86 protein-coding genes, 1 tRNA gene and 2 pseudogenes (1 of these 89 running past the window's edge) are annotated in these 103,941 nt (G+C 66.6%); 37 read left to right on the top strand and 52 right to left on the bottom strand.

Features of this window, described 5'->3' with window-relative positions; all coding sequences use genetic code 11:
• Positions 1 to 890: 890 nt before the first annotated feature.
• Positions 891 to 2,471, top strand: a complete 1,581-nt coding sequence (locus AC1DT7_RS09645) for an ABC-F family ATP-binding cassette domain-containing protein (RefSeq protein WP_478035720.1) — start codon at positions 891 to 893, stop codon at positions 2,469 to 2,471.
• 75 nt (positions 2,472 to 2,546) lie between these two features.
• Here AC1DT7_RS09645 and AC1DT7_RS09640 read toward each other — a convergent pair whose 3' ends face one another.
• Both AC1DT7_RS09640 and AC1DT7_RS09635 read right to left on the bottom strand, forming a co-directional pair.
• Entirely contained in the window at positions 2,547 to 2,795 is a 249-nt protein-coding gene (locus tag AC1DT7_RS09640; protein WP_478035719.1) for a hypothetical protein, read from the bottom strand.
• 11 nt (positions 2,796 to 2,806) lie between these two features.
• Entirely contained in the window at positions 2,807 to 3,841 is a 1,035-nt protein-coding gene (locus AC1DT7_RS09635) for a glycerophosphodiester phosphodiesterase (protein WP_478035726.1), read from the bottom strand.
• Positions 3,842 to 3,967: 126 nt separating this feature from the next.
• Between AC1DT7_RS09635 and AC1DT7_RS09630 the strand changes: the two genes are divergently transcribed.
• The 6 genes from AC1DT7_RS09630 (at position 3,968) to AC1DT7_RS09605 (ending at position 11,609) form a co-directional block, all read left to right on the top strand.
• Entirely contained in the window at positions 3,968 to 4,489 is a 522-nt protein-coding gene (locus tag AC1DT7_RS09630; protein ID WP_478035718.1) for a 2Fe-2S iron-sulfur cluster-binding protein, read from the top strand.
• Positions 4,486 to 5,454 carry an FAD binding domain-containing protein gene (locus AC1DT7_RS09625; RefSeq protein ID WP_478035717.1) on the top strand — a complete coding sequence of 323 codons (969 nt, stop codon included), beginning with the start codon at positions 4,486 to 4,488 and terminating at the stop codon, positions 5,452 to 5,454. The genes AC1DT7_RS09630 and AC1DT7_RS09625 overlap by 4 nt, the downstream gene beginning before the upstream one ends.
• Positions 5,451 to 7,676, top strand: coding sequence for a xanthine dehydrogenase family protein molybdopterin-binding subunit (locus AC1DT7_RS09620; protein WP_478035716.1), 2,226 nt, complete (start codon positions 5,451 to 5,453; stop codon positions 7,674 to 7,676). The genes AC1DT7_RS09625 and AC1DT7_RS09620 overlap by 4 nt, the downstream gene beginning before the upstream one ends.
• A 115-nt stretch (positions 7,677 to 7,791) precedes the next feature.
• Complete coding sequence (locus AC1DT7_RS09615) at positions 7,792 to 9,996, top strand: molybdopterin cofactor-binding domain-containing protein (protein ID WP_478035715.1); 2,205 nt, start codon at positions 7,792 to 7,794, stop codon at positions 9,994 to 9,996.
• A gap of 102 nt (positions 9,997 to 10,098) precedes the next feature.
• Positions 10,099 to 11,034 carry an XdhC family protein gene (locus tag AC1DT7_RS09610; RefSeq protein ID WP_478035714.1) on the top strand — a complete coding sequence of 312 codons (936 nt, stop codon included), beginning with the start codon at positions 10,099 to 10,101 and terminating at the stop codon, positions 11,032 to 11,034.
• The gene (locus AC1DT7_RS09605) at positions 11,031 to 11,609 is read left to right on the top strand and encodes a nucleotidyltransferase family protein (RefSeq protein WP_478035713.1); all 579 of its coding nucleotides are present in this window, start codon (positions 11,031 to 11,033) and stop codon (positions 11,607 to 11,609) included. The genes AC1DT7_RS09610 and AC1DT7_RS09605 overlap by 4 nt, the downstream gene beginning before the upstream one ends.
• Positions 11,610 to 11,641: 32 nt before the next feature.
• On the opposite strand, the gene AC1DT7_RS09600 is transcribed toward AC1DT7_RS09605, so the two are convergent.
• The 13 genes and pseudogenes from AC1DT7_RS09600 to AC1DT7_RS09540 all read right to left on the bottom strand — a co-directional run bounded on the left by AC1DT7_RS09600 (position 11,642) and on the right by AC1DT7_RS09540 (position 26,676).
• A complete protein-coding gene (locus AC1DT7_RS09600) occupies positions 11,642 to 12,850 on the bottom strand; it encodes an ABC transporter permease (RefSeq protein ID WP_478035712.1) in 1,209 nt (402 codons plus the stop codon).
• A gap of 136 nt (positions 12,851 to 12,986) precedes the next feature.
• Entirely contained in the window at positions 12,987 to 13,742 is a 756-nt protein-coding gene (locus AC1DT7_RS09595) for an ABC transporter ATP-binding protein (protein ID WP_478035711.1), read from the bottom strand.
• Positions 13,717 to 15,123 (bottom strand): efflux RND transporter periplasmic adaptor subunit, encoded by a 1,407-nt coding sequence (locus AC1DT7_RS09590; protein ID WP_478035710.1) that lies wholly within the window; start codon positions 15,121 to 15,123, stop codon positions 13,717 to 13,719. Before AC1DT7_RS09590 ends, AC1DT7_RS09595 begins: the two co-directional genes overlap by 26 nt.
• Before the next feature lie 2 nt (positions 15,124 to 15,125).
• The gene (locus AC1DT7_RS09585; RefSeq protein WP_478035709.1) at positions 15,126 to 16,544 is read right to left on the bottom strand and encodes an efflux transporter outer membrane subunit; all 1,419 of its coding nucleotides are present in this window, start codon (positions 16,542 to 16,544) and stop codon (positions 15,126 to 15,128) included.
• Between the two features lie 182 nt (positions 16,545 to 16,726).
• On the bottom strand, positions 16,727 to 18,838 hold the full coding sequence (locus AC1DT7_RS09580; protein WP_478035725.1) for an ATP-binding protein: 2,112 nt from the start codon (positions 18,836 to 18,838) through the stop codon (positions 16,727 to 16,729).
• A complete protein-coding gene (locus tag AC1DT7_RS09575) occupies positions 18,835 to 19,191 on the bottom strand; it encodes a lysozyme inhibitor LprI family protein (RefSeq protein ID WP_478035708.1) in 357 nt (118 codons plus the stop codon). Before AC1DT7_RS09575 ends, AC1DT7_RS09580 begins: the two co-directional genes overlap by 4 nt.
• Positions 19,182 to 20,288 carry a biotin synthase BioB gene (bioB, locus tag AC1DT7_RS09570; RefSeq protein ID WP_478035707.1) on the bottom strand — a complete coding sequence of 369 codons (1,107 nt, stop codon included), beginning with the start codon at positions 20,286 to 20,288 and terminating at the stop codon, positions 19,182 to 19,184. The genes AC1DT7_RS09575 and bioB overlap by 10 nt, the downstream gene beginning before the upstream one ends.
• Positions 20,285 to 22,426 (bottom strand): methylmalonyl-CoA mutase, encoded by a 2,142-nt coding sequence (scpA, locus tag AC1DT7_RS09565; protein ID WP_478035706.1) that lies wholly within the window; start codon positions 22,424 to 22,426, stop codon positions 20,285 to 20,287. Before scpA ends, bioB begins: the two co-directional genes overlap by 4 nt.
• A 90-nt stretch (positions 22,427 to 22,516) precedes the next feature.
• Positions 22,517 to 23,299: an enoyl-CoA hydratase-related protein gene (locus tag AC1DT7_RS09560; RefSeq protein ID WP_478035705.1), complete on the bottom strand. Its 783-nt coding sequence runs from the start codon at positions 23,297 to 23,299 to the stop codon at positions 22,517 to 22,519.
• Entirely contained in the window at positions 23,299 to 23,718 is a 420-nt protein-coding gene (mce, locus tag AC1DT7_RS09555) for a methylmalonyl-CoA epimerase (RefSeq protein WP_478035704.1), read from the bottom strand. Before mce ends, AC1DT7_RS09560 begins: the two co-directional genes overlap by 1 nt.
• Complete coding sequence (locus tag AC1DT7_RS09550; RefSeq protein ID WP_478035703.1) at positions 23,712 to 24,536, bottom strand: hypothetical protein; 825 nt, start codon at positions 24,534 to 24,536, stop codon at positions 23,712 to 23,714. The genes mce and AC1DT7_RS09550 overlap by 7 nt, the downstream gene beginning before the upstream one ends.
• Positions 24,533 to 25,069, bottom strand: coding sequence for a hypothetical protein (locus AC1DT7_RS09545; RefSeq protein ID WP_478035702.1), 537 nt, complete (start codon positions 25,067 to 25,069; stop codon positions 24,533 to 24,535). Before AC1DT7_RS09545 ends, AC1DT7_RS09550 begins: the two co-directional genes overlap by 4 nt.
• 79 nt (positions 25,070 to 25,148) lie before the next feature.
• A pseudogene (locus AC1DT7_RS09540) lies at positions 25,149 to 26,676 on the bottom strand (acyl-CoA carboxylase subunit beta).
• Between the two features lie 110 nt (positions 26,677 to 26,786).
• Here AC1DT7_RS09540 and AC1DT7_RS09535 point away from each other — a divergent pair.
• On the top strand, positions 26,787 to 28,175 hold the full coding sequence (locus AC1DT7_RS09535) for a helix-turn-helix domain-containing protein (protein WP_478035701.1): 1,389 nt from the start codon (positions 26,787 to 26,789) through the stop codon (positions 28,173 to 28,175).
• Between the two features lie 138 nt (positions 28,176 to 28,313).
• Positions 28,314 to 29,240 (top strand): DMT family transporter, encoded by a 927-nt coding sequence (locus tag AC1DT7_RS09530; protein ID WP_478035700.1) that lies wholly within the window; start codon positions 28,314 to 28,316, stop codon positions 29,238 to 29,240.
• Between the two features lie 38 nt (positions 29,241 to 29,278).
• On the opposite strand, the gene AC1DT7_RS09525 is transcribed toward AC1DT7_RS09530, so the two are convergent.
• The gene (locus tag AC1DT7_RS09525; RefSeq protein WP_478035699.1) at positions 29,279 to 30,292 is read right to left on the bottom strand and encodes an NAD-dependent epimerase/dehydratase family protein; all 1,014 of its coding nucleotides are present in this window, start codon (positions 30,290 to 30,292) and stop codon (positions 29,279 to 29,281) included.
• 111 nt (positions 30,293 to 30,403) lie between these two features.
• Between AC1DT7_RS09525 and acs the strand changes: the two genes are divergently transcribed.
• From acs to AC1DT7_RS09505, 4 genes and pseudogenes are all read left to right on the top strand, one after another.
• Positions 30,404 to 32,344: an acetate--CoA ligase gene (acs, locus tag AC1DT7_RS09520; protein ID WP_478035698.1), complete on the top strand. Its 1,941-nt coding sequence runs from the start codon at positions 30,404 to 30,406 to the stop codon at positions 32,342 to 32,344.
• Positions 32,345 to 32,498: 154 nt separating this feature from the next.
• Entirely contained in the window at positions 32,499 to 33,383 is an 885-nt protein-coding gene (locus AC1DT7_RS09515) for an AraC family transcriptional regulator (protein WP_478035697.1), read from the top strand.
• A gap of 266 nt (positions 33,384 to 33,649) precedes the next feature.
• A pseudogene (locus tag AC1DT7_RS09510) lies at positions 33,650 to 33,787 on the top strand (prolyl aminopeptidase); the annotation flags it as partial.
• Between the two features lie 142 nt (positions 33,788 to 33,929).
• Positions 33,930 to 34,997: an AbrB family transcriptional regulator gene (locus AC1DT7_RS09505; protein ID WP_478035696.1), complete on the top strand. Its 1,068-nt coding sequence runs from the start codon at positions 33,930 to 33,932 to the stop codon at positions 34,995 to 34,997.
• Here the strand turns inward: AC1DT7_RS09505 and gor are convergent.
• The 6 genes from gor to AC1DT7_RS09475 form a co-directional block, all read right to left on the bottom strand.
• Positions 34,994 to 36,343, bottom strand: a complete 1,350-nt coding sequence (gene gor / locus AC1DT7_RS09500) for a glutathione-disulfide reductase (protein ID WP_478035695.1) — start codon at positions 36,341 to 36,343, stop codon at positions 34,994 to 34,996. The two genes, AC1DT7_RS09505 and gor, sit on opposite strands and share 4 nt — an antisense overlap.
• A 118-nt stretch (positions 36,344 to 36,461) precedes the next feature.
• Positions 36,462 to 37,961, bottom strand: coding sequence for a glucose-6-phosphate isomerase (gene pgi, locus AC1DT7_RS09495; RefSeq protein ID WP_478035694.1), 1,500 nt, complete (start codon positions 37,959 to 37,961; stop codon positions 36,462 to 36,464).
• Between the two features lie 168 nt (positions 37,962 to 38,129).
• On the bottom strand, positions 38,130 to 39,323 hold the full coding sequence (locus AC1DT7_RS09490; protein WP_478035693.1) for a tetratricopeptide repeat protein: 1,194 nt from the start codon (positions 39,321 to 39,323) through the stop codon (positions 38,130 to 38,132).
• A gap of 157 nt (positions 39,324 to 39,480) precedes the next feature.
• The gene (locus AC1DT7_RS09485) at positions 39,481 to 41,304 is read right to left on the bottom strand and encodes a vWA domain-containing protein (protein ID WP_478035692.1); all 1,824 of its coding nucleotides are present in this window, start codon (positions 41,302 to 41,304) and stop codon (positions 39,481 to 39,483) included.
• A 276-nt stretch (positions 41,305 to 41,580) separates the two neighbouring features.
• Complete coding sequence (locus tag AC1DT7_RS09480) at positions 41,581 to 42,138, bottom strand: RNA polymerase sigma factor (protein WP_478035691.1); 558 nt, start codon at positions 42,136 to 42,138, stop codon at positions 41,581 to 41,583.
• Positions 42,139 to 42,346: 208 nt separating this feature from the next.
• Entirely contained in the window at positions 42,347 to 42,607 is a 261-nt protein-coding gene (locus AC1DT7_RS09475) for a GCG_CRPN prefix-to-repeats domain-containing protein (protein ID WP_478035690.1), read from the bottom strand.
• 242 nt (positions 42,608 to 42,849) lie between these two features.
• On the opposite strand from AC1DT7_RS09475, the gene AC1DT7_RS09470 reads away from it, so the two are divergent.
• Together AC1DT7_RS09470 and AC1DT7_RS09465 are read left to right on the top strand one after the other, a co-directional pair.
• The gene (locus AC1DT7_RS09470) at positions 42,850 to 43,116 is read left to right on the top strand and encodes a hypothetical protein (RefSeq protein WP_478035689.1); all 267 of its coding nucleotides are present in this window, start codon (positions 42,850 to 42,852) and stop codon (positions 43,114 to 43,116) included.
• Positions 43,117 to 43,295: 179 nt separating this feature from the next.
• Positions 43,296 to 43,967 carry a hypothetical protein gene (locus tag AC1DT7_RS09465; RefSeq protein WP_478035688.1) on the top strand — a complete coding sequence of 224 codons (672 nt, stop codon included), beginning with the start codon at positions 43,296 to 43,298 and terminating at the stop codon, positions 43,965 to 43,967.
• 100 nt (positions 43,968 to 44,067) lie between these two features.
• Here the strand turns inward: AC1DT7_RS09465 and AC1DT7_RS09460 are convergent, their stop codons facing one another.
• On the bottom strand, positions 44,068 to 44,454 hold the full coding sequence (locus AC1DT7_RS09460; RefSeq protein ID WP_478035687.1) for a hypothetical protein: 387 nt from the start codon (positions 44,452 to 44,454) through the stop codon (positions 44,068 to 44,070).
• 209 nt (positions 44,455 to 44,663) lie between these two features.
• Between AC1DT7_RS09460 and AC1DT7_RS09455 the strand changes: the two genes are divergently transcribed.
• From AC1DT7_RS09455 to AC1DT7_RS09440, 4 genes are all read left to right on the top strand, one after another.
• Complete coding sequence (locus tag AC1DT7_RS09455; protein WP_478035686.1) at positions 44,664 to 44,918, top strand: hypothetical protein; 255 nt, start codon at positions 44,664 to 44,666, stop codon at positions 44,916 to 44,918.
• Between the two features lie 153 nt (positions 44,919 to 45,071).
• Entirely contained in the window at positions 45,072 to 45,356 is a 285-nt protein-coding gene (locus AC1DT7_RS09450; RefSeq protein ID WP_478035685.1) for a hypothetical protein, read from the top strand.
• A 320-nt stretch (positions 45,357 to 45,676) separates the two neighbouring features.
• Positions 45,677 to 46,087, top strand: a complete 411-nt coding sequence (locus AC1DT7_RS09445; protein WP_478035684.1) for a hypothetical protein — start codon at positions 45,677 to 45,679, stop codon at positions 46,085 to 46,087.
• A 235-nt stretch (positions 46,088 to 46,322) separates the two neighbouring features.
• Positions 46,323 to 47,162, top strand: a complete 840-nt coding sequence (locus AC1DT7_RS09440; RefSeq protein ID WP_478035683.1) for an HpcH/HpaI aldolase/citrate lyase family protein — start codon at positions 46,323 to 46,325, stop codon at positions 47,160 to 47,162.
• A 232-nt stretch (positions 47,163 to 47,394) separates the two neighbouring features.
• On the opposite strand, the gene AC1DT7_RS09435 is transcribed toward AC1DT7_RS09440, so the two are convergent.
• The 3 genes from AC1DT7_RS09435 to AC1DT7_RS09425 all read right to left on the bottom strand — a co-directional run bounded on the left by AC1DT7_RS09435 (position 47,395) and on the right by AC1DT7_RS09425 (position 50,573).
• Positions 47,395 to 48,447, bottom strand: a complete 1,053-nt coding sequence (locus tag AC1DT7_RS09435; protein WP_478035682.1) for an amidohydrolase family protein — start codon at positions 48,445 to 48,447, stop codon at positions 47,395 to 47,397.
• 150 nt (positions 48,448 to 48,597) lie between these two features.
• A complete protein-coding gene (locus AC1DT7_RS09430; RefSeq protein WP_478035681.1) occupies positions 48,598 to 49,527 on the bottom strand; it encodes an alpha/beta hydrolase in 930 nt (309 codons plus the stop codon).
• Positions 49,528 to 49,700: 173 nt separating this feature from the next.
• On the bottom strand, positions 49,701 to 50,573 hold the full coding sequence (locus AC1DT7_RS09425) for an aldo/keto reductase family oxidoreductase (protein WP_478035680.1): 873 nt from the start codon (positions 50,571 to 50,573) through the stop codon (positions 49,701 to 49,703).
• 96 nt (positions 50,574 to 50,669) lie between these two features.
• Between AC1DT7_RS09425 and AC1DT7_RS09420 the strand changes: the two genes are divergently transcribed.
• The 4 genes from AC1DT7_RS09420 (at position 50,670) to AC1DT7_RS09405 (ending at position 55,398) form a co-directional block, all read left to right on the top strand.
• On the top strand, positions 50,670 to 51,590 hold the full coding sequence (locus AC1DT7_RS09420) for a LysR family transcriptional regulator (protein ID WP_478035679.1): 921 nt from the start codon (positions 50,670 to 50,672) through the stop codon (positions 51,588 to 51,590).
• 112 nt (positions 51,591 to 51,702) lie between these two features.
• A complete protein-coding gene (gene astD, locus AC1DT7_RS09415) occupies positions 51,703 to 53,121 on the top strand; it encodes a succinylglutamate-semialdehyde dehydrogenase (protein ID WP_478035678.1) in 1,419 nt (472 codons plus the stop codon).
• On the top strand, positions 53,121 to 54,266 hold the full coding sequence (locus AC1DT7_RS09410; protein ID WP_478035677.1) for a carbohydrate porin: 1,146 nt from the start codon (positions 53,121 to 53,123) through the stop codon (positions 54,264 to 54,266). The genes astD and AC1DT7_RS09410 overlap by 1 nt, the downstream gene beginning before the upstream one ends.
• A 142-nt stretch (positions 54,267 to 54,408) precedes the next feature.
• On the top strand, positions 54,409 to 55,398 hold the full coding sequence (locus AC1DT7_RS09405) for an alpha/beta hydrolase (RefSeq protein WP_478035676.1): 990 nt from the start codon (positions 54,409 to 54,411) through the stop codon (positions 55,396 to 55,398).
• A gap of 141 nt (positions 55,399 to 55,539) precedes the next feature.
• Here the strand turns inward: AC1DT7_RS09405 and AC1DT7_RS09400 are convergent, their stop codons facing one another.
• From AC1DT7_RS09400 to hutI, 8 genes are all read right to left on the bottom strand, one after another.
• Positions 55,540 to 56,088 (bottom strand): hypothetical protein, encoded by a 549-nt coding sequence (locus tag AC1DT7_RS09400; RefSeq protein ID WP_478035675.1) that lies wholly within the window; start codon positions 56,086 to 56,088, stop codon positions 55,540 to 55,542.
• 206 nt (positions 56,089 to 56,294) lie between these two features.
• The gene (locus AC1DT7_RS09395; RefSeq protein ID WP_478035674.1) at positions 56,295 to 57,596 is read right to left on the bottom strand and encodes an Hsp70 family protein; all 1,302 of its coding nucleotides are present in this window, start codon (positions 57,594 to 57,596) and stop codon (positions 56,295 to 56,297) included.
• A gap of 79 nt (positions 57,597 to 57,675) precedes the next feature.
• On the bottom strand, positions 57,676 to 58,776 hold the full coding sequence (locus AC1DT7_RS09390; protein ID WP_478035673.1) for a PepSY-associated TM helix domain-containing protein: 1,101 nt from the start codon (positions 58,774 to 58,776) through the stop codon (positions 57,676 to 57,678).
• A gap of 145 nt (positions 58,777 to 58,921) precedes the next feature.
• The gene (locus tag AC1DT7_RS09385) at positions 58,922 to 59,491 is read right to left on the bottom strand and encodes a HutD/Ves family protein (RefSeq protein WP_478035724.1); all 570 of its coding nucleotides are present in this window, start codon (positions 59,489 to 59,491) and stop codon (positions 58,922 to 58,924) included.
• 14 nt (positions 59,492 to 59,505) lie between these two features.
• Positions 59,506 to 61,173, bottom strand: coding sequence for a urocanate hydratase (hutU, locus tag AC1DT7_RS09380; protein ID WP_478035672.1), 1,668 nt, complete (start codon positions 61,171 to 61,173; stop codon positions 59,506 to 59,508).
• Between the two features lie 204 nt (positions 61,174 to 61,377).
• Positions 61,378 to 62,178, bottom strand: coding sequence for an N-formylglutamate deformylase (gene hutG, locus AC1DT7_RS09375; RefSeq protein WP_478035671.1), 801 nt, complete (start codon positions 62,176 to 62,178; stop codon positions 61,378 to 61,380).
• Between the two features lie 166 nt (positions 62,179 to 62,344).
• Complete coding sequence (gene hutH, locus AC1DT7_RS09370; protein ID WP_478035670.1) at positions 62,345 to 63,877, bottom strand: histidine ammonia-lyase; 1,533 nt, start codon at positions 63,875 to 63,877, stop codon at positions 62,345 to 62,347.
• The gene (gene hutI / locus AC1DT7_RS09365; protein ID WP_478035669.1) at positions 63,874 to 65,091 is read right to left on the bottom strand and encodes an imidazolonepropionase; all 1,218 of its coding nucleotides are present in this window, start codon (positions 65,089 to 65,091) and stop codon (positions 63,874 to 63,876) included. Before hutI ends, hutH begins: the two co-directional genes overlap by 4 nt.
• A 59-nt stretch (positions 65,092 to 65,150) precedes the next feature.
• Here hutI and AC1DT7_RS09360 point away from each other — a divergent pair, with 59 nt between their 5' ends.
• The 3 genes from AC1DT7_RS09360 to AC1DT7_RS09350 all read left to right on the top strand — a co-directional run bounded on the left by AC1DT7_RS09360 (position 65,151) and on the right by AC1DT7_RS09350 (position 67,801).
• On the top strand, positions 65,151 to 66,500 hold the full coding sequence (locus AC1DT7_RS09360; RefSeq protein WP_478035668.1) for a formimidoylglutamate deiminase: 1,350 nt from the start codon (positions 65,151 to 65,153) through the stop codon (positions 66,498 to 66,500).
• Entirely contained in the window at positions 66,497 to 67,183 is a 687-nt protein-coding gene (locus tag AC1DT7_RS09355) for a UTRA domain-containing protein (RefSeq protein ID WP_478035667.1), read from the top strand. Before AC1DT7_RS09360 ends, AC1DT7_RS09355 begins: the two co-directional genes overlap by 4 nt.
• A 264-nt stretch (positions 67,184 to 67,447) precedes the next feature.
• A complete protein-coding gene (locus AC1DT7_RS09350) occupies positions 67,448 to 67,801 on the top strand; it encodes a hypothetical protein (RefSeq protein ID WP_478035666.1) in 354 nt (117 codons plus the stop codon).
• Between the two features lie 219 nt (positions 67,802 to 68,020).
• Here AC1DT7_RS09350 and AC1DT7_RS09345 read toward each other — a convergent pair whose 3' ends face one another.
• From AC1DT7_RS09345 to putA, 5 genes are all read right to left on the bottom strand, one after another.
• The gene (locus tag AC1DT7_RS09345) at positions 68,021 to 68,794 is read right to left on the bottom strand and encodes an endonuclease NucS domain-containing protein (protein ID WP_478035665.1); all 774 of its coding nucleotides are present in this window, start codon (positions 68,792 to 68,794) and stop codon (positions 68,021 to 68,023) included.
• A 160-nt stretch (positions 68,795 to 68,954) separates the two neighbouring features.
• Positions 68,955 to 69,980 (bottom strand): hypothetical protein, encoded by a 1,026-nt coding sequence (locus AC1DT7_RS09340; protein WP_478035664.1) that lies wholly within the window; start codon positions 69,978 to 69,980, stop codon positions 68,955 to 68,957.
• A 70-nt stretch (positions 69,981 to 70,050) separates the two neighbouring features.
• Positions 70,051 to 70,725, bottom strand: a complete 675-nt coding sequence (locus AC1DT7_RS09335) for a class I SAM-dependent methyltransferase (RefSeq protein ID WP_478035663.1) — start codon at positions 70,723 to 70,725, stop codon at positions 70,051 to 70,053.
• A 206-nt stretch (positions 70,726 to 70,931) separates the two neighbouring features.
• On the bottom strand, positions 70,932 to 71,204 hold the full coding sequence (locus tag AC1DT7_RS09330; protein ID WP_478035662.1) for a hypothetical protein: 273 nt from the start codon (positions 71,202 to 71,204) through the stop codon (positions 70,932 to 70,934).
• A gap of 88 nt (positions 71,205 to 71,292) precedes the next feature.
• A complete protein-coding gene (gene putA, locus AC1DT7_RS09325) occupies positions 71,293 to 74,394 on the bottom strand; it encodes a bifunctional proline dehydrogenase/L-glutamate gamma-semialdehyde dehydrogenase PutA (RefSeq protein ID WP_478035661.1) in 3,102 nt (1,033 codons plus the stop codon).
• 107 nt (positions 74,395 to 74,501) lie between these two features.
• Between putA and AC1DT7_RS09320 the strand changes: the two genes are divergently transcribed.
• On the top strand, positions 74,502 to 74,981 hold the full coding sequence (locus tag AC1DT7_RS09320; protein WP_372856703.1) for an Lrp/AsnC ligand binding domain-containing protein: 480 nt from the start codon (positions 74,502 to 74,504) through the stop codon (positions 74,979 to 74,981).
• A gap of 18 nt (positions 74,982 to 74,999) precedes the next feature.
• Here AC1DT7_RS09320 and AC1DT7_RS09315 read toward each other — a convergent pair whose 3' ends face one another.
• The 3 genes from AC1DT7_RS09315 to AC1DT7_RS09305 form a co-directional block, all read right to left on the bottom strand.
• The gene (locus AC1DT7_RS09315; protein WP_478035660.1) at positions 75,000 to 75,170 is read right to left on the bottom strand and encodes a hypothetical protein; all 171 of its coding nucleotides are present in this window, start codon (positions 75,168 to 75,170) and stop codon (positions 75,000 to 75,002) included.
• A gap of 185 nt (positions 75,171 to 75,355) precedes the next feature.
• The gene (locus AC1DT7_RS09310; RefSeq protein ID WP_478035659.1) at positions 75,356 to 77,920 is read right to left on the bottom strand and encodes a TonB-dependent receptor; all 2,565 of its coding nucleotides are present in this window, start codon (positions 77,918 to 77,920) and stop codon (positions 75,356 to 75,358) included.
• Positions 77,921 to 78,084: 164 nt separating this feature from the next.
• On the bottom strand, positions 78,085 to 80,445 hold the full coding sequence (locus tag AC1DT7_RS09305) for a TonB-dependent receptor (protein WP_478035658.1): 2,361 nt from the start codon (positions 80,443 to 80,445) through the stop codon (positions 78,085 to 78,087).
• Positions 80,446 to 80,597: 152 nt separating this feature from the next.
• On the opposite strand from AC1DT7_RS09305, the gene AC1DT7_RS09300 reads away from it, so the two are divergent.
• The 3 genes from AC1DT7_RS09300 to AC1DT7_RS09290 all read left to right on the top strand — a co-directional run bounded on the left by AC1DT7_RS09300 (position 80,598) and on the right by AC1DT7_RS09290 (position 85,663).
• Positions 80,598 to 82,004 (top strand): M20/M25/M40 family metallo-hydrolase, encoded by a 1,407-nt coding sequence (locus tag AC1DT7_RS09300; protein ID WP_478035657.1) that lies wholly within the window; start codon positions 80,598 to 80,600, stop codon positions 82,002 to 82,004.
• Between the two features lie 173 nt (positions 82,005 to 82,177).
• Positions 82,178 to 84,244 (top strand): phosphocholine-specific phospholipase C, encoded by a 2,067-nt coding sequence (locus tag AC1DT7_RS09295; protein WP_478035656.1) that lies wholly within the window; start codon positions 82,178 to 82,180, stop codon positions 84,242 to 84,244.
• A gap of 69 nt (positions 84,245 to 84,313) precedes the next feature.
• The gene (locus tag AC1DT7_RS09290; RefSeq protein WP_478035655.1) at positions 84,314 to 85,663 is read left to right on the top strand and encodes an MFS transporter; all 1,350 of its coding nucleotides are present in this window, start codon (positions 84,314 to 84,316) and stop codon (positions 85,661 to 85,663) included.
• Here AC1DT7_RS09290 and AC1DT7_RS09285 read toward each other — a convergent pair.
• From AC1DT7_RS09285 to AC1DT7_RS09265, 5 genes are all read right to left on the bottom strand, one after another.
• Complete coding sequence (locus AC1DT7_RS09285; RefSeq protein WP_478035654.1) at positions 85,639 to 86,406, bottom strand: DeoR/GlpR family DNA-binding transcription regulator; 768 nt, start codon at positions 86,404 to 86,406, stop codon at positions 85,639 to 85,641. The two genes, AC1DT7_RS09290 and AC1DT7_RS09285, sit on opposite strands and share 25 nt — an antisense overlap.
• Before the next feature lie 108 nt (positions 86,407 to 86,514).
• Positions 86,515 to 89,526, bottom strand: coding sequence for a TonB-dependent receptor (locus AC1DT7_RS09280; protein ID WP_478035653.1), 3,012 nt, complete (start codon positions 89,524 to 89,526; stop codon positions 86,515 to 86,517).
• Positions 89,527 to 89,845: 319 nt separating this feature from the next.
• Complete coding sequence (locus tag AC1DT7_RS09275) at positions 89,846 to 90,370, bottom strand: amidohydrolase family protein (RefSeq protein ID WP_478035652.1); 525 nt, start codon at positions 90,368 to 90,370, stop codon at positions 89,846 to 89,848.
• 96 nt (positions 90,371 to 90,466) lie between these two features.
• Positions 90,467 to 91,234, bottom strand: coding sequence for a metallophosphoesterase family protein (locus AC1DT7_RS09270; RefSeq protein WP_478035651.1), 768 nt, complete (start codon positions 91,232 to 91,234; stop codon positions 90,467 to 90,469).
• Positions 91,231 to 92,061, bottom strand: a complete 831-nt coding sequence (locus AC1DT7_RS09265; protein ID WP_478035650.1) for a diacylglycerol/lipid kinase family protein — start codon at positions 92,059 to 92,061, stop codon at positions 91,231 to 91,233. The genes AC1DT7_RS09270 and AC1DT7_RS09265 overlap by 4 nt, the downstream gene beginning before the upstream one ends.
• 222 nt (positions 92,062 to 92,283) lie before the next feature.
• Between AC1DT7_RS09265 and AC1DT7_RS09260 the strand changes: the two genes are divergently transcribed.
• From AC1DT7_RS09260 to AC1DT7_RS09245, 4 genes are all read left to right on the top strand, one after another.
• Complete coding sequence (locus AC1DT7_RS09260; RefSeq protein ID WP_478035649.1) at positions 92,284 to 93,801, top strand: malonate--CoA ligase; 1,518 nt, start codon at positions 92,284 to 92,286, stop codon at positions 93,799 to 93,801.
• 21 nt (positions 93,802 to 93,822) lie between these two features.
• Complete coding sequence (locus AC1DT7_RS09255; RefSeq protein WP_478035648.1) at positions 93,823 to 94,233, top strand: polyketide cyclase; 411 nt, start codon at positions 93,823 to 93,825, stop codon at positions 94,231 to 94,233.
• 71 nt (positions 94,234 to 94,304) lie between these two features.
• Positions 94,305 to 94,378: transfer RNA gene (locus tag AC1DT7_RS09250), tRNA-Gly, on the top strand.
• Positions 94,379 to 94,443: 65 nt separating this feature from the next.
• On the top strand, positions 94,444 to 95,688 hold the full coding sequence (locus AC1DT7_RS09245) for an NAD(P)/FAD-dependent oxidoreductase (RefSeq protein ID WP_478035647.1): 1,245 nt from the start codon (positions 94,444 to 94,446) through the stop codon (positions 95,686 to 95,688).
• 527 nt (positions 95,689 to 96,215) lie between these two features.
• Here the strand turns inward: AC1DT7_RS09245 and AC1DT7_RS09240 are convergent.
• Both AC1DT7_RS09240 and AC1DT7_RS09235 read right to left on the bottom strand, forming a co-directional pair.
• Positions 96,216 to 97,601, bottom strand: coding sequence for an RNB domain-containing ribonuclease (locus AC1DT7_RS09240; RefSeq protein WP_478035646.1), 1,386 nt, complete (start codon positions 97,599 to 97,601; stop codon positions 96,216 to 96,218).
• 119 nt (positions 97,602 to 97,720) lie between these two features.
• Positions 97,721 to 99,616: an ABC transporter ATP-binding protein gene (locus AC1DT7_RS09235; RefSeq protein ID WP_478035645.1), complete on the bottom strand. Its 1,896-nt coding sequence runs from the start codon at positions 99,614 to 99,616 to the stop codon at positions 97,721 to 97,723.
• A 286-nt stretch (positions 99,617 to 99,902) separates the two neighbouring features.
• On the opposite strand from AC1DT7_RS09235, the gene AC1DT7_RS09230 reads away from it, so the two are divergent.
• Genes AC1DT7_RS09230 through AC1DT7_RS09220 form a run of 3 tightly spaced genes read left to right on the top strand, consistent with a single transcriptional unit; the run spans position 99,903 to position 101,217 of the window.
• Positions 99,903 to 100,334 carry a lysozyme inhibitor LprI family protein gene (locus tag AC1DT7_RS09230; RefSeq protein ID WP_478035644.1) on the top strand — a complete coding sequence of 144 codons (432 nt, stop codon included), beginning with the start codon at positions 99,903 to 99,905 and terminating at the stop codon, positions 100,332 to 100,334.
• Between the two features lie 2 nt (positions 100,335 to 100,336).
• Positions 100,337 to 100,873, top strand: a complete 537-nt coding sequence (locus tag AC1DT7_RS09225) for a hypothetical protein (RefSeq protein ID WP_478035643.1) — start codon at positions 100,337 to 100,339, stop codon at positions 100,871 to 100,873.
• Positions 100,870 to 101,217, top strand: coding sequence for a hypothetical protein (locus AC1DT7_RS09220; RefSeq protein ID WP_478035642.1), 348 nt, complete (start codon positions 100,870 to 100,872; stop codon positions 101,215 to 101,217). The genes AC1DT7_RS09225 and AC1DT7_RS09220 overlap by 4 nt, the downstream gene beginning before the upstream one ends.
• Positions 101,218 to 101,240: 23 nt before the next feature.
• On the opposite strand, the gene AC1DT7_RS09215 is transcribed toward AC1DT7_RS09220, so the two are convergent.
• The 3 genes from AC1DT7_RS09215 to AC1DT7_RS09205 form a co-directional block, all read right to left on the bottom strand.
• A complete protein-coding gene (locus tag AC1DT7_RS09215) occupies positions 101,241 to 102,014 on the bottom strand; it encodes a hypothetical protein (RefSeq protein WP_478035641.1) in 774 nt (257 codons plus the stop codon).
• A gap of 93 nt (positions 102,015 to 102,107) precedes the next feature.
• Positions 102,108 to 103,586, bottom strand: coding sequence for a S41 family peptidase (locus AC1DT7_RS09210; RefSeq protein ID WP_478035640.1), 1,479 nt, complete (start codon positions 103,584 to 103,586; stop codon positions 102,108 to 102,110).
• A 68-nt stretch (positions 103,587 to 103,654) separates the two neighbouring features.
• On the bottom strand, positions 103,655 to 103,941 hold the end of the coding sequence (locus tag AC1DT7_RS09205; protein ID WP_478035639.1) for a lysozyme inhibitor LprI family protein. Its footprint extends 403 nt past the window's final position; only the last 287 of its 690 coding nucleotides appear in the window; its start codon lies beyond the right edge, outside the window — the gene reads right to left on this strand; the stop codon is at positions 103,655 to 103,657.

The raw sequence follows: 103,941 nt of genomic DNA, 5'->3' as shown, positions 1-103,941 counted from the left end.
GCGAACCGCCCGACGTCGCGGATGTAGTTGCGCTGCGTCTCGCGGCCGAACCGGCGTATATCCATCTCGTCGATGAGACGCTGGCGTAGCGGGCTGACGGCAATAATCGGGACAAGGCTGTTCATGGCAGGGCTCCTCTCGTGGAACCCCGATGCTCTGCCTGCCTCCCGCAGCGCTCAACCGGCGCGCAACGCTCGTTCGTTCACCTCAACCGCGCCGCACTAACCCTCCCGCGCAGCGGGTTCGTGCATCCACCGGTCGTGCCCATCGGCGCCACCAAACGAACGGCGCCTCTCGGATCGTTGTGCGGCAGCTTAACGACCGAGATGGGTCGCGTTTCTGCCGGAATTGCTCGGCAGCGCGAGTATCCGGGATCGGCGCGCCGGCACCGAAAAGTTCATCGGCCGGTTCGAGCATGTACTTACTTTTTTCCCGGCGGAGGCTGGGGCCAGTTGGGGGACGTTGGTAAACTGGCGTCGCGCTTCGCAACGACAGCCTTCTCACCTGGGCCCAGTTTCGGGTCGAACATGCCCCGCATGTTCAAGGATCGTCCGGGGGACGATCCGACCCGAAACTCCTCGCCGGGGAATAGGTACATGTCGGAAGGGTATGATTGCCGACCTGTTCCGGGGTCCATCGTGCAGCACAGGCCGCAGCTTTTGTGGCTCGATGGATGCCGGAACAAGTCCGGCATGACGGAAGTGTGCGCTTCGGGCCGGGTGACTCAAACCCCAGCGCGCCGGTTCGGCACCACTGCCGCCTTGAACGATCATATCGGTATGCTAGAATCAGCCCATCAGGCCGCTGACACCGGCCCTCCGACCGGATGTGCAGCATGACCTTTTCCCCGACCGCAACGCCAGTTCGCCTTGCCTTCGGGGACATCCATCATGCCTGCCATTTCCGTTTCCCATCTCTCCTGGTCGACGCCTGACGACCGTCCGATACTGACCGATCTCGACCTGAGCTTCGGCGCCGAGCGCGCGGGGCTGGTCGGGCGCAATGGCGTGGGGAAATCCACGCTGCTGAGGCTGATCGCCGGGCAATTGCCGGTCCAGTCGGGCCGCATTTCCGTCAACGGCACGATCGGCGTGCTGCGCCAGACCGTTCAACTCGACCCCGACGAAACCGTCGCCGATCTGTTCGGGGCGACCGATGCGATCGCCCTGTTGCGCCGTGCCGAACAGGGTGTCGCCGGCATCGAGGAGCTTGGCGAGGCCGACTGGACGATCGAGGAGAGGATCGCCTCGGCGCTCGGGCGGGTCGGGCTCGAGGCCGGGCCGGACACGCTGCTGACTACGCTGTCCGGCGGGCAGCGCACGCGGGCGAGCCTGGCGGGTGTTATATTCGCGGAGCCCGATTTCCTGCTGCTCGACGAGCCGACCAACAATCTCGACCGGGCCGGGCGCGATGCGGTGATGGCGCTGCTCGCCGGGTGGCGGGCCGGCGCGATCGTGGTCAGCCATGACCGCGCGCTGCTCGACAGGATGGATGCGATCGTCGAGATGACCGGCCTTGGCGCGACGCGTTATGGCGGCAACTGGACCCGCTATCGCGAGCGCAAGGCGATCGAGCTCGCGGCGGCGGAGCGCGACCTGGCCGAGGCCGAGCGCCATGTCGCCGAGGTCGCGCGGGCCACGCAGGAGACGGCCGAGCGCAAGGCGCGCAAGGACGGCGCGGGCAAGCGCAAGGGCGCGAAGGGCGACATGCCGCGCATCCTGATCGGCGCGCGCAAGGACCGGGCCGAGGACAGCGGCGGCGAGAACAGGCGCCTCGCCGAGCGGCAGCGGACCCAGGCGGCCGAGGCGGCGATGGCCGCGCGCGACCGGGTCGAAGTGCTTCAGCCCTTTTCGGTCACGATCGCGCCGAGCGGGCTGGCGGCGAACCGGACGGTGCTGGAGATGGACGGCGTGACCGCGGGCTATGCGCCGGGTGTGCCGGTGCTGCGCGATCTGTCACTGACGATCAGCGGGCCGGAGCGGATCGCGGTGACCGGACCGAACGGGTCGGGCAAGACGACCCTGCTGGGGCTGATCACCGGCACGCTGACACCGTGGAGCGGCACGGTGCGGGTGCCGGTCGATGTCGCGATGCTCGACCAGCGGGTGAGCCTGCTCGATCCCGACCGTTCGATCCGCGACAATTATGCGCGGATCAACGGGACGACCGACGAGAATGCGTGCCGCGCCGCGCTGGCCCGCTTCATGTTCCGGGCCGATGCCGCGTTGCAGATCGTGTCGACCCTGAGCGGCGGGCAGATGCTGCGCGCCGGGCTTGCCTGTGTGCTGGGCGGGACGAGGCCGCCGTCGCTGCTGATCCTGGACGAGCCGACCAATCATCTCGATATCGAGTCGATCGAGGCGGTCGAGGCCGGGTTGCGTGCCTATGACGGGGCGCTGCTGGTGGTGAGCCATGATGCGCCGTTCCTGGAGGCGATCGGCATCACGCGGCAGGTGGCGTTGGTGGTCTAGCGCACGCTGGTCTTGAGGCCCCCCTCCGTTCGGGCTGAGCCTGTCATCACCTTTTCACCCGGCCGGCCTGAGCGCTCAATAGTCGTTGCGCCGTTCCCGCTCGCGCTCGCGCTGGGCCTTGCGCTCTTCCCGCGCGCGCTTCTCGTCTTCCTTGCGCAGCTTGCGGCCGGCATTGCGGTCGGCCTCGGACTGGCTGGTCGTCGCCCAGTCGGCGGTCTTGCTGACGACCTTGACCGGCGCCGTCACGACGCTGGCGACGGTCCGGACGCACCCGCCGGCGAGCAGCGGGAGCAGCGCGGCCATGGGGAGGAGATAATGGCGCATGGTCACTTCTTTCACTTGGGGGCCGTCATCCTGACCCGGGCATCGCGCGCTTCTACGCCGATATAGGCGAAGTCGGTGAAGAAACCGTCGATACCAAGTGCAAGATATCGCTGGATTTCGTCCGAAAGACGGCCGTGACCGCGCGGATTTATGCCGACCCGGGTGGAGGGCGACAGGAAGAAATTCTCGGCACGGAAGGTCCAGGGATGGACACGCAGGCCGGCCGCATGGGCATCGGCGACGAGGGTCGATGGCGCGGCGTCGCCCTTGATGAGCATGTCCTTGTTGGGGCCGATGCCATAGGCATAGGCGGCGACCGCCTTCAGCCCTTCGGGCGTCGCCATTTCGGCATAGCTGGGGGCGGCGCCGTCGGCGGGCGCGCCGCTGGAATCCATCAGCTGGATCAGACGGATCCGGGTCAGCTTGTGCAGCGCCTTGAGGTTGTTCACCTCAAACGACTGGATGAACACCGGTGCGCTCGCGTCCGTCCAGCCGGCCGCCTTCAGCTGGGCGACCAGCCGCTCATCGGTGGGCAGGCCGATCGAGGCGAAATAGGTCGGGTGCTTCGTCTCGGGATAGATGCCGACGACACGGCCGCCGACCGAATGCTTCTTCGCCAGCACGATGATCTCGGCAAAGGTCGGCACCTCGAACTGGCCGTCATATTTGGCGTTGTCGGGGCGTAGCATCGGCAGCCGCTCTTTGGCGCGGAGCGTCTTCAGCTCGGCGAGGGTGAAATCCTCGGTGAACCAGCCGACATGCTTTTCGCCGTCGATCGTCTTCGTCGCCTTGCGTGCTGCGAATTCGGGATGCTTCGCGACATCGGTCGTCTCCGTGATGTCGTTTTCGTGCCGGGCGACCAGCACGCCGTCCTTTGTCGGCACCAGATCCGGCTCGATGAAATCGGCGCCCTGCTCGATCGCGAGTTCATAGGCCGCGATGGTATGCTCCGGGCGCATGCCGCTGACGCCACGATGGGCGATGACGATAGGCTTTGATGCAGGAACCACCGGCGTGGTTTGCCCGATCGCGGCCGCGGGCGCCAGCGCGAGAAGGCAAAGGACGAAATTTCGCGTGCGCAACGACTGACGAAAAAGTTTCACTATGCTATCCATTACCGGAAACGATCCTTCCCAAACGCGTTACCCCAGTCAGCCAGGAGGGGCGACCCCATGCACTTCACTATCAACGGCGAGACCTTCGAGGCCGAGCCCGATATCCGGACATCCCTGCTCGATCTGCTGCGCGAGCATCTTAGCCTGACCGGCACCAAGAAGGGGTGCGACCATGGCCAGTGCGGCGCGTGCACCGTCCTGGTGAACGGGCGACGGATCAATTCATGCCTGACGCTGGCGGTGATGCATCAGGATGATGACATTCTGACGATCGAAGGCCTGCGCAGCGCGGACAATCTTCATCCGCTGCAGGCGGCGTTCGTGAAGCATGACGGGTTCCAGTGCGGTTATTGCACGCCGGGACAGATCTGCTCGGCGGTCGGCATGCTCGATGAGGTGGCGAAGGGATGGCCGAGCCATGTCAGCGGGTCGCTGGAGGATATCGAGCTGACCGACACCGAGATATCGGAGCGGATGAGCGGCAATCTCTGCCGGTGCTCGGCCTATCCGAATATCGTGGACGCCATTCATGAAGTTGCCGGGCTTGCGCCCGCTGGTCGCGAGGTCGCCTCCTCATGAAGACGTTCGACTACGCAAAAGCGGACAGTCCCGAAGCTGCAGTGGCGGCGGGCGGGCGCTTCATCGCTGGCGGGACCAACCTGCTCGACCTGATGAAACTGCAGATCGAGACACCGGAGAAGCTGGTCGATATCAGCCGGCTCGATCTTGCCAGGATCGAGGAGCGCGAAGACGGGGGGCTGACGATCGGCGCGCTGGTGCCGAACAGCGATCTCGCCGCCGATCCGCGCATCATCAAGGGCTATCCGGTGCTGAGCCGGGCGCTGCTCGCGGGCGCCTCGGGGCAGTTGCGCAACAAGGCCTCGACCGGGGGCAATCTGCTCCAGCGGACGCGGTGCTATTATTTCTACGACACCGCCATGCCGTGCAACAAACGCGCGCCGGGATCGGGCTGTGCGGCGATCGGCGGGTTCAACCGCATCCTCGCCATCCTCGGCACCAGCGAGCAGTGCATCGCGACTCATCCGAGCGACATGGCGGTGGCGATGCGCGCGCTCGATGCCGTCATCGTCACGCTCCAGCCGGGCGGCGACCGGCGGCGGATCGCGATCCATGATTTCTACCGCCTGCCGGGCGACACGCCGCATATCGAAACGATACTCGAGGCAGGCGAGCTGATCACGCATATCGAGCTGCCCCCGCCGCCCGCGGGCACGCAGCTCTATCGCAAGGTGCGCGACCGGGCTTCCTATGCGTTTGCGCTGGTGTCGGTGGCCGGGATCGTCTCGGTCGAGGATGGGAAGATCGCGTCCGCGGCCCTCGCCTTTGGCGGCCTCGGGCCGATGCCGTGGCGTGATTCCGCGGTGGAGGCCGCGCTGATTGGCCAGGCGCCGTCGACCGCGGCGTTCGAGGCGGCAGCGGATGCCTTGCTGGCCGAGGCGAAGGGTTTCGGCTCGAACGACTTCAAGATCCCCCTCACCCGCCGCACGCTGATCGCCTGCCTGCGCGATCTGACGGCGCAATGAGCCGCAGGGCCAATGCCCTGAAGATGGACCGGCCGGTTCCGGTGAGCCTGCTCGATCACGGCGCACAGGGCCTGATCGGCGAAGGGATCGACCGCACGGAGGGGAAACTCAAGGTCTCGGGCACGGCGACCTATTCGGCCGAATATCGCTTCGACCGGCTGGCCTATGGCTATCTGGTCGGCGCCCCCTTTGCGCGCGGCACGGTGACCGGCATCGACGATGGCGCGGCGCGGGCGATGCCGGGGGTGATCGACGTTGTCACCGATTTCGACCGCTTCCTGCGCAACCCGCAGCAAGCGGGCAATCCCAAGGCGCCGACCCAGGGCGTGCGCGACGTCCGCTATGCCGGGGAGATCGTCGCGATCGTGGTCGCCGAAAGCTTCGAGCAGGCGCGCGACGCCGCCCAAGCCTTGCAGATCGAGCATGAGCCGGTCGAGGGGCGATTCGATTTCCACCGGTTGCGTGGCGAGGCGGAAAAGCCGGGGGATCGGCTGGTGCCCGCCCATTTCGAACAGGGCGATGTCGATGCGGCGATGCGCAAGGCCGCCTTTTCGGTCGACCGTATCTGGACCACCCCGAGCCAGAGCAGCGCGGCGATGGAGCCGCATGTGTCGATCGCCTCATGGGATGACGACAGGCTGACGGTCTTTGGCTCCTATCAGGTGGTCGCGCACAACCGGCTGCAGCTGGCCGATGCACTTGGGCTGAAGCCGGACCAGGTGCGGCTTGTGTCGCGCTATGTCGGCGGCGGGTTCGGGTCGAAACTTGGCCTCGCGCCCGAGGCGGTTGCCGCAGCCATCGCGTCGAGGGCGGTCGGCAGGCCGGTCAAGGCGGTGATGAGCCGCCCGCAGGTGTTCGAGACGACGATCCGGCGCTCGCAGACGGAGCAGCGGCTCCGGCTCGGCGCGGACGAGGATGGCGTGCTGACCGCGATCGGCCATGAGACGATCTGCAGCAATCTGCCTGACGAGCCCTATTTCGAGCCAGCCGGGGTGGCGACGCATTTCCTCTATGGCGGGGCGAACCGTCGGATCACGCACGACGTGGTCCGGCTGGACCAGCTTCTTTCCGGATCGATGCGCGCGCCCGGTGAAGGCAGCGGGATGCTCGCGCTGGAAACGGCGATGGACGAGCTGGCCGAAGCGGTTGGCCTGGATCCGGTCGAGCTGCGCAAGCGCAACGATCCCGACAAGGACCCCGAATCAGGTGTTCCCTATTCGACCCGGCAGTTGAGCCGGTGCCTCGACGAAGGCGCCGCCCGGTTCGGGTGGGACAGGCGCAATGCGACGCCGGGCACACGGCGGGAGGGCGAGTGGCTGATCGGCATGGGCGTGGCCGCCGCAGCGCGGAGCAATCTGTTGCGTCCCTCGGCGGCGCGTGTGGCGATCACGCCCGAGGGCAATGCCGTGGTCGAGACCGACATGACCGATATCGGCACCGGCAGCTACACCATCCTCGGCCAGATCGCGGGCGAGATGCTCGGGCTGCCGGCCGACCGGGTCGAGGTAAGGCTTGGCGACAGCGACTTTCCGCCTGCCGCGGGCTCGGGTGGCTCCTACGGCGCGACATCGAGCGGCTCATCGGTCTATCTCGCCTGCGAGGCGCTGCGCGAGCGGCTGGCCGAGGCAATGGATTGCCCGACCGAGGCGCTGACCCTGAAGGACGGGTTCGCCGTCGCGGAGAATCGCCGGGTGTCGATCGGGTCGCTGGTCGGTGACGGGATCGAGGCGACCGGGGAAATCTCTCCCGGGGCGCAGGCGAAGGAGACGCGGCAGGCCGCCTATGGCGCGCATTTCTGCGAGGCTGCGGTCAATGTCGTGACGGGCGAGGTGCGGGTGCGGCGGATGCTCGGCATGTTCGCCGCGGGGCGGATTCTCAACGCCAAGACCGCGCGCAGCCAGGCGATCGGCGGCATGATCTTCGGCATCGGCGCCGCGCTGACCGAGGACCTGATCCACGACCCGCGCAACGGCAAGATCGTCAACCGCGACCTCGCCGAATATCATGTGCCGGCACATGCCGATGTGCCGCATATCGACGTGACGTTCCTGACCGAGCGGGATGTTCACTCCAATCCGCTCCACGCCAAGGGGATCGGCGAGCTGGGCATCTGCGGTGCGGGTGCTGCGGTAGCGAATGCGATCTACAATGCGTGTGGCGTGCGCGTGCGGGATTTTCCCATCACGCTCGACAAGCTGCTGGCGGGGTTGCCGGATTTATGAGCTCTGTTCCCGTTCGTGCGGAGCTTGTCGAAGCACTGCCCTCTCCCTTGGCCAGAAGGGAAGAACAGCCCTTCGACAAGCTCAGGGCGAACGGAGTGAGAGTGCTGGAGTTACTATGACCAATTACAAGATGGACGCCGATCATCCCGGCCTCGCGCTCGATCGCGGGGTGCAGGATGTTCTGGGCAAGGGCGTGGACCGGATCGACGGCGTGCTCAAGGTCACCGGTGCGGCGACCTATGGCTATGAGCACTCGATCGACGATGTCGCCTATGGCTATCTGATCACGGCGCCCGCGGCGAAGGGCAAGGTCACCGGGTTCGATATCGAGGCGGCCCGAAGGGTGCCCGGCGTAATCGATGTCATCGTGGACGACCAGCGCGTGGCGCGACAGGCGGCGGGTTTCTCGCCGGCGCACGCCGGCAATGGCGAGATCGACCATTGGGATCAGGTACTCGGCGCCGCGATCGCCACCAGCTTCGAGGCGGCACGCGAAGCAGCGCGCGCGGTGCGTATGACGATCGAGGCGGAAGAAGGCCGGTTCGACACCATGGCGGGTGTCGCCGACGCGAGCGGGCCACCCAAGGATTCGCGCCTGCAGGACATGGCGATCGGCGATATCGATGCGGCGATGGCCGGCGCCGCGGCGAGCATCGACCAAGTCTATGATACGCCAAACCAGGTCCATGCCGCGATGGAACCGCATGCGTCCATCGCGGTATGGGAGGGCGAGAAGCTCACTCTCTATTCGAGCCTGCAGATCCTCAACGCCGCAAAACAGATCCTTGCCGGGGCGCTGGGCATGAAGGCGGAGAATGTCCGGATCGTCTCGCCCTATATTGGTGGCGGTTTCGGCGGGAAGATGCTCGGTCCCGAGGCGGTGATGGCTGCCATCGCCGCGCAACGCATCGGCCGTCCGGTCAAGATCGCGATGGCGCGGACGCAGCTGTTCCACAATGTCTATCGCCGCACCGATACGCACCAGCGGATCAGGCTGGCCGCCGACGAAGACGGGAAGCTCACCGCGATCGGCCATGACAGCGTGGTGAGCCAGGGGCCGGACGGTGGTTTCATGGAGCCGGTCGCGCTCGGCACCATCCCGCTCTACGCGGCGCCCGTCCGCCATTTTAGCCACAAGGTGGTGACGCTCGACATGGTCCAGGCGGGCGCGGTGCGGGCGCCGGGCGAGGCGGTCGGCATGCTCGCGCTGGAGAGCGCGATGGACGAGCTGGCCGAACAGCTCGGCCGCGACCCGGTCGATTTCCGCAAGCTCAACGAGCCCGAGACCGACCCCACCACGGGCCAGCCCTTCTCCACGCGCAGGCTGGTCGAATGCCTCGACCGCGGAGCGGAGATGTTCGGCTGGGCGCGGCGCGACCCGACGCCCGGATCGGTCCGCGATGGCGAATGGCTGATCGGCATGGGCATGGCAGCGGCGGTGCGGATCAACCTGCTGGTCGATTCCGAGGCACGCGTGACGCTTGGCACCAATGGCCGCGCCACGATCGAGACCGACATGACCGATATCGGCACCGGCACCTACACCATCCTGGCGCAGATCGCCGGGGAATCGCTGGGGTTGCCGATCCGCTGCATCGACGTGAAGCTGGGCGATACCGATCTGCCGCCCGGCGCCGGATCCGGCGGATCGTTCGGCGCGGCGAGCGCCGGGTCGTCGGTCGCGCTGGCGTGCGAGGATCTTGTCGCCGAACTGGCGAAGCGCATGGAGACCACGCCCGAGAACATGACGCTGAAGGATGGGCACGCCATCGCCGGCAACCGCCGCGTCGCGCTGGACGCGCTGGTCGGCAACGCGCCGATCGTCGCGACGGGCAAGATCAGCCAGGGCAAGAACGCTCGCAACTATAGCCAGGCGGCGCACGGCGCGCAGTTCGCCGAGGTCGCGGTAAACGCCGTGACGGGCGCGGTGCGGGTACGGCGCATGCTCGGCGTGTTCGAGGCGGGGCGGATCCTCAACGCGAAGACGGCGCGCAGCCAGGCAATCGGCGGGATGATCTGGGGCATCGGCTATGCGCTGATGGAAGGTGCCGAGCTGGATCCGCGATACGGTCAGTTCGTGAACCATGATCTCGGCGAATATCATGTGCCGGTGCATGCCGACGTGCCGCATCTCGACGTGCACTTCATCGAAGATCTGGACCATCACGCCAACCCGATCGGGGCGAAGGGCCTGGGCGAGTTGACAATCTCCGGCGCCGGGGCGGCGGTGACCAATGCGATCTACAATGCCTGCGGGGTGAGGGTGCGGGCATTTCCGATGACCCTGGACAAGGTGCTGGCCGGGTTGCCGCCGGTATGATGACACCGATCCCTTCTCCGATCGCTTCGCGCGACCTTGAGAAGCCTTGCCTTCACTACGGTGCCTCGACGTCGCTCGACACGAACGGATTTGGAATGCCCTATGGCCGATAACGACACCGTCCTCGCCGCAGCCGCCGCCTGGAAGGGCGCGCCGATGGCGATCGCCACGGTCGTCTCGACCTGGGGCTCCGCGCCGCGCCCGCGCGGCAGCCATATGCTGGTTCATGCCGATGGCCGGTTCGAAGGCTCGGTCTCGGGCGGCTGCGTGGAGGGCGACATACTGGCCACCGCCGCCGAGGTGATCGGAGGGGCACCGTTCCAGGTTAAGAAATACGGGGTGGCCGATGCCGCCGCCTGGGAAGTCGGCCTTCCTTGCGGCGGCGAGATCGCGGTGATGGTGCAGCCGGTTTCTGCCGAAGGCTTCGATCCCGAGCTGTTCGACCGGATCGCCGCGGCGCGTGACGCGGGCAAGGCGCTGACGATCGCGACCGACCTCGAGACCGGCCACAGCGATGCACGGCCGCTGGAGACGGGATCGGCTTTCCTCAATCGTTATGACCCGCCCCGGCGGCTGCTGATCATCGGTGCGGTGCAGATCGCGCAAGCGCTGGCCGGGCTGGCGCGAGAGCTTGGCATCGCCACGGTGGTGATCGACCCCCGCGCGCGCTTCCTGACCGAGGAGCGTTTCCCCGGCGTGACGCTTGACGATCGCTGGCCAGACGAAGCGGTCGCCGCTTATGCGCCCGGGCCTTCCACGGCGGTGGTGACGCTGAGCCACGACACCAAGATCGACGACCCCGCCCTGATCGCCGCCCTCGCCGCTCCGACCGCCTATGTCGGTGCGCTCGGTTCCCGCCGCAGCCACGCCGCGCGACGGGAACGCCTTGCCGCGCAAGGGATTGGGCAACAGGATCTCGATCGCATAGATGGCCCTGTCGGGATCGACATCGGCGCGATCGGGCCAGCCGAGATCGCGCTGTCGATCGCGGCGGCGATGGTGGGTGCCTTTAATTCACGGGACGACAAGACTGCATGATCCATGTCGAGAAGACCGTATTGATCCTGCTTGCCGCGGGGCGTTCCGAGCGTTTCGGCGATCTGGACAAGCTTGAACAGCCGTTTCTCGGTCATCCGCTCGCGATGCATGTCGTGACAGCGCTGGAGGACGTTCCCTTCCAGTCGCGCATCGTGGTCAAGAACGGCACCGACCTGGATTTCGCGAGCCGCGGATACAAGGTCATCCATAATGACGAGCCGATGGTCGGCATGTCGCGCTCAGTAAAGCTGGGTGTGCAATCGGCGCGCGACAGCGGCGCGGAGGCGGTCATGATCGCACTTGCCGACATGCCGCGCGTAACGGCATCGCATGTCTATCACCTGATCGAGGCGGTGGACGCCCGCCATTCGGTGGCCGCGTCGAGTGACGGGGTGCGCCCCTGCCCTCCTGCCGTGTTCGGCGCGGACCGGTTCGAGTTTTTGCTGGCGCTCGAGGGCGATGCCGGCGCGCGCGACCTGGTGCGGGCGGGGCGGCATGTCGTGACCTCGCCGGCAGAGTTGATCGATATCGATACCCCGGAGGATCTGGAAAGGCTCAGGGCGCTAGCTTTCTAAAGCCCCTCCCCTTCCGGGGAGAGGCTTTTTGGTCACTCGTGCCGCAGGGCGTCGATCGGGTTCAGCGAGGCAGCGCGCCTTGCAGGGAAATAGCCGAACACCACGCCGATCACTGCCGACACCCCGAACGCGATCAGGTTGATCTGCGGGACGAACAGCCAGGGCAGGCCACCCAAGGACGATAGCGCGAAGACGGCGATCTGCGCGATCAGCAGGCCGATGATACCGCCGAGCATCGACAGCGCCACCGCTTCGACAAGGAACTGGGTCAGCACCTCGCGCGCCACCGCACCGATTGCTAGGCGGATACCGATCTCTCGCGTCCGCTCGGTCACCGAGACCAGCATGATGTTCATGATCCCGATACCACCGACCAGCAGCGAAATGGCGGCCACTGCCGTCACGATCTGCGTCAGCAGCGTCGTGGTGCCCGTGAGTGTGTCGGATATCTGCTTGGTGTCGAAGATGTTGAAATCGTCGGTCTTGCTACCGGTAATGTTACGGCGCTCACGCAGCAGGTCCTCGATCCCGGACTGCACCGTCGCCGTCGAATAGGCCTGGTCGACGCCGACCAGGATCAGGCGCACGTCGGTGCTGCCGATGAAACGGCGCTGCACTGCCTTGATCGGCATGATCACCACATCGTCCTGATCGCCACCGAAACCAGCCTGACCGCGTGTCGAAAGAACGCCGATCACGTCGCAGGAAATGCCGCCGATGCGCAGCCGCGTGCCCACTGCCGCGCCGCCACGATAGAGATTCTGGCTGACGGTGCTGCCGATAATGCACACGGCCTTGCCAGCCTGTTCCTCGATTGGGGTGAAGACACGGCCAGCCGTCAACGGCCAGGGCTGGACGTCGAAATAGCCGGCGGTGGTGCCGTTGATCGTGGTCGACCAGTTGGCCCCTTCATAGATGGCGGTGGCGGTCGATTGCGCCTGCGGTGCGACCGCAGTGACTCCGGCGATCTGTTCCCTGATCGCCGTGACGTCCTCAGGCTTGAAATCGGGCGGACGCGGTCCGCCGCCGCCGCGTCCGAAACCCTGACCGGGACGGACCTGCAGGACGTTGGTGCCGAGCGCCGAAATCGATTTCTGCACGGCCGCCGTAGTCGCTTGGCCGAGCGTGACCATGGTCACGACCGCCGCGACGCCGATGATGATGCCCAGCGTCGTCAGGAACGACCGCAGCTTGTGACGGAGGATCGAGCGGATCGCGAGGAGGAAGGTCGTGCCGAGCATTATCCTTCTCCCCCTCCCGCTTGCGGGAGGGGGACGGGGGGTGGGCTCCCGGCTTCCAGGAACGGTACGTCTGGGCAGAGCGCGAGCCCACCCCCGACCCCTCCCGCAAGCGGGAGGGGGGAAGAAAGAAGATCGCTCACGACACCTTCTCCCCTTCGTGGTGGTTGGTGTCGATGCGCTCCACCAGCCCATCCTTGAAGTGGACGATGGTGCGCGCAAAGGCCGCCATTTCCGGTTCGTGAGTCACCATCAGCACCGTGATGCCGGCATCGCGGTTGAGGCCGCTGAGCAGTTCCATGATCTCGACCGAACGTTCCGAATCCAGATTGCCGGTCGGTTCGTCGGCGAGGAGCACGTCGGGTGAGGTGACGATCGCGCGGGCGATGGCAACACGCTGCTGTTGGCCGCCCGACAGTTCAGCCGGCGTATGATCCCACCATTTGGCGAGGCCGACCTTGTCGAGCGCGGCCATCGCCGCGTCGTGCCGCTCCTTTTTCGCATCCCCACGATAGAGCAGCGGCAGCTCCACATTCTCCAGCGCCGTGGTGCGCGCGAGAAGGTTGAAGCCCTGGAAAACGAAACCGAGATACCGACGCCGGAGCAAGGCGCGCTGGTCGCGATCCAGCCGCTCGATATGGTGGCCGCGAAACAGGAAGGTCCCGGAACTCGGCACGTCGAGACAGCCCAGAATGTTCATCGTGGTCGACTTGCCCGATCCGGAGGCCCCCATCACCGCGATGAAATCGCCCTGCTGGATGTCCAGGTCGACGCCTTTCAGCGCCTTGAACGCGGTTGCACCCTCACCATAGGTCTTGGTGATGTTGCGCAATCGGATGAGCGGCGCCGCGACATCCACCGCCGATGCCTTACTGGCCACCGGGCTGCCCACCACCTGCGCCGCCCGCACCGCCGGGCCTGCCCGACCGGCGGCGCTGGCCGCCACCGCTCGATGCGCTGTCGCCGCTGAGCTGCCCGGTGATGACCTGATCGCCAGGCTTCAACGAACCGCCGATCACTTCGGTCACCGAACCGTTGGTCACGCCAGTCGTGATCTCGACCGGTTTCGGCTGGCCGTCGTCACCCTTGATATAGACGGTCTGCTTTGCGCCTGCGCCCATCGTCGCGGTGCGCGGTGCGCCCCCACCACCGCCGCGGCGGCCGCCGCGCGGGACGAGTGCTCCGGCAATGCCGCCGCTCGGAGACGCGGAGGGCGCCGCGGCCGGTTTGAAGCGCAGTGCCGCATTGGGGACGAGCAGGACGTTGCTGCGGGCGTTGGTCACGATATCTGCCGTTGCGGTCATGCCCGGCCGCAACTGCTGGTCGGCATTGGCGACGCTGAGCGTGGCGCCATAGGACACGACCTGTGCGGTGGTGGTACTGGCAGTCGTCGTGGCCGTCTGCGCGCTCAGGTTCGACCCGAGATCGACGCGGGTGATGCCGGCCGGAAAGGTCTTGCCCGGAAAGGCGTCGACCGTGAACGTCGCCTGCTGGCCCTGCTTGACCGATCCGACATCGGCCTCGTCGATCGCGACCTCGAGCTTCATCGTCGACAGGTCCTGCGCGATGACGAACAGCGTAGGCGTATTGAACGACGCGGCGACGGTCTGGCCCTGATCGATCTGGCGGGCGAGCACCACGCCGGTCACCGGCGACCGGATCACCGTCTTGGTCAACTGGGTGGCGTTGGACGAGAGCGCAGCGCGGTTGGACACGACATTGGCCTGGGCGGCGCGCAGATTGGCGACGGCGCGATCACGATCGGCGATCGCCTGTTCCATCTCGGTCTTCGCGGGCACGCGGCCGCCCGAAAGCCGGCTGACCTCCTGCAGGCGCGAAAGCTGTGCGTTCGCCTGGGCAAGCGTCGCCTGGTTTTGCCCCACCGTGGCAACCGACGCATCCAGTGCCGCCTTGCTCTGGTTCACCGCATCCTGGAACCGCGAGGGATCGACCAGGGCGAGCGGCTGGCCGGCCACCACGCGATCATTCACCTCGGCGAGCACCTTGGTCACCAGGCCCGACAGTTCCGAGCCGACCTGGACCTGGTTGGTCGGGGCAAGCTTGCCGGTGGCCGAAACGGTGACGGACAGCGACCCGCGACGTACATCCTCGGTCGCGTACTTGCTCTCGGGGGCGCCGGCGAAATAGTTCTTCGCGACGAGCAGGAGCAGAACCACGCCGACAGCGATGGCCACCCATTTGAGGTAGCGCCGCCAAGCCGGGACGGGCTTTACGCCGAGAAATTCGTCGGTGTCGGTGCTGGTCGGATCGGCCATGGTCATTCCTGGGTCGGTTGCGTCGTCGGGGCCTGGGGCACGGTCGTGCTGTCCCAGCCGCCGCCAAGGGCGAGATAGAGCTGGACGAGCGCCTGGGCCTGATCGGCCCTGGCGTTGGAGAGCCCGTTCTGCGCGGAGAGCAGGGCGCTCTCATTGGTGTTGAGCGTGGTGATGTCGGTCAGGCCGGCACGATACTGGCTGCGCGACAGGATGGCGCTGTTGTTCGAGGCGTCGAGCGCGATGGCGAACTGCGCCTGCCGGTCCTTCGCCGCCTGAAGCGCGGTCAGCGCATTCTCGACATCCTCCAGCGAGGTCAGCACGGTCTGCTTGTAGAGGGCAAAGGCACCTTCCGCCGCCGCGCGCTGCGAGCGGACCTGGGAGCGGACCCGGCCGCCGTCGAAGATGAGCTGGCTGAGGCTCGCGAACAGACTGCCGGTGATGACGTCGGCCAGCCCACCGAACGAGGCAGCGGCGGTACCGATGTTCCCGGTGATGCCGAGCCTGGGATATAGCTGCGCCTCGGTCACGCCGATCTGCGCGGTGGCGGCGGCGAGGCGGCGTTCGGCCGCGCGCACGTCGGGACGCTGGCGCAGCGTGTCGGCCGGAATGCCCACCGCGATCGACGCCGGACCCGACGGGATCGGTGCCGTCGCCTCGAGTTCCGCCTTGAGCGCGCCGGGCGCCTGGCCGGTCAGCACGCCGAGCCGGTTGACCGCGCTCTGGTAATTCTGCTCGAGCGACGGAATGGTCGCCGCGGTCTGGGCGCGTTGCGCACGGGACTGCTCGACATCGAGCGAGGACACCAGCCCCGCCTGGACGCGAAAACCACTGATTTCGAGATTGTCGTCCTGGATGCCGAGCGAATTGCGCGCAATGGCAAGGCTGGCCTGGGCCTGGCGGGCGAGGATATAGTTGCGCGCCGCCTCTGATGCGATCGACGTCTGCACCGTGGCGAGATCATAGCCACTGCCCGCGTAGCTGGCGCGCGATGCCTCGACGCTGCGGCTGATGCCGCCGAAAAGATCGACCTGATAGGAGGCGTCGGCGCCGAGCGACAGGCTGTCGCGCGGCCCGACGGTGTCGATCAGGCCACGGCCGTAACTGGCCGATCCCGACACGGTCGGCACGCGCTGGGTGCGAGCCTGCACAAGCGATTCACGAGCCTGGCGCAACCGTGCGACGGCCTGCGCGATATCCAGATTGCCGCTGCGCGCACGCTCGACGATCGAGGTCAGCAGCGGATCGTTGAAGCTGGTCCACCAGGCCGAGATATCGGCCGCCTGCGCAGCCGGCACGGCGGTGGAATAGCCGCCGGGCACGCCAAGCGCTCCGGCTGCGGGCGGAGCATAGTCCGGACCGACCACGCACGCCTGGAGCGGCAGGGCGACGGTGAGCAACAGAAGGATGCGCTTGCGAAACATACCAGCACAGATGGCTATGCGGCCGATGTGGGTCCATCGAAATATTGTCGCAATTTGTCGCCCGGCCGGCTCAAGACCTCAATTTACGGTGGTGCCGGCCCTGTCCAGGCACTGCCCTTCTTCGCTACTGGCGAGCAGAAGAACAGTCCCTCCACAGGGTCACGGGAATAGCAGCGTGATCGCTATTCCATCTCCAGGATCACGGCATCCACGGCGAGACTGTCACCAGGCGCCGCGTTGATCGATTTGATCCGGCCGGTCTTTTCGGCGCGCAGGATATTCTCCATCTTCATCGCCTCGACCACGGCGAGCGGCTGGCCCGCCTCGACCTTGTCGCCGGCCGCGACGTCGAGCCGCATGAGCAGACCGGGCATCGGCGCGAGCAGGAATTTGGAGAGGTCCGGCGGGATCTTCTCGATCAAATATTTGGCGAAGGGCGCGACATGCGCGGGGAGCACGCGGGCGCGATGCGCCGCGCCTCGGGCGGTCAGGCGGAAGCCCCCACTGGCGCGGGCGATCTTCACGATCAGCAGTTCGTCGCCGATCTCGGCCTCGATCACGCGATCGCCGGGCGTGAATTCCAGCGCGATGTCGAGATCCTCGCCATCGACGCCGATGCCGTCGGTCGAGATGCCCACCGCGTGCTCCATATCGCCGATCTTCACCACCCAGTCGGACGGCGGCTGGAGCCGCCGGCCGAGCTGGCCGTCGATGCGACGGGCACGGTCGGCCTCGGCGGTCGCCGCGAAAGCGGCGATGGCGGCGAGGCTGCGGATAAGCTCAGGCGATGCCGGGGCACCGTGGAAGCCGTCGGGATATTCCTCGGCGATGAAGCCCGTGGTCAGCGCACCGGCACGGAAGCGCGGGTGCTGCATCAGCGCCGAGACGAAATCGAGATTATTGCCCGGCCCCTCGATCTCGAACGTATCGAGCGCGGCGATCTGCGTGTCGATGGCCTCTTCGCGGGTCGGTGCCCAGGTGATCAGCTTGGCGATCATCGGGTCGTAGAACATCGACACCTCGCCGCCCTCGCGCACGCCGTCATCGACGCGGACATAGGCGTCCACGCCTTCTTCTCCCCTCCCGCTTACGGGAGGGGTCGGGGGAGGGCTTGTCTCAAGTGCGGCGTTTGTGACCGGCCCTCCCCCAGCCCCTCCCGCACGCGGGAGGGGGGTATAAGGCGTGTCGGCGCTGGCCGGTGGGTTATACCGCACCAGCCGCCCGATCGACGGCAGGAAGCCGCGATAGGGATCCTCGGCATAGACGCGGTTCTCGATCGCCCAGCCGGTCAGCGTGACATCGTCCTGGCTGAAGCCGAGCGGCTCGCCCGCCGCGACGCGGATCATCAGCTCGACCAGATCGAGACCGGTGACGCACTCGGTGACCGGATGCTCGACCTGGAGCCGGGTGTTCATTTCGAGGAAGTAGAAACCCTGCCCCGTCTCGTCGGCGCCGGAGACGATCAGCTCGACCGTGCCGGCGCTGAAATAGCCGACGGCGCGTGCCAGCGCGACGGCCTGCTCCCCCATCGCCTTGCGCATCTCGGGCGTGACGAAGGGTGACGGCGCCTCCTCGACGACCTTCTGGTGGCGGCGCTGGATCGAGCATTCGCGCTCGCCGAGATAGACGATGTTGCCGTGCTGGTCGCCCATCACCTGGATTTCGATGTGGCGCGGGCTCTCGATGAATTTCTCGATGAACACGCGGTCGTCGCCGAAGCTCGCCAGGCCTTCGCGCTTGGTCGCGTCGAAGCCTTCGCGGACGTCCTGCTCCGAATATGCGAGGCGCATGCCCTTGCCGCCGCCGCCGGCCGAGGCCTTCATCATCACCGGATAGCCGATGTCAGACGCGATGCGCACGGCATGCTCGGTGTCGTCGATCTCGCCGAGGAAGCCGGGCACGACATTGACCCCGGCTTGCTTGGCGAGCTTCTTGGATTCGATCTTGTCGCCCATCGCGGCGATGGCATTCGGCGGCGGCCCGACGAACGCGATACCGGCCTCGGCGCAGGCGCGCGCGAAGCTCTCGCGCTCGGAGAGGAAGCCATAGCCGGGGTGGATACAGTCGGCGCCGGTTTCCTTGGCGGCGAGGAGGATCAGCTCAGCCTTGAGATAGCTCTCGGCGGCCGGTGCCGGCCCGAGGCGGACGGCTTCGTCGGCCATCAGCACATGCGGGCTGCGCGCATCGGCATCGGAATAGACTGCGACGGTGGCGATGCCCATCTTCTTGGCGGTGCGCATGACGCGACAGGCGATTTCGCCACGATTGGCGACCAGGATTTTCTTGAACATCAGCGATTCCACATCAGCGACTTGAGCTGCGCCGTGCGCGCCGTGGTCAGGCGCGTCTTGCAGCCGGCGATCGTCATCGACTGCATCGAACCGCCGGCGAATTCGCCGCCCTCGATCACGCATTCGGTATCGCGATACTTCAGCCAGGCGCGCTGGCTTTCTAGCAGCGCGGCCGCATAGCCGAAGCCGCCGCCGCGCGAGGTGTTCTGCGCGTCGCGGCCCTTCATATAGGCCAGGGTCGCGCGCCAGACCCGGGTCATCTCGGCATCGGCACGGGCATAGGATGTCCCAGCGGACCGAGTCATCTGCGCCTGGGTCTGCGGGGCTGCGACGAGCAGCGCGAGGGTCAGCAACATGTCTTGTCCTTCCGCATCGGCTCTTCGCCCTCCATCGGCACGAGGCCGAGCTTGTCGAACAGCGCGGCGTCGGCGCCGCCGCCGGCATTGCCGGTGGTCAGCAGCTTCTCGCCAGTGAAGATCGAGTTGGCGCCGGCCATGAAGCACAGCGCCTGGGTCGCCTCGCTCATGCTTTCGCGGCCGGCGGAGAGGCGGACCATCGACAGCGGCATGGTGATGCGCGCGACGGCGATGGTGCGGACGAACTCGATATCGTCGATCTGGGCCAGCGGCGTGTCGGCGAGCATGTCGCCCAGCACCGTGCCCTTGACCGGCACCAGCGCGTTGACCGGCACGCTCTCCGGATGGCGCGGCAGGGTGGCGAGCGCGTGGACGAAACCGACCCGGTCGGCGCGTGTCTCGCCCATGCCGACGATGCCGCCGGAGCAGACATTGATGCCGGCCTGGCGCACATTCTCCAGCGTATCGAGCCGGTCCTGGAAGGTCCGCGTCGTGATGACGTCGGCATAATGTTCTGGCGAGGTATCGATATTGTGATTGTAGTAATCGAGGCCGGCCTTGGCGAGCTGGTGCGCCTGATGCGGTTCCAGCATGCCGAGCGTCATGCAGGTTTCGAGGCCCATCGCCTTCACGCCCTCGACCATGGCGACGACCGCGCCCATGTCGCGGTCCTTGGGGTTGCGCCATGCCGCGCCCATGCAGAAGCGCTGCGATCCGGCCGCCTTGGCCTCGGCTGCGGCGGCGAGCACTGCCTGGACCTCCAGCAGCTTCTCGGCCTTCAGGCCCGAGTCTGCCGAAGCCGACTGGGAGCAATAGCCGCAATCTTCCGGGCAGCCGCCGGTCTTGATCGAAAGAAGCGTGCAGAGCTGCACTTCGCCTGCCGCATGGTGCGCGCGGTGGATCTCGGCGGCGCGGAAGACGAGTTCGGTGAAGGGGAGATCGAAGAGAGTGGCGATTTCCTGGCGGGTCCAGTCGTTTCGAACCTGCTCCTCCCTGTATCCCCGCGCAGGCGGAGATCCAGCGTCACACACGTCACGCTCTTGACTCTGGACCCCCGCCTGCGCGGGGGAACGGCTTAGTTCCAGGGTCTCACTCATTCAGCAGCTTCCTCGATCGGGGGCAGATTGTGCCCCAGCAATTTCAATACTTCGCCGGCCGCATTGACCAGGTTGGTGCCGGGACCGAAGATCCCCTGCACGCCGGCGTCGCGCAGATACTGGTAATCCTGCGCCGGGATTACGCCACCCGCGATCACCTTGATATCGCCCCGGCCCGCCTCACGCAGATGGCCGATCAGCTCCGGGATCAATGTCTTGTGCCCCGCCGCGAGCGACGACGCGCCGACCACGTCGACGTCCGACGCGATGGCGAGATCGGCGGCTTCCTTCGGTGTCTGGAACAGCGGACCGGGCACCACCTCGAAGCCGAGATCGCCGAATGCCGACGATACCAGGTTCGCGCCGCGATCATGCCCGTCCTGCCCCATCTTGGCGACGAGCAGCCGCGGCTTGCGGCCCATGCGGTGGGTCAGCGACGTGACCCCGTCGATCAGGCCCAGCCAGCGCCGGTCGAACTCGTGGGCGCCGCCATAGATGCCGGAGACCGGCGTCGGGCTGGTGCCGTAGCGGCCGAACACATCCTCCATCGCCTGGCTGATCTCGCCCAGGGTCGCACGCTGGCGGGCGCATTCGACCGCGAGGCCGAGGACATTCTCCGTACCGCGAGCGCCCTCGCGCAACGCATCGAGCGCAGCACGGCATTTGTCCTCGTCACGGCCGGCCTTGGACTTTTTGATCCGTGCGATCTGCGATTCCCGCACCGCGACATTGTCCACGTCGAGGATGTCGATCGCATCCTGTTCGGCGAGCTTGTACTTGTTGACGCCGACGATCACGTCCTCGCCCATGTCGACGCGCGCCGCCCGGCCCGCCGAGGCTTCCTCGATCATCGCCTTGGGCCAGCCCGCCGCGACGGCCTTGGCCATGCCGCCCTCGGCCTCGATCCGCTCGATGATCTCCCAGGCCTTGTCGTAGAGTTCCTGGGTCAGGCTCTCGACATAATAGCTGCCGCCGAGCGGATCGACGACATGGGTCATGCCGGTCTCCTCCTGCAGCACGATCTGCGTGTTGCGCGCGATGCGGGCAGAGAAATCGGTCGGCAGGGCGATCGCTTCGTCGAGCGCGTTGGTGTGCAGGCTCTGCGTCCCGCCGAGCATCGCGGCCATCGCCTCGATCGTGGTGCGGATGACGTTGTTGTACGGGTCCTGCTCCGTAAGGGACACGCCCGATGTCTGGCAATGGGTGCGCAGCATCTTGGAGCGCTCGTCCTTCGCGCCGAGATCGGTCATCACCCGGTGCCACAGCTTGCGCGCCGCGCGCAGCTTGGCGACTTCCATGAAGAAGTTCATGCCGATCGCGAAGAAGAAGCTCAGGCGCCCCGCAAACGCATCGAGATCGAGCCCCGACGCCATCGCCGCCTTCGCATATTCGCGCCCGTCGGCGATGGTGAAGGCAAGCTCCTGAAGCTGCGTCGCTCCGGCTTCCTGCATGTGATAGCCGGAGATCGAGATCGAGTTGAACTTCGGCATGTGGCGCGAGGTGTAGCCGATGATGTCCGAGATGATCCGCATGCTCGGCTCGGGCGGGTAGATGTAGGTGTTGCGGACCATGAACTCCTTCAGGATGTCGTTCTGGATCGTGCCGTCCAGCTGTTCCTGCGGAACCCCCTGTTCCTCGCCCGCGACGATGAAGAAGGCGAGGATCGGGATGACCGCGCCGTTCATCGTCATCGACACCGACATCTTGTCGAGCGGGATGCCGTCGAACAGGATCTTCATGTCGTCGATCGTGTCGATCGCCACGCCGGCCTTGCCGACATCGCCCGTCACGCGCGGATGATCGCTGTCATAGCCGCGATGCGTGGCGAGATCGAACGCGACCGACAGGCCCTTCTGCCCTGCGGCAAGGTTGCGACGGTAAAAGGCGTTGGACGCCTCCGCGGTCGAGAAGCCGGCATATTGCCGGATCGTCCAGGGCCGCCCGGCATACATCGATGCCCGCACGCCGCGGGTGAACGGCGCGAAGCCCGGCAGGCCCGGGTCGATATCGGCCGTGTCCTCCGCAGTATAGAGCGGCTTGACCGCGATGCCCTCGGGCGTCTGCCAGGTCAGGTCCTTGCCCTTCACCTCCTTGGCGGCGGCGGCGGTCCAGGCGTCCAGGGTGGGTTTATCAGCCATTATCGTTCCCCGGCAAAGGCCGGAGCCCCGTAGCGGGCCGCTCGCAACTTACCCCGGCCTTCGCCAGGGAAAAAGAAACTGAGAGTGTCATCACGCCCCCCGGAACGCCGGCTTGCGCTTCTGCAGGAAGGCGATGCCGCCCTCCATCGAATCCGCGGAGCCCCGCGCGGCACGCTGGTTCTCGGCCTCGCGGAGCATCGCGGTCGCGTAATCCACCTCGAGCGCATGAGCGAGCCCACGGCGCATCAGGCCGAGCGCGACCGTCGGCCCCGCCGCCAGCCGCTCGGCCAACGCGAAGGCTTCGGCATCGAGCGCATCGTCGGCGGCGACCTTGTGGATCATGCCCCAGTCGAGCGCTTTCGCCGCCGGCACCCGCTCGCCGAGCATCATCATCTCGGTCGCGCGCGCCTTGCCGATCAGCCGCGGCAGCATCCAGCTCGCGCCACCATCGGGCACCAGGCCGATATTGACGAAGGCCTGGAGGAAATAGGCGGTCTCGCTCGCCACACAGAAATCCGCGGCAAGCGCCAGGCTGCAGCCGATGCCCGCCGCCGGCCCACGCACCGCGCTCACCACGGGCACGCCGAGATCGGCGATGGCCGCGATCGTCCGGTTATAATGCTCGGTCAGCGCCTTATAGGTCGTCTCGCCCGGATTGTCCGAACCAAGCGCACCGCCCCCGACATCGGCGCCGGAACAGAAAGCCCGGCCCGCGCCCGCGAACAGGACCGCGCGCGCGCCGTCGAGATCGGCCAGCGCCTCGCGCAGCTCGTCGAACATCGCCGGCGCCGCGGCATTGAGGCGGTCGGGCCGGTTCAGGGTCAGCACCAGCACGTCACCCCGACGCTCGCTCAGGATATGCTCATAGGCCATCAGTGATCCCCCTTCGGCGTTTCCATGATCTCGGTCAGCACGCCGCCCATGTCCTTCGGGTGGACGAAAAAGATCGGCGTGCCATGCGCGCCGATGCGCGGCTCACCCAGGACGCGCGCGCCCTTCGCCTCGAACCAGGCCTTCGCCTCCTGGATGTCGGGCACTTCGTAGCAGAGATGGTGCTGCCCGCCGGCGGGGTTCTTCGCGAGAAAGCCGTTGATCGGCGACGTCTCGTCATAAGGCTCGATCAGCTCGATCTGGGTGTTGGGCGTGTCGACGAAACACACCTTCACGCCCTGCGCAGGCAGGTCGAACGGTTCATGGATCGTCGTCGCGCCCATCACGTCGCGGTAGAAAGGAATCGCGTCCGCGATGGAGGGCGTCGCCACGCCGACATGGTTGAGCCGGCCGATTAGCATGTCTTCATCCTCGTCTCATGCGGCAGCACATAGCGACCGCCCTTGCGGGTCCAGGTTTCCGTAAAATTGCGGCTGCCGGTGTAGCGGATGGTGAAGGACTTGCCCGGCACAATCGCGACGATCTTGCCGTCGATAATGGTTGCCCCGCTCTCGACTGCCCCCTCGTTGCTATAAGACAGCCGGACCAACGCGACAGATTTGGGGGCATCGCGCCTCAGTTCGGTCAGCTCGAAATAGGTACAGTCATATCCTTGCCCTGACGAGGCGCCCTCGGCGTAAATCGTTGGAGCAGGGCCGAACCAGTCAGTGATCGACACGGCCTCAGGCGCCCCACCGTGCGGATAGCCTGACATCGCCTCCGGCCATTTTCCCTTTACGATGAAGTCTCCATCTTCCCATTCGAGATAATAGATGCTCAGATAACCTGACGTCTGCTGGGCGACTCCGGGAAGATAGGTGGATGTCACTAGCGCCTGTTTGGTGCCGGCAATCTTATCCAGCCACACAAGCTTTTCGGCGGTCGTCTCGGGTGCGGCGCTGCCCATATCTGCTGCCTGTATCACCGGCGAGTCAGCGTCGAAAACCGCTCTGAAGGCGCTTTGAAGCATCGTCGGCGAGGGTGACTCCGCCTCCGGAGAAGGCACGGCCGCCGGCGACGGCGCTGCGACCGCATGCTCGTTCGCGGTGCTCGACTGCGCCACATTCCCGCCGGAAGCAGCATTGTTTCCACCGCACCCGCCAAGCATCAGTCCAACCGCGCAAAGCACCCCCCAGGCGATGCCTGTCGGCGCGCGATCGAGGCGGCCGCCGATGATCACTGCGCCGGCTCGGCCTTCTTCTCGGGCGCGCGCACCGGGACCTGCCCGAAGGTGTAGCCACATGCCTCGACCACCTGCTTGATCGGCGCTTCGCTGGCCGGGCCGGGAATGGTCGCGTCGACGACGTTGTTCATCGGATCGATCACGCGCACCTTGATCTGCTTGCCATGCGCGATCGCGGTGGTGAGCGTGGTCACGATCTGGTCATCGGCGACGTAGGTGCCGCTACCCGGGAAATCCCAGTTGGCACCGAGCGGCGGCGCCCCGTCGACCTGGATCGACACCGGTCGCGGCGTCGCGGCGGCGAACGGCAGGCTCGGAATGAACTGGATCGACACGACATTGTCGCTGCGCCGATCGCAGCGGACGACGAGCCGGCCCTTGCCCTCGACCGAGGAAGCCGAGACCGAACCCGATTGAAGCCCGGTCTTGGGGTCGGTTTTCATGCGCGGCGTCCAGGGTGCCAGCGGAGCGGCAGGCGGCGCCGCAGGGGGCACCGCCGCCTGGAGAGCCATGGTCAGGAAAAGGATCATGCGTCACCTGTTATCTGTTGAGGCACGCACCCTGCGCGCAAGCCGGCACGGAGCGCAACCGCCCGCATCGCGACCCACGTCAGAGCGGTATATTGTCGTGCTTCTTCCACGGATTCTCCAACGCCTTGCCACGCAGTTTGCGCAGGCCCAGCGCGATCCGGCGCCGTGTCGAATGCGGCTGGATCACTTCGTCGATAAAGCCCTTCGATGCCGCCACGAACGGATTGGCGAAGCGCGCCTCATATTCCGCAGTGCGCGCAGCGATCTCTTCCGGGCTCTTGCCGCGGAAGATGATCTCGACCGCGCCCTTGGCGCCCATCACCGCGATCTCGGCAGTCGGCCAGGCATAGTTGAGGTCACCGCGCAGATGCTTCGACGCCATCACGTCGTACGCGCCGCCATAGGCCTTGCGCGTGATCACGGTGATCTTCGGCACAGTCGCCTCGCCATAGGCGAACAGCAGTTTCGCACCGTGCTTGATGATGCCGTTGAGTTCCTGCTGGGTGCCCGGCAGGAAGCCCGGCACGTCGACGAAGGTGACGATCGGGATGTCGAACGCGTCGCAGAAGCGCACGAAGCGTGCAGCCTTTTTGGACGAGTTGATGTCGAGGCAGCCGGCCAGCACCATCGGCTGGTTGGCGACGAACCCTACGGTCCGCCCCTCGATCCGGCCGAAACCGATGATGATGTTCGCCGCATGGGTCGGCTGCACCTCGAAGAAATCGCCTTCATCGACCGTCTTCCGGATCAGCTCGTGCATGTCGTACGGCTGGTTGGCCGAGGCGGGCACCAGCGTGTCGAGGCTGGCCTCGATCCGGTCCCAAGGGTCGGAGCTCGGCCGTTCCGGCACGGGCTCGCGGTTCGAGGCGGGAAGGAAGTCCACGAAGTCGCGGGCCGCTCGCAGCGCCTCGATATCGTCATCGAAGGCCACGTCTGCGACCCCCGACTTCGTGGTATGCGTCACCGCTCCACCCAGCTCCTCCTGCGTGACGATCTCGTTCGTGACGGTCTTCACTACATCCGGGCCGGTGACGAACATGTAGGAGCTGTCCTTCACCATGAAGATGAAGTCGGTCATGGCAGGGGAATAGACGGCGCCCCCCGCGCAAGGCCCCATGATCAGTGAAATCTGCGGAACGACCCCGCTGGCCAGCACATTGCGCTGGAATACCTCGGCATAGCCGCCGAGCGAGGCAACACCCTCCTGAATGCGCGCGCCCCCCCGAATCGTTCAGGCCGATCACCGGCGCGCCGACCTTCATCGCAGTGTCCATGACCTTGCAGATCTTCTGCGCGTGCCGCTCGCTCAGCGAGCCGCCGAACACGGTGAAATCCTGGCTGAACACGAACACCAGCCGGCCGTTGATCGTGCCCGATCCAGTGACCACGCCATCGCCCGGAACGACCTGATCCTGCATGCCGAAATCGACGCAATTATGCTCGACATACATGTCGAGTTCCTCGAACGATCCCTCGTCGAGCAGGACCTGGAGCCGCTCCCGCGCGGTCAGCTTGCCCTTGGCGTGCTGCGCGGCGATCCGCTTCTCGCCGCCGCCCATTCGTGCGGCTTCGCGCCGGCGCTCAAGTTCCTCGATCGTCGACGACATTCGGTGCTCCGGGATTGGGGTGGCCTCTCTTCCAAGGTGCAGGATGTTTTGCAAATGTGAATTTGCGAAGTTGCGAAGGATGATTTTGCGAAGTACCGGTTCGGGAGGCCATGTCCCGCACGCCACGCCTCTATGCCGGAGAACAGCTCCGCGCCCTGCGCCGAACCGCCGGGCTCAACCAGGCAACGATGGCCGCGCGGCTCGGCATTTCGGTAAGCTATCTCTCCCAGCTCGAAAGTGGCGACCGGCCGCTCACCCCGTCGGTAACGGCCGCGTTGCGCCGACGGCATCCCGGCGCACTGATCGAGCACGAAGCGCCGGCCATGCGGCTCGCCGGCCTGACCGCCGCGCTGGCCGACCCCGCTTTGCCCCCTGCCCCGCCGCCCGAGGCAATCGAGCGCCTGTCAGAGGAGCGGCCCGAGATCGCCGACCGGATCATCGCACTCCATGCCGCGGTGCGCGCCGCGGAGGAACGACTGCAGATCGTCGAGGAGAGCATGACCTCGGGCATCTCCGGTGCCGGCGCGCGCATGCCGTGGGAAGCGGTGCGCGACTGGTTCCATATCGCCGGTAATTATGTCGACCCGCTCGACCGTGCGGTCGAGACGCTGGCCGAACAGCTCGGCCCGGAGGAATCGGCGCTGATCGCGCGGCTCGCCGACCATGATATCGCCGTCGTCGCGACACCCGACGAAGCGGCGCCGCTACGCGCGCTGGACCGCCAGCGCGGCACGCTGACGCTCAACGGGGCCATGCCGCCCGAGAGCCGGCGTTTCCTGATCGCGCACCAGCTCGTCGCGATCGAATTCGCCGAGAGCATCCAGGAGATCGTCGAAGGCGCCTCTGTCTCCAGCAGCGAAGCCCGCAACCTGCTGCGCATCGGCCTTGCCAATTACGCCGCAGGCGCGCTGACCATGCCCTATGCCCGGTTTCGCGCCACCGCGCGCCAGATGCGCCACGACATCGACCGGCTGTGCCGCCGCTTCGGCGTCAGCTTCGAACAGGCGTGCCACCGCCTTTCGACGCTTCAGCGGCCGGGCGCGGAGGGCATCCCCTTTTATTTCTGCCGGGTCGATATGGCGGGCAACATCACCAAGCGGCACTCCGCGACGCGGCTGCAATTCGCGCGCTTCGGCGGCGCCTGCCCGTTGTGGATCGTGCACGAGGCGGTTGCGATCCCCGACCGCATCGTCGTCCAGCATGCCGAGACGCCCGACGGCGTGCGCTATGTCTCGATGGCCAAGGGCCTGGTGAAACCGAGCGGCAGCTTCACCCGCAGCCCGCGCCGCTTTGCCGTGACCCTGGGCTGCGAGGCGGAACACGCCGCCGACTTCGTCTATGCGGACGCGCTGGATCGCACCGCGCCGCCGATCCCGATCGGTATCTCCTGTCGGCTCTGTCCGCGCGACGATTGCGACCAGCGCGCCTTCCCGCCCGCGGATCGTGACATCGCGGTCGACCCGGATTTGCGCGGCACGGTGCCGTACCGGGTGGTCTGAACGCGGCTGTTACCTGCTACACAGCCGATCCCGCGAACGGCATGGCCAGCAGATTGAGAGACAGCCGCGCCCGCGATCTGGCCGAACCGCCTTGTTTCCGATAACCGATGCCGTCCACGGTCCGGCGGGAAGACAGCAATGACAAACAGCCCCGCCAGCGCCGCCGCCGCGTCCTCCATCCAGTGGCGTGCGTACGCCTTTCTCGCCGTGGTCATGCTGTTTTGGGCCGGCAACGCGATCGTCGGGCGGGCAGTCCGCAACGATATCCCGCCCTTCACCCTCGCGCTCGTGCGCTGGGCCGGGGCCGCCACCATCCTGATGCCATTCGCCTGGCGGCGGCTCCGGGCCGATGCGCCCACCTTGCGCGCCCATTGGCGCATAGTGCTCGCGCTTGGGCTGCTCGGCGTCGCTGCCTTCAACGCTTTTCTCTATTCAGGCCTGCGCTACACCACGGCGACCAATTCGATGCTGATCCAGGCAGCCATCCCGGCCATGGTAGTGCTGCTGGGCCGCCTGATCTTCGGCGAGCGGGCGCCGCTGCTTCAGGTGCTGGGGGTCGTCGCCTCGACCATCGGCGTCGCCTGGGTCGTGTCGCGGGGCGAGATCGCGTCCCTGCTCAACCTTCAGCTCGGCCCCGGCGACCTGCTGATTCTCGCCGCGACATTGGTCTGGTCCTTCTACACCGTGCTGCTGAAGGTCCGCCCGTCGGTCGACCAGTTGAGCTTCCTCGCGACCACCTTCACCATCGCGGCACTCGTCATGCTACCGCTCGCGGTGCATGAATGGGTGGGTGGCGCCACGGTCGCCTGGCGCCCCTCCACGATCGCCGCCTTCGCCTATGTCGCGGTACTGCCCTCGCTGCTCGCCTATTTCCTTTACAACCGCGCCGTCGCGATGATCGGCGGCGGCCGGGCCGGACAGATGATCGCGCTGATGCCGCTGTTCGGCGCAGCGCTCGCGGCGGTACTGCTGGGCGAGGAACTGCATGCCTTCCATTTCTGGGGCATGGCCTTCATCGTCGCGGGGATCGCGCTTTCCGCGATCGCCGGGCGGGAGCGCGGTTAGGCGCGCACCACATCGACCCCGTTCGTTGCGGGCGAACCTCAGACTCTTACGACCCCGCGGTCGATCAGGCTGCGCGCGGTGTCGACGATCGTCTCCGCCGCCGGTCGCGTCTCCCAGCCGAGGACTTCTCGAGCATGGTCCGAGCTCGCCGCCCGCGTCCGTCCGAGTTCGCCCGTCACCTGCCGGATGCTGTTGTCGAATACCGCCATCAGCCGGAGCACGAAATCCGGGATGCCCCGTGTGGGCACCTTGCGCGCTTCACGGCCGAGCCGATCGCGCAGGATATCCCCCACCTCGCGGATCATCATGAACGGCCCCGCGCCGATGAAGCGTTCGTTTGCCATGCCCGGCGCGGTGAGCGCGCGGACGTGCAGGTCGGCGAGATCGCGTACATCGACCACCGCGAAGCCGAGCCGCGGGAAACCCGGCATCGATCCGTCGATCAGCCGCTTCACGAATTCGATCGAGGCGGAGAAATCGTCGCTCATCAGCGGGCCGAGCACGGCGGAGGGATTGATCGTGCAGAATTCCATCGCACCGCCCTGCATCGCCATCCAGTCGCGCGCAGCGCGTTCCGCAATAGCCTTGGATTTGACATAGGCGCCAAGGCCGGGTGCATCGACATTGGTCCAGTCGGCCTCGGTATAAGTCCGTTCGCCCGGATGCCCGTAGGCAATGGCCGCCACCGAGGAGGTCATCACGAAGCGCGAGACCCCTGCCCCCGACGCGAAGCGCAGCGCCCGGAGCGCGCCCTCGCGTGCCGGCACGATCAGCTCATTCTCGTCCTTCACCGCATTGGGCGGAAAAGGCGAGGCGACATGCGCGACATGGCTGCACCCGGCGACCGCCTCGACCCAGCCGGCGTCGTTCATCAAGTCGGCGGCGAAGAAGCGGATCGACGAGCCCGGCACGCCCAGCGCTGCACGCACTTCGGCCTCGCGCTTCAACGAGCGGATCGTGGCGTTGATCTTCCAGCCTTCGGCCGCGAGCTGGCGGATTAGATAGCCGGCGATATAGCCGCTGCCGCCCGTCACCAGGATCGTACCCGCCATGACCGCTCTCCCCGCCTGTGGAAGACGGGTTTTACATTGAAATGGAAGTCGCACCAAGCCGGGCTTGCAATCGGTTGGCCCCGCGGCAAAGAGAGCGCGCAGGAGAACGCCATGTCCGATAAGACGCTCTATCCCGTACCACCCGAATGGGCGAAGCAGGCGCGCTTCGATGCGAACGGATATGAGACGCTTTACGGACGATCGCTTGCCGACCCGGGCAGCTTCTGGCTGGAACAGGCGCGGCGGCTCGACTGGATCAAGCGGCCCGAGATCGCAGGCGACTGGTCGTTCGGCGAGAAGGATTTCCACATCCAGTGGTTCGCCGACGGCAAACTGAACGTCGCGGCCAATTGTCTCGACCGGCACCTCGCCAAGCGTGGCGACCAGACCGCGCTGATCTGGGAGCCGGACGAACCGAGCGAGAAACCGCGTCGCTTCACCTATCGCGAGCTCCATGCCGAGGTCTGCCGCTTCGCCAATGTGCTGAAGGCCCAGGGCGCGAAGAAGGGCGACCGCGTCACCATCTACATGCCGATGATCCCGGAGGCGGCGTTCGCGATCCTCGCCTGCGCGCGGATCGGGGCGATCCATTCGGTGGTGTTCGGCGGCTTCTCGCCCGAGGCGCTGGCGGGGCGCATCACCGATTGCGACAGCGCTTTCCTGGTCACGGCCGATGAAGGACGGCGCGGCGGCAAACGAATCCCGCTAAAGGCCAATGCCGATGCAGCGGCCGAGCGCGCGCCGGCGTTGAAGACGATTATCGTGGTGAAGGCCACCGGCGGCGACGTGACGATGCGCGAGGGTCGCGACATCTGGTATCACGAGGCCGCAAAGACGGAAGCCGCGACCTGCCCAGCCGAGGCGATGGGCGCGGAGGACCCGCTGTTCATCCTCTACACCTCGGGATCCACCGGCCAGCCCAAGGGTGTGCTCCACACCAGCGGCGGCTATCTGCTCTGGGCGAGCCTGACTCACGAACTGGCGTTCGATTACCGGCCGGGCGATGTCTGGTGGTGCGCCGCCGATATCGGCTGGGTCACCGGCCACAGCTATATCCTGTACGGCCCCCTCGCGAACGGCGCGACGACGCTGATGTTCGAGGGCCTGCCGACCTGGCCCGACGCCAGTCGCATCTGGCAGATCGTGGACCGGCACAAGGTGCACACCCTCTTCACCGCGCCCACGGCGCTGCGCGCGTTGATGAAGGAGGGCGACGACTATGTGACGAAGACCAGCCGGGCCTCGCTCAAGCTGCTCGGCACGGTCGGCGAGCCGATCAATCCCGAGGCGTGGCGCTGGTATCATGACGTGGTCGGCGAAGGCCGCTGCCCGATCATCGATACCTGGTGGCAGACCGAAACCGGCGGCGCGATGATCGCCCCGATGCCGGGCGCGACCGACCTGAAGCCGGGCAGCGCGACCCGCCCGATGCCGGGCGTCGACCCGCAACTGGTCGATACCGAAGGCACCGTGCTGAACGGCGCGACCGAGGGCAATCTGGTCATCGCGCGCAGCTGGCCCGGCCAGATGCGCACCGTGTGGGGCGACCATGCGCGCTTCTTCCTGACCTATTTCACCACCTATCCCGGCAAATACTTCACCGGCGACGGGGCGCGGCGCGACGAGGACGGCTATTGGTGGATCACCGGCCGGGTCGACGACGTGATCAACGTCTCGGGCCACCGCATGGGCACGGCCGAGGTCGAATCCGCGCTGGTGCTCCACCCCAAGGTCGCCGAGGCGGCGGTCGTCGGCATGCCGCATGACATCAAGGGCCAGGGTATCTACGCCTATGTCACGCTCAATTCGGGCGAGACGCCGTCGGACGAACTGCGCAAGGATCTGGTGAAATGGGTCCGCACCGAGATCGGGCCGATCGCCGCGCCGGACGCGGTGCAGTTCGCGCCGGGCCTGCCCAAGACCCGCAGCGGCAAGATCATGCGCCGGATCCTGCGCAAGATCGCCGAGGGCGACGTGAGCAGCCTTGGGGACACGAGCACCCTGGCCGATCCTGCAGTGGTCGACGATCTGGTGGCGAACCGGGTAGGCTAGCGCCCCGCCCGACCATGGTTTCACGCCGGGAGATAGCCTCCGTTTGCTTCGGCGTATCAAGGGAATTCCCTGCCGACCCGCTCCAAACCGCAAGATCGGTCGAGCGCGCTATGGCTATGAGCGACTAGCTGGTGCCGCCACGGAGGAAGGGACCATGACGGCGGCACATCGAAACTATCTCACCCGGATGCAGCGGGTGCTTGACCATATCGACCAGCATCTGGACGGCGATCTGGACCTGGAAACGGTGAGCCGTGTGGCGGCCTTTTCCAAATTCCATTTCCACCGGCAGTTCATGGCAACCTTCGGGGTGTCAGTGCATCGCTATGTTCAGCTTGCCCGTATGAAGCGGGCTTCGCACCGGCTTGCTTCCGATGACACTCAAAGCGTCACGGATATAGCAATGGATGCCGGCTATGATGCACCGGATGCCTTTGCCCGCGCCTTTCGACAACGGTTCGGGCAATCGCCTTCGTCCTTCCGGAAATCTCCCGATTGGGTGCCGTGGCTTGCGGCCTTCGCGCCGCTCGAAAATGCGAGGAGCAAGCTCATGCACACGACCTATACCCAAGACGACGTAACGATCCGCGAAGTCCCCCCGACGCCGGTGGCGATCATGGAGCACCGGGGCGACCGCGCGACGATACAGGACACGATCCAGCGCTTCATCGCGTGGCGCAAGGCGGCCGGTCTGTCGCCCGAGACGAGCGCGACCTTCAACATCTTCCGGTCCGAAAGGACCCCCGCGAACCCGGCCGATTACAGCATGGACATCTGTGTCGGGACCGACCGGCCGATCGCGGCGGACGACGGGCAGATGAAAGCCGGCATGATCCTCGGCGGACGCTGCGCAGTGCTGTGCGTCAACGGCGCTTCCCATAATCTGGAGCCCGCCGCGCTCTATCTCTATCGCGACTGGCTTCCGGCCAGCGGCGAGGAAGCGCGTGACTTCCCGATCTATTGCCAGCGACAATTTTCCCGTTCTCCGGGCGCACCGGCTCATGAAGTGCTCGCCGAACTGTTCCTTCCGCTGAAATAGCGCTCCTGGATGGCGACTCCGCCGAGGATCGCTGGCCCATTCCCCGTGTGACGATGGAGACACGAGTCGATACTGGCCAAAAAAAGGGGCGGCCCTCGCGGAGCCGCCCCAAGCGTTCGATGGTTGACGATCAGAACTTGAGGTTCGCGCCCGCCCTGAATGTGCGCCCGATCAGACCAGCATAATGCCAGGTAGTCAGGAAGTTCGGCGAACTCGCATAGGAGGCCGGCGCGATCGGCGCGCGCACCGAGCACATTGCCTACATCTGCCCCGCCCGCACCGCGTGGGACCTGCACCGCGCCTGGCCGGAGGCCGACTTCTACCTGATCGACGGCGCAGGCCACGCCTATTCCGAACCGGCGATCCTCGACCGCCTGGTCCGCGCGACCGACGGATACGCCTAACCGTCTGGACAAGCGCTACGGGCGGGGCGAGAGGAACCAGTGTACCCGCCCTGCCCCGAGGCTCCGATGGAACCGCTCAATCCAGCCGCCGCCGCTTTAGTCCTGGTCAACCGGCCCTTGCGCAGGCGGGGGACGATGCTGCGTGGCTGAGCGCGGCGCCCGCACCGCCCCCATCCGCTGGGCGATGCTGATCGGCCTGTCCGCCCTGTTCGCCGGCGTGCTCGAAGCGCTCCGGTTGCCCGCGGGGCTGCTGCTCGGGCCGATGATCGCGGCGATCATCCTTGCGACCCGCGGCCAGGGGGTGACGGTGCCGCCGCTGTCCTTCCAGGCGGCGCAGGCGTTCGTCGGCCTGCTCATCGCCCGATCCTTCACCGCCGGCACGGTCAGCACGGTGATCGAGCATTGGCCGGTGTTCCTCGCCGTCACCGCCGCGACATTGAGCGTGGGCGTCGGCATCGGCCTGCTGATCGGGCGGCTGGGCTGGTTGCCGGGCAGCGTTGCCGTGTGGGGCTGCATGCCCGGTGGTGCCGCGGCGATGGTGCTGATGGCGCAGTCCTATGGCGCCGAATGGCGGCTGGTCGCGGTGATGACCTATAGCCGCGTGGTGTGCGTCGCCGGCACGGCCTCGATCGTCGCGGCGCTGGTCGGCGCGCATGGCGGCATGGAGAGCCCCACCGCCGACTGGTTCCCGCCGATCGACCCGATCGCCTTTGCCGAGACGCTGGCCATCGCCGCGGTCGGCGCCTGGCTCGGCATCCGGTTCAAGCTGCCGGCGGGGCCGATGATCGGGGCGTTGCTGCTCGGCTCCGCGCTCAACATCGCGGGGCTGGTGCGGTTCGACCTGCCGGGATGGCTGCTCGCGGCGAGCTATGCCATCGTCGGCTGGCGCATCGGCCTGCACTTCACCCGTGAGATCGTGCGGGCCGCAGCGCGCGTGCTGCCGCGCATCCTGCTGTCGATCCTGCTGCTGATCGGTATCTCGGCCGGCATCGGCGCGCTGCTGTCCCATTTCGGCGGGGTCGACCCGATCACCGCCTATCTCGCGACCAGCCCCGGCGGGATGGACTCGGTCGCGATCATCGCTGCGTCGACGAAGGTCGACGTACCCTATGTCATGGCGCTGCAGGCGCTGCGCTTCTTCGCCTGCGTCATCCTTGGCCCCGCGCTGGCGAAGTTCGCGGTACGGCGACAGGGCGACGCGGGCGCCTAGCGCAGCAGCACCAGCTCCTCCGCCATGGTCGGGTGCAGCGCCACGGTCTGGTCGAACGCGGCCTTGGTCAGGCCTGCCTTCACCGCGATCGCCGCCGCCTGCAGGATTTCCGGCGAATCCGGGCCGATCATGTGCAGGCCGAGAATCTTGTCCGTCTCGCTGTCGCAGACCATCTTGTAGAGCGAGCGTTCGTTGCGGCCGGCCAGCACGTTCTTCATCGGGCGGAAATCCGAGGTGTAGACCTTGACCGATCCGAACTTCGTCTTGGCCTGGCTTTCGGTGAGGCCGACGCCCGCCATCGGGGGGTGGCTGAACACGGCGGAGGGGACGTTTTCGTAATCGACGCGGGTCGGCTTGTTGCCGAACAACGTGTCGGCAAAGGCCTGCCCCTCGCGGATGGCGATCGGGGTGAGCTGGATGCGGTTGGTGACATCGCCCACGGCATAGATGCTGTCGCAGGTCGACCGGTTGTCGTCATCGACGACGATCGCGCCCTTGGGATCGAGCTCGACGCCCGCCGTCTCCAGGCCCAGTCCCTCGGTATTGGGGTCGCGCCCGGTCGCGAACATCACGCAATCGACGATGATCGGCTCATGGCCCGCCATGCTGACCTTCAGGCAGCCATCGTCCATCTTCTCGATGCCCTGGAAATCGGCATGGAAGCGGAAGTCGATCCCCTTCATCATCGAGATCTGGAGCAGGCGGTCGCGGATCTGCTCGTCATAGCCGCGCAGGATGACGTCGGTGCGGTTGATCAGCGTCACATGCGCGCCGAACTGGTGGAAGATGCCGGCGAACTCATTGGCGATATAGCCGGCGCCGGCGATCAGGATGCGCTTCGGCACGGCGTCGAGATGGAATGCCTCGTTCGAGGTGATGCCATATTCATGACCCGGGCACTTCGGCACCGAAGGCGTCGCACCCACCGCGACCAGGATGGTCTTCGCCGTCACCTCACGCCCGCCGGCGAGCCTGATGCCGTGCGGGCCGGTGATGGTCGCGCGTTCCCTGATGATCTCCACGCCATTGTTGTTCAGCGTGTCGGTATAGGCGCCGTTGATCCGGTCGACCTCCTCGAACACGTTCTTCGTCAGCACCTTCCAGTCGAAGGCGCAATCATCGGGCACGTTCCAGCCAAAGCGGCGGGCGTCGGCCAGGTCCTCGGCGAAATGCGCGCCGTAGATCAGCAGCTTCTTGGGCACGCAGCCGCGGATGACGCAGGTGCCGCCGACGCGATATTCCTCGGCGACCGCGACCTTCGCCCCATGCGCCGCGGCCACCCGCGAGGCGCGGGTGCCGCCGGAACCGGCGCCGATGACGAAGAGGTCGTAATCGTAGCTTGTCATCATAATCTCCGTTCGCCCCGAGCTTGTCGAAAGGCTGCACTTTCTGGCCCGCCGTCCAAAAGAAAGGACAGGGCTTCGACAAGCTCAGCCCGAACGGAGGGTGGTGGTATCGAGAGGGTTATTGGTCGGCGAAGGCGCGCTTGATCAGATCCTCGGTCGAGACGTCGAACTTCTGACCGCCCTCGCCCGCTGCCTTGGCCATTTCCTTCCCGAGCTCCACCCCGAACTGGTCGAACGGGTTGATGCCGAGCAGGGTCGCGTTCACGAACACGCGGTGTTCGTAAAAGGCGATGAGCGCGCCCAGCGTGCGCGCGTCCAGCACGTCGAGCAGGATGGTCGAGCTCGGCCGGTCGCCGGAATAGCTGCGTGCCGGATCCGCGTCATTGGCCCGGCCCTTCATCAGCGCGGCGCCCTGCGCAAAGGCGTTGAGCAGGAGCTGGCGGTGATGATCCTCGGCCAGCGTGTCGCCGGCCTCGATCACCGCGACGAACTCGACGGGCACGAGATGCGTGCCCTGGTGGAGCAGCTGGAACACCGCGTGCTGCGCGTCGGTGCCGACCCCGCCCCAGGTGATCGCGGCGCTCGGCCGGCCGAGCGGCTTGCCGTCGACCGTCACGCCCTTGCCGTTCGATTCCATCTCGAGCTGCTGGAGATAGGAGGGCAACAGCCGCAGCCGTTCGTCATAGGCGAAGGTCGCGCGCGTCTCCGCGTGGCGGACCTGGGTGTAATAAAGATCGGCGAAGGCGGCGAGCGCGGGGGCATTCTCGCTGAGCGACGCGAGGCGGAAATGCCGGTCCATCTCGGCGGCGCCGTCGAGCAGCTGCTCGAAGCAGTCCCAGCCGAGCGCGAGCGCGGCGGGGAAGCCGATCGACGACCAGAGCGAATAGCGACCGCCGACCGATTCCATGAAGGGCAGCACGCGCGTTTCGTCCACGCCCCATTCGACCGCCTTGTCGGGCGACGCGGTGAGCGCGACGACGCGGCCATAGGGATCCTCGACCCCGCCTTCCTGCATCCATTCGAGCACGCTTTCCGCGTTGAGCATCGTCTCGGTGGTGGTGAAGGTCTTGGAGGCAATGACGAGCAGGGTCGCGGCGGGATCGAACCGGCCGAACGCTTCCTCCAGCGCGACGCCATCGACGTTCGAGACGATCGCCGTGTCATACCGCCCGGATTCGCGGCCGAGCGCATCGACCAGCAGGTCCGGGCCGAGCGCCGAGCCGCCGATGCCGACATGCAGGACATGGCGGATCGGCCCGAGCGCCTCCGCCTCGATCGCATCGATCAGGGCGCGCATGCGGGCATGGAGGGTCATGGCGAGGCTGACATCCTCCGCCTTGCCTTCGCCGCGTTCCGCCGTGTGAGTCGCGGACCGCCCCTCGGTGAGGTTGACCACCTCGCCCGCGAACAGCGCCTCGCGCTTGCCGGCGAGGTCCTGCGCCCTGGCCAGCGCCTCGAACGCGGCGATCGCGCCGGCGGTCAGGTGAGTCTTGGACCAGTCGAAATGCAGGCCGGCAATGTCCAGGCTCAGCTTTTTCAGCCGGTCCGGATCGTCGGCGAACAGGGTCTCCAGCCGGGGAGAGGGCAAGGCTTCGATCGAGGTCCAGTCGGCAGGCATGGAAACATCTCCGCTAGTCGAGCGCGTGAGGTAGGCGCGCGCCGGCCAATATGCCACCTCGAACCCACAAATCATCCTGTCACGTATCGGGTCCGGCGCAGCGGGCCTTGTGAGCGCCCTCTGGAGCCACCGGCCGCGCGTCGTCCCGCCGCCTCTCGGACCGGCGGGTCAGCGGCGGCTGCCGGCGATCACATCGCCGTAGCGGTCGTCGAGTTCGAGGGCGCGGTCCTCATCGGCCTCGGCGCGGCGGGTGTCGCCGCGCTGGCGGTACAGGAGGCTGCGGTTGTAATAGACCCGCGCGGTGCCGGGCGCGAACCGCACTGCCTTGTCGAGATCGGCAATCGCCTGGTTCAGGTCGCCCTTGCGTTCGTTCGCGAGGCCGCGGTTGAGCCAGGCGATGGCGAGTTTCGGCGCGATGCCAACCGCCTGATCGAACGCCGCGATCGCCCCATCCGTGTTACCCCGCCACGCCAGCGCAAGGCCATCGGCGACATGTGCCGCCGCGCGGCCAGTGATGCCTGACGCGGCTGGATCGACCAGATTCTTGCAGGCGGCGAGGCTGCGGCCCGGATCGTCGATCGTGCAGGCGTTCCAGTCGCCGCGCCGGCTGACCGCGCGGGCGCGGCGCGCCCTGACGGTCGAGCGTATCGCCGAGCCGGTGACGACGATGTTGTCCGCGTCGTCGGCGCGCGCCTCCGACATCCTGCCCATCGTCGTCACTATGGGCGCGGCGGCCATTGCCGGGGGTGGCGGCGGCGGCGGAGGTGGAGGTGGAGGTGGTGGGGGTGGAGGCGGCGGGGCTGGCTCGGCAGCGGCGCGCCGGGCGGTCGTGGTGATCAGCCCCTCCATCTGCTTCGCCTGGAAGGACTGGCTCAGCGGTGCAGCTGCGACTTCGGCGCGGTCGGCGCTACTCTCAACCGGTTTGGTCTCAACCGGTTTGGCGGCGGGCACGGCCGGGACCTGCGCGACCGGCGAGGGCGGCCCTTCGACAGGGTCGGCCGGTGGCAGTGGCGGCGCGGGCTGGTCGGTTGCACGCGCGAGCGTCGTTGGGGGCGTCGTCGAAACCGACGCAGGGGCTCGGGCCGGAGCCTGAACCGGCCGGTCGCTGGTGGCGTAGCGGTCGCTGGTCGACATCCAGACCGGCAGGCCGATCGCGGCGACCAGGGCAAGGGTGGCAAGCGCACCGATCTGCGGGCGGCCGAGCCGTCGCGGCGACGGGCGCGGCGTGGCGGCGAGGTGTGGTGGTATCGCATCCTGCCCGTCGAAGCGGCGCATGGCGGCCTCAATCGCGGCATCGCGCGCGGCCGGGCGCGGCGGCGGCGGATCGGGCAGCGAGGCCGACAGGTCGTTATCCCCGGCCATTCACCAAATCCCGTCGGTGACACGGATCATCGGGCAATCCGGCAGGAGCCTGGAACAGGGACGGGAAAGGGACATCTGCCGGTCTTATAACCTCAATTACGGCCCGGTCGAATGTGCGATCGGGCGGGGACCACAAGCGCGGCCCCCGCCCCATGCGCTACCGGTCGAGCCGGGCGAGCGCCCCGGCCGACTTGGCCGCGCGGACGAGCTGGACGAATTCGGTACGGTAGCCGAAATCATCCTCGCCGCGGGTCGCGGTGGCGATGCGCAACACGTCGTCATAGGTCATCGCGCCGTTATATTTGCCGCCGCGCAGCAGCTCGGCAAAGGCCGCCACGCCGGTGGCGAAGCGGGCGTCGCGCGGGGCATCCTCGAACCGCGCCACTTCCGTCGTGCGGTCGATCGGGGTGGAGATCAGGCGGCTCGTGTCCGACTTGGGCAGCTTGTAGCGGATCTTGACGAAGCCATACTCGCCGCCGCGCGATGGCTGGGCCACGGCAGCGGGCCGGGCATAACGCAGGTCGCCGATCGAGCGCGGGCCGCCGACCGGCACGATCTCATAGATGGCGGTGACCGTCTGGCCCGATCCGACATCGCCCGCATCGACCTTGTCATTGTCGAAATCCTCGCGGGCGAGCATGCGCGTCTCGTAGCCGATCAGGCGATATTCGGCGACGGTCGCGGGGTTGAACTCGACCTGGATCTTCACGTCCTTGGCGATCGGGAACAGGGTGGAGGTCGCCTCATCCACCAGGGTCTTCCGTGCCTCGCTGACGGTGTCGATATAGGCGGCGGCGCCGTTGCCGTTCTGCGCCAGCGTCTGCATCATCGCGTCATTGTAATTGCCCATGCCGAAGCCGAGCACGGAGAGGAACACGCCCTTGCCCCGCTCGCGCTCGACATAGCCCTTCAGCTCATCCTGATTGGTGATGCCGACATTGAAGTCGCCATCGGTCGCGAGGATGACGCGGTTGACGCCCTTCGGATCAAGATTGGCCTCGGCCAGGGTATAGGCCTGGCGGATGCCCTCCGCGCCCGCCGTGCCGCCGCCGGCGCCGAGGCTGTCGATCACCGCAAGGATGCGGCTCTTCTCGCTGGCCCGGGTCGGTTCGAGCGCGGTGCCGGCATAACCGGCATAGGTGACGATCGAGACCCGGTCATTGCCGTCGAGCTGATCGAGCAGCATGGCGAGCGACTGTTTGACCAAAGGCAGCTTGTTGGGCTGGTTCATCGAGCCCGAGGTGTCGATGAGGAAGACGAGATTGGCGCGCGGGCGGGTGGCGCGCTGAATCTCATAGCCACGGATGCCGATGCGCACGAGCTTGCGCCCGGCCGTCCAGGGGCTGGGGAAGACGGCGATGTTGGAGCTGAACGGCTGATCGGCGGACCGCGCCGCGGCGTAGCTGTAGGGGAAATAATTGACCATCTCCTCGGTCCGCACCGCCGCCGGCTGGGGCAGGACGTTCTGGTTGAGCGAGGCGCGGACGAAGGAATAGGAGGCGGTGTCGACATCGATCGAGAAGGTCGAGACCGGATCCTCGCGCACGATCTTGAACGGGTTCTGCGTGGTGGCGGTGAACTTGTCGCGGCCTACGTCCTGATAGGGCGGGAACGGCAGACGGACGCGCGATTCAGCCATGGGGGCGAAGGAGCGTGAGGCCATCATCTTGCCCGTCACCATCATCGGGGACGGGGCGAGCAGGCCCGGCGGGGGCGGGGGCGGCGGTGGCGGAGGCGGTGGGGGCGGCGGTGCGGGCGACGCCGAGACGTCAGCCAGCCCTGGGGCCAGCCCGGGCGCCTGGTTTTCGAGGTGCCCGCGCGATTGGGAATCCGCCCGGACGCCGGTGACGACGATATTGTCGTCAGCCTTGGCGGTGGGCGTGACGGCCGGACCGACGCCCGAGCCGGCGCAGGACGCGAGGAACATCGCGGGAAGCATAACGGTCAGGCCGATGGTGGCGGACGGGTGAAGGCGGGGCATGAGATTCTCCCTGAAACAGCGGCGCAGGATCGTCCGCATGTTCCTTCGACGCCGGTCGGGAGGATATCCTTGGGAGGTTTTCGATATTTTTTGAATCGGGTGGTGCTGAAACAAGGTCTGGTTGGCTTTCCCCTCCCCCTCCCCGTTCGGGCTGAGCTTGTCGAAGCCCTGCCCTTCCCTTCAGAGGAAGAAAGTACAGTCGTTGAGCTTCGCTCGCCTTCGGCCCGACAAGCTCAGGACGAACGGAGGTGGTGGTTAGGCCTCGCTCAAAGCCACTTATCCCTCCTCCGCCGCATCCGTCCCGAGCAGGCGGCGGACCTCGTGCAGGCGCCAGGAGATGGTCGATTCGGCCACGCCCAGTATCTCGGCCGCCTCGGCATGGCTGAGCTGCTGGCCGGCAACCAGGACGACCGCGTCGCGATAGGCGGGCTTCAGCCGGGCGACCGCGCTCTTCACCCACATCGCGTCGTGCAGGTCGCGGCCGTCCGGGCCGCGCATCAGCCCGGTCAGCACGCCGAGCCGCTCGGTGAAGCCGAGGAAGGAGCGCCGCCGCCTCTTCTGGTCGCGACAGGCATTGACGACGATGCCGCACAGCCAGGTGGTGAATTTTGCCTCGCCGCGGAAGCTGCCGATCTTTTCGACCAGTGTGCAGCAGACGTCCTGCGCGATATCGTCGGCGTCGGCGCGCGAGCCGGTCATCTGCCAGGCGAGGCCGTGGATCCGATCATAATGGCGCCGGAGCAAGGTGGCGAACGCGTCGCGATCCCCGTCGATGGCGGCCGCGACCAGGACGCCGTCCGGATCCCCTTCCCTGTCGATCCCCGAACCCCGCACGCGTCAGGCCCGGCCGCGGGGCGGGCACGCACTGCCCACAAACGGCCCCGCCGATGCGCGACCGCCCAGAACAGACCAGAATGTCGCCGCATCCACCACGGGCGGATATGTGCATCATTCATGGTGCGGATGCCATCGCGGACGACCGGGCGGCGACTGATCGTCGAGCGGCCCGATCGTCGCGCGGGGTGCTCTTTACGAGCGCCGGTCAGCGATAGCGCCAGCCATTGTGGTGGCGATAGCGGTGCTGCCAGTAGCGGCGGCCATCCCAATAGCCGCGGCCACGATAGAAATTGCCGACCACCAGGCGCCCCGGCGCGACGATGACGGCGGGCCCGCCGCGATTGGGGCGGCAATGGCCGGCCGGACCACGATGATAGCCGGGACCGCAGCCCTGCCGGGCGTCGGCCGGGGCCACGGTGATGACCGCCGCACCCGCGGCAAGGGCAACCGCAAGAAGTGCCTTCATGATGACCTCTCGGAATTGTTACAAAATGTTGCCCGGTCAGGGCGGCACGGAAACGCGTGCCGATCGGCGGCGGTTCCGCAGGCCACCGCAATGCCGGCGCCGTGCATCCGATGCGGGTGGCACTGCCCTTGGCACTACCCCCAAAAGCGCTCATTCCCTTCAACGGGTGCTCAGCGATGCCATCGGCCCGGTCGTGGTACGATCGATACCCAAATGTAAGACCTTGATGCCAAAAGGTGGTGATGAAAGCGATCTGCAGGCTGCTGGGGCATCGGCCCGGCCCGGAATTGTGGAACGAAGGTCTGCATTTCGCGACCTGCACTCGGTGCCAACGGGACATCATCCGTCCGCGGGGCGGCCGGTGGACACTCGTCCCGGCCGGGTTGCGCGTGGTGTGGCACCCGGCGGGCCACCAGGGCGTGCACTGGAGCAAGGTGATCAGCCGCGCGCGCGACAAGCGGCCCAACACAGCATCGCCGAAACCGAAGCAGAAGCGCGAGGGGCGGTGACGCCGCGCCCGATGCGCGCCGGGCCATAGGCTGGCATATGTCAATAGCGGCGGTCCGACGCCGTGCCGATCGCCCCCGGCGTCCGGTCGAAAAGCCGGTGCCTTCCTCGCCATTGGCGACCGGCAGGCCTTGCCGCCGGATAGCCCCTCGCCCGCAAGCTGCCGGCGTTCCGCCGCGACATGATCCCCGGCGAAGCGCCGCCCTCCCCGACCCTGATGCGACGCTCGACCGGTGGATCGCGATGGGACATGGGTGGCACCGGCCGGGCCGGATTGCAGCCGGGCGGACAGCGACGGCCCGGGCAATGGCGCCTGGACCGGCTGGACGCACATGGGGACGGGAACCGGTGGGCGCAGCTCTGCCACCAGCCCGCTGGCCTGAGCGAGCGATTGCTTGCGACGGGCGGCACCGGCGGCGCGCGGACGCCGGGCGCGAAAGACGAGATCGCCCCATTCCTCCGGCCGCCGCTGGCGGAGCCAGAAGATCGCCGCCGACACATCGGCCAGCACCCGCTCGCGATAGGTGACGAGGATCGGCTCGTCGGCGCGGGCCGGGGTATAGACCCTGGTCACCTGCCGGTCATAGCCACAGGCGCGCTGATGGAGCGACATTTCGACCAGATCGTCGGCCATGCGGCTGCCCCGATCGATAGCGGCGGCGAAATCGGGATGGTCGTTGTACCAGCATTCGAAGGTGACGATGTCGATCTCGAAGAAATCGGCAATGTCGGCCCCGTCGGCGCCGAGGCGGCAGAGCTTATAGGCCTGGGTGGCGTGGGTTGGGGTGTAGCGGGGCGCGGGGTGTGGGGGATTCCCTGTTATGGGCGCGGGATTCCCTGTTTTAGGGGCTGAATTCCCTGTTCCTGGGGCGATAACAGGGAATTTTCGTTTTTTCTGGGCGTTCGGGGCGGTTTATGCGCTGTTTTTCGATTGTATCTCAGTGTGTTGGGTATCAATTCCCTGATATTCCGGAACAGGGAATTTCGCGATGCGGAACAGGGAATTGGGTTGGGCTGAACAGGGAAATCGTGGCGGACGGGCGGCGGCTGGCGGGGTGGTGCGTGCCGAAGCGAGCGGCCGCGATGAGGGTTGGGTTTGGAGCATTGCCATGGCGGAACGGTAGCGGCGTTGCGATGGCGGTTGAATCAAGCTGCGTGGGAGAGGCGCGTCTCTGATGGCCGCTTCGCGCCCAATCACCGCCGTTGTCGGGCATGTGACGATAGCCTGAAACCTGCCATTCGCGTAAATTTCTAGGTAATGACGGCAAGCGCCCAATCGCGGTCGTTTTCCGACCATCCTTGGCTTCCCAATTGCGGAATTTAGAAAAACCGACGATCATCGGTGGATGACCCCCGGCGGCACATTCAACTGGATACTCGCAGTGATGATGCTGGGCTTTGCCGTCTGGGTCGGTCTGGCTGGTCGCGTTAGCCTAAGGGGTGGCGAGGTTCTCGATAGAGACGAAGGACCTATTCGCTTTTGGGCGTTCGTTATCGCGTGCGGGATAGTTGGCGCTGTATTGCTCGCGCAGGCTGTATTCCATTTCCGATGACGGCTGATGGCGGACATCCGGCGTTCTGCTATGGTTGGGCGATGAAGCGGCTTTCCGATGCTATGTTTAGCCCGACCCATGCCGTCCTTGCTGTGATTATTGCGTGGTTCGGCACTGCGATAATCGTTGGCGCGGCTTTTGGTTTTTGGCAGCCCGACTATCGCAGGATACTGGTAGTGGTGATCGTGGTGTATTGGGTCACGGTGATCGCCGACCTCGGTATTTTCAGTCGCCAAAGGTATGGCCGCTAACTACCAGCCTCCCCCTCACGGCGGACAGACTGTTTCCCACCACCTTTTGCCGTTCGCCCGAGGCAGCTCGCGTTCAACGCGGAACGGCTTGGCCTGGTGGACAGCGGACATTGCCTTTGCCTTCCGTTTCCGACTTGCGATAGCGTAGCCCGTATGATTTGGAACATCGTTGATCGACGGCAGCGCGTTTATCGTTGGAAAACTGTCAACGCCATCGTTGAAGCCGTGGAGCACGACAATAGCTGCGTTGATGCTGATCAGGCTGCTGAGGCGGATATCGCGTCGGTGGTCGATTACGATCAGTTGGAGGGGGTGTCGGTTCAAGAAGCTGTGGCGTGGGCGAACCAGCAAACCTGCCCCGTGACGCTCTACCTGTATGACGAAGGTAAGGGCACCACCACCGAGGAGCACTTCAACGCGGTTGGCAATCGTTTCTGACTATCGCGCTCCAATCTGGTGGAAAAGTGGATATCAGACATCGCCTGCAAGCAGCGCGAACAGAATGTAGCCGCCGAAAACGACGATAAGAATTGCTCCAGCGATGACAGGGCCGATGATGGTTCGACTGCGAGCGGGCGGCTTGGTCATACCTGACGTTACGCTCGACTCACGAATGTCCGCAACTGGGCGAGAGCTGCCAATGCGGCTTTCCCAAAACGACGGTATTCCGGAAATCAGGCCGCCAGTGGGAACGGGTTAGCAGCCATTCATTGTTCGCGGCACTGGCATCAAGGCCCCTGACGCCGCATGATCCCATAATGACCGATTCCTTCGCCCGACGAATGGCTGATCTTGATGCGATGGTTGAGCAATGCCGGGGCAAGGGAGTGTTTGCGGTGGGAACCGTTCGAGATACCTCCAATCGCTCCAACCGGGATTGGCCCTGGTGGGGTATCGAGGTTAAACAAACCAAAGATGACGGACTAGAAAAGCGGCGTAGGACTGCCGAGGTAATTCTAAATGCACCCGCACCTGGCGTTCCATCGGTTTTTAAAGGGCGATGGCGTGTGCGCATCTGGCAGGGAGTGGGCCTCGATAGCTTTACGGAGCAGGGTGATCGGTCGTTCGCATGGGCGACCCCTTCTGCCGAAGAGTTACTCGATGCGTTGGGATCGCTGCTCGACGAAGCGGAGGAGGCTCTGAATCGGGCCGATTCGTCGAAAAGCTAATGACCGCCATTGGGCGACTCCCGTCGTTCTCCAGCAATCTTCGTGAACGGCAGCTGTCGCGGCCGTTCCAAAGCGGTCAGACGGCAACCGGCCCAATATCGGTCGAAGATTGGCTAATATGCTGGAGTCCTTACACAAGCACAGCGCCTACACTGCTACTCAGATCGGCTCCACCATGGACGCAATCCCCGCGCCTGTGCCACAGCGCGAGCGATACAACACAAAAGGCCCACAAATGAAGCTCCGATCGCTGCTGTTCGTCCCCGGGGATAGGCCCGACCGCTTCGCCAAGGCGGCGGCGAGTGGGGCGGATGCGTTGATCCTGGACCTGGAGGATTCGGTTTCGGCCGAGAAGAAGCCCGAGGCGCGGGAGGCGATTGCCGCCTGGCTCAAAGATGGGCGCACCCTTCCCTGCTTCGTCCGGATCAATCCGATCGGCGGCGGCGAGACCAAGGCCGATCTCGATGCTATCCTGCCCGCCGGGCCGGACGGGCTGGTGCTGCCCAAGGCGGAGGGCGAATCCACGGTTCGCGCGCTGATCGAGCTGGCCGGCGGGCCCACCCCGCCGATCCTGCCGATCGCCACCGAGACGGCGGCGGCGGTGTTCCAGCTTTCCACCTATGGCGCGGTCGCCGGCCATCTCGCCGGGCTGACCTGGGGCGCCGAGGATCTGCCCGCCGCGATCGGCGCGACCAGCTCGCGCAACGCGGACGGCAGCTATACCGCGCCTTATGAGATGGTGCGGGCGCTGACCTTGTTCGGTGCGCATGCCGCGGGGGTGGCGGCGATCGAGACTGTGTACCCCAATATTGCCGATGGCGAGGGGCTGGCCGCCTATGTCGCGCGCGGGCGGCGGGACGGGTTTACGGGGATGATGGCGATCCATCCGGCGCAGGTTGCGGCGATCAATGCCGGGTTCAGCCCTAGCGAGGCCGAGATCGCCCATGCTCGGGCGGTGGTGGCGGCGTTCGAGGCCAACCCGGGTGCGGGGGCGTTGAAGCTGGACGGGAAGATGGTTGATCGGCCGCATCTGGCGCAGGCGCTGAAGGTGCTGGCGGTGGCCGAGGGATCGTAGGCGGGGCGCGGCTTTGCGTGCCACAATATTGTTGGTTCGTACGGGGATGTCTGGTCGTTTGAGGCCGGCGGGCGGAGTCAGCCTCCTCCGTGTTGTGGCGTTTCGCGCACGCTCCGGCGTGTGGGTTGGGGCTCGATGGACCCCGGAACAAGTCCGGGGTGACGGGTGTGGGTGGGGTAGTGTCGGTGTCCTTGATACCGGGTGCGCGGGGTAGCGCGGGTCCGGACCGGCTTTACCCCGATACGGACGCCGGCCGGCCCTCGTCCAGCCGATAGACGCGCCTTGCCGTCCCGCTGAACAGGGCGGTTTTTTCGGCCTCCGAGCAATCGGCGACGATGCGTTTGAAGGCGTTCCACAGGGTGCCGTAGCTGCAGCTCTGCCGGTCGACCGGGAAGTTGCTTTCGAACATGCAGCGATCCGGCCCGAAGGTTTCGATGCACTGGATGATATAGGGACCCCAGGCCTGGGCGAGCTCCTCCGACGAGGGCGGGCGATCGCGCGTGTCGAAGCCGAAGCCATAGGCGGCCATGCCGAGCCCGCCGAGCTTGACCGTGACGCCGGGGCGGCGCGCGACCAGGCTCATGCCCTCCCGCCAGGTCTCGAACACCGCCTCGCGCCGGCTGGCATAGGGACCGATGCCGAGCGGCGCGCCGATATGGTCGAGGATGATCGACGTATCGGGAAAGGCGGCGGCGAGCGCGGCGACCTCATCCAGCTGGGTGAAATAGACCCAGGCATCGAAGCTGAGCCCGAGCGGCGCGAGCCGGGCGAAGCCACGGCGAAAGCCGCTGTCGGCGAGCAGATAGCGCGGCGGCGTGGACTCGCCCCACGCGCCGAGCTTCGCATCCCATGGCGCGCGCTGGCGGATGCCGCGGAAGCGCCCGGCCCCGGCGGCGATATGCGCCTCCAGCACCGGGGCCACCGCATCGCCCAGCCGCAGATCGGCATGGCCGACGATGCCGGCGCAGGGGCGGCAATCGCCATAGCGGCCGGTCGTGCGCGCCGCCGTCAGGCCGACCACATAATCGGTCTCGCCGACCGGGCGCATCTCCTCCGGCCCGTCGGTGCGGTAGGATGCGGTGCCTTCGACGAAAACGGAGGCGCGGATGTCATGGCCCGTATGGAAATCGTCCAGCAGCTCGGACAGCTGATAGGTGCCGGACGGGCGGTTCCACAGATGATGATGCGCATCGACGATCGGCCTGGTGGGATCGATCACCGGCTCGACATGGCGCGACAGCCATCGCTCCTGCTCAGCCGGGGTCCTGTGCGGGGTCGATCCCAAAAGCCTCTCCCGACACGACATGCGCTGAACGACTGAATGCCGGCCGGCTCTGCCCGCTATGCCCGGTTATGTCCATTATGGAGCGACCAGGATTCGACCGGCGGCGTGCCGCGACGGGACTATCAAGCACGAGATCAGGCACGAACGAGATCAGGCGATCCAGGCCCTCACGGCGCGCGCGACATCGTCCATCGCATCGCGGGCCAGCGCCACGTCGCGCGTCATCTGCAGGAAGCCATGGACAGCGCCGGACCACAGCAGCAGCTCGGCGGGCACGCCCGCGGCCTTCAGCCGGTCGAGCAGCAGGCGGCTGTCGTCGGCGACCGGGTCGGCCTCCGCCACGCCGAGGAACACCGGCGGCAGGCCGGCCAGATCGGCATGGAGCGGCGTCGCCCTGGCCGGGGGCCGGTGCCGCGCGGCGCCGAGATATCTGTCCCAATACCATTGCATCCGCTCCGCCGTGAGGCCGTAGGCTCCACCGCCGAAGAGGTGCGCGCTTTCGGTGTCCAGGCCGGGCGCGTAACAGCCATAGAGCAGCGCGAGGCCGGCGGGCGTGGTGCGCCCGGCCGCGCGCAACCGGACCGCCAGCGCCAGCGCGAGGGCTGCGCCGGCGCTGTCCCCGGCCAGGACGAAGCGCCTAGGATCGAGCGCATAGCGGCTGGCGCGAAACTCGATCCAGTCCCAGGCGGCGAGGCAATCGTCGAGCGCGGCGGGATAGGGGTGTTCGGGCGCCAGGCGGTAATCGACGCCGACCAGCACCGCGGCGCTGCGTTCCGCCAGCGAGCGCATCAGGCGGTCATGCGTGTCGAGATTGCCGGCGAACCAGCCGCCGCCATGGATGTAGAAGATTGCGCCGCGCGCCGTCGTCACCACCGGCGTGTGGATGCGCAGCCGGATCAGGCCGCCGGGCCCCGGGATGCGCTGCTCCTCGACACCGCCCATGGCGGGCAGCCCGTCGTTGAACCAGCCGGCGGCGGCATTCATGCGCGCGCGTGCCTCGGCCGGCGGCAGGGTCGCCGGGTCGAACGCGGGGAAGCGCTCCGCCTGTGCCGCGCGCGCGGCGACTATCTCGGGATCCACGGGTACCGCCATCGACGGCGAGTATCACGCGCCGCGCGCGTTGCAACAATGGCGACGTATCCCCTTGGCCATGACAAGGGTCAAAGGGCGAGCGAGCCGCCGCGCCGGTCGATCTCGGCGCGTCCTCGGTCGCAACCGGCGTGTCGTGGCCTGCGCCCCCTCCCCGGCCGCCATTATTCCTGGGCTCCGCCGGTCCCGATACGATCGAGCTCGGCGATCACCTCGTCCGACAGGGCGAGCTCGGCCGCGGCGAGGTTCTCGCGCAGATGCCCGGTCGAGGAGGTGCCCGGGATCAGCAGGATGTTGGGCGAGCGCTGCAGCAGCCAGGCAAGCGCGACCTGCATCGGCGTGGCGCCGAGCCGTGCCGCCACGTCCGACAGCGCCGTGGATTGCAGTGGCGAGAAGCCGCCGAGCGGGAAGAAGGGCACATAGGCGATGCCCTGCGCCGCCAGCTCGTCGACCAGCGCGTCGTCCTCGCGGTGGACGAGGTTATACTGGTTCTGCACGCACACCACCGGGGCGATGCGCTGCGCCTCGGCGAGCTGGGTCGAGGTCACGTTGCTCAGGCCGAGATGGCGTATCAGCCCCTTGTGCTGCAGATCGGCCAGTACCTCGAACTGTTCGGCGATCGAGCCTTCGCTCGGCCCATGGATCTGCCCCATGGCGCGCAGGTTGACGACATCCAGCGTCTCGAGTCCGAGATTGCGCAGATTGTCCTCCACGCCCTGGGTCAGCTCGGCAGGGGACAAGGCGGGAAGCCAGGACGCATCGGCGCCGCGCACCGCGCCGACCTTGGTGACAATCGTCAGGTCCTGCGGATAGGGATGGAGCGCCTCGCGGATGATCTGGTTGGTGACGTGCGGGCCGTAGAAATCGCTCGTGTCGATATGGTCGACGCCGCTCGCGATCGCCTCGCGCAGCACGGCGACCGCCGCGTCGCGGTCCCGCGGCGGGCCGAACACGCCGGGGCCGGCGAGCTGCATCGCGCCATAGCCCATGCGGTTCACGCTGCGATCGCCAAGGCGGAAAGTGTCGGGGTTGGTCATGTCGGGTCTCCGGTGTTGCACTGCTCAGGATATGCGCGGCGCGGGACCGCTCGATAAGATGTGGCAATCGGCACAGGTCGTGCGATATTATGCACGATGGCAACCGAACTCGACGATCTCGCCACCTTTGCCGCCGTGGTTCGCGCCGGCGGCTTCCGCGACGCGGCACGCGCGGGCAACGCCTCCGCCTCGGGCCTCAGCGAAGCCGTGCGCCGTCTGGAGACCCGGCTCGGTGTCCGGCTTCTCAACCGCACGACGCGAAGCGTCACCCCGACCGAGGCGGGCGCGCGCCTGTTCGACCGGCTCGGCCCCGCGCTGAGCGAGGTCGAGGCGGCGGTCGATGTAATCAACGCCTTTCGCGACCGTCCCGCCGGCACGCTGAAGCTCAACGTGCCGGCCAATGTCGCGCGCGTCGTGCTGCCGTCGATCGTCACGCCCTTCCTCAGGGCCTATCCCGATATCCGTTTGGAAGTGACGGTCGAGGACGGCTTCGTCGACGTGCTCGCGGCGGGTTTCGATGCGGGCATCCGGTATGACGAGCGTCTGGATCAGGACATGATCGCCGTGCCGATCGGCCCGCGCACCCAATGCATCGCGACCGGCGCCTCGCCCGCCTATCTCGCCGAGCATGGCCGGCCGGAACACCCCCGCGACCTGCTCGACCATGCCTGTCTGCGCGGCCGATTCTCCAGCGGCCGGATCCCGATCTGGGAATTCGAGCGCGGCGACGAGATCGTGCGCGTCGAGCCGGCCGGTCCGTTGCTGACCCAACCGGGCGCCGCATTCGACCTGGCAGTCGGCGCCGCGGTCGACGGGCTCGGCATCATCCATCTGTTCGAGGACTGGTTGAAACCGCATTTCGACAGCGGCGCACTGGTGCCGATCCTCGAACCCTGGTGGCAGCGTTTCTCCGGCCCGTTCCTCTATTATGCCGGCCGCCGCTACCTGCCCGCGCCGCTACGGGCGTTCGTCGATTTCATCAGGAGCAGGCCGGATCAGGTCGCCGGTGGCAGTTAAAACTGCATCCGGCTATTGCCGCCTCTCAACCAGTCGCACGCGGCAGCGGACATTGCGCTCGAGCGCATGGACGAGACCCGCAACGCGATGCTGAGCGAGAGGGCCGCCCGACATGAGCAATCTGTTCCATTCCTACGATCCCGCAACCGGCGAATCGGTCTGGTCCGGACCCGAGACATCGGCGGAGGGATGCACCGCCGCGGTCGCGACGGCCCGCGCCGCCTTCGATGACTGGTCGGCGACCACGATCGAGGAGCGCATCGCCCTGGTCCACCGCTACCGCGACGTCCTGAAGGAGGATGGCGATGCCATCGCCGTCGCGATCTCGCGCGAAACGGGCAAGCCCTTGTGGGAGACGAAGATCGAGCTCGCCTCGATGGTCGGCAAGGTCGACCTGTCGATCGCCGCGCATGACGAGCGCACCGGCAGCCGCGAGCAGGAGGCCCCGTTCGGCCGCGCCGTGCTGCGCCACCGCCCGCACGGCGTGATGGTCGTGCTCGGCCCGTATAATTTCCCCGGCCACCTGCCCAACGGCCATATCGTGCCCGCCCTGCTCGCGGGCAACACGGTCCTGTTCAAGCCGTCCGAGGAAACGCCCCTGGTCGGCGAGCTTGTCGGTGCGGCGATGCGCAAGGCAGGTCTGCCGGAGGGTGTCTTTACCGTCATTCAGGGCGGCCGCGACACCGGCGCGGCACTGCTCGCCGAGGATATCGACGGGTTGCTGTTCACCGGGTCGGCGAATGCCGGTGCGCATTTCACGCGCATTTTCGCCGAACGCCCCAAGGTGATCCTCGCGCTAGAACTTGGCGGCAACAACCCGCTGGTCGCATGGGACGGCGATCCGGAGGCAATCGCCTCGATCGTCGTCGCGTCCGCCTTCGTCACCACCGGCCAGCGCTGCTCCTGCGCGCGCCGCCTGATCGTGCCCGAAGGCCCGAAGGGCGAGGCGATCGTCTCGGCGGTCGCGGCGCTCTCCGACCGCATCACGATCGGTGCGTGGAATGAGACACCGGAGCCGTTCATGGGCCCGCTGATCTCCCCCGCGGCGGCGGCACGCGCGTCGCTACAGGCCGAAGGATTGATGAAGCTCGGCGCGCAGGCGATCCGCCCGTTCGAGGGGCGCCCCGGCCCGTCGACCGCGTTCGTCGGCCCGACCATCCTCGACGTCACCGGCCTGGACGCGCCCGACGAGGAGATTTTCGGACCAGTGCTCCAGGTGACCCGCGTCGCCGATTTCGACGCCGCCATCGCCGCCGCCAACAACACACGTTTCGGCCTGTCGGCGGGCCTGATCAGCGACGACGACGCATTGTGGGAACAGTTCACGCGGAAAATCCGCGCCGGCGTGGTCAACCGCAACCGTCCTACCACCGGCGCGGCCGGATCCATGCCGTTCGGCGGCCTAGGCGCGTCCGGCAACCATCGCCCCAGCGCCTATTATGCGGCGGACTATTGCGCCTATCCCGTCGCCAGCTTCGAGGCTGATCGGGTTGCGGACCAGGTGCACGACCTGCGGGGGATCCGCGCCTGATGAGGATTGCCGTCACTCTTTCGGTGGCGGCGACCTCCTGTCTCGCCTCCCCGGCCATAGCTGGGGAGGAACGCGCGCCCGTGCAGTTCGGCGCGACTTATGTGACCGACATCCTGTCGGTGGTCGATGGCGGCATCCGGCGCGGAACCGACTGGCTTGGCCGGGGCGATGTGACCGCCTCGGTCGACGGCCAGGTCTTCGGCATCCCCGGCGCCGAGCTGTTCGTCGATGTGATGGGCGTCAACCCGCCGGACTTTTCCGGCCGCCATGTTGGCGACGCCCAGACCGTCAGCAACGTCCAGGCCAACAGCGCGATCAGGCCCTATGAGGCATGGCTTTCCGTCCCGGTCGGCAAGCGCTTCACGGTCAAGGCCGGCCTGATCGACCTGAACACCGAATTCGACGTACAGGATGTCGGCCGCACCTTTCTCAACAGTTCGTTCGGCATCGGCCCCGACTTTTCGCAGACCGGCGTGAACGGCCCCTCGATCTTCCCCGCCCCGGCAACCGCCATTCTGTTCCGTTATGAGGATGACGACTGGGTCGCTCGCGTCGGCGTGTTCGACGCCGTCGCGGGGAGCCTCGCCAATCCCCGCCGCACCGTGTTCCGCATACCCGGCGAACGCGGCGCGCTGCTGGTCGGCGAGGTCGACCGAAAGCTTCCCGGCGATGGCGAGGTTCAGCTGGGCCTGTGGCATTATACGACGCGGTTCAACCAGATCGACCCTGCCGCAACCAGCACGGCGAACAGCCAGGGCGGCTATGCGCTGGCCGAGGGCACGCTGGCGGAGAGCGGCAAGGCGAGCCTGCTCGGCTGGGCGCGCATCGGCGTCGCCAGCGACAGCACCAACCCGATCGACCTATATCTTGGCGGTGGTGTGGCATGGCATAGCGAGAAAGACGAAATCGGGCTCGCGGTCGCGCATGCCCATCTCGGCGAACCGGGCCGCCGCGCGACGATCGCGGCCAAAGGTGGCGCCGACCGCGCCGAGACGACGATCGAATTCACCTATTCCCGGCCGGTGGCGCCCTGGCTCACCGTACAGCCCGACCTGCAATATGTTATCGACCCGAGTTGGGTTCCCTCGCGCGACAATGCACTGGTCGCCGGCGTGCGGCTGAGCTTCTCGCTATCGACCGAATGACGCCGACCGACCAGATCCGCTTCCCCTGTCGTCGTCCGCCGCCCCTTTCCGCTTGCCGTGCCTCCGGCCGGAAGGCACGATGCCGTCGACACGACCGTCGCGGCAGCAAGTCCCGGTCGGGCAAGGGGAGGAATCGTCGATCATGATCTGCGACACCATGACGGGCGCGTCGCGCGCCCTAGCCGTCCTAGCGTGCGCCGCTTCGGGCTTCGCGCTCGTCTGCGCCACGCCCGTCATGGCGGCGCCGGCTCAGACGGGCGCGATCGGTATCTCGAGCGACGACAGCATCAACCCGCTGGCCGCGCCGGCCGAACCTGCCGCAATTCCCCTGGGCACCGGCGGAGTCACCGGGTCGACGGCACGCGAGGCCTGGTTCCGGCAATATGGCACCGCCTTCACGCGCAACGTCACCACCGCGACGATTACGCCGTTCCTGCCTGATCCGGCAAAGGCGACCGGCGCCGCGGTGATCGTGGCGCCGGGTGGCGGCGGGATATTCCTGTCGATCGAGGCGGAAGGCTGGAAAGTCGCCCGGGCGCTGGCGGATCGCGGGATTGCGGCCTTCGTGCTGAAATACCGCACGCGCCCCACGCCCGGCGGGGAGGCCGAATTCAAGGCGGCCATGGACGCCATGTTCGCCAATGCCGGCCGCAAGGGCACGCGCATGAGCCCCGACGCAGCCGCCGCCCGCAAGAGCGATTCGATGGTCGATGCAGCCGCCGCCTTCGCCCTGATCCGGTCCCGTGCCGCCGAATGGCATGTCGATCCGCAACGCGTCGGCATCATCGGCTTCTCGGCCGGCGCGATGGTGACCATGACGACAACCCTCGGCATGCCGGAGGTAAAGCCGGCCTTTATCGGCCCGATCTACGGCTCGATGGAGCCGGTGACCGTTCGGGCCGACGCGCCGCCGATGTTTGCCGTGCTCGCGGCCGACGATCCGCTATTCGCGCACAAGGGCCTGGGCCTGATCGACTCCTGGCAGCAGGCAGGCCGCCCGGTCGAATTCCACCTCTACGAGCATGGCGGCCATGGCTTCGGCCTGGGCAAGAAGGGGACCACCAGCACGGGGTGGTTCGATGCCTTCATTCTGTGGCTCGACACCAACGGCTTTCTGAAGCGCGCTCCCTGATTGGCGAACGGTCGCGTCGACTCACGCGACGTGTGCAGACGCGACGCACGGTAGCCGACGCCGAGTTCGAACAGAGGTGCGGCCTGCGCGGCACCTCACCAGCCGCCAGCGGTTCACCTTCCGCTGGCCGGACTGCAGGGCTTATGCGTCGGTGAGTTCCCGCCTAGCGGGCACGCCCGTGAAGTCGACGACACGATCGGCCGTGATGGCCACATCGCCGGTATCGAAACGATGGCCGGCCTGGTCGAGCGTCAGGCGGGCCAGGCCGGTCAGGCGCGGCCCCTCGTCCTCCGACGCCTCGACGGACGCGATCGACGGCAGCCAGTCGATGCCGACGCCGTCGGTCTTGCGATCATGAAGCTGATGGATATGGCCCTGGGCGACGAAGCGCAGATCATGACCGTCGAAAAGGGATTCGATGCCGCGCCGCGTGTCGCGCGACACGTCGCCATCGACCGTCTTGAACCAGGGCTTGTGCAGGAACAGGCCGACCGGGCCGGTGCTCGCATCGAGCACGGCGCCAAGCCACACCATTTGCGGGCTGTCTGGATGCGTATCGAACGATGTCGGGTTAACGCCGACGAGCGTCCAGCCGCTGGTCTGATGAGCCCAATTGTCCTGCCCGAACGTCGCGCTGAAACGCGCCAGCATCTCGGTCCGGTCAGCCGCTATTTCGCCAAGGTGAATCATGCGGTTCGCTCCTGTATCGTTCAGGCGATCGCTCTTCCGCGTCAGGCGAAAGCACTCGCGATCGTTAGCGAAGCCTACGCCCCGTCAGTGCAGCTTTGATGACGCTGATGTTGCGGTTCAGGGTCAGAGACTGTTTGGAAATGCGCGAGGAGCATTTCGCGGTGCCAGCCCTGAAAATCGCTCTTCCGCGAATGTACAAACATCTCTCAGGCCGACCAGGCGGCGATGTCGTCCTGCTGCCCGATCAGCGCGAGGCCGTGCGCGATCGAGGTGAGCTCGTCGCCCGAGCTGATCGCGGCATCACCGAAACGGTGTGAGAACAGCGCGCGGACGGCCGGGATCAGCGAGGAGCCTCCAGTCAGGAACACCCGGTCGATCCCGCCTGCCTCAAGCCCGGCGACGGAGAGCGCGCGATCGACGGTCGCGTCGATCCGGCGCAGATCCTCGGCGATCCAGCCCTCGAACTCGGTCCGCGCGACATCGGCCTCGATCTCCAGCCCGGCACCGGCGAAATGGAAATGCGCCCGGTCGCCGCTCGACAGCGCCCGCTTCAGCCGGCCAACCGCGTCGTAGAGCGGGAAACCGAGCTCGTTCTCGATCAGCGCGATCATCCGCCCGATCGCGGCCGGCTCGGTCGCCGATCGCTGGAGCCGATGCAGTTCCTCCAGCGTGCGGCGGTTGCGCATCAGCGCGAGACGCGACCAGTCGGCGAAATCGGAGAAATAGCCGCCGGGGATGTCGAGTATCTTGTCGAACGAGCGATAGGTGCCGCCCTTGCCGAGCATCGGCAGCACCAGCCGATCGACGATACGCTGATCGAACCGATCGCCCGCAATGCCGATACCGGCATGACCAAGCGGCACGCAGCGCTTCGCCGCCCCCGGCTCGGCGACGCGCACCACCGAGAAGTCGCTGGTGCCGCCGCCAAAGTCGGCGACGAGGATCGTGGCAGGCTCCTCCAGCCGGGTCGCGTAGCTGAACGCGGCACCGAGCGGCTCATAGACATAATGGATCTCGGCGCCGAAGCCTGCGAACATCGCGTCGTAGCGCTGACGGGCCAGCGCCTCGTCGGGCCGCGCGCCGGCATATTCGACCGGGCGCCCAACAACGACCCGCTGCGGCCGTGTCTTCAGCCCGTCGCCGGCATGCAGGGAGAGCTTGTCGAGGAACATCCGCCCGAGTTCCTCGAAGCGATAGCGCTTCTCGAATACCGAGGCATGCTCGAACACCGGGCTTGCCGCGACCGACTTGAACGACTGGATGAAGCGCGTGCCCTGCGGATAATCGAGATATTCGGCGATCGCCCAGGGACCCGCCTCGACCGCCAGCCCGCCCCGCACATCGTCGTCATGCCAGAAGCAGAGCGCCGAGCGGAATACGGCGCTGCGCTCCTCCGGCCCGTCGAACGCGACCAGGGTCGCGCCGCCATCCGCACCTGCGCGCGCGAGCACGCTGTTGGTGGTGCCGAAATCCAGGCCGATGGCGCCGCCGGCGGCAAGATGTTCCATTGCCGACCTCCGACGCAGCACACAAGGCAGGCGCCTATGCCGCCTGACGCCGGGTCAGGGCAAGCTCTGTTATCCTGCCCTATCCCGCAGCCCTGGCCGCCTGCCGCGCCTTCAGTTCCGCCTTCCAGCCCCGCGCGCGCCACCACATGATGATCCCGGTGATCGCCAACAGCGCGGGCAGGAGGCCGCCGAGCACGATGATCGTCTGCCACAGACCGCCCATGCGGGTGCCGTCATGGATACGCCGCATCAGCCGCGCGGTATCTTCAGGCTGGATGCGCCCGGCCTTTGCCGTGCCGGTCGAATCGTCGACGGTCACGCTCGGCTGGGGATTGCCGGCCAGCCCGATGCGCCATTCGGCCTTGAGATCGGTCGGCCAGGTCACCTGGCGGACATCGCCGGGCAGCGCCGCCTGGGCGCTGGCGATGGCGGTGTCGAGCGAGAGGCGCGGCGTTTCCAGCGGCCGCGCCCGTGCCTGCGCCGCGCGGTCGGGGCCCGCCCCACGCTGCTGTCCTCCACCAGTGAGCGCCCCGAAGAATTGCGGGAAGGAAATCCAGGCGCCGGTAAGCGACAGCACGAACAGCGGCAGCGCGACCCAGAAGCCCGTCAGGTGATGCAGGTTGGTGTCGAGATTAGGGTGCCGCCGCCAGCGCAGGCCGCGCACCCATTTGCCGACGGTCGGCCACCACAGCCACAGGCCGGTGAAACAGGAGAGCATCATCGCCACGCCGATCCAGCCGACGATCTGGCGGCCGAGGCCAGGCACCATCAGGCTGCCATGGATGACGTGCATGGTGCGGATCAGGCCGGAATTGCCGACCGCCTTGTCGAGCACACGTGCCGTCGGCGGATCGAGATAGATGCTGATCCGCATCGGCGGCCCCTTGCCCGCCCGGCTGGCCGCGACGATCACCGGCGCGCCGGCATCGCCGGGCAGGGTCAGCGTCGTGATGCGATCCTCCGGGCCGAGTGCGCCGCGCGCGGCCTGCACATAGAGGTCGGGATCGATCTGCGTGCCGCCGCTGACCGCATAACGCTGCGGGTTGATCGCATGGTCGATCGCCTCGTCCCATACCAACGCGGCACCGGTCACCGAGATCGGGATGATCAGGATCGCGAGGATCAGCCCGATCCATTTATGCACCTGGAACCATGCGCGCCGCAGCGCCAGCTTGCTCATCCTGCCCTCACCTTGCAACCTGGGCACAGGCATAGCGCCTGCTCGGCGTGTTGCAATTGCGAATCGTTTGCGCTGATTGGGATTCATTCGCGCTTCAACCCCGCGCCTTGCCAGGAGCTTCCGTCGTCGACGCCGGATGACAGGCTCAGCCAGGCATGACCCGGAGCCGGATCGCGAAGGACGGCGCATCGCTGGCGATCGTGATCGAGGGCGGAACCGGGCTCTCAAACAGGATCGCATCGTAGCGGGCCAGCGGCCGGAAGCCGCCATCATCGGCCACCGTCGCGTCGCCGGTGGCAAGGATCATCAGCCAGGTCTCATCATCACCGCCGCCGACCTGCGCCGTTCCAGCCGGCAGCCGCTCGACCGACGCGGTGCATCGGCCACGGCGCACCATCACGTTGAGATCCCGGACATCGCCGCCGACCGGCGCGCCCCACGCGGCCACGTCTGCGGAAAAGGCGAAGGGCGCCTCCGCCGGTGTCAGGCGCCTCTCCGGCGCATTCGCGACCGTCAGCGACAAATCCCCTTCCAACACCGACAGGATCCGGTCGATGCCAGGAAAATCGGCAAAGGGTCCGGCGCCCCGCACTGCTGCGATGCTGACCCGCCAGACGAAATCACCCATGCCCGCACCAGGCGGGAAGGCGGCGATCTCCGCCGTCTCCCCGCCGCCATTGCGCCACGGCGCCTGGAGGCGCGTCGCCGCGCTCAGGAGGCGATGGCCGCTCAGCCGAGGATCCCCGGGAGATCGAGCCCCTTGTCCCGTGCGCAGTCGACCGCGATGTCATAGCCCGCATCGGCGTGGCGCATCACGCCGGTCGCCGGATCGTTCCACAGCACGCGTTCCAGCCGGCGGGCAGCCTCTTCGGTGCCATCGGCGACGATCACCATGCCGGCATGCTGGGAATAGCCCATGCCGACACCGCCGCCATGATGCAGCGAGACCCAGGTCGCACCCGACGCGGTGTTGAGCAGCGCGTTGAGCAACGGCCAGTCCGACACGGCATCCGAGCCGTCGCGCATCGCCTCGGTCTCGCGATTGGGGCTGGCGACCGAGCCGGAGTCGAGATGGTCGCGACCGATGACGATCGGCGCCTTGAGTTCGCCACTGGCCACCATCTCGTTGAAGGCCATGCCGAGTCGGTGGCGGTCGCCGAGACCGACCCAGCAGATCCGCGCCGGCAGGCCCTGAAACTTGATCCGCTCGCGCGCCATGTCGAGCCAGGTGTGGAGCGCCTTGTTGTCGGGCAGCAGCTCCTTCACCTTGGCGTCGGTCTTGTAGATGTCCTCCGGATCACCCGACAAAGCCACCCAGCGGAACGGGCCGATGCCGCGGCAGAAGAGCGGGCGGATATAGGCGGGCACGAAGCCCGGGAAATCGAACGCGTTGGCCACGCCCTCGTCCTTGGCGACCTGGCGGATATTGTTGCCGTAATCGACCGTCGGCACGCCGGCCGCCTGGAAATCGAGCATCGAGCGGACATGGACCGCCATCGATGCCTTGGCGGCATCGATTACCGATTGCGGGTCGCGCTCACGGCCCTGCGCCCAATCCTCGAGGCTCCAGCCCTTGGGCAGATAGCCGTTGAGCGGATCATGCGCCGAGGTCTGGTCGGTCAGCAGGTCCGGGCGCACGCCACGCGCGAACAGCTCAGGCAGGATTTCGGCGGCATTGCCGAGCAGGCCGACCGAGACCGGTTTCCCGTCGGCCTTTGCCTGGTCGATGATCGCCAGTGCTTCGTCGATCGTGGTCGCCGAACGATCGAGATAACCGGTGCGCAGCCGCATCTCGATCCGGCTCGGCTGGCATTCGATCGCGACACAGGAGGCCCCGGCCATCACCGCCGCCAGCGGCTGTGCGCCGCCCATCCCGCCAAGGCCCGCGGTCAGCAGCCAGCGGCCCTTGAGGTCGCCTTCATAATGCTGGCGGCCCATCTCGACGAAGGTTTCGTAGGTGCCCTGAACGATGCCCTGGGTGCCGATATAGATCCACGAGCCCGCGGTCATCTGGCCGTACATCGCCAGGCCCTTGCGATCGAGCTCGTTGAAATGCTCCCAGGTCGCCCAGTGCGGCACGAGGTTGGAATTGGCGAGCAACACGCGCGGCGCATCGCGGTGGGTGCGGAATATGCCGACCGGCTTGCCCGACTGGATCAGCAGCGTCTCGTCGTCCTCGAGCCGCGTCAGGGCGGCGACGATCCGGTCGTAACTCTCCCAGTCGCGCGCGGCGCGGCCGATGCCGCCATAGACGACCAGTTCCTCGGGGCGTTCGGCGACATCCGGATGGAGGTTGTTCATCAGCATGCGCAACGGCGCCTCGGTCAGCCAGCTCTTTGCGGTGAGCGTGGTGCCGGTGGCTGGGCGGATGATGCGGCTGTTGTCGAGACGAGTCATCGGGTGGGTCCTTTGCAATTTCCTTTCCTGCCAGAGCGTTTGCCGGGACCAGCCCCGATCCCGACGTCACCCCGGACTTGTTCCGGGGTCCATCGTGCCGCGAAAGCAACGCCGGTTGCGCCTGCGGAACGATGGATGCCGGAAAAAGTCCGGCATGACGGTGGTGGGTGAAGCGGGTCGTTCGCAAAATCTCCAGCCGGAAGGTCAAGTCGATCGGGCGAAGGCGAGGCATACCTTCAGGATTTGGGTGAGTGTGGGTCGCAGGAAGGCCCCGTCGAGCGGGGTGGGCCAGGTTTCAGGCGTCGGCGTCTCGGGCTCGGCCATGTATCCGCGCATCGCCAGCTCCATCTGGATCGCGTGGACACCGTCGGCCGGCCGGCCGTAGTGGCGTGTGGTCCAGCCGCCCTTGAAGCGGCCGTTGAGCACGTGGCTCAGGCCGGACGCAGCGCATTCCGCCTCGACCGCTTCGGCCAGCGCCGGGTCACAGCTCGCGCCGGAGAAGGTGCCTATGTTGAACTGGGGGAGTTCGCCCTCGAACAGCCGGGGGATATGGCTGCGGATCGAATGGGCGTCGTAGAGGACGACGCGTGGGTGAGAGGCGCGGAGCCGGGTCAGTTCGGCGTCGAGCGCTTCGTGATAGGGATCGAACCAGAGCGTACGGCGGCGGGCGATCTCTACGCCATCGGGTTCCTGGCCCTGGCGGTAGAGCGGTTCGCCGTCGAAGGTCGTGGTCGGGCAGAGTTCGGTGGTCGCCTGGCCCGGATAGAGCGAGGCGCCGGAGGGGTCGCGGTTCATATCGATCGCGCTGCGCGAGATGGTGGTACGCACGGTGGTCGCACCGAGATCGGTGGCGACATCGTAGAGCTGGTCGATCCACCAGTCCGCGTCGCGGCGGGCCAGCCAGGGGGAGACGAAGGCGGGTTCGATTTCGACAGGGAGGTAGGTTCCGGTGTGCGGGAAGCTGACCACGAGCGGGGCGGTGCCGCGGTGGATTTCGAGGGTCATGCGGCCCCTCCCCATCCGTCATGCCGGACACCCTTTTGCTTCCCCGGCGAAGGCCGGGGTCCAGTTGGGAAGGTCGGTGTAACGACGCGCGACGCGAGCCATTGTCGTCCCCCAACTGGGCCCCGGCCTTCGCCGGGGAAGCAAGTTTTGGAGTTGGGCGTGGTGCTCATGCCGCGACGTCGGGGAGAGCGATGCCCACCGCTTCGACCAGCGCGCCCGAACGGATGATCGCGTTCGCCGCTTCCATGTCGGGGTGCATGTGGCGGTCATGGTCGAGCCACGCCACATCGCGCCGCAGCCTCGCCCGTGCCGCCTCAAGCGCTTCGGACGACACCAGCGGCGCGTGGAATTCGCAGCCCTGCACCGCCGCGAGCAGTTCGATGCCGAGCACCGCGCCGAGATTCTCCGCCATGTCGAGCAGCCGCCGGGCACCATGTGCCGCCATCGAGACATGGTCTTCCTGATTGGCCGAAGTCGGGATCGAATCGACGCTCGCCGGATAGGCGCGCTGCTTGTTCTCCGAGACCAGAGCCGCTGCCGTCACCTGCGGAATCATGAAGCCCGAATTGAGGCCCGGCCGGGGCGTCAGGAAGGCGGGCAGGCCCGACAGCGCCGGATCGACCAGCATTGCGATGCGCCGCTCGGCGATCGAGCCGATTTCGCAGATCGCCAGCGCGATCATGTCGGCGGCGAAGGCGACGGGCTCGGCGTGGAAATTGCCGCCGGAAAGCGCCTCGTCGGTCTCCGGGAAGATCAGCGGATTGTCGGAGACGCAGTTCGCTTCGTTCTCCAGCGTCGCCGCGGCCTGACGCAGGATGTCGAGCACCGCGCCCATCACCTGGGGCTGGCAGCGCAGGCAATAGGGGTCCTGCACGCGCTCATCGCCCGTTGCGTGCGAGGCACGGATGGCGGAGCCTGCCATGAGCGTGCGGAGCGCGGCCGCCGTCTCGATCTGGCCGGCATGGCGGCGCAGCGTGTGGATGCGCGGATCGAATGGCGTGTCCGATCCCCGCGCCGCCTCGGTCGAGAGCGCGCCCGTCACCAGCGCGGACTGGTGCAGCCGCTCCGTCTCGAACAGGCCGGCGAGCGCGTTCGCGGTCGAGAATTGCGTGCCGTTGAGCAGCGCCAGCCCTTCCTTCGGCCCGAGCGTCAGCGGGGCAAGGCCCGCCGCCGACAAGGCCTCAGTTGCCGGCAGGCGCGTGTCGCCGACGAGGATGTCGCCGACACCGATCATCGTCGCGGCCATATGGGCGAGCGGCGCGAGATCGCCCGAGGCGCCGACCGAGCCCTGCGCCGGGATCACCGGCGTCAGGCCCTGCGCCAGCATCGCTTCGAGCAGCGCGACCGTCTCGGGCCGCACGCCGGAGGCACCCTGGGCGAGGCTGGCAAGTTTCAGCGCGAGCATCAGCCGCACGACCGGCACCGGCGAGGGTGACCCAGTGCCCGCGGCATGGCTCAACACGATGTTGCGCTGGAGCGTGGCGAGATCGTCGGTCTCGATACGCACGCTGGCGAGTTTCCCGAAGCCCGTATTGATGCCGTAGACCGGCTCACCCCGGGCAAGGATGCGCTCGACCGCGGCGGCGCTGGCCGCGATGGCGCCCGCCGACGCCGGATCGAGCCGCACGTCCGCACCGCGATAGATCGCCCGCCATTCGCCCAGCGGCACGGCACCGGGCCTGAGGGTGATCGCGTTCATAAGCCACTCCAGATACGGGCATGGAGCGGGTTGAACCCCATGCGATAGACGAGTTCGGACGGGTGCCCGATATCCCAGATGGCGAGGTCGCAGGCCTTGCCCGCCTCGAGCGAGCCGACCCGATCCTGAAGCCCGAGCGCGCGGGCAGCGTTGATCGTGACGCCGCGCAGGCATTCGGTGACGGTGAGGCGGAACAGGGTCGCGCCCATGTTCATGACCAGCAGAAGCGAGGTGAGCGGCGACGTGCCGGGGTTGTTGTCGGTCGCCAGCGCGATCGGCACGCCCGCCGCGCGCAGGCCGGCGATCGGCGGCAGCAGCGTCTCTCGGACGAAATAGAAGGCGCCGGGCAGCAAGGTCGCGACGGTGCCGCTCTGCACCATCGCCGCGATGCCGGCCTCATCGAGATATTCGAGATGATCGGCCGACAGGGCGCCGTAGCGGGCGGCAAGCGCTGCGCCGTGGAGGTTCGAGAGCTGCTCGGCATGGAGCTTGACCGGCAGGCCGTGCGCGGCCGCGGCAGCGAAGACGCGTTCGGTCTGCGCAGCGCTGAAGCCAATGCCTTCGCAAAAGGCATCGACCGCATCGGCGAGACCGGCCGCGGCGACGGCCGGGATCATCGTGTCACAGACCAGATCGACATAGCCGTCGGGATCGCCGGCATATTCGGGCGGCAGGGCATGGGCGCCGAGGAAGGTGGTGCTGATGCCGACCTGCCGCACCGTGCCCAGGGCGCGGGCAGCGCGGAGCATCTTCAACTCGTCGGCCAGCGTCAGGCCATAGCCCGACTTCACTTCGACCGTGGTGACACCCTCGGCGATCAGCGCGTCGAGGCGAGGAAGCGCGGTGGCGACCAGATCGGCCTCGCTCGCCACGCGGGTCGCCGTCATGGTCGATCGGATGCCGCCGCCGGCGCGGGCGATCTCCTCATAGGTCGCACCGTCGAGCCGCATCTCGAACTCGCGGGCACGGTCGCCGGCGTGGATCAGATGGGTGTGGCAGTCGATCAGGCCCGGCGTGATCCAGCGGCCGGCGCAGTCGACCGTCTCCGTCGCGTCGAAGGCGGGCGCACCCTCGGCCGGGCCGGCATAGACGATCCGCCCACCCTGCTCGGCGACGATCCCCTGCTCGACGATACCGAGCCCTTCGCCCGCGCAAGTCATCAGCCGGGCGTTGCGCCACAGCCGGTCGCAGCGGGGATGGTCCGGAGTCGTCATGCGATACAGACTTGGCCAAAGCGCGGAATATGTCTAGACATATTCGACAGGAGGTGCCGATGTCCGCTTTGTGGTTCGAGACAGCGCTGGTCGGTAGTGACTGGGCCGAGCGCGTCCGGCTTGAAATCGCCGATGGCCTGATTTCCGCCATTGCGACGGGCGTCGATCCCATGCCGGGCGACGATCGCCACGCGATCGGCATGCCCGGCCTGCCCAATCTCCACAGCCATGCGTTCCAGCGCGGCATGGCCGGCCTTGCCGAGCAGCGCGGCACCACCGGCGACGATTTCTGGTCGTGGCGCGAGTTGATGTACCGCTTCCTCGACCGGCTCGGCCCCGAGGATGTCGAGGCGATCGCCGCTTTTGCCTATGTCGAGATGCTCGAATCCGGGTTCACCCGCGTCGGCGAGTTCCATTATCTCCATCATGACGTGGACGGCAGCCCTTATGCCGACCGGGCCGAGATGGCGGCGCGGATCGCGGCGGCGGCGGAAGCGAGCGGTATCGCCCTCACCCTGTTGCCGGTCTTCTACGCCCATGGTGGCTTTGGCGGCGCAGCGCCGGGGGCAGCACAGCGGCGCTTTCTGAATGATGTCGAAGGCTATGCCCGGCTGGTCGAGGGGTGCCGCGCCGCCAGCGCTATGCTGCCGGACGCCGTGACCGGCATCGCCCCGCACAGCCTGCGCGCGGCGACGCCCGAGGAACTCGGTGCGATCCTGCCGCTGGCAGAGGGCGGGCCCGTCCACATCCATATCGCCGAGCAGCGTAAGGAAGTGGCCGACTGTCTCGCCTGGAGCGGTTGGCGCCCGGTCGAGTGGCTGCTCGGCGAGATGCGGGTCGATAATCGCTGGTGCCTGGTCCATGCGACCCATGTCACCGACGTGGAACGCGCGGCGCTCGCCCGAAGCGGCGCGGTTGTCGGGCTGTGCCCGATCACCGAGGCCAATCTGGGCGACGGCATCTTCCCGGCCGCGGCCTATCTCGCCGAGGGCGGCGCGTTCGGCATCGGCAGTGATTCCAATGTGCTCATCTCCGCGACCGAGGAATTGCGCCTGCTCGAATATGGCCAGCGCCTGACCCGGCATGAACGCTGCGTGCTCACCGGCGAACGGGCATCGGTTGGCGCGACGCTGTTCAACGGCGCGCTGGCCGGCGGATCGCGGGCATTGGGTGTCGAGGGCGGGATCGCGATCGGTCATCCGGCCGATCTCGTCTCGCTCGACGCGAACGACCCGGCGCTGGTCGCACGCTCGGGCGACCGGCTGCTCGACAGCTGGATTTTCGCGTCGCGGGCGGGGATAGACTGTGTCTGGCGCCGGGGCATCCGGCTGGTGGAGGGCGGCAGGCATATGCGGGGCGAAGAGACACGGCGGCGCTTCTCGGCCGTGCTCGCGCGCGTGATCGGATGACGATCGAGGCGCGCATCAGGCGCGACATCGAGGAGCGCATCCGTTCCGGCGAATGGCAGCCGGGCACCCGCATCCCGTTCGAGCATGAGCTGGTCGCGACCTATGGCTGCGCGCGGGCGACCGCGAACAAGGCGATCAGCCAGCTCGCGCGCGAAGGCCTGATCGAGCGGCGGCGGCGCGCCGGATCGTTCGTCGCCCATCCGCGCATCCGTTCCGCCGTGATCGGCGTGCCCGATATCGGCGCGCTGATCGCGGCACGGGGCGAGGCCTATCGCTGGCAGCTCGTGTCGAAGGCGGTCGATACGGACCCGCCGGAGGGCGAGACCGAAGCCGCCGGCCCCTGGTTGCGGTTGCGCGGCGTGCATCATGCGGGCGCCGACCCGTTCGGCTGGGAAGAGCGCTGGCTCGATCTCGCCACGGTGCCGGAGGCGGCGGCGGTGGATTTCAGCGATATGGCGCCAGGCACCTGGCTGCTCGGCCATGTCCCCTGGACCGACGCGCGACACCGGATCAGCGCGGTCGCCGCCACCGCCGCCATCGCGCGGCACCTGCATGTTGCCACCCATGCGGCGTGCCTGCAGATCGAGCGCTGGACCTGGCGGAATGGCGCCCCCGTCACCTTCGCGCGGCAGGTCTTTCCGGGCGACCGCTACGATCTGGTCGAGGATTTCAGGCCGCGCTGATCGCTGGACGGTGGGGCCGCAAGTAAAACGGACAGTATCGGGGGATTTTTGCGACCCAACGGGGGTATCGCTTTTCGCTGGCGCTGCTCGCTCTTGCAAGACCCTCTCCAATACAGACGCAATGGATGGATCGCGTTCCAGCAATTCATCGAGCGCTTTCTCGATAAAGAACCTGCCTTCGAGGCTATTCGTGCGACACGGGTTATGAGAATCGCATAGGGTGTCTGGCGTTCCCTGCCGCGACAGGACCAGATGGAGCGCGATGTGGAGTGCTTCGAGTGCCGCTCGTCGTCTGTTCTTCGCAGCGACTTCGCCAGTGACGCGCCATTCGTCGGGGCGGCGCGCCCTCAGCCAGCAGAGCGCGGCCTTCGGATCGGCGAGAATGCGCTTCCGGTAGCGCGCGACGACCGGTGCGCGCCCGCGGAAATGAAAGACGCGTTCGGCGAGATACTCGCAGCCAATGGCGCGCTGATAGCGCGACCGCCGGCTGAGATCGGCTGCCTGTGCCCGGCCCGCCGCGATCCCGGCAGCAAAATCGCCATGCCGATCGAGCCAGCGATAGAGCGTCGCGAGGCTGACCGAGAAGGCCTCGGCCAGATCATGATGGGATGCACCTAGGCGGCACAGGCCGCGGGCCTGGCGGGCGAATTCGGGACGATAGCGGGAAGGACGGGCCATGGCGGCAGGCTGCGCCGTCGGGGCACGGAGTTGAATCGAGAGCCAGCGTCAGGACGCGCCCTCCCCATAAACGCGAACGTCCGGGGATAGTGGGATCCGGACTGGCCGCTCTTGAACGTGGAATTCTCAGAAGCGGGCCTTAGATGCACGCGCGGGCCGTCAGGCCGGGTCCTTCTGCTTAATGGTGAAGGATATCGCATATTCGAACAGCTTGACACGACCTGCGATGTGACTGGTAGCAAGAACAAGATCTTCGGTTATTTCGTTGGCAACAATTATGCCACGTACCGACTTTCCTGGACATAGATTTGCCTCGACCCAGCCCATGTATCGCAGAAGCTGACCGATAACACGATCATAGCCACGTGAGACTTTAAGTTCTATGACGACGAAATACCCATTACTATCAGTCGCGAGGATATCGATGCGTCGCCCCCCGGCATTGTATTCAATACCGGTTAATCCCTCCTCCTCGTAGAGCTTGAGCCCAGCTTCTAGGTGGTGAAGGTTGCGAGCAAGATAATTCTGAAGGTCCTTTTCATAGGCGAAGGTTTCACCGCCTTCTGTAGCAACCCTTACTTCCTCGTCCTCTTCCTCCCAGTCCACTTCGAGCTGTTTATCGGCAGCCTCAATGTCTGCCTTGTAGCGGGGTTTTGAATCACGATCAGTGTCCCAGAGGCGGAAGCGACCGGGGCCTTCCTTGTAAAATAGGTCGTGCCCTGAACCGGCCTTGATGCTCGGATGGTGCTTGCGAAGGGAGTTGTTAACCGACATGCCCTCAACGTGCATCTCGACCGTGTTTGACTTGATCGCTGGATAATTCGCCCTGAACCAAGCGACCGGCTGTGCCTTTGAGAATAGCACGCCCGGTTGCAGGTTCTCTCTCGCCCACTCGGCCATCAGCGTTTTTGTCGGCTTATCGTACTTGGACAAGATTGATGCCCCTCGCGTTAGTGGGCGACGGCCTAGCATGGTGGGCGGTGAAGCCGATAGGGCGGCGGCAACGTGCAACACATCCAATCGCTTGCCGCCCCGTCGCTTTGTGAGCTCACGACCTAATCACCCCGATTTCGGCGCGACCTGTTTGTCGTGCTCAGGCAGCCTCCATACGGAGAATGAACTCCGCCCGCTCGCGCACCGAGGGAGAGCGGTCGGCCAGGAGCGCTGCAGCATATTCCCGGCCCTTCGGCGTTCCGGGGAAATGACGAATGACGGCGGCGAGCGCGACACGCCGCACCACCGCCGAACGGTCCTCGATGCCGCGCGCGATCAGTTCCTCCTTCGGAATAGCGATGCTCAGGTCGCGATGATCGAAGACAGTCACTTTCCGGCGCAGCCCCATCGACTTGTCGACCCATTGCCAGACAAAGCCCGAAGGCCATTCGGCCCGGCCGTTGACCAGTGCGGCCAGTGCGAGGGCGCGGACCGAAGGCTGCACCGATCCGAAGGCGATCCGTTCGAGATGGGGATCGAGCGCGGGGGTCCGAAGGGCATGGCGAAGGACCGATGCCAGAGGGCCAGTCACATCCCAGCAGAGCAATCCGGCAAGATGCTCCGCCACATCGTCGCGAGCGAATACCTTGTCGACGACCGCACGCTCGCCATGCCAGCGCTTCCAACTCGCCTGCCGCACCAGCAGCGCGGTCGCGGCACGCGCGACCACCGCCGGATCGCTCGCGGGAAACGACCGGCTTGCGCACCGCACCGCCGCCTCGCGCACCGGCGCTGCCCAATCGTTCAGACGCCACTGGACGGAGGCTAACAGAAACGGGGTGGGCAGGCCGCCCGTGATCTTGTGAAGCGCTGCCTCGCGCAGGCGGCCATCGCGGTGGAACAGGAACAGATATTCGAGGCCCGGCGTCCGGAACAGGAGCGCCTTGTCGCTCAGACGGCGCGAGAACAGGCTTCCCAACAGCGACGGAGGCCGACGATAATAGAGGTTTGCCGCCGCTGCGATCGCCCCATCTGCCCTGGCAACCTGACCGGGCGGCAGCTGGGCGAGCAGATCGAGCGCCCCATCCAGCATGGCGCCCGGCGCTTTGCCGAGCCCCAGGACGCGTCCGACCTTGGCCAGGGCAGCCAGCAAGTCGGCGGGAAGAGGCGGCGAGCGATCCGTCACAAAGCCAAGGTGCGTCGCCGCTTCCGTGCGGTCAATCGGACACGATGCTCTCGCAAGAAAGTGTCGGCCGCTACACCTTATACCCGACCCACCCGCGAAAGGTGAAACCGGCATAGAACAGCGCAACGTCGGCAAATCCCGCATCGCGCAGGATCGCCTCGTCCTGCTCGGGCGACAGGAGGGGCAGGCGCTCGCTGATCGCGGCGATGGCGTTTTCCGCGTTGAAGGCTGGCACGCCCGACGCGACCGCGAAGGCGGCGTAGCGTGCGAGCCACCGGGCCTTTTCCTCCGGCTGTTGCGGAACGCTGTGATGCGCGACGATGAAGGGGGCGCCGGGCTTCAGACGCCGATACACTTCGGCGACCGTGCGCCGGCGTTCTTCCTCAGGGATGAAGTGAAGCGTCAGTAGGCAGGTCGCGCCGTCGAACGGCCCTTCCGGTGCGTCGTCGATATAGCCTTGTTGAAAATCGACCCGCGACGCCATGGGCCCAAGCGTGCGCTCGGCCAGCCCCAGCATCTCAGCCGACGGATCGATGCTGCAGAAGCGCCATCCGGGCTGCATTTCGGCAAAGACCGCCAATTCCAGCCCGCCACCTGCGCCGAGGACGAGCACATGGCCGTCCTCCGGCACCCGTTCGGCGAGGAGCAGGCCGGTCATGCGCTGAAGGCCGTGAAAGCCAGGCACCTGCCGTACCGGCCCTTCGGCATAGCGGGCGACGGCGTCTGGATCGGAAAAGGGTGTCACGGGCGATTCTCCGCTATGACCCGGGGAGGAGCTCACATAGGAGCGCTTCGGGTCAGGTACGTGTCCCCAGGTTCCCCGCTCTTCGTCATGCCGGACTTGTTCCGGCATCCATCCATCCGCAGACGCTTTCGCTTGAGGCTCGATGGACCCCGGAACAAGTCGGGGGTGACGTTGGGTAAGGCCGGGAGCGATCGACCGGACTGACTCTACTCCAGGTCGTTCTCGCTGATCACGATCAGATCCTGGTCGCTGTTGCGTGCCAGCGCGACCAGCCCCGCCTCGGCGATGGCGTCGCTGAAGCGGTTGAACATGTCGACCGCATCATCGTCCGGCGCATCGCCGCTCAGCGCCTCGAGCACCGCATATTGCACCGCGAATTCATAGTCGTCGCCGTCCACCTCTCCGGTGAACTCGACCTGCTGCTCATGCTCGTTGTCGAGAACCGTCGAGAGATCGATGTCCATCTTGTCTGCCGCCACGCCGAAATCCCTCTAACATTACGCGCCGCGGGGGCGCCCTGCCCCCGCCTATTCCGTAACGCCCCGGTGACGGTCAAGCTCCGAACGTTCAGAGATTGAGCAAAGCCGGGTCTCCTCCCTGGGCGGTGATGTTGACCGACACCGCCCGTTCGAGCGCGTAACGCAACAAAGCGTGCGGCCCGCCGGCCTTGGGACCGGTGCCCGACAGGCCCTCGCCGCCGAAGGGCTGGACGCCAACTACCGCGCCGATGATCGATCGATTCACATAGACATTGCCGGCCGGCACCGCCTCGCGGACCTCTTCGGCGAAGCGGTCGATCCGGCTGTGCACGCCGAGCGTCAGGCCGTAACCGCGTGCGGCGAGCTTGCCGGCGACGCCTTCCAGATCGTTCGGGTCGTAGCGGTAGATGTGCAGGATCGGGCCGAACACCTCGCGTTCGAGAAAGTCGGGGGTCGGCACCTCGGCGATGACCGGTCCGAAGAAGCTGCCGCGCTCGCCGAGCGCGCCGGGGTCGAGCCGGGCGATGATGCGTGCTTCCTTTTCGAGCCGGGCGACGTGATCGTTCAGCGCCTCGCGCGCTTCCTCGTCGATCACCGGGCCGATATCGGTCGACGGGTCGCTCGGGTTGGCAAGCTGCTGCGCCTGGAGCGCGCCGACCAGGGTCGCGATCGTCTCCTCGGCGGTGTCCTTGGGCAGATAGAGCAGGCGGAGCGCCGAGCAGCGCTGACCGGCCGAGCCGAAGGCGGAGAGGATGACGTCGTCCACCACCTGCTCGCGCAGCGCGGTCGAATCGACGAACATGCCGTTGAGGCCGCCCGTCTCGGCGATGAACGGCACGATCGGCCCCGGGCGCGCGGCAAGCGTGCGGTTGATCGACCCGGCAGTGTCGGTGCCGCCGGTGAAGGCGACGCCGGCAATACCGGGATGCGCGACCAATGCCGCGCCGACCACCGCGCCGTCGCCCGGCACCAGCGCCAGCAGCGCCGGGTCGAGCCCGGCCTTGTGGTAGATACGCACTGCCTCGGCCGCGATCAGCGGGGTTTGTTCGGCCGGCTTGGCGAGCACGGCATTGCCCGCGGCGAGCGCTGCCGCGATCTGGCCGGTGAAGATCGCCAGCGGGAAATTCCAGGGCGAGATGCAGGCGAAGACGCCGCGGCCGTGGAGTTCGAGGCTGTTGGTCTCGCCGACCGGGCCGTCGAGGATGACCGGACCGCCGAATTGGCGTTCTGCCAGCATCGCGTAATAGCGGCAGAAATCGACTGCCTCGCGCACCTCGGCGACGCCGTCGTTGAGGGTCTTGCCTGCCTCAAGCGACAGCAGGGCGACCAGCCGGTCCTCCTGCGCCTCGAGCGCATCCGCCATGGCGCGGAGCACGACGGCGCGGCCGATGCCGGTCAGCGCGTTCCAGCGCGGCTGCGCCTTGCGGGCGAGCGTGATTGCCGCGTCGATATCGGCGGGCGTCGCGCTGCCGACCTGGCCAACGATCATGCTGCGATCGGCCGGGTTGGTGACGGGTTCGGCCGGACGCGTGACGAGCTTGCCGCCGATGATCGGGCCGGCCTTCAGCTTTTCGGCGCGGACTGCCGCCAGCGCCTTGCCGGCTGTCTCGCGCGCGACGAGCAGCGAAAAGTCGCGGCCTTCCGAATTGCGCCGCGCGGGGCGGTAGAGCTTCGACGGGACCGGGATCTTGTCATGCGCGCGGGGGTGCGCCTCGACGATCGCGACGGGATCGCGCACGACCTCGGCGGCCGGGATCTCCTCGTCGAGCAGGGCGTGGACGAAGCTGGTGTTCGCGCCGTTTTCGAGCAGGCGGCGGACGAGATAGGGCAGCAGCTCCTCATGCCCGCCGACAGGGGCATAGGCGCGCAGGATGATGCCGCCATAACGCTGGTCGGCGCCGGCATAGAGCGCCTCGCCCATGCCGTGCAGCCGCTGATGCTCGATCCGGACGCCGGCGGCATCGGCCATGTGGCGCACCGCCGCGAGGGTATGGGCGTTGTGCGAGGCGAATTGCGGATAGAGCGCGGGCGAGGCGTCGATCAGCGCCTTGGCGCAGACCAGATAGCTCAGGTCGGTCGCGGCCTTGGTGGTATAGACCGGGTAATCGGGTCGGCCGGCGACCTGGGCGCGCTTGATCTCGCTGTCCCAATAGGCGCCCTTGACCAGGCGGATCATGATCCGGCGGCCGGATTCCTTCGCGAGGTCGGCGAGCGCAGCGATGACCAGCGGGGCGCGCTTCTGATAGGCCTGGACCACGACGCCGAGACCCTTCCAGTCGCCGAGTTCCGGCTCGCGGACCAGGCGGTCGACCAGCTTGAGCGAGAGGACGAGCCGGTCGGCCTCCTCGGCGTCGATCGCGAAGTTCAGGTCGTAGCGGGCGGCGATCAGCGCGAGGCGCTTCACGCGGGGGTAAAGTTCCTCCCACACGCGCGCTTCCTGCACCGCCTCGTAGCGCGGGTGGAGCGCGGAGAGCTTGACCGAGACGCCGTGGCCAAGCTCCGGCCCGGCGCCCGCGGCCGCCTTGCCGACCGTCTCGATCGCGTCGGCATAGACATGTTCGAAGCGCAGCGCATCGGCCTCGGTCCGCGCGCCTTCGCCGAGCATGTCGAAAGAGCAGAGCGTGTTTTCCTTCTTCGCCCGGACCAGCGCCGCCTCGATCGTGCGGCCGAGCACGAACTGCTCGCCCATGATACGCACCGCGGCCGCCACCGCCTGACGGATCACCGGCTCGCCGATGCGCGCGGCGATGCGTTTGATATAGCCGCCGATATCCTTCTTCGCCGTCTCGTCGGCCTCGACCAGCTTGCCGGTGAGCAGCAGGCCCCAGGTCGAGGCGTTGACGAACAGGCTATCCGACTTGCCGACATGGCTGGCCCAGTCGGCCGATCCGATCTTCTCCGCGATCAGCCGGTCGCGCGTCTCGGCATCGGGCACGCGCAGCAGCGCCTCGGCGAGGCACATGAGGGCGAGACCCTCGCGCGTGCCGAGCGAGAATTGCTGGAGGAAATCCTCGACCACGCCCTGCTTCTTCGCCGCCGATCGCGCCGATTCGACCAGCGCGACCGCCTCGGCCACGACTGCCTTGCGCTCGGGAAACGAGAGCGGCTGGTGCGCGAGCAGATCGGCGATGACCGCTGCCTCGTCGCGATATTTGGCGTCGTCGATCATGTCCCAGGGCGAGCGTGGCATCGAAAGATTCCTTGGCGTGGCGAAGATGGCTGAACATCTTCGTCATACTGCTTTGCGGGCTGAACGTGCTTCGTTATATTGGCGCCGATGCCGAAGGAGTCTTACAAATGAGCGCCCGTGCCATGGAATCTTCGGCAGATGCCGTCGACCTCCGAATCCTGCGCATCCTGCAGGAGGACGGGCGCATCACCAACCAGGAACTGGCGAGCCGCGCGGGCCTCTCCCCCGCCGCCTGTTTCGACCGGGTGAAGCGGCTGCGGGCGAGCGGCGTGATCGCGGGCTATACCGCGCTACTCGACCCGGCGAAGCTTGGGCAGGCGCTGCTGATCTTCGTCGAGGTCGTGCTGGATCGCACCACCGACGATGTGTTCACGGCGTTCGCGGCGCAAGTCGGCGACATTCCCGAGGTGCTCGAATGCCATATGGTGGCAGGCGGGTTCGATTATCTGCTCAAGGTACGCGTGGCCGACATGGCGGCGTATCGGCGCTTCCTGGGGGAAATCCTGACCAGCATCCCCGGCGTGCGCGAGACGCGGACCTATGCGGTGCTGGAAGAAGTGAAGGCGACGACGCGGCTGCCGATCTGAGGTCCGCTCCGTCTTTCGCTATCTGGCGCGGGGAAGGAGCGGTCGCCGCGCCTCCCGGATCGCGACCCCGGTGACCACGGCCCCCGCCAGGACGATGGCCGCGATCGACAACAGGCCGACGGGCGAGATTTGTACCCGCAGTTCCACCACGGCATTCCGGTTCAGGACAGGACCGACTTCGTTCGACATTGCCCACTCCCCAATGCGTCTTGCGACGGGCGGATGCTGCCCGGATGAAGGGCGGCTTGCAAGATATACCCCCCTCGCAAGATGGTAGCGACCGGAATCTGGTCGGCATATTGGGGAGGACTTGGGGTATCCCGCTGCGCTGGAGGGACTCCCCGTCCCTCCAGCGCTTCGACATCAGCGTCGCCTCAATAAGCCGCCGACAGGGTCAGGAACCACTGGCGCGGCGCGATCGGATAGGCCGAATAGCTGTTGACCGCCGACCCGATCGACAGGGTGGATACGCCCTTCTTGTCGGCCAGGTTGGTGACGTTCAGCGCGAGCTCGACCTTGCGCAGCGGCAGGATGTTCTCCGGAAGCCGCGCGGCGATCCGCAGCGACGTCAGGAAATAGGATGCCACGCTCGCGTCGTTGGAGAAGGTGCTGAACCGGCGGCCGACGAAATCGCCGATCACCTGCGCCTCGAACGGCCCGGCCGCGACCGTCGCGACCGTCTTGTTCATCCATTTCGGCGTGCCGGGAAGCTGCTTGCCGCAAGTCGGCACCACGCCGTTGGTGACGAGATAGCCGCCGATGCACGAACCGGTGGCGGCACCGATGCCGGACGCGGCCGCACTATAGTCGCTCTGATATTTGGAGAGATTGTACGATGTCGCATTGTAGAGCGAGAAGGCCCGGCCGACCCGCAAGGTGAAGGCGGCATCCACACCGTCCGTCTTCACGTCGCCGACATTGACGAGGATCGACGTGCCGCCGGTGATGCCGCCGCCGGCGATGCCGCCCGGGTTGGTCGAGATCGCCAGCAGGCGGTTGTTGAACACGACATGGTAATAATTGACCTGCGCCTCCAGGCCGATGTCGCTTCCGAGGCTGCGGCGGGTGCGCAGGCCGCCCTCATAGGTCCAGCTGCTCTCCGGCTTGCCCTGGTCGGCAAAGGCATCGAACGCCGCCTGGCTGCCGGTGAACCATGGGCCGCCACCGCCGGCCAGATATGCCTGATACTGGCGCAGGTTCTTCTGGACGTTGAAATAGACTTCTTCATGCCCGTTGAAATCATAGGTCGCGCCTGCCGCCGGCAGGAACCAGCGCAGCGTGTTGATCCGGCCCTGCGGCAGGCCGCCGGTCAGGCCCGAGAGCGAGCCTGCCTTGGGCTGAACCGGGAACCAGCCATTGGCCCATTGCGCGCTGGTCTTGAAGCCGGCCTGGAGGATCAGCTTGTCGGTCGCCTGCCAGGTGTCCTGGATGTGCAGCTGAAGCTGGTTGATCCGTGCTTCGCCCTGATATTGGGTGAACAGCGGCGCGGCTGCCTCAAGCGGGCGGATATAGGGCGTGCTCGATGCCGGGTTGGTGGCGTCGACGCCGTACCAGCGGCGCCACTGGGTGGTGCTGTTATGTTCGAACCAGCCGCCGAGTTCGATTTTATGATCGCCGAGCTCGGCGGTGAGCGCCGAGATCACGCCGCCGCGATCGATGCGATATTCGGTGGTGCGGGTGATCAGGCCCGAACCGCCGGTCGCCGCGACCAGCGCGGCGCCGGCCGCCGTCGCCTGGGCGTCGGTCAGCGCCGTACAGGGGTTAGTGCCGGTCGACGGGCGGATGCCGTTGGCGTTGCCGGCGAAGCGGCAGTTGGCCGGGAGCGTCGCATAATTGGGGTCGAGATAGGGCTGGGCAGTGGTGATCGACTGGCCGAGCGGGCCGGCAACGACACCGGCGCCGTCATTGTGATGGTAATAGCCCGTCGTAGCCCAGGTGATATGGTCCCCGAACTTCGCATCGTATCGGATATAGCCGAGATAGTCGGTCCGCTGCGCATCCGAATAATAGTTGCGATAATTGCTGCCCTCGGCCGCGGGCGAATTGCCCATCGCGTTCAGGTAGGACGTCCGGTACCCGCCGAAATCCGGGTAGAAGAACGGCTTGGCATAGGGCGTGTAGAGCTGGACCGCGGTGGCCGTCTTGCCCGCCGACGGCTTGAAGAACACGGTCGCGTCCTCGTTCGGCTGGGTCATGTCGTTATAGTCGGCATAGAGGGTGATCTTGCCGATGCTGCTGTCGTGCACGAACTTGGCATTGGCCTGGTAGCCGCCCTGCGTGCCGTTAAAGTCCCAGGCACGTGCATGCTGACGCGCTGCCGAGATATAGGCCGAATTCGTGCCGCCGGGGCCGAACTTGCCGCTGTCGATGCGCACGAAGGTGCGCGACGTGTCATAGCTGCCGAAGGTTTGCGCAGCCTGGACGCCGAAATTCTCGAGCGGGTTCGACGAGAAGGTCTCGACGGTGCCGCCAAGGTTGCTGTTCGACGCGGTGGCGAGATCGCCTGCGCCGGTCGACACGACGACGCGGCCGACATTCTCCGAGATCACCGAGCGCTGCGGCGAGAGACCATTGTAATTGCCATAGCTCTGATCGCCCAGCGGCAGGCCATCCATGGTGTAGCCGAGCTGGTTGGCGGCGAAACCATGGATGAAGATCTGGGCGTTCTGCTCGTTATAGCCCCATGGATCGGCGGTGATGTAGAGCACGCCGGGCAGGGTCTGAATCGCCTTCAGCGGCGACACGCCGGGCAGGATCTTCTGGATCTCGGTGCCGGGCAGCGCGGTCGCCGAGCGAGTCGATTTGGCGGCGGTAACGACGATCGTCTCGGCACCGTCGGTGGTGTCACCCGCTTCGATCGGGGCCGTCTGCGCAGACGCAGCATTGGCGTAGAAAAGTGCGCCGGCAAGCGCGAGCGTGCTGCAGGTAAATCGAATCACGGAGGCCCCTTTTGTGTTGTTGCTGCGCCGCAGCGCGAGGGTGCCTTGCCCGTGGAAAGTGCCGTTTCGGCTACGTTTTTGTTGCGAAACCGTGACAGCGAACGATTTGATTGGCCGGCTGCCGGACTCTTCCCCGCCGGCAAAGGCGGGGAAGAGTCACGCCATCAGAAGGCGGCGCTGATCGTGCCGAACAGCTGGCGCGGTGCCGACGAGTGGAACACCAGGATGGTGCCCGCCGGATCGTTCGGCGCGAACACGCTGTTGTCGAAGTTCGACGCATAGCGCTTGTCGGTCAGGTTGGTGACGTTCAGCGCGACCTTCGCGCCCTTCAGCGGACCGAACTGGCCGAAGTCATAGCCGAGGCCGAGATCGAAGGTGACATAGCCGCCAAAGCTCTGATCGTTGGTATAGGTGTAATAGCGGCGGCCGGTGTACTTGCCCTGGACCGAGGCAGAGAAACCGCCCTGCTTGACGGTCACCACGCTGGCGGCCATTTCCTTCGGCGTATCGACCTGCTGTTTGCCCGCCGTCGCGTAGAGCACGCAGGTGGCCGTGCACCAGTTGAGGTCCTCATTATAGGTCGACCTGTTGTACGAGGCCGAATTGTACCAGCTCAGCCAGGGCGCAGGCTTCCACAGTACCCCCAGCTCGACGCCCTTGCTGGTCACGCTGCCGGCATTGTGGAAGGAATTGCCGCAGCCGGGATTCTGCTGCTGGTTCGTCGGGCACGGATTGTACTGAAGCAGGCGGTTGTTGAAATCGACCCAATAGCCGGTCAGCGAAACCTGCAGCGGGCCGCTGACATAGCGATAGCCGCCTTCGAAGCTCTTCGATGTCTCGGGCTTCAGCGTCTTGCCCTGCACGTCCCAGACTGCCTGCGATACCGATTGCGGCCCGAGTTTGAAGCCGCCCTGGAACATCGCGATGTTCTCTGCATAGCTCGCGAATACTTCGTGCCGCGGCGCGATCTTCCAGCGCAGGCCGACTTCGGGCAGGAAATTGTCCTTCGCCACCAGCGAACCGCTGGCGAACTGGCTCGATGCAGGCGGCGCCGCCTTGGCGATACCCCGCCGGGCCTGGGCATCGGACTTCGAATAGGTGCTCTTGAAACCGAAATCGACGCTCAGTGCATCATCGAGCAGCGAGACAGTGTCCTGGACGTAGAATTGCCGCGTCTTCCAGGTCGTCGACTGGACCCACTGCGCGGTATCCGGCTGGCCCTTCAGGAACTGCGCCAGGCTGAACGGGCCGGTGACGTTGGTCCAGATATAGCGCGCGGCGCTGCTGGTGTTGTCCTCGATCCAGAAGCCGGCCTCGAAATGGTTGAAGCCGACATGCCAGCTCACGCTGCCGAGCGCGCCGGTACGGTCGATGGTGTAGCGCGTGTCGCGGATCTGCACCGGCAGGTCATCCGCGGTCGAGGTCGTGCCCTGGGTCGACCAGCCGGTGATCCAGTTGTTGCCGGCACCCTTGTCGGTGTGATGATAGATCTGCCCGCGCACGCTGAGCGACTTGGTGAGGTCGAAGTCGCCGGCGATATAATAGAGCTCGTCGTTGCGCAGGATCTGGCCGTTGGTGAAGGTCACGTCGGCACGCTTTTCCGGCAGTTTGGAATCGACGCACTTGCCCGGCGCGGTCGGCGCCGTCACGGAGCAATAGGCGCGGTCGAGATAGGCCTGCCAGTTCGGCGCATAGCCGCCCCAATCATAGCCCAGGCGGTTAAGCATGTCCTTCGACAGATAGGCGTCGTCGGCCTGGTTGGTGCGCGAGATATCGGCAAAGGCGGTGATCGTACCGCCGTCGAACCTGTACTTCAGCTTGCCGTTGAATTGCTTGCCGGTGGACTTGTTCCAGGCCGGCTGGTTCACGAACAGGTCCTGCTGGCTGTACTGGCCGGAGAGATAGGCGGAGAAGCCATTGTGCTCGCCGGTATCGAAGCGGATGAAGGTGCGCAGGGCATCCTCGCTGCCGACGGTCTGGCTGACCGCAAGCCCCATGTCCCTGTGCGGGTCGCTGCTCGTATAGATCAGCGCGCCGCCGAGGTTGCTGGTCGAGGCGATGCCGAGGCCCGCGATCCCGGTCGCGAGATCGGCACGGCCGAGATTGTCGGAGATCAGCGCGCGGCCGATGGTGAGGCCGTTATAATTATTATAGGCGCCGTCGCCGAGCGGCACGCCGTCCAGCGTGTAACCGAGATGCGTGGTGTTGAAGCCGCGCACCTGGAGCGACAGCGACTGTTCGTTGAGGCCAAGCGCGTCGATCGACTGGGCACTGACGCCCGGCAGGAAGTTCAGCGCTTTCTGGATGCTGGTGCCGGGCGGCAGCACGTCGAGGTTAGACGGCAACAGGGTGGAGACCGAGCGGGTCTCGCCGCTGCCGATGACGACGATGTCCTGGGTCTCGCCGTCCTCGGCGCCGGCCGGAGCATCCACGGCCTTGGCCGGCGCGGCATCTTGGGCATGCGCCTGCGTGGCGAGTGTCAGACAGGCAGCCGCCGTCAACGCGAGAACTGACTTTTGCAACATTATGGCCCCCATTTGTGCAAAGGCGCCGCGACGGGTTCGTCTGCGGCGCCGGAAAAGGTCTAGGGGCGCGCCTATTCCATGCGCTGATGACGGTTTCGCTACGTATCCGTTACGGAAAAAATTCAAAATCTTTCTTGAAGAAGGGGACGCCCATGAAATTTCACGCCTTTCTCGCCGCCACGGCGGTCCTCGCGCTCACCGGTGCGGCGCAAGCCCAGGATCTGACGGCCGGCGCGGCGGCGGCCCGCGACCGGGCGCTGACCGACAAGACCGCGTGGGACGTACTCGAATCGCTCACGACCGAAGTCGGCCCGCGGCCGGTCGGCACGCCGGCGATGGACCGCGCCCGCGACTGGGGCGTGGCCAAGCTGAAGGCGATGGGCTTCCAGAATGTGAAGGTCGAAACCTTCACCACACCGACCTGGACCCGGACCGGGATCGACACCGCGGAGGTGATCAGCCCCTACCCGCAACCCCTGCACATCCTGGCGCTGGGGCGTTCGGCCTCGACGCCGCCGGGCGGGCTCACCGGCGAGATCGCGTTGTTCAAAAGCTATCAGGCATTTCTCAATCAGCCGGAAGGATCTCTGAAGGGCAAGATCGCGGTCGTCACCCAGGTGATGGCGAAGACGCAGGACATTTCCGGATATGCCAACATCAACGCGCAGCGCAGCCGCGGCGCGGTGGAGGCGGCGAAGCGCGGCGCGATCGGCTATATGATGCGCTCGCTGTCGACCGACGACACCCGCCTGCCGCACACCGGCGGCGGTGCCGATGGCGGCATTTCCTCGGTCGCGCTGTCGAAACCCGATGCCGACCTGCTGGAACGGATGGCCGCGCGCGGCAAGCCGGTGACGGTGCGCATCAATGCCCAGTCGACCACGAACCCGGCCTCCACCGCCTATAATATCTCGGGCGAGATCCAGGGCACGACCGATGAGGTCATCGTGCTGGGCGGCCATCTGGACAGCTGGGATCCCGGGACCGGCGCGGTCGACGACGGTGCGGGCATCGCCATCACCATGGCGGCGGCAAAGATGGCGACCGCTGGCCAAGGCAAGCCGCGCCGGACCATTCGCGTCGTGATGTGGGGTTCGGAGGAACAAGGCGGATCGAGCGTCGCCTATGCCTCGGCCCACAAGGACGAAATGCCGAAGATCGTCGTGGTCGGCGAGAGCGACGATGGCGCCGACACCGTGTACAACGCCGCCCTGCCCAAGGGCGCGGACGCCCATCCGGCAATGGCTGCCTTTCGCCTTGCTCTGGCGCCGCTCGGCGTGGTCAGCGACCTGACCCCGGCCACCCAGGGCGGATCGGACGTATCGGCCATGGTGCGCGCCGGCGCCCCGGTGGTCGAGTTCCGCAACAGCGTGCTGCGCTACATGGACCTGCACCATTCGGCCGACGACACGTTGGACAAGGTGAACCCGGAGAAGCTGAACCAGAATGTGGCGATCTGGGCGGCCTTCCTGCATTCGACCGCCTATAGCGATGTCGATTTCCGCAAGCTGGCGGCCGAAGCACCGGCCGAGGCGCCCGACGCGCGCTCGCGGCGCTAGGTTCGTAAAGTGCCGCAGCCCTCCTCATTGTTGTCACCGTGACCAGTTCGGTCAAAAACCCCAAAGAACCCGACGTTCGTCACATCTCTTCCACATAGCACGGCTAGCGGCGGTAGCGGGTCCGGTCGGCGCTCGGGTGCGCCGGCAGGACAGGATCGCGATGGGAGACAGAAGTGACGATCGACCGCAGGGCTTTTCTCCTCGGCGCTTCCGGTGCCGCGATCGCCACGAGCGAGCCGGCGCAGGGGCTCCGGCGACTGGGCGGGCGCGGCTCGATTGCCGATATCGAGCATGTCGTGATCCTGATGCAGGAGAACCGCTCGTTCGATCATTATTTCGGCACCCTGCGCGGCGTGCGCGGCTTCGGCGATCCGCGCCCGGTCAGGCTGCCCGGCGGGAAGGCGGTCTGGGCACAGCGCCGCGCCGATCGCGATGGCGGACAGATCGCCTGGCCGTTCAGGCTCGACTACAACATCAGCAACGCGCGGTGCTTCACCGGGCTCGACCATAGCTGGAAGGACAGCCAGGCGCGCTGGCGCAACTGGGACGTCTGGGCCGACCAGAAGGGACCGCTCACCATGGCGCACCTGACCCGCGCCGATATTCCCTATTATTACGCGCTGGCCGACCAGTTCACCATTTGCGACAGCTATCACTGCTCGTTGCAAGGTCCAACCGGACCGAACCGGCTCTATCATTTCAGCGGCACGAATGGCCTGAGCGTCGGCCAGGAAGGCGTCTATTGCGTCACCAACGGCGGCACCGATGCCAATCCCGGTGCCGACATGGCGAAGGACGATGCGACCGACGGGCTGCCCTGGCGCACCTATGCGGGGCGGCTGGAAGAAGCAGGTGTCTCCTGGCGCGTCTATCAGGAAGTGGCCAATTATTCGGACAATCCGCTCGGCTATTTCAAGGAGTTCCGTAAGCTCGACCGCGCCTCCTCGCTCTATCGGCGCGGGCGGGCTTATGTCGACTGGGTGGACGGCGTTGCCCCCGCGGATCCGGAAAAGACCCAGGCTCAGCATTTGATCGCTGCCTTCGCCGCCGACGTGGCCGCCGATCGCTTGCCCTCGGTTTCCTGGATCGTGCCGATGATGCAGATGAGCGAACATCCCGATGCGCCGCCGCCGTTCGGCGAAGTGCTGATCGGCAGCCTCATCGCGGCGCTCGCCGCCAATCCGAAGGTCTGGGCGAAGACCGCTTTCATCCTGAATTATGACGAGAATGACGGATTCTTCGATCATGTGCCGGCGCCGATGCCGGCGATCGCCCCGGCCTATGGCGCGAGCAATGTCGATGTGCGCAGCGAGACCTATCAGGGCGAGCCGGTCGGTCTCGGCCCACGTGTGCCGATGCTGGTGATCTCGCCCTGGACCCGCGGCGGCTGGGTGAACTCGCAACTTTTCGACCACACATCGGTGCTGCGTTTCCTGGAGAAGCGCTTCGGGGTAGGCGAACCGAATATTTCGCCCTGGCGGCGCTCGATATGCGGCGACCTGACCTCGATCTTCGACTTCGACGTGTCGAAGGAAGCCCGCCTCGACACGCGCTGGGCGGCGGCATTGCCGTCGGTCGCGAGCTATATCGCCGAAACAGAGCGCCTGTGCGCCAGCGCTCCCGCGCCGGTGATCGCAAAAAGCGTCGGCGTGCCGGCGCAGGAGTCGGGCACCCGCCGCGCCAGGCCTTTGCCGTACCGCTTCGCCGTCGAACCTTCCTGGTCCGAGGGCGGCCTGACGTTGCGGTTCGAGAATCAGGGAGCGGTCGGCATCGTGTTCGGCGTGCAGGACGAAACAACCTTCTCCGGCTGGCGCTATTTCACCGTCGCCGCGACGTCGCATCTCGAGGAAAGCTGGCCGCTTCGTCGGGATCGGCCGCACGCGATCGTCGTGCATGGCCCGGACGGCTTCCACCGCGCGTCCTGCGGCGATGCGGGCGCCCCGTGGATCGAGGCAGCGATCGACTGGCGCGAAGACGGGACGGGCGGCACGCTGCGCCTCGCCAATCGCGGCGGCGACGGGATCGCCCTGGCCCTGCACTGCGCGCATAGCGGCACGAGCGAACGGGTCACACTCGCGGCGGGTACCGAGTCGCAGCGGCCGGTCAAGCTCGCCGACCATCGCTGGTACGATCTCATGCTGACCGGAGACGGCGGGACGCGGCTGCGCCTCGCCGGACACGTGGAGACCGGAGCGCCCGGCATCAGCGAGCCCGCACCCGCCTTCCCTCATCCGGTCTGAGCCACGCCGGACTGTCATCATCGTGTTGCGAAGCGTGCCTAAGCGCTCCGCTCGACGAAGGCAGGCGAGATGGCATCGGGCGGCGCGGCGGCAGACGGCAAGATACTCAATCCCCGATTCCTGTCGCTTGCGGCGATGGAGTTCTGGGAGCGATTCGCCTTGCACGGCGTGAAGTCGCTTCTTGTCCTGATCCTGATCGACCGGGTGCTGGTCGGCGATCTGTCGCGCGTGATTGGAGCATCGGCCTTTCGTTCGGCCAGCGCCGCAATGTTCGGCGCGGTATCGAGCATCGGCCTTGCCTCCCAGCTTTATGGCTATGCCAATGCGCTGATCTATCTCTCGATCCCGTTTGGCGGCCTGATCGGCGACCTGACCGGCAGCCGGCGGCTGATGGTGGTGGGTGGCGGGATCGGCATGCTGATCGGCCTGGTGATGATGCTTCGCGAGCAGAGCTTCCTGATCGGCCTGATCCCGTTCGCGATCGGCACCGGCGTGCTGAAAGGCAATCTGTCGGCGCAGGTCGGGCTGTTGTTTCGCGACGAGGCGCGGCGGCGGCGCGGCTATGCCGTCTATCTCGGTTTCCTGAATGCGGGCGTGATCTGCGGTCCGCTGGCGTGCGGCGCCCTGGCAGTGGTTGCCGGACCGGTCAATGCGATCGGCGCGGCCGCCGCTGCGGTCGCGATCGGGCTGCTATTCTACGCGCGCAGCGGCCGCGAAACGGAGCGCATGCCGGCGACTGAGCAACCGGCCGGAGCGCGATCGTACCGGATCCCGGCGACTGCGTTGCTGATTGTCACCCTGATCGCGATCTATCTTTGCTTCGCGGCCTATGAACAGCTCGGCAGCACTTTCCTGATATGGGCGCGCACCCATATCGACCTGCACGTGGCCGAATGGACCATGCCGGTTGCCTGGTTCCTGTCGCTCGACGGCGCCTTCACGCTGGCGCTGATCGTCGGATCGCAGATCGCGATGGGCGCGCTCGAACGGCGCGGCCTCCGGATCGGCGCTGTGGTGCAGGTCCTGCTCGGCGGGCTGTGCTGCGCGGCCGGATGCCTGGTCCTGGCTATCGGCAGCGCGGCCGGCGGCAACGCGCCGCTGTCACTGTCATGGGCGCTTTTTTATCTGCTGCTGATCGACAGTGCGATCGTGCTGATCTGGCCCTCGGGCCTGAGCCTGATCGCGGATATCGCGCCGCGTCGGCTGGTCGGTTTCTGGATGGGGCTGTTCTACCTGCACGGCTTCTTCGCCAACCTGTGGGTCGGATTCAGCGGCATCTGTTACGAACGCATGGCGCCGCCATCCTTCTGGCTGCTCCAGGCGGCACTGGCAGGCGTCGGCGCATTGCTTGTCCTGTTCGTCGGCGTGCCGCTGATGCGCGCGGTCAGTGGTCGTCAGGCGATCAACACCTCGGCGTGAGCGAAGGCCCGGGCGTACTCGTCCTCCAGCGGCTGATCGGTGACGAGGATGGAAACCTCGCTGAGCGCCGCCGTCTGGATAAGCGCATAGCGACCAAACTTGGTCGAATCGACACCGAGCAGCACCTGCTTCGATGTCGCATAGGCGATCCGGCTCATCGCCGCCTCGCCGGGATGGAAATCCATCAGCCCGCGCTCGATGCTGATTCCTCCGACCGACAGGATCGCGAGATGCGGGGTGAAGCCACGGACATAGTCCTGCGCGACATGATCCGAGAAGGCGCGGTAATCATAGTCCATCTGCCCGCCGGCGAGGAACAGTCGGTTGTTGTTGATACCGCCCAGATCGTTCGCCACGCGCAGCGAATTGGTGATGACGGTGAGCGACCGCCGGTCGACCAGTTGCCGTGCGATGAAGCAGCTCGTGGTGCCGGAATCGATGAACACGATCGCGCCGTCGGTCACGAACTCGGCGGCCGCGCGGGCGATGCGCAACTTCGCATCCGAATTCTCCTCCATCCGCTGATGAAGTGGCCCTTCGTGCACCGGCGAGGTCATGCGTGCGCCGCCATGTTCGCGGATGATGGCGCCGTGTTCCTCGAGCGCGCGAAGCTCCCGGCGGATCGTCTCGTCCGACACGGCGAGGTCGGCCGCGAGCGCCGTCACCGACAGCGTCCGCCCGCTGCGCAGCCGCGACATGATCTCGCGCTGGCGCTGTGATCTTTTCTCTATTGCCCCCTCCATTGCCTGTTCCCACCGGCTGCCTATGCCGGCGAGCATGCTCGGTGTCGGTGTCTTTGCAAAGCCGGATGCCACGAGGCCGGCCGCGCGGGCCGGCCCCGTGGCGCGACCTCAGAAGCCGATACGGGCCGTCAGCCGCACCGAGCGCGGCGTCTGGTAGTTCACCGGCAGGCGATAGTCGCGGTTCGCCGATCCGTCGCTCAGTTCGCCGAAATTATTATACGACGTCACGGCGTTGCTGTTGAACAGGTTGAACACATCGAGGCGGACCGACGCATCGACCCCGTGCGGCAGCGGCAGATGGACGACGGCACTGACATCGATCTGGGTCAGCCAGTCGCCGGTGAAGGCCGTGCCGCGCGGGACGAGCTTGCCCTGACAATAATAGGCATAGCCGTGATAGGTGTTCGCATAGGCATCGACGCTGAGCGGCACCGCGCCGATGCAACTGTAATGTTCGGGTGACTGAAGGACGGCATTGGCGCCCAGATCGAGCATGTCGAACAGGCGATAACTGCCATAGGCCTTGAAAGTATGGCGGCGATCATTCGGCAGATAGCCGTACGCGCCGTTGACGAAGCCCGGCGAGTCGAAGTCAGCGGTGCGGTTAATCGCCAGCTGGCCATTCTCCGACCGAACGCCGCCCTCGTAATTGCCCTTGTCGAAGGCGAGCGTGTAGGAGCCGGCGAGACTCCATTTCTTATCGAAGCTGCGGTCGAAGGTCAGCGTCAGTGCGTTGTAGTTGCGGCTCGGCTTGGGATAGCCGAGGTCGGCGGCCTTCAGCGTCACCGTCGGCGTCGAGCCGTCGGGCAGCTTGTTGATCTGCACCGTCACGTCCTTGCCGGGATTGGCGATGACGAACTGGCTGCCGCCCGGATACGCCTTCTGGCACGCCGCCGCGGTAAAGCCCTTGCCGACGCAATAGGCGCGCGCGCCGGCATCGATCGAGATGTCCTCGATCACGTTCTTAAGCTCGCGGTGCGTGAAATAGGCACCGATCCGCACATGATCGCCAAACTGGTGCTCGGCGCCCAGGATGAACTCGTTGCTCGACTGCGGCTTGATGTTGGTGGCGATGGCGCCGGCCGGGTTGAAGGCCGAACCGTCGGCTGACACTTCGCAGTTCCGCACGCCGGTATCGGGGCAGGCGGCGGTGTTGACCACTGTCAGGATCGGGGCGCCCTCGACCGGAATGCTGCCCGGTCCGCTGATGCCATTGAACCTGTTATAGCGCGTATAGGTGATCAGGCTGCCCGCGACGTTCAGGTTGATGTCGCCTGCCATCGGCAGATAATATTGCGAATAGGACCCGAAGATCTTGGTGCGTCCGTCGCCCAGCGGATCGAACAAGGCGCCGACGCGCGGCGCCCACTGGTTGCCCGATTCGAAGAACGACTTGCCGTTCACGCCCTGATTGCTGAAGCGATCGTTGCGCAGGCCGAGATCGAGGCGCAGCCGGTTGTCGAGCAGCGACCATTGATCCTGGATATAATAGGCTTCGTTGCGGACATGCGCGGTGCCGTTCTGCGCATAGACGCGCGTGGTGTAATATTGCGTGCCTTCCGGCAGGCCGATTCGACCTGCCGAATCCTTGGTGACGGCGAAGATCTTGAACGCGCCGGCGCCGATCGTCTGGAAGGTCTGTTCCTGCGTGTCCTTCTCGTGATCATAACCGACGCGGACATGGTGCGAGCCGAACAGGTGGAACTGAAGATCGGCATCGACGCGGTAGAATTCGCGCTCGTTATTCGTGCTGCTGAAGGCGTCGGTCACCTTGTTGGCGCCGATTTGGATGCCGGCCGGATCGGAACGATAATCGATCACCTGTGGATTGGTGGTGTCAAGCGGCAGGTTACCCGAGCGCAGCTTGTTGACGCCATACGCGCCCGACAGGGTCAGCCATGGAGTGAACGTGCCGGTGTAGCGGCCGACATAGTTGACGCCGCCGGCCCGAGCATTGGTGCCGCCGGTCTTGGCGCCGAGCGCGAAGTTCGTGCGGTCCCAGATATAGCTGCGATTGCGCGTATCGTTTGTCGTGTCGAAATAGGTGAATTCGAAATGATGGTCGCCGGTGATGTAGCCGTCGATCTTGCCGCCCCAGAACGGGCTGGTGTTGGTCACACCCGTCGCGTTGTTCTGGTTGGCCTGCGGCGTCATCGAGCGGATGTCTCGCATATTGTAGAGGCCGTAGATGAACAGGTGATCCTTGATGATCGGGCCGCTTGCCTGGAAGATCAGTTCCTTGCGGCTGGCGGTCGCGTGGCGATAATCGGTGGTGCGGGTCGACGGCGCGTTGCCGCGGAGGTCGTCGGGCTCCCACAGGCCGGTCACGCTCGCATGATATTCGTTCGAGCCCGACTTGGTCGTCGCGACGACATAGCCGCCGGTCGCCCGGCCGAATTCAGCCGGCGCGCCGCCGGTCTTGACCTCGACGGTCTGGTAGAAATCGAACGGCACCTCGGTCGGCTGGCCGCCCGAGACGAAGTCGGTGACATTCAGGCCGTTGATGTAGAAGGCATTCTCGGTGAAGGCAGCGCCGGCGATCGAGACCTGGTTGGCGAAGCCGCCGTTCGAGGGCGACGATCCCTGCACCGTGCCTGGCGTCAGCAGCATCACGTCGCGCAGCGAGCGGCCGATCGGCACGCGCTGGGTGAGCGACGCAAGGTTGATCGTGCTGCCGACGGTGGTGTCCTGGAAATCGGCGACGCGCTGGCGCGTGCCGGTGACAACGATGTCGCCATTCTGCGCAACCGGGACCAGGCGGAAGCTGTTGGCGCCGCCCGTCTCCCGCGTCAGCGCGATGCCGCCCTCGGTATAGGCAGTGAAGCCCTCTGCCGTGATGCTGACATCGTAATTGCCGGGGGTGATCTGCGGGATGGTGTAGGCGCCCGAATCATCGGTCGTCGCCATGCGGCTGACGCCCTTGTCCGACGAGGTGATCTTCACCTGGGCATTGGCGATCGGCGCGCCGTCCGTCGACGTCACCCGGCCCGACGCCGCGATATTGGTATAATCCTGCGCGGTGACGGGCGCGGTGGCGATGATGACGGCCGAAGCGGTCGAACCGAGCATCAGCAGCGCGCGCAACGATGCGCGCGACGAAAGTCGCGTGAAGCGGAACATGAATTCCCCCTTGGATGATGAAGCCGACGACGCGGTGAAACCGCGTCACGGACGCTCCGTTATGCGGGGGCTGTGGAATTTTTGTGACAATTCGTCAGAAACCACACAAAAACTGCAGGTGCTTTGGCTGACCCGTGAGAAATCGCGGCTGGCGATGAGGATCGATTAGCCGCATCCCCGCGCCGGTTGAATCAGAGGCGCAGTGTTGGGAATGTCATGAGGGTTGCTGACATTCCACGCGAACATCGTACCGTATCTTGTACAATGGTCGCGACGCGCGAGCGACGGTCTCGTGGTCTCTGGTCGACCGCGGGACGCCTCATTCACGCGCCTCCTGCCAGTGCGGATAGGTGACGTAGGCGGTGACCGCGCCCTGATCGTGCGCGCGGATCGTGACCTTGTCGCCCTTGGGCATATAGACGATCCCGCCCGGACCGGCGGTGACCGTGCCGGCGTCGCCCGAGACGGACAATCGCCCTTCCGGCACGATCATGACGTCGTCGACCGCAAGCGTCTCCTCGATGCTCTGGTCGGGGCCATATCTGCCATAGCCGATGGTGATCGGCCCGCCCTGGCGCTGGTCGATCACATTGCCGGCGAAGACATCGCCATCCTGGCCGGGCGAGCGCTCGAAGGCTGCGTCTGCGATGCCGAATTTACGGACTGTCATCGGGGTCGCTCCGTGTGGCGTAGTGGTTGGGGACAGCTCCACATAGATGTTGGGCCGCTTCGCGATCTCGCGCAGCACGGCGTCATAGGCGGCCTGCTCTTGCGGCGCCGGGTCCAGCTTGCAGAGATGGTCGATCACGATGCGCAGGTCGGGCAGCGCGTCGTTTATGTGCATCACCGCCTGGAGCAGGTATCCCCGCGGATCGGCGGTGTCGGGCGCGAGGCGGCGTCGGACATACACCAACGGGTAGGCGGTTGAATCAGATGCCGCCTATCCGACCTTCTCCTTCGGCAGCACCGCATCCGGTTCCGGCCCGAGCGTCCGCAGCACCACCTCGAAGCGCCCGTGCTCGATCCGGATTTCGTTGAAGGACGGCGGCGTGTCGCGGACCCGTTCGGAGAGCGTGCCCGCGCCGATCATCCGGATCTTCCGGCCGCCGGCCTCATGGACCACGTCGAACGGGTCGTGGACATGGCCCGTCAGCACCGCACTCGCGCCCGCCGCCGCCAGCGCCGCGAACGCCTCGGCCCCGTTGCGGGTCGAGGAGGTCATCCGCGTATGGGCCTCGACCAGCGGATGGTGGCAGGCGACGAAGACCAGCGCGTCCTTCGGCGCCGCCTCGACCAGCGCCAGGGCCTTTTGCAGCGAGCGGGTGCTGACATGCCCTTTCGACCAGTTGAGCCGCCACTGGGCGCGCGCGGTCGTCACCATCGGCACGATCGCGACACCGGGCAGGTCGAGCGGGCGTTCGATCAGGCGCTCCACCGCCCCGATACGGTCATAAGGCCGGAACAGCCGCGCGATCGGGTTGAAATAGGGCAGGTCGTGATTGCCGACCTCCACCGTCACCGGCACGCCGAGCCCCTGAAGCCATGCCAGCCCGGCGGCGAACTCGTGGCGGCGCGCGTGGGTGGTCAGGTCGCCGGTCATGATCACCGCATCGGGCTGCTCGGCGCGCACCAGCCCGTCGAACCAGGCAATGGCGGCGCGATCCTCGCGGCCGAAATGCACGTCGCTGACATGGAAAAGGCGGATCACGTGGCCTCCACCGTCGCGATGAACATCTCGCGCCCGATGCCGCCGGTGATGATGACATCGGCATCGAGCCTGACGGGTTCTCCATCGAACAATGCCTGGGCCGGCTTGCGCCCGGCGATGCGCAGCCGCTTTGCCTTGACCTGGGTCACCTGCGCCGCCGCGACCCAGTCTCCGGTCAGCCATTCCCAGCCGAGCGCGGCGATCGACCGCCAGTCGCGTGCGTCCACCGCCGCGACGTCCAGATGATCGGCCTCCGGCCGGACGAACACCGCCTGGGCGTGGTGCCGCAGACCCGGCACACCCTCGAGCCGGATTCCGCGCGAGAAGGTTCGGCGCCACGCCGACAGCATCGCCCGGCCAAGCCCGCGCAGCCGCCGCGAGCGCACCAGCTCGCGCGCCCGAACCCAGGTTGCCGCCGGGCCGAGGATCAGCCCGACAAAGGCGCGGTGCGGCCCCGCCTCGACATAGGGCAGCGCGATCCGCCTGCCCGCTTCCTTTGCCGCGTGGATGATCGTGGCGGGATCGGCATTGCCGTGGAGCGCCTTGGCCAGCAGGTTCATCGTGCCGCCCGGCAGGATGAGGATCGCACCGGTCCAGTCGGCAAGCCTGCACGCCGCCGCGTTGATCGTGCCGTCGCCGGCGAACAGCACGACGGTATCGACGCCCTCCGCATCGAGGCGATCGGCATCGGGCAAAGCGTCGTCCGGAAAGGCGGTGCGGCCGACGAGCCGCAGGCCGTGTTCGGCAAACACGGCTTCGATCGCCGTGGCTTTTGCCGCCGTCGCCGTGCCGGAGGCGGTGTTGGTGATAAACCACAGCTTCTGCATGATACCTCCAACGCGCGAACGCCGCGAAGGTGGCGCGAAAATCGTTTCGTAGTCGACATATCTCACCCGACGCGCTCGACCGTCGCATGCGCCGATGGAGCGATGATCCGCCGCCCGCGCAGGGCCGGCGGGGATCATGTGAAGATTCAGTGGAGGCGAATGGCTTGCGGGAAGTGGGCCAGCGCGCGTAGCGACGCGAGAAAGCGCCAGCGCGGAGAGCCCATGCCCAATCTCTACAACCGTTTCGTCGAGGCCTTCACGTCGCGTCTGGACGAGCCGTTCATCGTCCGGCCCGAGGGCGGCACGATCACCTATACCGATCTTCATGCCACGACGGGGCGGATTGCAAACCTGTTCGTGTCGATGGGCATCGGGCGCGGCGACCGGATCGCGATGCAGGTCGACAAGTCGGCGGAAGGGTTGCTGGTCTATCTCGCCACCTTGCGCATCGGGGCGATCCACCTGCCGCTCAACCCGGCCTATACAGCGCGCGAGCTCGAGTATTTCCTGCGCGATGCCGAGCCGGCGCTGTTCGTGTGCAGCCCGGCCAACGAGCCGCTGCTCGGGCCGTTGTGCCGGGAGATCGGCGTCCCCCATGTGATGACCCTGGGCAAAGCTGGCGGCGGCAGCGTGATGGAGGCGGCCGCGGCGATGCCGGCCGACTTCGCGACCGTCGACGTGGCGGGCGATGCGCTGGCGGCGATCCTCTATACGTCGGGCACCACCGGACGCTCCAAGGGCGCGATGCTGACGCACGACAATCTCGGGTCCAACGCCGAGACGCTGGTCGCGCTGTGGCGCTTCACGCAAGACGATGTGCTGCTCCACGCGCTGCCCACCTTCCACACGCATGGGCTGTTCGTCGCGACCAACATCATCCTGCTCACCGGCGCGCGGATGATCTTCCTGCCGGCGTTCGATCTCGACTCGATGATCCGCCTGCTGCCGCATTGCACCGCCCTGATGGGGGTACCGACCTTCTATTCCCGCCTGTTGTCGCGCCCCGAATTCACCAAGGAGCTGGTCGGGGACATGCGCCTGTTCGTGTCGGGCTCCGCGCCGCTGTCGGCGGAGGTCCACCGCGAGTTCAGCGCGCGAACCGGGCATGCCATCCTCGAACGCTACGGCATGACCGAGACCAATATGAACAGCTCCAACCCCTATGACGGGGACCGGGTGCCGGGCAGCGTGGGCTTCCCGCTGCCGGGCGTGGAGATCCGCATCACCGATGCCGAAACCGCGACGCCGCTGGCGCAGGGCGAAATCGGCATGATCGAGGTGCGCGGGCCGAACGTGTTCAAGGGCTATTGGCGCATGCCGGAGAAGACCGCGGAGGAGAAACGCGCCGATGGCTATTTCATCACCGGCGATGTCGGCAGCTTCGACGATCGCGGCTATCTGTTCATCTCGGGCCGGCAGAAGGACCTGATCATCTCGGGCGGGCTCAACGTCTACCCGGCCGAGGTCGAGGCGCTGATCGACGAGATGGCGGGCGTTGCCGAATGCGCGGTGATCGGCGTGCCGCATCCCGATCTGGGCGAGGGCGTGGTCGCGGTAATTGCCGCGAAGGCGCCGGGCGCGGTGGAGGCGCAGGCGGTCAAGGCGGCGCTGGCCGATACGCTGGCGTCGTTCAAGCGCCCGAAACTGGTCTATGTCGTCGACCAATTGCCGCGCAATGCGATGGGCAAGATCCAGAAGGCCGAATTGCGCAAGACCTATGCCGACAGCTTTTCGGCCTGAATGTTCATGACGAAGGAAAGCATGATGCTGCCGGCCCGCACCTATAGCGTCTCGATCGATCGCGACTGGCGTGCGCTCTATGAAGAAATCTGGCAGCCGGCATATTTCACGAAATGGGCATCCGGCCTGGCCGAATCCGATCTGCGCGAGGATGGCGACGGCTGGCTGGCCGACGGACCGGAAGGGCCGATCCGCATCCGCTTCACCGCCCATAACGATTATGGCGTGATGGATCATTTCGTCGAGACCGGCACGGGCGGCGAAGTCCACATCCCGCTGCGGGTCGTCCAGAATGGCGCGGGGGCCGAGGTCATGCTGACCCTGTATCGCCAGCCCGAGATGAGCGACGAAAAGTTCGCGGCCGATGCGAAATGGATCAATGGCGACCTGAAGGCGCTGAAAGCGCTGTTCACGCCGCAGCGAGGTCGTTGACCGGACGGGCACGAATATGCGAGTGGGCAGCGGATCGGACATGGACGGCCGCGGCCGACCGGATCGATCATGCGGGTGTAGCTCAATGGCAGAGCAGAAGCTTCCCAAGCTTACGACGAGGGTTCGATTCCCTTCACCCGCTCCAAGAAATTTCGGCTCTCCTGCCCGCATCCGGCACGCTGAAGGCCGGGCCGAGCGGAGACGGATTCCATGACGATTGTCGCACCCCGCATCCTGATCATCGGCGGCGGCCACGCCGGCGCGAATGCGGTCGCGTCGCTGCGCCAGGCAGGGCATGACGGGGAGATCGTGATGATCTCCGAAGAGACGGTGCTGCCCTATCACCGCCCGCCGCTGTCCAAGGCCTATATCAAGGGCGGATCGACGCTCGAGTCGCTCTATCTGCGGCCGGCGAAATTCTACGAGACCAACAAGATCGAGACGATCCTCGGCGCGCGTGCGACGGAGATCGACGCGGAGCGCAAGGTGGTGACGCTGGCGGATGGGCGGGAGATTGGCTGGGAGCTGCTGATCCTCGCCACCGGATCGGTCGCGCGACGGCTCGATTGCCCGGGCGCCGAGCTGAACGGCGTGCATGTGCTGCGCGACATCAAGGATGCCGAGGCGCTGCGCGGTGAGATCGGCGCCGGCAAGCGGCTGGTGATCATCGGCGCCGGCTATGTCGGGCTCGAGGTCGCGGCCTCGGCGATCGAGCTTGGCACCGCCGTCACCATCCTGGAGCGCGAGCCGCGCATCCTGTCGCGGGTGGCGTGCGAGGAGCTTTCCGGCTTCTTCCACCGCTTCCATGCAGGCCGCGGCGTGGTGTTCCGCACCGGCGCATCGGTCGCGGCGCTTCACGGCGAGGACGGGCATGTCCGCTCGGTCGAGCTGTCGGACGGCGAGGTGCTTCCCTGCGACGCAGTGCTGGTCGGCATCGGCGGCGCGCCCTGCGATGCGCTGGCCATCGCCGCGGGGATTCACTGCGATCATGGCGTGATCGTCGATCTGGCAGGGCAGACCTCGACCAAGGGCATCTATGCGATCGGCGACATGACGCGCCGGCCGATGCCGCATTATGGCGACCGCATGTTCCGGCTGGAAAGCGTGCCCAACGCGGTCGACCAGGCCAAGGCGGTGGCGGCGGACATCATGGGCAAGCCCCTGCCCGCGCCCGACCTGCCCTGGTTCTGGTCCGACCAATATGAGCTGAAGCTGCAGATCGCCGGGGTGCCGTTCGACGCCGACCGGCAGATCGTGCGGCACACGCCCGACAAGGAGAACAGCTTCTCCATCTTCCATCTGAGCGGCGACCGGATCGTCGCGGTCGAGGCCGTCAACGCGCTGGGCGATTTCGTGGCGGGCAAGAAGCTGATCATGTCGGCGCAGCCGGTGGATATTGCGCGGCTGTCCGATGCCAGCGTCGCGGTGAAGACGCTGATCGCCTCCGGCGACTGAACAGCGGAAGTCTTCCTCTGCGATCCGTGCGCCCGACATGATCGGCGCGTCGGGCGCCAAGTAACGGATCGCGATCACCGCAGGGCGCCCACAACTATTCGGGCATTTTTGCCACCCGACGTCGACCCCGATTTTTACGGGTTCGGGCGGCGTTTCGGGTTGCGCGTTGGACGTTTTTACGGAGGCGCAGCACGATATCAAACAGATCGAGCCTGACGGGCGGAATCTGTACTGACGAATTTCACGGACTTTACTCGAAGAATTTCGAGAATCGGTAGAGTTTGACCTGAATGGTATTTGGTCGCCCCGATAATGCTGCCTCGCCGGCATGGTCACGGTCTCTCTTCAGCCTGAAGGGGCAGGCTAAGGTAGATGGCGATGCGTTAGAATCGAGCGCAGAGCCGCTCATCTTCCCTGGCGAAGGCCGGGGCCCGGTCGGGAAGGCTCAAGTAACAGCGCTCACCGTCAACAACTGTCCTCCCCCGACTGGGCCCCGGCCTTCGCCGGGGAGCTTGAGGGGTGGTGGTTCACCCCACGCGTTCGAAGCTGATCGTCCTCTTGTCCAGGTCGGCCGCGATAAGTTTCACGCTGAGCGTATCGCCGGGCGCGACGTGGTGGGCGGTGATGCGCGCCACCACCGGCAGGTCGCGAAGCTGCATGCGGGCGCCGCGGTCGTCGAGGTCGGTGACGACCGCCGGGAACACCTCGCCCACGCGGCAGACGAGCATGGTCGCCTCGGCCATGTCGATCACCGCCCGGTCGATCTGGCCGCCCAGCGAGTCGGCGCGAGCCATGACCGAGGGAAGCTGCGTGAACGCCGCCGTCACCACGTCAGGCACGGGCTGGCCATTGGCGACCGCCAGCGTGGCACGGACGACATACCGATCGGCAAGGCGGCGCAGCGGCGCGGTCGCATGGGCGTAGGTCGCAGCCATCGCGGCGTGCCAGGGGATGACCCCCTCGCGATAGGGCACATAGCTTGCGCCCTCACCGGCACGGCGGATCGCCAGCATGAAGGCAGCCTGTTTCGGTTCCTTCGGATCGAGCATGCGGCCGAACTGGTCGAGGGTCGCATTCTCCGGCCAGGTCAATCCGAAAGCGCGCGCGGTGAGGCGGAGCCGCTTGACCGCGCCCTCGTTCGGCTCGGCCATGACCCGGAACAGGCCGGTCCCGTGCGCCTGGAGCGCATCGGCGATGGCGAGGTTGGTGGCGAGCGACATGGCCGCGTTGCGCACCTCCGACTCCAGCACCGGGCGGAACATCAGCTTGAAGCGGCCTTCGCCGACCGAATCGACCTCCTGCTCGGGCGGATCGACGCGGGCAGCGCCGCGCCGGTCCTCGGCGGCCTGGATGCGGCGGGCCAGCTCATCGAAGTCGACGGGCAGGTCGGCCGGGCGCACGCTGTCATAGGCGAGCTTCGCCTTGCTGCTGATGATCGCCCGTTCGGCGCCGTCGAGCTTCACCGCGCCATCGGGTGCAACGCGCACGGTGAAGATCACCGCCGGCCTTGGCCCGCCCGGCAACAGGCTGGCAGCGCCTTCGGCCAGGATCGGCGGATAGAGCCCCGCCTTGCCGTCGGGCAGATATTGCGTCGCCCCGCGATGCCATGCCTCGGCATCCAGCGCGCCGCCGTCATCGACGAACCAGGCGACGTCGGCGATGGCATAATGGAGCAGCAGATCGGCGCCGCTGCGATCGATGCAGAAGGCCTGATCCAGATCGGTCGAACTGGCCGGGTCGAGCGTGACGAAGGGCTGGCCGGTGCGATCGACATGCTCGGTCGGTTGGCGCTTCGCCGCTTCTTCGGCGGCGGCGAGCACTGCCGGGGGGAAGCTGTCCGGCACCTGAAACTGGGTTCGGATCGCGGCAAGACCAGCGGCCAGCGCGTTATCGGGATCGGCGAGCGCTTTCATCACCGGCCGGGGTACACGGTGGCGGCGGCACGGGGAAGATGCCGACGGATGCGACCCGGCGTGAACAGGACGTACCGACCCGATCGCACGGATGGAATCCCCTCTAGGGGCGGCCTCCCCTATAGCTCCCGTTTCGGCAGCCTGGCGAAACCGGTCTGCCAGCGCCGCCCGGCGCGATTGGCGGAGCGCCCACCCGTCATCAGCAGGCGTTCGATCCGGCCGGGGGCGGTGGAAAGTGCGGGAACCTTCAGCTCGGGTTCGTCGGCGACGGGCTGTTCCATGCCCTCCGCCTGCAATGCCCAGAGCTGCTGGAACGCGCCGCGCTCGCGCAGCAGGCGCTGGGGCGGGCCGTCCTCGACCACGCGGCCGTCCTCGATCACCAGGATGCGGTCGAAGGTCGCGACGGTCGACAGGCGGTGCGCGACGGCGAGCACGGTGCGGTTGGCCATCAGCGCGGCGACGCCCGCCTGCACCTCGAGCTCCGACCCGGTGTCGAGCGCGGAGGTCGCCTCATCGAGCAGGACGATGTTGGCGTCCTTCAGAAAGGCGCGCGCGATGCCGATGCGCTGGCGCTGGCCGCCAGACAGGTTGGTGCCGCGCTCGCCCGCGATCGTGTCATATCCCTGGGGCATCTGGCGGATGAACTCGTCGCAATGCGCCGCCTCGGCTGCGCGATGGACTTCCTCGTCGGTCGCGTCGGGCCGGGCGAAGCGGATATTCTCCAGGATCGACCGGTGGAACAGCAACACTTCCTGCGGCACGACGGCGACCGCCTCGTGCAGGGTTTCCTGGGTCACCCCGTCGATCGCCTGGCCGTCGATCAGCACGCTGCCCGCCTGGGTATCGTAGAGGCGCTGGAGCAGTTGCAGGATGGTCGATTTGCCGGCGCCGGACGCGCCGACGATGCCGACCTTCTGCCCGGCGGGGATGTCGATCGAGATGTCGTGCAACACCGGGCGGTGGGGATCATAGCCGAAGGTGACGTTTTCCAGCCGGATCGCACCCTTGCCGCGGCGCAGGGACGTTGCCCCCGGCGCATCGACGACCTTGTGCGGCGTGCCGATGATGTCGAGCGTCTCGCCGAGATAGCTGAACTGCTGGCTGGTATCGATCAGCGCCATCGCCATGTCGCGCGAGCCGTTGAGCATACGGAAGGTCATCGAGCTGATCATCACCACATCGCCCGCGGTGAAGGTGCCGGCGGACCAGCGGCTGACCGCGTAGAACAATGTCGCGCCGACCAGCGCCACCAGCGCGACGTCGTGCAGGCAGCGCACGCGCTCGACGAAGAACCAGCCCTTGCGCTGGGCATCCGCCTCATCCTCGAAGAAACCGCGCAGGCGATCGAGCTCACGACGGCGGGCGGCAAAGGCCTTCACTGCCCAGATGTTGGTGACGAGATCGACCAGTTCGCCGCCGCAATTGCCGGCGCGGCGGGCGAATTCCTTGTGATGCACATCGCCGCCAAGCCCCACCCCGCCCAGCACGATGCCCACCACCACGACGAACAGGGCAAGCAACAACCCCATACGCATGTCGATCGACAGGAAGATGATCACCGCGCCGACGAACGAGATCAGCGGCGGGATGATCTCCATCAGGATCCGGTGCGTGATCGCACTGAACGAGCCGGTCAGCGCGGAGACGCGGTGGCCGAGCGAGCCGGCGCGTTCGTTCTGGAAGAAGGACAGCTGGTGCCCGCTGAGATAGTCGAACATGTCGAGCCGGATCTGGACGCCGGTCGACACGGTCGTGCGACAGAGCAGGAGCGCCGACAACCGCACCAGCAGGCTTTCCACCGCGACCAGCCCGATGAACGCGAACAGCGCCGTCTGGACCGGGCCGAAGGCGCGATCGGGGGCGGCCATCGCATCGATGAGCAGCTTCATGGCATATTGGATGCCGACCGAACTGGATGCGCTGGCCACCACGACGAGCGTAAGGAGCAGGAAGCCGAACGGCCGCGCTGCAATATAATGGGCGATGAACCGGACGGGCCTGGCGACATAGGGCAATGGTGCTATCCCTCGAGACGTCTGGTGTTGATCATATTCAATGGTCGTTTGGCGGTCGTTTGGCCGCTGCAGCGCAGCAACCCTGGTAACGCCCAGACCGGCTCGCGGATGAACCTCAGATGAAATTTTCTTCAGACAGACCCTAAAATGCGACGAGATCAAAACCTTCGCCGATGAAAGACAGATGAAAACGTCCGCCGCGGCCCCGATCCGGCAATCGGCGATCCAGTCTTTGACGGCGCCGCACCGCTACGGCAAAGCGCTTTTCCCAACAGGAGAAACGACCATGCGGAACAGTGCATCGATCCTTGGCCTTGCTGTGGCACTCTGTGCGCTGGCGGGCGCGCCGCGTCTCGTCACGCCCGGCATGGCGGCGGGCGTTCCGCAGGCGCGCAGCACGAGTTGCGACGACCCGAAGACCGCGTTCGACAATGTCTATTGCGAGCGCAAGGTCTATATGCAGGCCGATACCGACCTGAACGCCGCGTACAAGAAGCTGCGCCTGCTGCTGAAGGCGCCGGAGCGCGCCACCCTGCTGCGGTCGCAGCGCGCCTGGATCAGCCAGCGCGACGAACGGTGCGGGCTGAGCGAGGGGTCCTCGATCAAGATCGACCTGACCTGCGCCAAGGACATGACGATCGAACGGACCAACTGGCTGAACGATCGATCGCGCGAATGCACCAGCTCCGGTTGCCGGGCGAGCCGGCTGGACGAATAGGAATGCCGCGCCTGGTGGCGGCGCTGGTCATGCTGCTCGCGCTGGCGGGCTGCTGGTCGGGCCGCCCCTGGTTCTCCGCCTCGGAAAGCGTCGCGGTCATTCCGGACGGGCAGTACCGGCTGGTCGAGCCGGGCGCGCCGCCAGAGGGCCATGACGTGCTGCGCATAGCCCGGCAGCGGGATGGATCGCTGAAGATCGACGGCGCGGATTCACCGCTGCGGGCCGTGCTGGTGCCGCTCGGCGGGGCGACGGGCGCCGGGCGCTATATCGTCCAGCTCGAAAAGCCCGATCCGGAGCGGCCGGGCAAGGCGATGTTCCTGATGCTCGACCATCGTGAGGGACGACACCGGATCGCGGTGCTGGCCTGCGGATCCGCGGCAGCGACGGCGGCCGAAGGATCGGGCGGGCTGGTCGCGCGCGATCCGCAATCGGCCTCCACCTGCGTGTTCGGCGATCGCGACACCCTGGTCGCGACGATGCGTGCCGCAGTGGCGGCCACGCCAGCGCTCGACCTTGAACTGGAAAGGATCGTCGAATGAAGAAATGGCTGTCCATCGCCCTCGCTCTGCCCGCATGCCTCGTCGCGGCGGGCGTCTGTGCAACTGGCCTGCAGCATGTCGACAGCACGCCCGCGGCCGCATCATCCGCCCGCGCCTTTCCCTATGAGGCGGGCGTGGTCGACCTGATGGTCACCGGCGCGGCGGCGAAGACGCTGTACGACCGGCTGCCGGGCAAGGGCGTGAAGCAGGAATGCGGCGCGACCGGGCTTCACAAGGGCGACGGCCGGATAACCTGCGCGAAGGATGGGGCCGAGCATGTCTGCCATATCTGGCTCGACGTGCCGAAACAGGCCCTGACCGAGGCCGAAACCGACGATTGCTGAAGCGGCGGGACCGGGCCTTTCGCCTATTGGTCCTTGTCGCTCTTCTTTTCCCGGGTGAAGTCGATCCGGATCCGCACCCATGAGCCTATCATCGGCTTGCCGCCGATCCGGGGCGGGCGGACGAGAAACTGCCAGGAGGCAAGGCGCATCGACCGGGCCAGGCCGGACCCTACCGGGGATTCGCCGAGGGAGCGGCAATTCTCGACATGGTATCGGTCGATCGTCTTGCAGGCGATCATCGCCCAGCTGCCCAGCGGCACGCCACCCGAGGGCAGATAGGTGGAAAGCTCCGCATCGGTCGGCTCGCGGTACCATTCGGCATCATAGAGCCGCTCGCCGCCAGGCCCCTCGCCCGGGCCATAGGCGGAGCCGCTGTCCTTGCCGGCGCCGGTGTCGCCGGCGCCCGGCGCGTCGTTGCCACGCGTTGTCGGGATCTTCGAGATGTCGGCGGCGTGGAACAGATCGCCTTCGTTCAGCCAGGGATTGGCCGGGGTCGGCTCCGGCGCGGTCGGCGGGGTTGGTGACGGCGGCGCGGGCGAGGCGCCGCCGGCCGCCTGCTTCTTGCGCGAGACCGCGCGGGGACTCGGGTTCTTCTTCGCCTCCTGATTGGGATCGGGCGAGATGCTGAAAAGCTTTTCCTTTTCCTTTGGCGGCAGAGGCTGGAGGTGCGGCGAGAGAGTCAGCAGGCCGACGACGACCAGCACCACCAGCGCGAGCGCGAGCAGGAACGACGTGGCGCGGCTGCGGATCGAGACGCGGCGCCGGCCCGGCAATACTTGGTCGGATGCCGACTCCATCGGCGACCGCCTAGACGGCGCGGGCTTGGCCCGCAACGACCCGGCGGCGAGATGACAGTCTTTTAATCCGGCACCCCGACGGAAAGCAGCCGATCAGAAGAAGCCCGGCACCTCGCGCTGCGGGGTCGTCGGCCGGTCGGGCGTCAGCAGCTCGCGCAGGACGGACGCGTTTGCGGTGGACGCCTGCCTGGCCGCCTGGGTCCCCTGCCCGCTCGACGCGATCGCCGAACAGCTTCGCCCGGCGAGGAAATCGAGCGCCGAGCGGGTCGATGCCTCAAGCGGGTCGCCGAGCTGGTGAGTCAGGTCGTCTCCCGCCTGGCAGCTCGATTCCATGAACGGCGCGAGGCCGTCGAAATAAGCGCCCTGGCGCGCGGCATTCTGGGTCGCGAAGGCGATCACCCGCAAGCGGTCGTCGCACGATGCCCGGTCGAGCGCGATCTGGCCGACCGGCTTGCCATAGGTATTGGTGCCGATCAGCGCCGAATTCCTGTGCAGGAAGGGGGTGAAGGCGTTGATCACCAGTTCGCTGGCCGAGGCGGTGCCGCCCGAACCGATAAAGGCGATGCGGGTCGGCGAGACCGATTGCGGCTGGGGCGCGAAGTTGCGGGTCGAGTTCTCCGACGCCTTCTCCGGACGGAAGCTGACATAGTCGAACACCTCCGACGTCGAACGATTGCCGCCGAGCAGGTCGCCCATCAGCTCGGCGATCGAAACCAGCCCGCCGCCATTGTAGCGAAGATCGACGATGATGTTGGTGATGCCCTGCGCGCGGAAATTGGCGAAGGCGGTGCGCAAGGCCGGATCGGCGGTGTTGATGAAGGTGCGCAGATTGACATAGCCGACCTTGCGCCCGCCATCGTCGATCACCCGCGCGCCATAACGCGAAGAGACCGGGGTCAGCGCGAAATCGCTTTTGGCGACCGTCACGTCGCGCGTTCCCCCAGCGGCATCGGTGACGCGCAGCAGCCGGGTGGTGCCGGTGGTGTCGGGGCCGAGCGCGTTGGTTATACCCGCGGTGCCCTCTGCCGCCATGATCGCGCTGACCGTGCGCAGGTTCGACGCGCTGGTGCCGATCGCAAGGATCTCGGTTCCGCGATCGATGCCGGCGGCGAGCGCCGGCGCGCCTTCGAACGCCTCGGCGACGGCGATCCGGCGTGCGCCCGTATCCGCCGCCAGGCGGAAGCCGAACCCGGCGCTCGACCCCGAATTATAATAAGCATTCTCTTCGGCGATCGAGGTGAGATAGGTGAAGAAGCGGTCGCGGCGCTGCGCCCGCGCAGTGGCGGTCAGCGCGTCGATATAATCGTCGACAGTGCCATAGGCCGACGGATTGAGGCCGGTCGGCAGCGTTTCGGGGAAAAGATACCATTCCTTGAGCTGGGCCGCCGCCCAGTCCTGCCGCTCCCGCAGGGAGCAGCCGCTGGCGGTGGGCGTGGGGCTCGATGTCGGCGTGGGTGTGGGTGTTCCGCCGCCTCCGCCACCGCCGCTCGAGGCAAGGGAACCTCCGTCGCCACCACAGCCGGACAGCATGGCGACCAGACCGAGAACCGCTCCGAACGACCGACGTTTCATCAAGACTTCCCCTCTTCTTCCGGATGCTATCCGCAAGCCGAGGCTTTGTCAGGACTAAATTGAGGGAGCTATTGGTTGCCGGCCGCCCAGACATTGTCGGGCGTGTAGGAATCGTCGATCGAATAGAGTTTGTTCGGGCAATAATGTTTGCATCCGGCAGAGCTCGTCACCGCGATGCGCGTGACATGACCGGTCTTGTCGCGATCGAACCCGAAATCGACCGTGCAGGCACCGCCCCCGGCCCAGCGCGCCCTGATCAGCGGCTCCCTGTCGGAAAAGGTCGCGATCTGCCCGGCGCCGGTTAGCGCGCAGAGCGATTGCGGGGCGTCGCCTTCCAGGTCGCGCTTGATCGTGA

Source organism: Sphingomonas sp. P3_C6 (genome assembly GCF_056402595.1).
The sequence above is the reverse complement of the archived record's forward strand: the minus strand, read 5'-3'. Positions and strand labels throughout refer to the sequence as shown.

What these genes read in the sequence shown, in the direction of transcription:
- AC1DT7_RS09525 (WP_478035699.1), bottom strand. Translation starts at nt 30,292, where the DNA reads ATGGCGGGTACGATCCTGGTGACGGGCGGCAGCGGCTATATCGCCGGC.
- AC1DT7_RS09390 (WP_478035673.1), bottom strand. Translation starts at nt 58,776, where the DNA reads ATGAGCAAGCTGGCGCTGCGGCGCGCATGGTTCCAGGTGCATAAATGG.
- AC1DT7_RS09515 (WP_478035697.1), top strand. Translation starts at nt 32,499, where the DNA reads ATGACGGCGGCACATCGAAACTATCTCACCCGGATGCAGCGGGTGCTT.
- AC1DT7_RS09560 (WP_478035705.1), bottom strand. Translation starts at nt 23,299, where the DNA reads ATGGCCTATGAGCATATCCTGAGCGAGCGTCGGGGTGACGTGCTGGTG.
- hutH (WP_478035670.1), bottom strand. Translation starts at nt 63,877, where the DNA reads ATGAACGCGATCACCCTCAGGCCCGGTGCCGTGCCGCTGGGCGAATGG.
- AC1DT7_RS09585 (WP_478035709.1), bottom strand. Translation starts at nt 16,544, where the DNA reads ATGTTTCGCAAGCGCATCCTTCTGTTGCTCACCGTCGCCCTGCCGCTC.
- AC1DT7_RS09260 (WP_478035649.1), top strand. Translation starts at nt 92,284, where the DNA reads ATGCCCAATCTCTACAACCGTTTCGTCGAGGCCTTCACGTCGCGTCTG.
- AC1DT7_RS09395 (WP_478035674.1), bottom strand. Translation starts at nt 57,596, where the DNA reads ATGGAACATCTTGCCGCCGGCGGCGCCATCGGCCTGGATTTCGGCACC.
- bioB (WP_478035707.1), bottom strand. Translation starts at nt 20,288, where the DNA reads ATGAGTGAGACCCTGGAACTAAGCCGTTCCCCCGCGCAGGCGGGGGTC.
- AC1DT7_RS09305 (WP_478035658.1), bottom strand. Translation starts at nt 80,445, where the DNA reads ATGTTGCAAAAGTCAGTTCTCGCGTTGACGGCGGCTGCCTGTCTGACA.
- AC1DT7_RS09630 (WP_478035718.1), top strand. Translation starts at nt 3,968, where the DNA reads ATGCACTTCACTATCAACGGCGAGACCTTCGAGGCCGAGCCCGATATC.
- AC1DT7_RS09400 (WP_478035675.1), bottom strand. Translation starts at nt 56,088, where the DNA reads ATGATTCACCTTGGCGAAATAGCGGCTGACCGGACCGAGATGCTGGCG.
- AC1DT7_RS09280 (WP_478035653.1), bottom strand. Translation starts at nt 89,526, where the DNA reads ATGTTCCGCTTCACGCGACTTTCGTCGCGCGCATCGTTGCGCGCGCTG.
- hutG (WP_478035671.1), bottom strand. Translation starts at nt 62,178, where the DNA reads ATGACCCTCGAAATCCACCGCGGCACCGCCCCGCTCGTGGTCAGCTTC.
- AC1DT7_RS09220 (WP_478035642.1), top strand. Translation starts at nt 100,870, where the DNA reads ATGAAGAAATGGCTGTCCATCGCCCTCGCTCTGCCCGCATGCCTCGTC.
- AC1DT7_RS09360 (WP_478035668.1), top strand. Translation starts at nt 65,151, where the DNA reads ATGTCCGCTTTGTGGTTCGAGACAGCGCTGGTCGGTAGTGACTGGGCC.
- AC1DT7_RS09620 (WP_478035716.1), top strand. Translation starts at nt 5,451, where the DNA reads ATGAGCCGCAGGGCCAATGCCCTGAAGATGGACCGGCCGGTTCCGGTG.
- AC1DT7_RS09450 (WP_478035685.1), top strand. Translation starts at nt 45,072, where the DNA reads ATGATTTGGAACATCGTTGATCGACGGCAGCGCGTTTATCGTTGGAAA.
- AC1DT7_RS09245 (WP_478035647.1), top strand. Translation starts at nt 94,444, where the DNA reads ATGACGATTGTCGCACCCCGCATCCTGATCATCGGCGGCGGCCACGCC.
- AC1DT7_RS09605 (WP_478035713.1), top strand. Translation starts at nt 11,031, where the DNA reads ATGATCCATGTCGAGAAGACCGTATTGATCCTGCTTGCCGCGGGGCGT.
- AC1DT7_RS09300 (WP_478035657.1), top strand. Translation starts at nt 80,598, where the DNA reads ATGAAATTTCACGCCTTTCTCGCCGCCACGGCGGTCCTCGCGCTCACC.
- AC1DT7_RS09485 (WP_478035692.1), bottom strand. Translation starts at nt 41,304, where the DNA reads ATGCCCCGCCTTCACCCGTCCGCCACCATCGGCCTGACCGTTATGCTT.
- AC1DT7_RS09355 (WP_478035667.1), top strand. Translation starts at nt 66,497, where the DNA reads ATGACGATCGAGGCGCGCATCAGGCGCGACATCGAGGAGCGCATCCGT.
- putA (WP_478035661.1), bottom strand. Translation starts at nt 74,394, where the DNA reads ATGCCACGCTCGCCCTGGGACATGATCGACGACGCCAAATATCGCGAC.
- AC1DT7_RS09600 (WP_478035712.1), bottom strand. Translation starts at nt 12,850, where the DNA reads ATGCTCGGCACGACCTTCCTCCTCGCGATCCGCTCGATCCTCCGTCAC.
- AC1DT7_RS09210 (WP_478035640.1), bottom strand. Translation starts at nt 103,586, where the DNA reads ATGAAACGTCGGTCGTTCGGAGCGGTTCTCGGTCTGGTCGCCATGCTG.
- AC1DT7_RS09255 (WP_478035648.1), top strand. Translation starts at nt 93,823, where the DNA reads ATGATGCTGCCGGCCCGCACCTATAGCGTCTCGATCGATCGCGACTGG.
- AC1DT7_RS09290 (WP_478035655.1), top strand. Translation starts at nt 84,314, where the DNA reads ATGGCATCGGGCGGCGCGGCGGCAGACGGCAAGATACTCAATCCCCGA.
- AC1DT7_RS09410 (WP_478035677.1), top strand. Translation starts at nt 53,121, where the DNA reads ATGAGGATTGCCGTCACTCTTTCGGTGGCGGCGACCTCCTGTCTCGCC.
- AC1DT7_RS09535 (WP_478035701.1), top strand. Translation starts at nt 26,787, where the DNA reads ATGTCCCGCACGCCACGCCTCTATGCCGGAGAACAGCTCCGCGCCCTG.
- AC1DT7_RS09320 (WP_372856703.1), top strand. Translation starts at nt 74,502, where the DNA reads ATGAGCGCCCGTGCCATGGAATCTTCGGCAGATGCCGTCGACCTCCGA.
- AC1DT7_RS09225 (WP_478035643.1), top strand. Translation starts at nt 100,337, where the DNA reads ATGCCGCGCCTGGTGGCGGCGCTGGTCATGCTGCTCGCGCTGGCGGGC.
- AC1DT7_RS09440 (WP_478035683.1), top strand. Translation starts at nt 46,323, where the DNA reads ATGAAGCTCCGATCGCTGCTGTTCGTCCCCGGGGATAGGCCCGACCGC.
- AC1DT7_RS09445 (WP_478035684.1), top strand. Translation starts at nt 45,677, where the DNA reads ATGACCGATTCCTTCGCCCGACGAATGGCTGATCTTGATGCGATGGTT.
- AC1DT7_RS09640 (WP_478035719.1), bottom strand. Translation starts at nt 2,795, where the DNA reads ATGCGCCATTATCTCCTCCCCATGGCCGCGCTGCTCCCGCTGCTCGCC.
- hutI (WP_478035669.1), bottom strand. Translation starts at nt 65,091, where the DNA reads ATGACGACTCCGGACCATCCCCGCTGCGACCGGCTGTGGCGCAACGCC.
- AC1DT7_RS09530 (WP_478035700.1), top strand. Translation starts at nt 28,314, where the DNA reads ATGACAAACAGCCCCGCCAGCGCCGCCGCCGCGTCCTCCATCCAGTGG.
- AC1DT7_RS09490 (WP_478035693.1), bottom strand. Translation starts at nt 39,323, where the DNA reads ATGGCCGGGGATAACGACCTGTCGGCCTCGCTGCCCGATCCGCCGCCG.
- mce (WP_478035704.1), bottom strand. Translation starts at nt 23,718, where the DNA reads ATGCTAATCGGCCGGCTCAACCATGTCGGCGTGGCGACGCCCTCCATC.
- AC1DT7_RS09465 (WP_478035688.1), top strand. Translation starts at nt 43,296, where the DNA reads ATGATCCCCGGCGAAGCGCCGCCCTCCCCGACCCTGATGCGACGCTCG.
- AC1DT7_RS09625 (WP_478035717.1), top strand. Translation starts at nt 4,486, where the DNA reads ATGAAGACGTTCGACTACGCAAAAGCGGACAGTCCCGAAGCTGCAGTG.
- AC1DT7_RS09645 (WP_478035720.1), top strand. Translation starts at nt 891, where the DNA reads ATGCCTGCCATTTCCGTTTCCCATCTCTCCTGGTCGACGCCTGACGAC.
- AC1DT7_RS09470 (WP_478035689.1), top strand. Translation starts at nt 42,850, where the DNA reads ATGAAAGCGATCTGCAGGCTGCTGGGGCATCGGCCCGGCCCGGAATTG.
- AC1DT7_RS09315 (WP_478035660.1), bottom strand. Translation starts at nt 75,170, where the DNA reads ATGTCGAACGAAGTCGGTCCTGTCCTGAACCGGAATGCCGTGGTGGAA.
- AC1DT7_RS09265 (WP_478035650.1), bottom strand. Translation starts at nt 92,061, where the DNA reads ATGCAGAAGCTGTGGTTTATCACCAACACCGCCTCCGGCACGGCGACG.
- AC1DT7_RS09615 (WP_478035715.1), top strand. Translation starts at nt 7,792, where the DNA reads ATGACCAATTACAAGATGGACGCCGATCATCCCGGCCTCGCGCTCGAT.
- scpA (WP_478035706.1), bottom strand. Translation starts at nt 22,426, where the DNA reads ATGGCTGATAAACCCACCCTGGACGCCTGGACCGCCGCCGCCGCCAAG.
- hutU (WP_478035672.1), bottom strand. Translation starts at nt 61,173, where the DNA reads ATGACTCGTCTCGACAACAGCCGCATCATCCGCCCAGCCACCGGCACC.
- AC1DT7_RS09420 (WP_478035679.1), top strand. Translation starts at nt 50,670, where the DNA reads ATGGCAACCGAACTCGACGATCTCGCCACCTTTGCCGCCGTGGTTCGC.
- AC1DT7_RS09285 (WP_478035654.1), bottom strand. Translation starts at nt 86,406, where the DNA reads ATGGAGGGGGCAATAGAGAAAAGATCACAGCGCCAGCGCGAGATCATG.
- astD (WP_478035678.1), top strand. Translation starts at nt 51,703, where the DNA reads ATGAGCAATCTGTTCCATTCCTACGATCCCGCAACCGGCGAATCGGTC.
- AC1DT7_RS09230 (WP_478035644.1), top strand. Translation starts at nt 99,903, where the DNA reads ATGCGGAACAGTGCATCGATCCTTGGCCTTGCTGTGGCACTCTGTGCG.
- AC1DT7_RS09215 (WP_478035641.1), bottom strand. Translation starts at nt 102,014, where the DNA reads ATGGAGTCGGCATCCGACCAAGTATTGCCGGGCCGGCGCCGCGTCTCG.
- AC1DT7_RS09425 (WP_478035680.1), bottom strand. Translation starts at nt 50,573, where the DNA reads ATGACCAACCCCGACACTTTCCGCCTTGGCGATCGCAGCGTGAACCGC.
- AC1DT7_RS09275 (WP_478035652.1), bottom strand. Translation starts at nt 90,370, where the DNA reads ATGCACATAAACGACGCGCTGCCCGACCTGCGCATCGTGATCGACCAT.
- AC1DT7_RS09455 (WP_478035686.1), top strand. Translation starts at nt 44,664, where the DNA reads ATGACGGCTGATGGCGGACATCCGGCGTTCTGCTATGGTTGGGCGATG.
- AC1DT7_RS09405 (WP_478035676.1), top strand. Translation starts at nt 54,409, where the DNA reads ATGATCTGCGACACCATGACGGGCGCGTCGCGCGCCCTAGCCGTCCTA.
- AC1DT7_RS09460 (WP_478035687.1), bottom strand. Translation starts at nt 44,454, where the DNA reads ATGATCGTCGGTTTTTCTAAATTCCGCAATTGGGAAGCCAAGGATGGT.
- AC1DT7_RS09545 (WP_478035702.1), bottom strand. Translation starts at nt 25,069, where the DNA reads ATGATCCTTTTCCTGACCATGGCTCTCCAGGCGGCGGTGCCCCCTGCG.
- gor (WP_478035695.1), bottom strand. Translation starts at nt 36,343, where the DNA reads ATGACAAGCTACGATTACGACCTCTTCGTCATCGGCGCCGGTTCCGGC.
- acs (WP_478035698.1), top strand. Translation starts at nt 30,404, where the DNA reads ATGTCCGATAAGACGCTCTATCCCGTACCACCCGAATGGGCGAAGCAG.
- pgi (WP_478035694.1), bottom strand. Translation starts at nt 37,961, where the DNA reads ATGCCTGCCGACTGGACCTCGATCGAAGCCTTGCCCTCTCCCCGGCTG.
- AC1DT7_RS09610 (WP_478035714.1), top strand. Translation starts at nt 10,099, where the DNA reads ATGGCCGATAACGACACCGTCCTCGCCGCAGCCGCCGCCTGGAAGGGC.
- AC1DT7_RS09240 (WP_478035646.1), bottom strand. Translation starts at nt 97,601, where the DNA reads ATGAAAGCGCTCGCCGATCCCGATAACGCGCTGGCCGCTGGTCTTGCC.
- AC1DT7_RS09475 (WP_478035690.1), bottom strand. Translation starts at nt 42,607, where the DNA reads ATGAAGGCACTTCTTGCGGTTGCCCTTGCCGCGGGTGCGGCGGTCATC.
- AC1DT7_RS09575 (WP_478035708.1), bottom strand. Translation starts at nt 19,191, where the DNA reads ATGTTGCTGACCCTCGCGCTGCTCGTCGCAGCCCCGCAGACCCAGGCG.
- AC1DT7_RS09590 (WP_478035710.1), bottom strand. Translation starts at nt 15,123, where the DNA reads ATGGCCGATCCGACCAGCACCGACACCGACGAATTTCTCGGCGTAAAG.